Source organism: Nocardia sp. Marseille-Q1738, from assembly GCF_965283145.1.
On sequence record NZ_CBDIMS010000004.1, the window covers coordinates 402,949 to 514,355 of the forward strand.

Below are 111,407 nucleotides of genomic sequence, written 5' to 3' on the forward strand. Positions count from 1 at the left end.
CGGCGGGCATCCTCAATCCCGGTGTCCTGATCGACCCGACGGCGAGGTGACCGTCACACCGATGCAGGCAAGCAGGCTCTCGTCGCCGCCGAGCGGGGTGTTCCCGAGTTCCTGAACCGGACCTTCAACGCGCCGAAGCCGAGCGAACGCGCGCAACTCACCGCACTGCTCGGAACGTTATTGGTCGCCGACTGGAGTGGTCGGACAAGCTCGTTGATGACTCCAGCACAACAGCGCGGAGTGAGACGAACCATGGCCCTGGGTTTCGATGACAGGAGAGACTGTCTCGCGCGGCCGGACTTCAGCCGACTTTGGCGAAGAACCGCCGGATGTCGCCGACGAGCAGTTCGGGTGCCTCGTGCGCGGCGAAGTGGCCTGCGGCATCGTTCGGACCGCCGATCGCCGAGCCTGCGTCGTAGGAGTTCCAGCTGACGATGTTGCTGTGGTCACGCTCGGCGAACCGGCGGATCGACTGGAAATCGCCCTTGAACATGGCAAGTGCGGTGGGGGTCGTGGTCGAGCCGGTCGGGCGGTCGGTGCTGTGCGCCTCCTCGTAGTAGTACCGGACCGAGGAGGCCGCGGTGCCGGTCAGCCAGTAGAGGGCAACGTTGCCGATGACGAAATCGGCGTCCAGACTCTCACCGAAAAGCTGTGTGTTCCAACCCAGCAGGCCAATCGGCGAATCGGAGAGCGCGTAGGCCAGCGTCTGCGGCTGCTGGCTGCACAGGATGTTGAAGGCCATCTTGTGGTCCTGGAACCACTTCAGGTGCTCGAGCGCCGCCAGATCCTCCGGCGAGAGGTCGACGAACTCGGCCGGATCGCCGGACGGGAACGAAAACAGCTGTGTCACATGGACACCCACTACCCGGTCCGGCGCCAGGCGACCGATCTCCGGGGAGACCATCGAGCCGCCGTCATTGCCGATCGCACCGAAGCGCTGGTAACCGAGCCGATCCATCAGCTCGATCCAGGCCTTGGCGACGCGCCGCATGGTCCAGCCGGTGCTGTGCGTCGGGCCGGAGAAGCCCATGCCGGGCAGCGCCGGAATCACCAGGTGGAAGGCGGGATCCTCAGCAGACTCCGGCGCGGTCAGCGACTCGATGACGTCGAGGAACTCGAGCACCGAGCCGGGCCAGCCGTGGGTGAGGACCACCGGCAGCGCGTCTGCGCGAGCTGACCGGATGTGCAGAAAGTAGATGTTCTCGCCATCGATCTCAGTGGTGAACTGCGGGTAGGCGTTCAGCTTCGCCTCGAGCGCCCGCCAGTCGAAGGTCTCCAGCCAGTACTGCGCCAGGCCGCGCACCCGATCCTCGGGCACCCCGTAGGAGTCGCCGACGCCGCGCAGTTCGCTCGGCCACAGGGAGCGGCGCAGACGGTCGGCAAGATCGTCGAGCTTGGTCTGCGGAATGTCGACCTCGAAGGGGTTGATGCTCATGGCGATCTCCTATGGAAACGGAATGCTTCGTTCTGTTTGAAGAGTATCAGAACGGATCATTCCGTTCAAGCACTGAAGTCACGCCGAACCAGGTGATGCTCCAGCTCAGAACCCGACCGCGCACAACGCACGCTGCAGGATCAGCATGCGGCGGGCGTGCCTCGCTGCGAGCTGCGGCGCCTATTTCCACGAAAGTCGTTTTGCCACAGTCAGAGTTCTGGCAGAACAGCCTGCGGACCCGCAATCCGCTCAGCTTCCACTCGGCTGGTTCGGCAGTGAACGCGTCACTGCCGAACTCGGCGCCGTTCGTGCGCGGCTTATTCGGCTGAGCCGACTTCACGGCCGCTCATCGAGCGGCCGTGCCGCCTCCGCCTGACAGGCTGCTGATCGCGCAGACCAGCGCCACGAACGGGTCGGTGATACCACCACAGCTCCCTGCGACCGACACGGCCGGTGCGGGCGCCTGCGGTTCGAGCGGCAACGGCGCCGCGGCGGCCGCCCCAGCACCGGTCAGGGTTGCGGCACCGATCAGGGCGGCGGCAAATCCACGTACTGCGAACATTCGAACTCCTCGTGCATCGGGTAGACGGCCGAACCTAATCGGCAAGCCCCTCACCACGCATGACCCGAATTGTGTTGTCCTCGAATCGGGGGTGCAGAATTCAGTTATTGGTCGAAGCCAGGTCGTCGTCGCGGGGCTCTGGGCACAGAGTCCGTGATCGACCCAGGTCGGATATATTGGGGCGCAGTGGAGTTGGCTGGTTTGCCGACCGATCGACATGCTCACCGACCGCAGCACCGAGAGCCTGACCGCCTGGCTTCCAGACCGTCCCGGCATCGAGATCATCTGCCGCGACCGAGCCGGCGCCTACGCCGAAGCAGCGGCCAAAGGCGCACCGCCAGCGATTCAGGTCGCTGATCGTTGGCACCTGTGGAACAACCTCGGCGACGCCGTCGAACGCACCGTCGCCCGCCACCTGACCGCGGTGCCCGACCTCGACGATCCACCGGTACTGCCCGACATCAGCGAGGTCGCGGCGGCGCTGCCGCACGGCCCTGTCGAACCACCCAACGATCACCAAATATGGGCCAGAACCAGTATTCAGCCGGACGCGACAGCTCGGCCCTTGTTCGGGGTGGACGTTGTCCGGGGTGCTCGATTTCCTGCAACCGTGCTCTACCAGCCCGCTACGCCATATCCGCCCGATTTTCGGCGATTACTACCGGGACCCCGATGGGGATTGCCTGCCCCGCGGAGTGAGTGTACAGTCACTCACATGCCCAAGCGAGGAGCCACCCTCTCCACATCCGATGCCCGCCGCGAGGCTGTCGTCGACGCGGCGATCGCGGAGTTCGCCAAAACCGGATACCACGGGACGCCGATCAACACCGTGGCATCTGCGGCAGGCATTTCGCCCGCGTACGTATTCAAGCTCTTCCCGAGCAAGGTCGAGCTGTTCGTGGCCGCACTGGACCGCTGCTACGAGCTGGTCGAACGATCGTTGGCGACCGGCGCGGCGCGCGTGCCGGGCAATGAGCCGGAGAAGGTCCTGCACGAGATGGGTGGCGCGTACGCCGAGCTGATCGCCGATAAGAGCCTGCTCATGCTGCAGGTTCACGCCCAGTCAGCCGCCGACATCCCGGAAATCGCCGACGCCGTGCGCCGTGGTCTGCATCGGGTGACCGACTACGCGAAGACCCGTTCGGACGCGACCGACGATCAGGTGCAGCGGTTCATGGCGTATGGCCAGCTGTGCCACCTGATCACCACGCTCGGGCTCGACGAAAACGAGGGCAGCTGGGCGGCGGTCCTCACCGCCGGCATCCGGCACCCGCATGCCCGCACCGGGTCAGAAGGGGGGTGACCCGAATGTCAGCAGGCCGAGCGATGTCCTGAGCCCAGTCCAGTACTTCTCAGCCCCCGCGGGGGCATTTTCTTCACAAACAGAGTGATTGATCAGTCACACACTAGGAGTTGATCCATGTCCCACACCACGGCCACGACGCCGACCATTGCCGTAGAAGTCGTACTGCCCGGGCGGGTGGAGCCGCACGAATTGCTGATCACCCGGCGCGAACTGCCACCGCCGCGGCCCGGCCGAGCTCTGGTGCGCGTCGAGGCCACCGGGGTCTCGTTCGCCGAGCAGCAGATGCGGCGCGGCAAGTACTACGACCAGCCGCCATTTCCGTTCACGCCCGGCTACGACCTGGTCGGCGAGGTGATAGCCGTCGGCGCCGACGGTGACGCGGCACTGCTCGGACAGCGGGTCGCGGCGCTGACGAAGGTGGGCGGCTGGAGCAGCCACCTCGTATTGGAGGCCGCCGACCTGGTCCCGGTGCCCACCGGCCTGACGGCCGCGGAAGCGGAGACATTCGTGGTCAATGGCATCACCGCGTGGCAGATGCTGCACCGGATCGCGAAAGTCCATGCAGGACAGACGATCGTGGTGCACGGGGCGAACGGCGGTGTCGGATCGACCCTCGTACAGTTGGCCCGCGTCGCGGGCATCCGGGTGATCGGGACGGCGTCGGCCGCCAATGCCGCGGCGGTGGAGGCCATCGGCGCGATCCCGGTCGACTACCGCGGCGATGTGCCGCGGCAGGTGCGGGCTCTGGCCCCCGGCGGTGTGGACGCGGTATTCGACCACGTGGGAGGCCGCAGCGTCGTGGACTCGTTCGGCCTGCTCGCGACCGGCGGGACCCTCGTGGCCTACGGAAGCGCGTCGACGAAGGACGAGGACGGGAACTCCCGGCTCCCGGTGCTGAAGCTGTTCGCACGGTTGGCGTGGTGGAACTTGTTGCCCAACAACCGGTCCGCCCACTTCTACAACATCTGGTCCGGGAAGCGCCGTCGCGCTCGGTTCCGCAGGCGCCTCGCCGAAGACCTCGGAGCCGTCCTCGACTTGGCCGCACGCGGCGAATTGCGCGCCCAGATCGCCGCACGCTTCCCCTTGACCGACGCCGGCCGGGCGCTCGCTCTCGCGGAATCACGCACCGTAACCGGCAAGGTCGTCCTCGTGCCCGAAGAGCTGCGGTGACCCGCGGCCACTCCGTCCCGCTACCCATCCCGAATCCGCAGGAGCCCGCCATGCCCGACAAGCCCTACCTCGCCGGACACTACGAACCCGTCCCGGACGAGATCACCGCACACAACCTGACCGTGCGCGGTGCGGTCCCGCCCGAGCTGAACGGTCGCTACTTCCGCAACGGCCACAACCCGAAACCCGGTGATGTGCCGACGCATTGGTTCAAGGGAGCAGGCATGATCCACGGTCTCCGGCTGCGCGCGGGCCGAGCCGAGTGGTACCGCAACCGATGGGTGAAGACTCCCGCCCTCGACGGAGCGCCCTTGTTCCGCGAGGACGGCAGCGTCGATCTGGCCGCCAGCGTGGCGGGCACGCACATCATCGAGCACGCCGGACGGATCCTCGCGCTACAAGAGGCGAATCTGCAGCGAGCCGGGCCAACGAGGAAGTGATGGACACCTTGATCACAGACTTCCCGACGATCAATGACACCTACGTCGGACGCCGCAACCGCTACAGCTACGCGGTCGCGTTCCCGGGCTCGGGATTCGACGGCATCGGAATCGTCAAGTACGACAACGACGCCGGCGAGCGGTTCCTCGCGCCGACCGGGCCCGGCCGGGTGCCCGGCGAAGCCGTCTTCGTGCCCAGCGCGCAGGCCACCGGCGAGGATGACGGCTACTTGCTCACCATCGTCGGCGATTCCGCCACCGGGACATCGGAACTGCTGATCCTCGACGCCCACGACTTCACTGCCCCTCCCATCGCGGCTGTCGAGCTGCCCCGCCGAGTACCCGGCGGAATCCACGGATCTTGGATCCAGGACTGACCCCTTGGCCCTACCACTCAGGCCGGGCTCAATGCGCGGAGGGGTTCGTCGAGTTCGCGGCGGTAGAAGTCCAGGAAGCCGTCGGGGTCGGGGCCCGCGTTCTGCATGACGAGATGATCGAAGCCCGCGTCGGCGTACTGCTTCGCGGCGTCCAGATAGGGAGCGGGCTCAGGGCCACAGGCGAAGTTGTCGAAGATGTCCGCCAGGCGGACGGTGGTGGTCGCGGCGGCGAAGTTGACCGGATTGGGCAGTTCGCTCATCACCTTCCACCCGGTGACCGCCCACCGCGTCGTGTCCAGTACCGCCTTGGCGGCCGTCTCCTCGTCCGGAGCCCAGGCCATGCCGACCTCCGCGTAACGCGGGCCCGCTCCGCCCGCGGCGCGGTAGCGCTCGACGAGATCCGACTTCGGTTCGGTGGCGAACAGGCCATCACCGAGCTCGGCGGCGATCCGGGCCGCCTCCGGCCCACCCCCGGCGACGGCGATCGGCGGCGGCTCATCGGGCAGATCGAAAACCCTAGCCTCGGAGACGGTCAGGAATTCGCCATCGTAGGAGTGGTATCCGCCGCGCCAGAGCAGCCGGATGATCTCGAGCGCCTCACGCAGCATCCGGTGCCGGATGCGCACCGGAGGGAACTCGCCGCCGACGACGTGTTCGTTCAGGCGCTCGCCCGAACCAACGCCCAGGGTGAACCGGTCGCCGGACAGGATCGCGAGGGTGGCTGCCGCTTGGGCGATGATCGCGGGGTGGTACCGCAGAATCGGGCAGGTCACGCCGGTGGCCAAACCGATCCGCTCGGTCTTCGCCGCGATGGTGCCGAGCACGGTCCAGGCGAACGGTGAATGCCCCTGATTGTCCAGCCACGGATGGAAGTGATCGCTGATGTCGACGAAGTCGAATCCGACCTCTTCCGCCCGGATCGCCTGGCGGACAAGCTCGTTCGGACCATATGCCTCGGCCGCCAGTTTGTATCCGATACGCATCGTCACCTCCTGTCGGCTGGGAGACGCCGGTCGTCTGCCAGGACCGGCTCTTGGCGGGGCGTACCCCGCATCCGATACGGAAAACCGACGCCCACCACAAAGGCGTCCAGTCGAGACCGAGCGGCTTCACGTTCAATCAGTTCCTCGTCGACGCCCAGGAACCATTGCTGTTCCACTGTGGAATGCGGGCGTTGTTCCCGCTGGTATCGGCGGAGATCACGCGCATCATGCCGGTCGAGCGGTTGCGCTGGATCACCTTCGGGCACGTAGAGGCGGCGAATGCGGGACCCGCCGGAACCTCATGCGGCATTGCCGACATGCTGGGCAGAGGCGCCGATCACTGCCGCATCGGTGCCGATCAACGTTCGCAAGAACGCCTCCTGCTTTCGACGCCCCCGGGTCGCGGCATGATCCAGCCCTCCGGGAACGGCACGGGCCGATGCGGAGCGGATGAGGTTCACCGGGATTCGGAGCAGCGGGTACCACGGCGGCACGTAGGCGGACAGGCCGAGTTGGCGCATCGCGGACGGCCCCAGGAATGCGCTGGCGATGGACAGATGCTGCGCACGGGCGATACGGCCGCGCAGCGCGGGCAGGTTGCGGTAGTGCCAGCCGAGTGGATCATCGGCCATCGGAACCGCCAGTTGGGGTGTGGTCTCGTCAGGATTGGTGATCGCCGCGAGGCTGTGATAGAGGATTCGGACGGCGTCCCGAAATCCGTTGGGCAGGAATCGGTCTTCGACACCGAGCAGCCAACCCACGTAGCGGGTGAGGTGTGCGGCGGCGTCGAGATCGCGGGGAGTGGAAAGCAACCCCATCGCCAGTGCTCCGACGAACGGTGCGATCAAAGCACCGACCAGCGTCGCGGCCATATCGGTCTGGTTGATCGGCAGGCCCCATTCCTCCTCGCGCCAGTCCGGCAAGGCCGCTACGTGACGGCGCACCAGAGCATGGATGAGCCGCACATGCACCGTCGACCGATAGCCGCGACCCAGCGGCGACATTCCGCCGTCGGAAGTGACATCCAGCGCCCACTGCAGTGTTTCGGCGAACCGCTTGGCAGGGCCCTTCTCGAGTGCGCCGGTACGAATCAAAGTCTTGTTGAAGCCGGAGGCCAGGTAGCCGCCGAGAAAGGACACGTCTCGAGCGATGTACAGCCCGTCCGCACCACCGAGTCGGAACACTCGTTCCGCATGCGCGATCTTCTCCCGGTCCAGCCAGCCGGGCGGCATCTCCACCCGAACGAAGAACGCCCGCAACGGATCCGGTGCGTCCGGCACGCTGTCGATGCCGCCGTGTAGCACCCGCTCGAATATCGGGCGAGTTCGGGCCATGCCCTCGCGGTACATCCAATCGACCAGATCGTCCATCGGCTGATCGCCGACGAGCAGCGCCTCACCGAGATCGCGCCATTGCTCCGGTGATGGTTTGCCGAGCCTCAACAGCAGCGCGAACGGTCGCAGTCCGGGAACGCCGCGCGGTGCGGCGGGGTGGCGCAGCGGAACTGATCGGTTCATGTGTAGCTCTCCTTTGAGCTTGCGCTGACCAGTGCGTCGCGAGCACCGTCGTGCATCGACGATATAAAAACAGTTGCATTGCGTCAATGCATCAGCAGCGACGCACGCGGCGCGAGAAACCACACGGCATCACGCTCAGCAACATTCGGGCTAGAAGGTCGAGCCCCCGTCACGTCGGATTGACATCTTCCGCACGCACGGAAGAGACGCCGAGTAGGCCGCCCTGAGTCGGCCGAAAAGTCGACGATGCGTGGGGAAAGCATCACTCGCTGGGACGATTGCCGAGGTTCGGAATGCTGGTAACGAGATACCGTTTCCGGCGTGGCCGGACTGTCCGCAACTCGCCGCTACGACATCTGGCGAACTTTCAGCGTTTCGTTGTATGTCTCGCGCGGGTAACAGCGTATGGTCGCGCTATGCCGACAGCGACGTCGATCGACACCGGAGCCGAACATCTCGCTTGCTGGGTCACCGTCGTCGGGCAACGCCTACACCAGTTGCCGACAGGAAACCCGGATGTCCTGCTCGCCCACGCTATGAGCGGATTCCTCGCGATCGGGCGAGCGAGCATGGCTCTGCTGACCACTTCCCTGAATCCGACCGATATCCGAGACCACGATCTCGTCTTCGAAATCACGGCCGACGCGGAGCGGTGGCTCACCGACGCGGCCACGGAACCGGTTGTCAACCAGGTCACCGACCGCGGCGAGCACATTCAGCGCTACCTCAGCCCCGCCGCGCTCGACACCGTGGCGAAGGCGCGCTTGCGGCACTGCGCACAGGCGACGGCCATTCATACCCGTGATCTGCTGATCAGCATCGACAACGACCCCACCGTGCCGGCCGAGATACGGGACCTCGCCCGCGATCTCGCCGCCCGCGCGAACGTCATCGCCACGGTCTACGCCGACGACCCGCAACAGCTGCTCTCGATGATCAACCGTTGATCCACCCGCGCGAATCCGCGGGGAACCGAACATGACACAGCGTGTGCTGATCCTCGCCAGTGCGAACAACGGACTGACCCAACGAGCCACGCTCGCGGTGCGCCGATCCGGGCGCACCGCACGGATCGCGATAGTGCACTGCGAATCGGATATTCGCCGTGCGGTCGAAGCGGACGGCTTCGATATCGTGGTCTGCCCGTACCTGACGACGAAGATCCCTGCTGACATCCACCTGCGGTGGACTTGCGTCATCCTGCATCCCGGCCCGGTAGGCGATCGCGGTCCGCATGCACTGGACTGGGCGATCAGCGAACGTGAGCCGCTATGGGGCGTGACGGCACTGACGGCAGTCGAAGAAATGGACGCGGGTCCCGTGTGGTCGACACGGACCTTCTCGTTGCCGTGTCGCCGCAAATCCGCCGTCTACAACACTGTCGTAGCCGACGCCGCGATCGAATGCCTGCTCGAGGCGCTCGACATGGCCGGCCGCGCCCTCTCCCCCACTTCGCAAGCCGAGATGCCGCAGCCGGTCGCGCATGCCCGGCCGAGGCCCGCTATGCGCCGCGGCGACCGGCAGATCCACTGGAGCGAGGACGCCACGACGATCCTGAGTCTCATTCATGCCAGCGACGGGTCACCAGGGGCGCCGGCGACCGTCGCCGGCCTGCCGATGCTCGTCTATGACGCCGACCGCGGGCAGGACGATCCCCCGGCTCCGCCCGGCACTGTGCTCGGACGCCGGGAAGGCGCCATCGAAATCGCGTGTGGAGATGGCAGCATCTGGGTCGGCCGCCTCCGGTTCTCGCGAGACGCCGAGCCTTCGTGCAAGGGTCCGGCTACCCAGGTGCTGGCCAAGGCCGGGGTTCCGGTTCCGGCGTTGCCGGTCGTCGACGAGACACGGAAATCGCAGGAAATCCGGTATCGGCGCAAGGGCGAGATCGGGTTTCTCACCATCGACTTCTACAACGGTGCGATGGGGTCCGGACAATGCCGAAGGTTGCTCGCAGCGTTCACCTATGCAGCGGCGCAAGACACGAAAGTGCTGGTCCTCGAGAACAATGGTGCGTACTTCAGCAACGGCATAGACCTGAGCGCGGCGGAGCTGTCCGAGGACCCCGAGGGAGAGGCCTGGCGGAACCTTTTGGCGATCACCAACGTGTGCCGAGCGATTCTGACCTGTTCCACACAGGTCACGATCGCCGCCGTGACCGGAAACGCCGGCGCGGGTGGCGTCATGCTCGCGTTGGCGGCAGACCTCGCCGTCGCCGCCGATCGTGTGGTGTTCAACCCGCACTACCGGACGATCGGACTGTCGGGCTCGGAGTTCCACACCTATAGCCTGCCGCGGCGAGTGGGAGGCGACACGGCACAGCGGCTGCTGCACGACTGCCAACCCCTCGACGCGGCGGGCGCCGCCGACCTCGGGCTGATCGATGCGGTGGCACCGAGCGCGCGGTTCGACAGCCGGCTGGCCGAACTAGCCGGTGAGTGTGCCCATCCGGCTCGATGGGAGGCGATGATCGCCGCGAAGCACTCTCGGACGATCGATCTGAATGCGATCGAGGGCGCCGAGCTGCGACGAATGGCCCGGGACATCTTTCGTGACGAGAACGAATTCCGCCGCAAGCGACAAGCGTTCGTACACGGGGATCTCCGGCAACCGTCCGTGGCCGGACTGTGAGCGACCGAGCAGCCGCACGCCTTCGCCCCTGAGCACCGGGTCCCGCAACGCTGGATCGGCCCGCGGCGAGCGCATAGCCCGGAGAAGATCGACAATGGTGGTATGGCGACGGTGCTGTTGGGCGGCGACGTCATGCTGGGCCGGGGTGTGGACCAGATTCTGCCGCATCCTGGCGAACCGGTGCTGCGCGAACGGTGTGTCGATGATGCGCGAACGTATGTCGAGTTGGCCGAGCGCGCGAACGGCGCGTTCGCTTATCCCGTCGATTTCCGCCGACCTTGGGGTGATGTCCTGTCGCTCCTCTCGGAGGTCGACCCCGAGGTGCGGTTGATCAACCTGGAGACCTCGATCACCGCGGACGGCGCGTTCGCGCCGGGCAAAGGCGTCCACTACCGGATGAACCCGGACAATGTGCCGGTGTTGACCGCGATCGCGCCGGTCGTCTGCGCTCTGGCCAACAATCATGTCCTGGATTTCGGTATCCCGGGGCTGGTCGACACGCTCGAAGCGCTCGATACCGCTGGCATCCGCCGTGCCGGGGCGGGCGCGGATCTGCACGAGGCACAAGCCCCTGCGATAGTGGAACTCGACCACGAACATCGGGTGGTGATCGTCTCGGTCGCCGGTGGATCGAGCGGGGTTCCGGAATTCTGGGCGGCGCGTAACAACCGGCATGGGGTGTGGCGGGTCGGCGAATCACCGAGCGCTCGTGCCGCCGATGACGTAGCCGCGAAAGTATTGGCGCACAAGCGTGACCACGACATCACGATCGTCTCCGTCCATTGGGGACCGAATTGGGGTTACGGAGTAGCGATGAGCGAAAAACAGTTCGCACATCGGTTGATCGATGCCGGGGTCGACGTCGTGCACGGACATTCCGCACACCATCCCCGGCCGATCGAGATCTACCGCGGCCAACCGATTCTGTACGGGTGCGGCGACGTCATCGACGACTATGAGGGCATCAGCGGCCACGAACGGTACCGCACCGAATTGCATTTGCTGTATCTGGTGTCGATCGAGGCCGACGCGGTGGAGGTGCGCATGATTCCGCTGCGCGAACGGCACATGCGTCTCGAGTGGGCTGCCCCCGGCGAATCGCGCTGGCTGTGCGAGTTGATGGCGCACATCAGCCGTGGTTTCGGAACCCGCGTGGCGTCGCGTCCTGACGACTTCCCCGTCGTGTTCAACGCCGCACAACGGTGAGATGGCGGTGGAACCAGTCGCGGGCGAGATCCGCGACCTGCTCCAGCGCACCGGGCTCCTCGAACAGATGTGTCGCGCCGGGCACCACATCGACCTCGCTCGGGCACGGCATCCGCAGCCGGGCCGCACGGTTGGCCTCCAGCACCCAGTGGTCGTCGCCGCCGACGATGAGCAGAGTGGGCGCACGGACCAGCGCCAGCCGCGGACCGGCCAGGTCGGGCCGACCGCCGCGGGAGACGATGGCGGCGATCTCGGTGCCGGGTTCGGTGGCCGCCCACAGCGCCGCACCGGCGCCGGTGCTCGCTCCGAAGTAGCCGGTGGGCAGTCCGGTCAGTTCCGGGCGCGTCCGCAGCCAGCGGGTCACCTCGACGAGGCGATGGGCGAGCAACTCGATGTCGAATACACGCGAGCGGTCACCCTCCTCGTCCGGGGTCAGCAGGTCGACCAGCATCGTCGCGAACCCAGCCCGGTTCAGGACCTCGGCGACGAACCGGTTTCTCGGACTGTGCCTGCCGCTACCGCTGCCGTGCGCGAACGCGACCAGTCCGGTGCAGTCCTGCGGGACGGCCAGCACCCCCGCCAGACGGATGGACTCCGGCGGCACGATGACCTCTTCTGTCCGCGTCAAGGGATAGGGTGCGGACGACATCGAAACACCTCCTGTATCCGGCGTACCCGATCAGGCCGGTCGTGCGCAAGAGGGGCCGCAAGGCGCCGTCGATTGCCCCTGGTCAGTCGGCGGGGTCGGCCTCCTGGGACTGTTTCGATGTGATCACCTGGACACGCCACGGCATGCGGAACAGACCTGTCGAATCGCTACGGACCCACTGCGTGACAGCGGCGACGGCTGAGCCCAGCGCCGCAAGACCGGCGAGCAGTGCCCACTGTGTGAGCGTCGCGGAGGTGTAGTTGACCTGCCCGACGCCGGGCACCGCGAGTCTGCCATTGCCGAAGGCCCAGTTCATGAACGATCCGATTTGACCGCCCAGATCCGTGGTGCGCGAAACCATCCCCTTCAACTCAGCGCTTTTGCTGTTGATGTGGAGCACGGTGATCAGCACGAACAACGCGGTGGCCAGCGTGGAGAACGTCGCAAGGCGGGTGAGCGCCTCGATGCGAAGCCGCAGATTGATCACCACCGCCAGGACGGTGATGGCGATGGCCGCGCTGGCCAGGATCGCCCAGAATCCCGTGATCTGCGCGGCGCGCGGTCTGTGTGATGACCAGACGTTCAGGTACACCGTGGTGATCTGCATCCGGCCGAAGGCATTGACGGTGACTCTGCCGTCGGGACCCCTGACGGTGATCCACGACTGGAACAGCAGTACGAGCGTCACAAGGTTGCCAACCGCCGCCGCGACATAGCCCCAGTGCCCGCGCAGCGCGACCTGATAGGCCTTCGGCCCTTGTGGCCCGCTCGCCCCTGGTTCCGGCGTGCCGCTCCTATCCTGGGTTTCGTTCGCCCGCCAGGGAGTTGGCTGCACCATGACGTCATTTTATGGTCGGGGCGGTATCGGAGTTCGTTCGCGACTCACCTCCAGTGGGAAGCCTGCACCGCAGGCAGGCCACCCGGTCGCCACGATGGGGTGGCGGAATCGGCCGGTTCAGCGCGCCGCAGCGGCTCCACGTGCGCGTGCACGGCCGGTCGCGGGGCGGCGACTACATGCCGATAAGGGTAGATATCCATTGCGCACCGATCCTGATGCGTAACCTGATCCATGCATTACGGACCGTTTCCGCGGCGATTGCTGGACCACCGGTATTTTTGGGCGGTGCTTCGAGGTCGCTGCCCCGTAAAACTCACCCGGGGTGATCTTCCCGTTACGCCCGAGGACCGAACTTGACTTTTCCTTGTCTAGCGCTCGCCGTCCATAGGGTGAACCATGAACTCCGTGAGTCAGACGTAAAGTTCACCCAAGTTGAAGGATCACAATGTCCACCAGAATCACGAAAATCTGCGCCGCAACCGCCATCGTTCTCTCATTCGGCCTTATCGCCGGTCCCGCCGCTTCCGCCGAAACGCCATCCGAAGCGGCGACGCCGGCTACCGGATCGGTCTTTATCTGCGTTCCTCTCGGTAGCGTTGTGTGGTGCCTCTGAGGCCACTTGCCGGGCCACACCGAGCTGAATGTGGCCTGCGTTCATTGAATTCGAAGTCCGTATCAGATGAGTAAGGAGGCACAGCCCAGCAGCTGTCGCCGTCCCTCGATCAGACGAGGCGGCGACGCTGCCGATCGAGACGAACCACCCGCCGCTCGAACCGTACTCCGGGGCGGCAACTTTTCGGCGTGCTCGAGCCGAATTCGGCGGTGAGCCGCCTTTCGCGGAGCCAACGATCTGGATGTCGCGTCGCGACCAGCCGTAGTGGGCCCAGTACCCGGATCGCCTCCCCCAACTTCTTCTCGTCCACCGGGCGCTCGCGTGGTTCAGGTCACCTCCGTACGAGATGTCACACTAGGCGGCCGCGCTTCGTCTACTCGCCGGACAATCCACACGAAGGAGGTTGCGATGCGGATCGCGGTTGTCGGTGCAAGTGGTCGGATCGGCCGCGAGGTGGCCGACGTGCTGACGAAGCAAGGCCACGAGGTGCTCGGGGTCAGCCGAGCGACAGGTGTGGACGTCTACACGGCAGAAGGGCTGGCAGAGGCGCTGGCCGGGGCGGATGTCGTGGTCGACTCGGTCAACGCGACGACCACCGAAACGGCGGCGGTGACGGACTTCTTCCGCACCGTCGCGCGGAACGTGCAAAGCGCGGCGGCCGCCGCGGGGGTGCGGCGAATCGCACTGGTCTCGATCATCGGGATCGAGCAGTTCACCGCCGGGCATTACGCGGGAAAGCTGGCGCAGGAGCATGCCTACCGGGAAGGCCCGGTGCCGGTGCGGATCCTGCGTGCCGCCCAATTCCACGAATTCACCGAGATGATGCTCGACTGGACCACGCGCGGCGACACGGCCTACGTCCCGAAGTACCGGGCTCAGCTCGTCGCTGCCCGCACCGTCGCGGAGAAGCTGGCCGAAGTGGCCATCGCGGACAGCGGCGCCGAAATGATCGAGATCGCCGGTCCGCATGAGCTGGAGCTCGCCACGGCCGTCGCGAAACTGGCTGCGCGACAGGGCAAACCGGCTCGTGTGGAAGAAATCGTCGACATCGACGATCCGAATCACGAGCTGCAGGCCGGTGGCGCTTTACTGCCCGGTCCAGAGGCCATACTCGCAGGACCGACGTTCGACGAGTGGCTCGACCACAAGTATCCGGCGCAACAGTAGAAGTCACGACTCCCCTTGACTTCAGGTCGACCTCAACTCGCAAGCTGTGGGCACTGTGAGAAAAGGGGAATGATGACAACGTTCGGAGAAAAGCAGAGCCGAGGCTACGACCGGCGGGCCACTCGGCTGCTCGGTGGCCTGTACCGGCTGATCGCGGCCGATGTCGACGCCGCGACGGCCCTGGGCGCGTTGGTGCTCGACATAGGGACCGGACCGGGAAAATTGGTGGCGCAATTGCATTCTCGACGACCGGACCTGCGGCTGCATGGCGTGGATCTGTCGCCGCACATGATCGAAATCGCCGAACGAACTCTCGCCGGCCGAGCGGAGTTCTCGGTGGGCGACGTCGGCGCGCTGCCCTACCCCGACGACAGCTTCGACCTGGTCGTGTCGAGCCTGAGTCTGCACGAATGGCCCGATGTAAACCGGTCGATCGCGGAGCTGGCGCGAGTGCTGCGGCCCGGCGGCACCGTGGCGATCTACGACTTCCGGTTCGTGCCCGCGGCTCCCGCCCTGGCCGCGTTACGCGATTCGTTCCCGGCGGCGACGGTGCGTCGGGAAACGGCGCGTCCCCGGCGACATCCGATCGGGCTCTATGCGCGATTCACCGCTCACGCCGCTTAGAGTGCGGGTATGGCGGGCGGCGACATATCGATCGGCGAACTCGCGGCACGTTTCGGCCTGGCCACCCACGTGCTGCGGCACTGGGAGGACGCCGGCTTGCTCGCTCCGCGCCGAGATGGCGCCGGCCGCCGCCGATATCGCGACGACGACGCGGAGACGGTCGCGATGATCCTGCTGGGTAAGCAGGTCGGGTTGTCGCTGGACGAGCTCGCCACGCTCTTCGCCGAAGCGTCCGACCGGAGCGCTCGTCGCGCTCTGCTGCGTGCGCACCGCGACCAGCTCGTATTCCACATCGCCAAGGCCACAGCGGCACTCGAGACCATCTCACATGCGCTGGACTGCGACGCCGAGGACTTCCGCGGCTGCCCGCACTTCCGGGCGAAGGTCGCCGACGCGCTAGCGCTGGCGACCGGAGCAGCCAGTGCACAGCAGCCATCAGGAGTCACGAACCGATCAAGGCGCCGAGTGTAGATCGTTATGGCGCACGGATTTCCGCTCTGACGGTTGAGTTTGCGGCAAACCGGTCGACGGGAGGCGATTCGGCGACGAGACGGGGGTTCTGCGCACGTTTTCGCCGATTAGGATCGATTTCTGCGAACAGTCACACAGCCAGCAGTGACACTTCGACTCGATAGAGGTGCCCCGTGAGCAAGACAATTCGAATCCCCGCGGCAGAACTCGCCGACCACATCGGCGAATCGGTCGTCGGGTATGGCACCCTCACCCAAGCGGGAGTGGTCCAGCCGGGCGGCGATCTCGTGGTCGCGGTTTTCGGCGTGGAGACCAATCGGCGCGAAAAGTCGTTCACGCCAGGTCAATTGGTGGAACTGGAAGTCACCGAGTAATCGCGAACACTCGTCGGCTGGGTGGAGCCGCTCGCTCGGCTCCACCCAGCCGAGCGAACGGCTCAGCCGATCAGCGCGTTCATGATCGTCCCCGCGCTGGTGGCGATGACGCCGCCGAGCATGCCGCCGGCGACCATTTTCGCCGACGCGAGTGGACCGCCCTGCCATTTCTCCCAGGCGAATTTCCCTCCCGCGTACATGATTCCGGTGACGCCGGAGAGAATCACGAACCACGTGAAGTACCGAAGTAGCTGGAGGATCTTGTCCGAATTGGGTGGAGCTTCCGGGACGGGATCCTCCACCTGAGCCATCAGGAACGCTTCGACTGCCGTATGGATCATCATTGATCTGTCTCCGTCGCGTTGCGGCTGGACAAGTTATACGCAATCGCTATGACGATCGAAGTATCGCGATCCGCGGAGTATCCGTCAACCCTCCGAACGGACGAGGGCACCCCGCTGCCGGTCGAGAGTTAGCTGGGAATCGGTGTCAGATCGCGGCGGACGGGTAGTGCACGAGTGTGAGCGACGACGGTGACAGCGTGCCGGCCGCTGACTTGGACCCGACGGCCGCGCGGGCGGTGATCGAGCAAGCCAAGGGCGCGGTGATGCTGGCCTACGGAATCGACGCCGGGGAAGCGTTCACCCTGCTGCGGGTACGGTCCCAGGAAACCAACACCAAGCTGCGGATTCTCGCCGCCAGAGTGGCCGCGGAACTGCCGTCCGTCTGCCCGCCCGCGGTGACCACCGAGCTGCGCAGCCGCCTCGACCAACTCCTGTGGACGGCATGAGCAACCGAACCGGTCGCGGGTCGAGCAAAGCCGCGCGCCTCGATCCCGCCGATCATCGACAGCGGCGCTCGCCTGCTCGGGCGACTGCCCGGAGATTTCCGGACAAATGGTTGTCCGGCACTGTCCAGCCAGGCCATGAGATCGCTAGCGCTTCTGGGCGACCGCGAATACTCGCCGGAACGGCAACCAGGTGGTGCCGTCGCCCCGCCGCGGGTAGGCGGCCCGTAGCAGTGGGGCGAGCTGGGCGGTGAACTCGCGCCATTCCGCGTCGTCGAGGACGTCACGGACCGGGCGCAGCGCGGTGCCGGCGACCCAGCCGAGCACCGGGTCGTCACCGGTCAAACGCTGCAGGTAGGTCGTTTCCCAAGCGTCGACGGCGCCGCCCGAGTCGGCGAGCACGTCGGCGTATCCCGCCGGATCGAGGACGGCCCGGGGTTCCAGGATGCCCGCCTGTCCGAGACGGTCGCGCCATTCGCCGCGGGCGGCCACTTGCCGGATGGCTCGATGAGAGGGCGCGTCGAAGTTTCCGGGAACTTGGATGGCCAACCACGCCCCCGTGGGGAGTTGACGCATCCATTGCGCTAGCAAGGCGGGATGTTCGGGTACCCAATGCAGGACGGCGTTGCATATGACGACATCGGTGTCCTCGCCCGGTTGCCAGTTCTCCACGGCGCCGAGATCCGCTTCGATACCGCGATCGCGCGCGGCCGCGACCATGTCGGGTGAAGAGTCGAGAGCCTGGACGCTCGCGCCGGGCCAGCGCTGCGCGAGTACGCCGGTGAGATGCCCTGGACCGCAGCCGAGGTCGACCACGCCCCGCGGTTCGGTCGCGCCAACCCTGGCCAGCAGGTCGAAGAAGGGACGCGACCGATGGTCGCCGAAGGCCAGGTACTGCTGTGGATCCCACATAGTCCGCTCCCGATTATCTACCAAACCGTACGTACGTACTGTATTGTTCGACCGAACAGGAGCAAACAGACTCGGCATCACGGTTTCGTAACGGCCGGCTCTGGGTATCACATAGCTATGACGGATCACCGACCAACCCGGATAGCCGGTGTGGAACGGGGAACCGGCGCGCTCGCTTTCGCTACGTGCCTTGCCTTTTCGCTCGGTATCGCGGCGCTCACGCAGTCCGCCTTCTCCACCCTGGTGGCATGCGCGAGCATCGTGGCCGGGGTCACACTGGTTCTGAACATTCTGCCGCACAGGGCATAACCCCGGCGTGCCGTTGCCCCGCATGTCGAATCCTGGTGGCATCTAGTCACATCGACGTGACTCGGAGGCGGGCATGCTGATCAGCAATTCATCCATCACCGTCGACGGCGACACCGCCACCGGGCGCACGATGTGTCACAACCCGATGCTGATGTCCGGCGGCGACGGCCCGCCGACCATGATGCGGTGCGGTCTGTGCTATCTCGACACGTTCGTGCGCGACGACGGGCAGTGGCGCATCAAAGAGCGGGTCGAGGAGAAGAGCTTCCTCTTCGTCGCGCCCTCCGCGCCTGGCATGGGCTGATCCGTCCCGCGTGGGGCTGATCCTCGGGCAGCTGCGGCGGGCTCTTCTAGGGACGTGCAGCCGTCTCGGCGGGAGTGAGAGCTGATGTCGCGGCCTCCGAAGACTCAGCCGCGTGCGTGTCCGGCTGCACCGCCCGCCGGATCGGGAGGCCTCGCCTGCTGCCGACCAAGAACAGCGCGACCAGCACCACGCTGAACCAGACATAGGTGTTGCCGATGAAGTGCTGCCATGGCGTCCACATGGTTTCGCGGTGCTCGCCGTCGGGCAGCCAGTTGTGCGGACCGATCACGAAGACCGCCGTGGTGACCACGAACGTCACCCACCAGCCGATCGCCCACCTGCCAGGCAGGCGAGTCGCGTATCCGGCCATGGCGAACAACGCGGGCGCGATCCATACCCAGTGGTGCGACCAGGAGATCGGCGAGACGAGCAGGGTGAAGACGGCGTTGATGGCCAGGGCGAGCGCCGGGAGGTCGGCGGCCCGGCGCATCGCGGCGACGACCAACGCCAGCAGCGCGGCGCCCAGCACCAGCCAGACCACCGTGAACGCGGGCTCGGGCACCTCGAACCGGGCGAAGACCGCCTGAATCGACTGATTGGTATGGAACGCGGATCCGCTCAGCCCGGACACGTTACCGAGCCCGCCGAACCAGTACTTGACCGATTCTTTCGGAAGGATGGCGAAGCCGAGTGCCGTCGCGGCCGCACCGGTGACGGCGGCGGTCGCCGCCGCACGGTAGTCCCGGCGCACCAGGAAGTACAGCACGAACGCCGCGGGCGTCAGCTTGATCGCGGCGGCGATACCGATCAGCATGCCGCGGCGCCAGCGCGGCTTGTGCGTCAGGCAATCCGCGGCGACCAGCGCCATCAGCAGCAGATTGACCTGACCGAAGTCCAGCGTCGAATGAATCGGCTCGAGCAGCAGTCCCAGCGGCGTCGCGCAGGCCGTCGCCCAGACCGCCGACCTGCGCCGCGACTCCTCCGGCCACACCCGCCGAGCCACCGCGTACAGCGTGATGCCCAGCGCGGCCACCGAGGAGACGAAGAAGCTCAGCGCGGCCACGTCCCACGGCAGCATCGCGAACGGGCCCAGCGCGAGCGCGGCGAACGGCGGATAGATGAAAGGAAGACCCGCGCCGATGGTGGTCTGCGGCAGTTGGCCGTACATATCGGCGCCGTGCCGCATGGCGTCGACGCCGAGCCGATATACCTGCAGGTCGATGAATCCGCCGGTGATCTCGTCGAATGGCCAGACCGGCTTCAGGAGACAGAAGGCGGAGAACGCGACCGCGAGGACCGGTGCCAGCCGCAGCACACGCCCGAGTCGACGGTTATGGGACATCGGCGTTTCGGCGGTGGCGCTGACACTACTCATCCGCGGCGACTATACCGACCTCTCTCCGCGCGTTCAGCACATGGGACGGCCCGGTCGCGCTCGTCGCGTGAAGGGCCAGGAAACGGGTATGCCACCACCAGCCCGAGGCAGCAGAGGAGGTCGGCACATGACGGTCGCGACCCCGGTCGATGCGGGAGGCGATGAGCGATGAAGGCACCCGGCGCTGCGGAGTTCGTCCCCGAAGGTGCGGATCTGGCGCGGCTGCGTCAGGCCGCCTGCCACTGCCGAGGGTGCGATCTCTACCGGCACGCGACCCAGACGGTATTCGGCGCGGGTCCCGCGAACGCGGATGTCGTGGTGATCGGCGAACAGCCCGGCGATCAGGAGGACGTGCTGGGGCAGCCATTCGTCGGTCCGGCCGGACGGCTGCTCGACCGCGCGCTGGCCGAGGCCGATATCGACCGTGACGCGGTCTACGTGACCAACGCGGTCAAGCACTTCAAGTTCGTCGAGCGCGGCAAACGCCGGATCCACAAGACGCCGGGACGCACCGAGGTGGTCGCCTGCTCGGCGTGGCTCGATGCCGAACTCGACCTGCTGCGACCCCGCTTGGTGGTGTGCCTCGGTGCGATCGCCGCACAGGCGGTGCTCGGCCCTTCGTTCAAGGTCAGCGCACAACGCGGTGAGGTGATCGAGGCCGAGGACTATCGAGTCGTCGCCACCGTGCACCCGTCGGCGGTACTGCGTGCACCCGACCGCGCGGAGGCCTACGCGGCGTTCGTCGCCGATCTGCGCATCGTCCGCGCCCAGCTCGGAAACTCCGCGGCCGCGCGCTGACGGCCGCGGCGCCTGAGCGCGGCGTTACCCACGCGCGCGAACGGCGCTCACCGCTTTGCGGGCCGCCACCAGAACCGGATCCCACACCGGGGAGAACGGCGGCGCGTAGCCGAGGTCCAACACCGTCATCTGCTCGACGGTCATCCGGGCGGTCAGTGCGACCGCGGCGATGTCGACGCGTTTGCCTGCGCCTTCGCGTCCCACGATCTGCACGCCGAGCAGCCGGCCCGTCTGACGCTCGGCGAGCATCTTCACCGTCATCGGCTCCGCGTCCGGGTAATAGCCGGAGCGGCTGGTGGATTCGATGGTGACCGTCACGTACTGCAGGCCTGCCGCCCTGGCGTCCTTCTCGCGCAAACCCGTTCGCGCCACCTCCAGATCGCATACCTTGCTCACCGAGGTGCCGACGACTCCCGGGAAGGTCGCGTATCCGCCGCCGATGCCTGCTCCGATGATCTGGCCGTGCTTGTTGGCGTGCGTGCCCAGCGGAATGTGGCGTTCGCGGCCGGAGACCAGATCCAACACCTCGACGCAATCGCCGCCCGCCCAGATGTTCTCGTGTCCGCGCACCCGCATGGCGAGATCGGTGCGCAGTCCGCCGTGCTCCCCCAGCGGCAACCCCGCGGCACGGGCCAGTTCCGTCTCGGGACGTACACCGATACCGAGCACCACAACGTCCGCCGGATATTCCGCGGTGTCGGTCACCACCGCGGTGGTCCGGCCGTCGTCCCCGGTCCGGATCTCGGAAACCTCCGCATTGCCGACGACCTTGATGCCCATTCCGCACATCGCGTCGCGGACCATGGCGCCCATGTCCGGATCGAGCGTGGACATCGGCTCGGCGGCGCGGTTGACCATCGTGACGTCGTAGCCGCGCCGGATCAGGGCCTCCGCCATTTCGACGCCGATGTAGCCCGCGCCGACGACCACGGCGCGGTTGCCGCGCGCCCGCTCCAGCGTCTCCAACAGTGCCTGGCCGTCGTCGAGCGTTTGCACGCCGTGCACGCCGCCCGCGTCGATGCCCGGCAGCGGTGGCCGGACCGGCCGGGCGCCGGTGGCGATCACCAGATGGTCGTAGGTCATCCATGCCTCGAACCCGGTATCGCGCTCCCGGAAGCGCACCCTGCCTTTGGCGACGTCGATCTCGGTCACCTCGGTGTGCATCCGCAAGTCGATATCCCGGGAGCGATGTTCCTCGGGGGTGCGCGCGATCAGGGCGTCCCGTTCGAGGACGTGGCCGCCGACCCAGTAGGGAATGCCGCAGGCCGAGAACGAGGCGAAACCGCCGCGCTCGAAGACCACGATCTCCAATGCGCTCGCGTCCTTCATGCGGCGCGCCTGCGAGGCCGCCGACATCCCTGTCGCGTCACCACCGATGACGACCATTCGCTCGCCCATGGTCTTCACGCTACGTTCGGCGCGCACGCGGCGGGCGCCGGGGCCCGGTTTCGCGAATTTCCTGGTTGCCATGCGGTTGACCCGCGACTGATTCACACTGATCTCCTGGCAAACGCGGTATGAGGGCAGCGTTTTCACCCGGGAGCACATATGACCGACACCCGATCCGCCTCCGACGACGAACGTCGGCTCGCCGAACTCGGCTATAAGCAGGAACTGGCCAGAACCTGGTCCGGATTTTCCAATTTCGCCATCAGCTTCACCATCGTGTCCATCCTCACCGGTGGATTGGCCAGTTATGGCATCGGATTGGCCAATGGCGGGCCGATCACCATGGCGTGGGGCTGGCCCCTGGTCTCGATCATGGTGCTGTTCGTCGGGCTCGCCATGGCGGAGCTGGCTTCCGCCTACCCGACCTCGGGTGGGTTGTACTGGTGGGCCGCGGAGCTGGGCGGTCCGGTGTGGGGGTGGTTCACCGGCTGGTTCAACCTGATCGGTCAGATCGCGGTCACCGCGGCGATCGACTACGGCGCGGCCATTTTCACCACTGTCGTGCTGAACGTGATCGGCGTCGACATCGGCACCGACCGCACGGCCATCTTCGGAGTGTTCGCCGCGATCCTGGTCCTGCACGCCGTACTGAACGCGATCGGACCGCACCTGTCCGCGGTGATCAACAACGTGTCGGCGTGGTGGCACGTCGGCGGCGTGGTGATCTTCGTCGTCGTGCTCGGCTTCGGTGCGAAGCACCACCAGAGCGCGGGATTCGTCTTCACCGAAACCGTTGACAACAGCGCGATCGGATTCGGTGGCGTCGCGTTCAGTTTCCTGCTCGGCCTGCTGCACGCGCAGTACACCTTCACCGGCTACGACGCGTCCGCGCACATGTCGGAGGAAACGCACGACGCGTCCCGGATGGCGGCGAAGGGCATCATCAACACCATCATCGTGTCGGCGATCGCCGGATATCTCCTCATCCTTGCGGTGACGTTCGCGATCCCGAATCTCGACGACGCACTCGATCCGGAGAAGAACAGCGGCTATCCGGTGATCTACATCCTGGAGAACTCGCTGAACGGGTTCTGGTCGGGCCTGCTGCTGGTGATCGCGGCGGTCGCCCAATTGTTCTGCGGATACGCCTCGGTGACCTCGGCCTCGCGCATGCTGTTCGCGTTCGCGCGGGACGGCGCCGTGCCCGGGGCGAAGCTCTGGTCGAGGCTTTCGGCGCGAAAGGTTCCGGTGCACGCGGTGCTGTTCATCTCGTCCTTCGCCTTCGTGCTGCTGATTCCGTCGATGTTGGTGCCCGCGCCGAACGCGCCGACCGCATACGCGGCCGCCACCTCGGTCGCGACCATCGGCCTGTACATCGCCTATGGCATCCCGATCCTGCTGCGGCAACGCCACGGCGCCCGATTCCGCACCGGTCCATGGCAACTCGGCGCGTGGTATCGCCCGGTGGGTGTGGTCGCGCTGATCTGGATCGCGCTGATCAGCTGCTTGTTCATCCTTCCCACCGATGCTCGCGGCTACCCGTGGCACCCCGAATTCACCTGGACTACCGTGAATTACGCTCCGCTGGCCCTGGTCGGCGTGGTGGGTGCGATCGGGATCTGGTGGCTGATGTCGGCGCGCATCTGGTTCACCGGACCGAAGCGGACGGTGGACGAGCCGCCCGCCGGCGAGCCGGAGGCGGAGGCACCCGCCGTCGTCTGAAGCGATCGGCTACGGCGAGGTCGGATTCCCGGCTTTGGCATGTCGAGTTTGTCGGCCTCGGTCGCTAGGGTTTGTCGGCATGGAAAGGACCGACCTGGCACGTCTTTCGCCCGCCGGAAGAATTGTGTTCCCTGGAAATCCCTGGCCCGAGGGGCATGCGATCGAGGAGTTCGCGTGGACCGGCCGCATGGACCAGGCGGGTGGCCTGTGGTTCGATCTGCATCTGCGGTCCGCGGACTACGACGCCGAATACCGGCCCGAGGACGACCGCGACGACGACAGCGACATCGACGAGGATTGGCTCTCACCCATCGTGTGGCAGAACTATCACCGCTGCACGTTGTCGTCCACCTACTGGGGCGAGGACGAAGGCACCGGCCTGCGCGCCGCCGCGCCCGGACGCCCCTTTCTGTTGAAGTCCGAACAGCCGCAATGCCTCACCGTCGATCCGCTCCCCTTGGCCGACGCGAACGACGTCGAATGCCTGGCATTCAACATCTACCTGCTCGGGCACGACTCGGTCGCCGACCAGCAGGTCTCCTTCACCCGGCGCGCGGACGGCAAGCATGACATCGACTGGCAGGGGCGCATCGCGCTGACCTACGCCGGCCAGGTCGAATTCCGGTACCGATTCCAGGCTCGGATCCCGGGCGCCACGCTGGAATACATCCGATTCCCCGCCGAGATCTCGGCCGAGCAAGCCCACCGGCAGCTCAGCGCCGTACTCGACGCTCCCGAGCAATTCGAACTCGGCCTCGTCGACGGGCAGCCCGCCTGGGTGTCGAGGCTCCCGGCGTGATGCTCCGCGGCGTCCGGCCCTACTGACCGAGGGTATGGCCCGGCAGTATGCAGACCGCGTCCAAGCCGAGGACGTGGTTGAGCCGGCCGAACGCGAGCCACGAGCCGATGCTCATGCTCAGTTCGACCACTTCCACCTGGCTGTAGTGGGCGAACATGCGGCCGAAGAACTCCTCGTCGAGGTTGTGGTGATCGGTGGCGTAGCGCTCGGCGTATTCGGCGGCCAGGCGGGTGCGTTCGTCGAAGGCGTCGGTGCCGCGCCAATGCGCGACGGCGTCGGCGAATTCGGGCTCGACCTTCTCGCCGTCGCGCTCGGTGCGCCAGTCCAGGCAGAACAGACAGCCGTTGATCTGAGCGATGCGCAGCCTGGCGGCCTCGAACTCGCGCAAGCCGAGGGTGCTGTGTGCATAGACCGACAACGAGAAGTTCGAGGCGGCGATCCCGATGCCGGGGACCATCTCGCCCCAGACATAGCCGATCGGGTCCTTCCCCTCGGGAATATCGATGATCATGTGCGCTTCCCTAAGTTGTAGGTGTCTGGGGTTGGTGCCCTGGATGCCCAGGACGGTGGGGTGTAGCTGATGTGGCGCTTGCTTCTGTTGTGGCTCGGAAGGAATGGCTGCCCCACCGTGCTGGACGCTCCGGCCACTGATTGAGATCTGATGCGGTTCGTCGCTGGTTAGGGACCTGATGGCGGGGTTGTCCACGGGCTTCGGTTGGGTGAACTGGAGTGTGAGAGTGGCGCTGCGCCAACGGATCTGGGTCGGTATCGATGTCGGCAAGGCCGGCCACCATGTGTGCGTGGTCGATGAGAACGGCAAGGTGTGCTGGTCGGGCAAACTCGCCAACGATCAGCGGGCGATCGAGGCGGTGATCGACCGCGCTCGCAAGACCGGGATCGAGTTGCGGTGGGCGATCGATCTGACCAGCCCACTGGCCGCGCTGCTGATCACGGTGCTGCTGGCCGCCGGTGAGTCGGTGGTGTACGTGCCCGGCCGCATGGTGGCCACCATGACCGGCATCTTCCGCGGTGAGGGCAAGACCGACGCCAAGGACGCCCGCGTCATCGCCGACACCGCCCGTATGCGCTCGGATCTGCAACCGGTGACCGCACCCGACGAACTGATCGCCGAGCTGACCCAGCTGTCGAGCTACCGCACCGACCTGATGGCCGAGTGGGTGCGTGGAGTCAACCAGCTGCGCGCCATGCTCGCCGCGATCTTCCCGGCGTTGGAGGCCGCGTTCGATTACTCGACGCGTTCGCCGCTGATCCTGGTCGCCGGACTGTGCACCCCGGCCGAGATCCGCAACGCCGGAATCAACGGTGTCACAACATATCTCACCGACAATGGGGCGTGGCGCAAAGGGATCGGCGCGATGGCCGCGCAGGCGGTCGCCGCGGCCGGAACCCAGGACATCGCCGTGCCGGGCGAGGCCACCACCGCCGCGCTGATCAAACGGCTCGCAGGCAAGCTGCTCGACCTCGACCGCGAGATCAAAGACCTCGACAAGCAGACCACCACCCGATTCCGGCAACATCCGCAGGCGGGGATCATCGAGTCGCTGCCCGGCATGGGCCCGCACCTGGGCACCGAGTTCCTCGTGAGCACCGGCGGTGACGCCCTGGCCGAGTTCACCACGCCGGGCCGGTTGGCCTCCTACGCCGGGCTGGTGCCGGTTCCGCGCGACTCCGGCCGGATCAGCGGCAACCTGCACCGGCCCAAACGCTACAACCGCAGGCTGCGGCGTGTGTTCTTCATGGCCGCCTTGTCCTCGATCAAGAACGAGGGGCCCTCGCGAACGTTCTACCAGCGCAAACGCGCCGAACGGCTCATTCATACCCAAGCCCTCCTAGCGTTGGCCCGACGCCTGGTCGACGTGCTGTGGGCCCTGCTGCGCGACAACCGCCCCTTCGACACCAAGCCCCCGAGCATCAACCAGGTCCCCACTGCGGCTTGACATCGTCATTGAGATTCCTTCCGAGTTTGCCGACCGCGGGCCGCAGCGGAATATCCAGTGCGTCATAGAGTCCGGGCTGCGCGGCTACCAGCCAGTCGATGGCGCCCACCAGGCGACCGACGGCCGTGGCGTTCCCGCCCGCGGACCGGTTGCCGTCCTCGTCGGTCGCCTCGACGGTCACTTCGATGCGCGGGTGACCCTCGATGATCACCCGGTGCGCACCCGCACCGCCGTCGGCGGGCGTGGGCCAGTCGGGAGCGCAGGACGGATGGATGCGGGTGACATGCTCCACGACCAGGCGCGGTTGCCCTTCGACGATCCCCTGGACCTCGAATCGCACGGCGCCCTGGGTACCCGCGGCGAACTCGCCCATGGACGAGGTGGTGACCGCCGCGTTCAGGGCACGACGGTCCAGCGTCTCGCGGATCTCGTCGAGCTCGACACCCAGCGCTCGCGCCATCAGCCGAATCTGGCCGCCCCACACCATGGTCGGCACCGATGGCGCGAGCATCGGCGGCTGGTAGTCCATCGGCTGGCCCATGCCGACCAGGTAACGCACCGAATCCGGTTGATCGTAGGTGGAGTAGTCGAAGATCTCCTGACACCGGATCGTGTCCACCGTGCTGCCGAGCCCGCTGATCAGCAGTGGCAGCACGTCATTGCCCCACCCGGGATCGATGCCGGAGACGAACAGCGACCCACCGCCTTCGGCGATCGCGGCCAGCACCGGCTCGCGCACCTCAGGTGGGGCGTTGCGCGGGTCGTACAACGCATAGAGCGCGGGCGTGACGACCACCGCGCCCGCGCGCAGCGCCAGCACGATATCGGCGAGCGCGTCGTCGGGGCGAATATCGCCGGAGGCGGCATAAACGACGGCGCCAGGGCCGGCCGCGAGCACATCGTCGACATCGTCGGTGGCCGCGACACCGAGCACGTGGTCGAGGCCGCCGAGTTCGCCCGCGTCACGGCCGATCTTATCCGGATTGTGCACGAGCACTCCGGTCAGGCGCAGCGCTGGATGGGCGTCGACGGCCCGGATGGCCGCCCGGCCGACATTGCCGGTGCCCCAGACCACCGTGGAGATCATCGATCGAGCGTAGCAAGCGCTTGGTCGGCTGTTCGGCGTTCCTGGAAAGCGCACGCGGAACGCGATCGTGGCACGGTCCGGATTCCCCCGCCGAACGGGCGATTCCCGAACGACGGGGGGCGATACGATGCCCCCATGGCGCACCCTGCCCCAGCGGGCCCGGGGGCGACGGTCGCATCAGGCCGCTCGCCGGTGGGATCGCGGGGCAACGGAGTTGCCGAGGTGGTGGAGCGCTTCGCCGACGCGTGGCGCACGGCTGCGACACCGCCGGACTTGGCCGCCTACCTGCCCGACTCCCCCGCCATCCGCCGGGTTTCGCTGATCGAACTGATCAAGGTCGACCTGGCCAACCGATGGGCCCGCGGAGCCGCGCCGAAACGGCTCGCCGACTACGTCGACGAACTGCCGGAACTACGCACCTGGCCGCTGCCACCGGATCTGATCTACGAGGAATTCCACGTCCGCAGGCACGCGGGCGGCTCGGTAGACGTTGCCGAGTACACCGCCGCCTATCCCGAGCGGGCCGACCAGCTCTCGGAGATGCTCGCGACCGACGACTACCACAGCACGCTCACGGTCGCGGCCGAACCGGCGAACCTCGACGACCTCGAGCCCGGGCAGAAGATCGATGACTTCGACCTGATGACCGGCCTCGGCCGCGGTGCCTTCGCCCGGGTCTTCCTGGCTCGGCAGCGGTCGATGCAGCGACTGGTCGCGGTGAAGATCTCCCACGACAAGGGTACGGAACCGCAGACACTGGCCCAGCTCGACCACGACTACATCGTGCGCGTCTTCGACCAGCGTGTGCTGGCGAGCCGGAAACTGCGCCTGCTGTATATGCAATACGTGCCGGGCGGCACGCTGTTCACTGTGCTCGAGCGGGTCCGCGCGACACCGCAGCCGCGGCGCGGCGGCGCACTGTTGCTGGAGGTCATCGACGAAGTACTCGCCGCGAAGGGCGAGATCCAGCCCAGTGAATCGCCGGTGCGAGCGGAGCTGGCCGGGTTGTCCTGGCCGGAGACCGTGGCATGGCTCGGACGCCGCTTGGCCGACGCGCTCGACTACGCGGGCCGGGCGGGCGTGCTGCACCGCGACATCAAACCGGCCAATGTCCTGCTCACCGCCGATGGCGTGCCGAAGCTCGCCGATTTCAACATCAGCTTCAGCGGCAATGTCTCTGGTGCCAGTCCCATCGCCTACTTCGGCGGTTCGCTGGCATACATGTCCCCCGAGCAACTCGCCGCCGTGCACCCGGACCTGCCGACTTCGGCCGAGGATCTGGATACCCGCAGCGATCTCTTCGCCTTGGCCGTCGTGCTCTGGGAATTGCTCACCGGCCGCAAACCCTTCGCTGACGACGCGGTGACCGGCGGTGACCGTACCGCCCTGGACGGGATGCTGGAGCGTCGATCCCACAGCCCGGAGGCACTGCCCTACGCGGATCTACCACCGGATTGCCCGGAGGCCTTGCGCCGCGCCCTGGTCCGGGCGCTCGACCCTGAACCGGACAACCGTTGGCCGTCCGGCGCCGACATGGCCCAGCAGTTGGCGGTATGCCTCGATGCCCGCGCCCGCGACCTCGTCGATCCGACGCCGGGTAGTTGGCGCCTGCGCGCCCGCCTGCTGATGCACCCGATTCTGGTGCTGGCCATCGCCGTGCCGAACGCGTTGGCGATCCTCTACAGCTTCAATCACCATCGCACGCTGATCATCGACAAACTGGACGCGCAGGCACGGCATCGCTTCGATCAGATCGAACTCGCGACCATCCCCGCATGCTTCCTGATCGGCTTCGTTGTCACCAATCTGCTACTCGCCGGGCTCTGGTCGATCGCACGTGGGCTGCGCAAGGGTAGGTCCTATGACCCGGAGACCCTTGCCAGGGCCAGAGCCAACACGCTACAGCTCGGCAGACGCAATGTGCTCGCCTGCTTCGCGCTGTGGGCGATCTCGGGCGTCGTGGTCCCGGTGTCGGTGCAGGTGTCCGGCAACCAGATCACCACGGCGGCCTACGTCCATTTCATGATCATCCAGATTGTGTGCGGTGCCATCGCGATGGCCTACCCCTACTTTCTGGTGACCTTCTACGCCGTCCGGTCGCTGTACCCGACGTTTCTGACGCATGGCGGACTCGGCGCCGAGGACGCGCGTCGCCTGCGGCAACTCGACGCGACCAGTACCTACTTCCTGGCCGTCGCCGCCGCGGTGCCGTTGCTGGGCGTGGCCGGCGTGACCTTCATTCCGCCGGAGGACATTCCCGCCGTGATCATGCCGCTGCGGGTGCTGTGCGTCGGTAGCGCGCTGGCGTTCGTCGGGGTGTATTGGCTGTTCCGGGCGCTGGAAAAGGACCTCGCCGCGTTGGAGGGCCTCGCCGAGTCGCGCCGATAAGCGGGGTCGTACCTCGACACCGGCGCCGACCACGGGGCGTTCGACGTCGTGCGGGGTGCCCGACGGGGCTGATACCCCCGGAGGCCCGTGATGACCGCGGCTGGACCGCCGAGTGACTCGTCGGTAGCGTTGTCGCGCAGGGGTGTTGCCGAGCGCCAGGGGATGGCGGCGCGGCTCCGGATCGCGACTAGTACGGTTAACGCTGGCCGCCCGGCGCGGGGGCGGCGGTCGGGATCGGGCGGAAAGGCGGCGCGAGCATGAACGATTCGTATTCGTCGTGGGCTGCCCGGAATTCGTCCGAAGACCTGCCACTGGCGGCGCGCTATCAGAGTGCGGACCCGATCATCTGGCACGGCAGCATGGTGTATCCGATGTACACCGAGCAGATCGGCCCTTCGCCGACTACCGTCACCGTGACAATGCTTTCCGCGGCGCCGCCCGCCGGGCTGCGCGGGCTGGGGATCGGTCTGTCCGTGGTCGACGGCTATGTGGACTTGCACGGGCGGTCGCTGGCCGGAGTCGATGCGTGGAGCGACGCACTCGCCGAAGGTGTCGGCTTCCACGTGACGCCGACGGCCCCGAGCACGTTGGTCACTCTCACCCCGGTCTGGGTGGACGAATTCGGCACCCAGAAGTCCTGGACCGGCAATTACGGCATCGTCGTCGAGCACCGGCCCGAGGGGCGAGTCGTCTTGTGGTGCAGCATCGGCGAGGGGCCCCCGAACTTCGCCAACCTGGTCGTGGCGGTGTCGACCGCTCCCACGGTCGTCGCCCCGGACGTATCCGCCGCGAACGCGCCCGCGACGACACCGATGGCGATGAGCACGCCCCCCACTCCCTCTGCATCCACCGAAGGTCCCCCCACAGCGCAGACAATGCCTATTCCCCGCATCGACGCTGCTCCGCGGGCGGGCGAATCCACCACTACCGCCAGTACGACCGTGGGCGAGTCCCCGCAGGTCGCGAATGGCCGCCCACCTGCCAACGGGCAACCGGTCCCGGGCCGACGCGCGGGCAGTCTCTTCACGAACGTACAGTCGTCACGGCGGCCTGCCCAGGAAGCTCCGCGTTCCGCCCCCGGATCGGTCGGCGGCGACACGCAATCCCCAGTGGATCCCCCGCACCTAGGGCTACACCTTCCGGACTCGGAAACGCAGGCCACAGCAAACGGCCCCCTCCGCGCCGCCGGTCCATTGCTGACAAACCCACACTCTCCGGCAGATTCCTCGTATTCAGCACCCAGCCCGCTGCTGGGGAATACGCACCCCGCAGCAGATGGCCCCGGCACTTCCTCCCACCCAAGGCTCGCGTCCCGTCGCTCCGCGGCGGAAGTCCCCCGGCTACCACCGGTCGATGCTCCCAACCCGCTGGCCCCGCATCTGGTAACCGACACCCCACGCACTGACTCCAGCCCACGGGTGTCGAACACGGCACAGCACACCATGGATGCTTCGAACCCTCCCTTCGGCCCGCCGGTCGCGAATACACATCCTGCGACCTACCCCTGGGACTCGGCACCCACCCCACAGGCGCCGTATACGCAGCCCCCGCAGCATTCTCCAGGCCCGCCGGTAGCGACCATGCAGAGCGCGACGAATACCACACACTCAGCCCCCAGTTCGTCGTCGCAGAACAGGCAACCACCAGTAGGAACTCCCAGCTCCGCCCCCAACCCACCCGTTCCGGATACCGCGACCGATCCGCCGTCGCGACCGCGGGCCGGCGAACGATCCGCGGCAGTCGATCCGCCGCGGTCCGCGACCGAGGCCAGGCAGTCGGGCGATCCCGGCTATCGCGGCGCGCTCTACGATCTCGGCGTCGCCATGTCCACCATGGGGGAGGAAGAACAAGCCTGCGGGTTGTGGACCCAGGCCGCCGAGGCCGGGCACGCGGGCGCCGCGTACGAACTAGGGCTGGTCCGGTACCGGCACGGTGATCGCGCCGGAGCCGAAACCTGGTGGCGCACCGCCGCCGAACGCCGCGAACCTCGCGCTATGGCAGGGCTCGCCGATGTGCTGGACCAGCAGGGCAAACACGCCGAGGCCGATTCCTGGCGTGCCTACGCCGCCGAGCAGCAACCCTCCGACGTGCTCGGTGAGGCGACGTAACGGTGGGGTCGATGCCGGACCGACGACCTCGAACGGAAAATAGCTGGCGCGTGCCTCCGAGCATGCCGTAGGTTGCCGGGCATGGGTGGCAGTGGCGGTGTGAACACCGCATACGCGGTTGGCGGGTATTACATCCGGCTGCGTAGGGCGGCCTGGGCTCTGCCAGCGCACCGCACCGCTCTGATCTTCTGATCCATTCGATCGGAATCCACGCCGACGGCCGATAGGCGCCGTCGGATCCGCCGTGCCCTGGCATGGGTCCGGGCGAATCAACCTTCCTGATTCGACCACTCCGTTCGGAGGACACCCATGTCCCGCCATCGCTCTCTTCCGCTTGCCCGAGGCAGCAGGCTCAGCACCCCGAGCACGCGAATGCGGCTGTCGCAGAACTTTCTCACCGATGCCGGTGCCGCGCGCCTGATCGTGCGCGCCTCCGGTGTGGGCGCCGACGACCTGGTGTTGGAGGTCGGACCCGGTGACGGCATGCTGACCCGGCACTTGCTCGGTACCGCAGGCCGCGTCCGCGCCTACGAGAAGGACCGGCACTACGCGGATCTGCTGCGCCGCAGGTACGCGAATGATCCGCGAATACACTTGTACCACAGGGATTTCCGCACCGTGCGCGCTCCACGGGAGCCGTTCGCCGTTGTGGCCAACGTGCCGTTCGCCATCACGACCGACATCGTGCGCTGGTGCCTGGCCGCGCGGCGGCTCACCTCCGCCACCTTGCTCACCCAAATGGAGTTCGCCCGCAAGCATTCCGGCGACTACGGCCGCTGGACCAAGCTTGCCGTCAGCCATTGGCCCACGACGGCGATCGAGCTCGGCGCGCGTATCGGCAGGCACAGCTTCCACCCGGTTCCGCGAGTCGACACAGCCGTCCTGCGGCTGCGCAACCGGCCCGATCCGCTGCTCCCGCGCGAGCTGATCGGCGACTACCGCAGGGTGGTCGAGCTGGGTTTCTCGGGAGTCGGCGGTTGCCTGGCCGCGTCACTGCGCCGCGAGTTCCCGGCCGGCGCAGTGCGCGCCGCCTGCGCGGCGGCCGGAATTCCGCTCGACCAGCCGGTCGGGCTGGTCTCACCCGATCGCTGGCTGGTCCTCTACCGAGCACTGCGCACCTGACCGGGCCCTGCTGGGAGTGCCCGGTGGGCCGGGAAACAGCCGACCGGGCACCTGCGGCATCCAACGCCCGGATAACGACGGCAGGCGGGCCGACCGCGGCATCTCGGCGATGGGCATTCGCCGGAGATGCCGCGGTCGGCCTACCCTGCTGGTCGACTCCGGCAGCCACGGTGATGCCGGCATCGTCCAGCGGCGGACCACGTCCGCGGTTCAGCCGGAACCGGCGGGGATGGCGGATCGGTCAGGCCGACAGAGGCGTGAAGTCGCGGCTGCCGATGTAGCCGGGCCGCGGCGCGGGCGCGCCGAACGGCTCGACGAGGGTGTTCTCCACGCTGTTGAACACCACGAAGATGTTCGAGCGGGGGAACGGCGTGATGTTGTTCGACGATCCGTGCATCAGGTTGGAGTCGAACAACAGCGCCGAGCCGGCCCGGCCGGTGAACTGGCTGATTCCATATAGGTTCGCCAGCGCGGTGATGTCCTCGGCGGTCGGCACCCCGATCTCCTGCTCCTGCAACGACTCCCGATAGTGCTCGGCCGGGGTGCTGCCCAGGCACGGCACGAAAGTACGGTGCGAGCCCGGCATGACCATCAGACTGCCGTTGATCGGGTAGTTGTCGGTCAGCGCGATCGACAAGCTCACCGCGCGAGGGGTGGGCATGCCGTCCTCGGCGTGCCAGGTCTCGAAGTCCGAGTGCCAGTAGAAACCGGTGCCCCGGAAGCCGGGCATGTAGTTGACCCGGCTCTGGTGCACGTACACCTCCGATCCGAGCACCTGCTCGGCCAACCGGAGCACCCGCGGCTGACGCACGAGCTCGGCGACCGCGGCGCTGAGCTTGTGCACCTCGAAGATCGAGCGCACCCGGTTCGACGACTTCTCCACGATGAGCCGGTCGTCGTCCCGCAGCGCGGGATCCCCGGCGAGCCGGGTGATCTCGCCGCTGAACTCGGCCACCTCGCCGGGAGTGAGCAACTCGTCGAAAATGGCGAACCCGTCGGCGTCGAACGACGCGAGTTCGGGGCTGTCGATCTTTCCCCACACCGTGGGGTCTTCGCGCTCCAAGTGCGGAGCGGGTGTGCCGAGCCGGGTCGGGTAGCGATCGTAGCGCGCGGTCTCGGGCCGAGTTTCGGTGTGCTGCAGAACCATGGGTGTGCTCATCCTCCGATCGTCGCGGCCACCAGCGGGTAGACGCCGTCGCTGTCGTGAACCTCCTGCCCCGTGACCGGCGGGTTGAACACGCACATCATCCGCATCCGGGTGCGGACCTCGAGGCGGTGGCGTTCGTGTCCGTCGAGCAGGTACATCGAGCCGGGCGCGAGCTCGTAGCTGACGTCGTTGTCCAGATCGGTCAACGTGCCCTCGCCCTCGATGAGCCACACCGCCTCCACGTGGTGCAGGTAGTGGAACTCGTGCACCGTGCCCGCGTCGATGGTGGTCTCGTGGAAGGAGAAACCGACGCCGTCGCCGCCGAGGATGATGCGCTTGCTGCGCCAGCCCTGGCCCCGGACGTCCCGCTCGCTGCCGGTGATCTCCGCGGTGGTGCGCACGATCATGCGACCGCCCCCATGCCGCCGCACACCGACTCGACGGCGCCGGTGAGAACATGCAGGCCCTGGTCCAATTCCTGCTCCGTGATCGTCAACGGCGGAAGCAGCTTCACCACCTCATCGGTGGAACCGGAAGTCTCCACCAGCAGACCGCGCTCGAACGCGATTTGGCAGACCTTGCCCGCCTGCGACGGGTCCTCGAACACTACGCCGTGCACGAGACCCCGGCCGCGCGTCGAGACGCCCGGGAAGTATCCGGCCAGCTCACCCAGGGCGCGTGCGATCCGCTCGCCCTTGGCCTGGGTCGCGGACTGGAGGGCGTCGTCGGACCAGAAGTGGCGCAGCGCGGTGGTCGCGGTCACGAACGCCGGATTGTTGCCGCGAAAGGTTCCGTTGTGCTCGCCCGGCGACCACTCGTCCAACTCCGGCTTGAACAGCACCAGCGCCATCGGCAAGCCGTAGCCGCCGATCGACTTCGACAGCGTCACGATGTCCGGGGTGATGCCCGCGATCTCGAAGGAGAAGAACGGTCCGGTGCGCCCGCAGCCCATCTGCACGTCGTCGACGATGAGCAGGATCTCCCGGGCCGCGCACAGCTGGGCGAGATGCCGCAACCACTCGGCGCGCGCCACGTTGACGCCGCCTTCGCCCTGCACGGTCTCCACGATCACCGCGGCGGGGCGGTCGAAGCCCGACGAGGTGTCGTCGAGAACCTTCTCCATCCACTGGAAATCGGCGGTGGTGCCGTCGAAGTAGCCGTCGTAGGGCATGTGCGCGGCGTGCACCAGCGGCACCCCCGCCCCCGCGCGCTTGGCGGCGTTACCCGTGACCGACAGAGCACCGAGAGTCATGCCGTGAAAGGCGTTGGTGAAGCTGACGATCGTCTCGCGGCCGGTGATCTTGCGTGCGAGCTTGAGCGCGGCCTCGACGGCGTTGGCGCCGGTCGGGCCGGGGAACTGGACCTTGTAATCCATGCCGCGCGGCGTGAAGACGGTGTCGCGCAGCGTCTCGAGCAGCTCCCGCTTGGCCGCGGTGGACATGTCCAGGCCGTGGGTGATGCCGTCCGCGGCGATGTAGTCCAGCAGCGAGCGCTTGAGCACGTCGTTGTTGTGCCCGTAGTTCAGCGCACCGGCGCCGGCGAAGAAGTCCAGGTAGTCCTTGCCTTCCTCGTCGCGCAGCCAGCTGCCCTTCGCGGTGGTGAACACGGTGGGCCAAGCGCGGCAGTAACCGCGCACATTCGACTCCAGGCTCTCGAAAACGGTGGTGTCGGCGTTGATCATCGGTGATCCTCCTCGGTGGTGCGGGCGGTCGGTGCGATGCGGTACAGCTCTTCGGGTGCGTGGCTGTCCGGGAAGACGCCGGCATCGAACAAGGGGTGCCGGGTGATGTCCGCTCCCCTTGCTCTCGCCACCGACGCGAACATTGCGATGGATCCGGCGTTGTCCGGCGAGATCGTCGTCTCCAGTACCGAAACACCCCGCGCCGCGACACTGTTGAGCAAGGTGTGCAGCAGCTCGGCGCCGATACCGCGGCCGCGCTGCGAGTGATCCACCGCGACCTGCCAGACGAAGACGGTGTCGGGCGCCTGTGGGCGGACGTATCCGATCACGTATCCCACGACGCGGCCGTCGAGTTCGGCGACCACCGAGGTGCCCGCGAAATCGCGGCACCACAGCAGGTAGGCGTAGCTCGAATTGACGTCGAGCACCGCGGAATCCTTGGCGATTCGCCACATCGCGGCGCCATCGTCCAGGCGGGGCGTGCGCAGGACCACGAGCGGCCCGGTGTCGTTCCGGGACGGGGCGGCCCCAAGAGCGGCCGCGGCGTTTTCGACGTGCGCTCGCTCGATCTCCGCTGGGGACAGGGTTGGCAGTGACATACAACTCCCTCGTCGGGTCAGCAGTACTTATTCAGGCTTGCGAAGTGACTTTGAGCTGAAGTGGTCGACTTCTTTACGGTCGTGTTACGGACGGATGTCGCCCAACCGGGGCAGGCGCACGACGAATCGCGCACCCCCGCCCGGCCGCTCGGTGCAGTCGACCCGGCCGTGATGTGTGGCGACTGTTTCGGCGACCAGCGCGAGGCCGATTCCGGTTCCATCCGGCGATCGGCGGCCGCTGCGCGCGGTCGCGAATCGTTCGAATATGCGCGTCCGGTCCTCGGGCGGCACGCCGGGCCCCGCGTCATCGACGGTAATCACCGCGTCGGTGCCGTCGCGGTGCACGCTGACCGCGACCACACCGCCGCCGTGCCGGTCGGCGTTGTGCAGCAGGTTGGCCACCGCACGTTCCAGCTCCAGCTTGCGGCCCCGCACGGTGACGTCCTGGTCGATGCTGAGCAACCCCGCCGGGTAGCGGCGGTCGGCCAGGGTGTGGGTGAGCAGGTCGCGCACCGACAGCGGCTCGGCGTCGCCGTGGTGCATGCCCGCCTCCACCCGGGCCAACGCGAGCAGATCGTCCAGCAGCCTGCGCAGGTGGTCGACCTCGTCGGTGACCAGGCCGACCGCGCGTTGGGAACGTTCCGGCAGATCACCGCGATGCCGATTGAGCACCTCGACACTGGCCATCAGGGTGGTCAGCGGGGTACGCAGCTCGTGGCTGACATCGCCGAAGAGGCGATGCTCGCGTTCGATGCGCCGCTGCAGCGAGTCGACCATGGAGTTGAACGACTCGACCGTGATGGCCAGGTCTTGGTCCGCGGTGGCAGGCAGCCGCAAGTCGAGGTCGCCGGAGGCGATCCGCGCGGCCGTGCCGGCGAGCTGGTGCAGCGGGGTCAGCACCCGCCTGCTCGCCCACCAGCCGACCGCCGCGCCGATCAGAGTGACCGCGACGGCACAGCCGATCAGCACGTTACGCAGCAGCTCCAGATCCGCATTCAGGTCACCGGAGGACTCGGCGCCCGGGCGCTGCCGCTGCGCCTCCAAGTACCCGCGGCTGATGACGAACACCGACACGACCAGCACCAGCGACATCAACGCGGCGATGGCCGCGAACGCGGCCGTCACGCGGCCGCGCAGGCTCCAAGCGCCCGGACTCCAGCGTTTCGCATCGAAGCGGCGCTCAGCGCCGCACATCGAGGCGGTAACCGAGCCCGCGCACCGTCACCACGATGCGCGGATCGGACGGATCCCGTTCGATCTTGGTGCGCAACCTGCGCATGTGCACGTCCACGATCCGCTCATCACCGAAAAACCCACGGTCCCAGACTCGTTCGAGCAGTACGGTACGGCTGAGCACCCGGCCGGGTGACTCCGCCAGCTCACACAGCAACCGGAACTCCGTCAGCGTGAGCCTGATCTCCTCGTCGCCGCGGCGTACCACGCCGCTGTCCTGCGCCAGCACCAGCGGAGCCGTGTCGTCGGCGTCCAGCACCATCTCCTGCGGCGTGTCGCGCTCAGCGGTCAGCCGGGCGCGTCGGCGCACCGCCCGCATGCGCGCGGTGATCTCCTTGATCTCGAACGGCTTGGTGACGAAATCGTCGGCGCCCGCCTCCAATGCGGCCACCACGTCGTGGGTGTCGTCGCGAGCGCTGACCACGATGATCGGAACGTCGTGGTCACGGCGGATTTCCCGGATACATTCGAATCCGTCCATACCGCCGAGCATCAGATCGACGATCATCACATCGGGCACGCCGTTGCTGCGCAGATGGGTGAGCGCGTCCTCGGCTTCCTCCGCCTCATCGACGTCGTAGCCCTCATCCTCCATCGCGAGGCGTAACGCACCACGGACCCGGTCGTCGTCTTCCACGATCATCAGGTTTGCGCTCAAGACCTTATCCCTTGCAGACATGCGGAAGCGCGTCACGATGCGGACTACCGCATCCCCATACCGACGCGACCTTCCGCTTTCGAGCAACCTTGCTCGCTTTCAAATACCCGGGAGTCCCTGCCGGTAAACGTCCGGCAGACCGGCGCGGAACCCCATCGGGTCGTCCACACACGCTATATGGCCCACCGGTGCGGCGGTGATCGGGTCATCGGCTGACCTGGATGCGCCGCTGCTGTGCGCACCACGGAGCCCGCCGAGTTGTACACGAAAAACACTCGGGCACAGTTATTTTCGTATGTACCTCAGGTAATTTCGAGGCCGCGGGGAAACGCCGGGCACACACCGGAACTCGCGATCGTGCTGTGTTCCGCACCACCCCCTCCGGACGCGGCCGCCGACGGTGACGGGACTCACCCCGATCGCAGCGGCCCAGCGGCTACCGCGGCGCCTCCAGGCGGTTGAAATTACTCGGCGACCCGTCGGCGTTGTGTTCCTGATACCAGAAGCGCAGCTTCCTCGCGTCGAAGATGGCGAACCATTCGTCCCACCCCACCCGGCGCAGCACGGCGCCACCATATCCGGGGAAGTCGAAACGCAGCACTCCGAGCCGTCCGTCGTACTCGCTGCCCGGCACGGTCGCGGGCCGGGCGCCACGCTGCTGCGCCCAGCGACGGATGACGTCGTGGTTCCTCGTGACGGAAATCCCCTTGGTCCGGGGCGGCCACCCAGTACCACCCGGACCCAACTGCGGATTCCGGGTGCCTGGTCGGCGCTGGTCGGTCATGACGAGCTCCTCGAGCCATTGGCATCTGTTGTCCGGCTCCTGAGTGACTACCCGGGGGACATACTCCGCAAACTGGTCGGACGAACCGTCCGTGATCCCAGCCCCGGCCGGTTCGTCCCGCAATCGCTGGGTAACCGGCCGGTGATCGGCTTCTGCGCACGGCGCGGCCGCAGCGCGGCGCCGACCATGAAGCGAGGAGGAGTTCGATGCGCAGTGTCAGCACGGCGCGGCCGGTCCCGGATCCCGTTCCCCCGACGCCCGAGCCGGACCCCGTGCCGCCCATTCCGGAACCGGAGCCGGTGCCGCCGATTCCGGAGCCGGATCCCATTCCGGACCCGAATCCCCGTCCCCCGGGACCCGGTCCGCTGCCCCCGGTGCCAGGACCGATCCCTCGGCCGCCGACGCCGGGACCGGTGCCGCCGCCTCCGCTGCCTGACCCCGGCCGGCCGTCTCCGGACCCGCAACCACCTGGGCCATCGCCGGACCCCATGCCACCGAATCCGGTGTAGGCGTACCCCGGCCGTGCGCAGGCTGACGACGGACGACGTCCGACTCGCCCGTCAGGCGTGCTCAGTCGCGCAGCGCCTGTTCACGCAGGGAGTTCAACGTCCTGGACAGGATGCGGGAGACATGCATCTGGGAGACACCGAGGCGCTCGGCGATCTGGTTCTGCGTCAGTGACTCGAAGAATCGCATGATCAGCACCTGGCGCTCGCGCTCGGGCAGCTCGCCGATCAGCGGTTTCACCGCCATGAAGTCTTCGACCAGGTGATAGGAGGGCTCCTCGGTGCCGAGGCTGTCCAACAGAGGCAACGGTGCGTTCTCGATGTCGTCGCCGGCCACCGCGTCGATGGACGAGGACTGGTAGGCGTTGCCCGCGATCAAGGCCTGGGTCACCTCGACCAGATCGACGTCGAGCTCCGCCGCGATCTCCCTCGCCTTCGGCATCCGGCCGAGTCGCTGCGACAGCGTCTCGACGGTCGCGCCGATGCTCAACTGGATCTCTTTGGTCCGGCGCGGCACCCGCACGGCCCAGGTATTGTCCCGGAAATGCCGCCGGACCTCGCCCATGATGGTCGGCACCGCGAACGACAGGAACGACGATCCGCGCCCCACGTCGAACCGGTCCGCGGCCTGCACCAACCCCAGCCGCGCGACCTGCAGCAGGTCGTCGAAATTCTCGCCGCGCCCGGAGAACTTCCGCGCGATGTGCTCGGCCAGCGGAAGGCAGCGTTCGATGAGTTCCTGGCGCATCGGCTCCCGGCGTGGATCGTCCGGGGCCAGGGCTGCGATCTTCTCGAACAGCGGTTCGATGTTGTCGTAGCTGTCGCCGCGCGATCTCGACTCACCCGTCATCCGCGGCACCCCGCACCCAGCTGAAGTCGATCACCGTGGGAAACCCGCCCAGCATGCCGTCGTAGGAGCCCTGGGCCGCGGCGATCGAATCGGTCAGGGTCCGCACGATGTGCCAGCCGAAGCCGGCCTGGCCGATCACCGACTCCGAGACCGCGACCGAGGAGACGTGCACGAACATCTTGTCGGCGTCGTAGGTGAACTCACAGTCCAGCATCGAGCCGGGCACGGCGTCGAGGATCAGCGAGGTCGCCACCTCATCCAGCGCGAGCCGGATGTCGGTCACCTCGTCCAGGGCGAAGTCCGCGATCAGGGCAACGGTTTCGGCGAGGGCGCGCAGCATGGTCAGCTGCTCCGACCGAGCGGGCACGCGCACGCCGACGGTCGTTGTCTCGGTAGAAGATCGGGAAATCCACTCCCCCATTACCCATCACCACCTTGTCCTCGCAGCCGCCGCGCGGCGACCTGGATACCGCTGGTCATCCCGAGCCGCCGAAACACCGCACTCGCCGCAGACGTGAATTGAATGGCCGCCGCGCTACTCGCTCGTTGACGTACCCTGCGCCGACGGATCGAAACACTGGTCAGTCGGTGCCGATCCGCTCGTGGGCGGTGAGCAACATGTGGTCGAATTCGGTACGCAGGCTCACCGTGGTGCCGGTCAGCCCGGGCAGCTCGGCGACCAGTCGCGCGGCCAGGGTGCGCAGTTTCACGTTGGTCTCCTGCGACCGCCAGCTCAGTACCCGGAATGCTTGCTCGGCGCTGATGCCGTAGACCAGCATGAGCGCGCCCTTCGCCTGTTCGATCACCGCGCGGGCGGCGTACAACTCGGGCAGCGCGTCGTCGAGCGTTTCCTGCCGGTGTTCCTCGAGCGTCTCGGTGACGTCGATGTAGTACCCGGACGTGCCGACCACCTCACCGGCCTCGTCCACCATGCGATCGGCCACCAGGATCACATGGTGGACTTCGCCGGTGGTATCGATGATCCGATGACGGCTGCAGAACGCCTCCGCGTAATCGATCGACCTCGCCAGAGCACTGGCGACCGCGGCGCGGTCGTCCGGGTGCTTGTGCGTCAATAGCAACTCCGTTGTCGGCGTCACCGTCCCCGGCCGGTAGCCGTGGATCAGAGCCACCTCGTCCGACCATTCCCATCGCTGGTCGGCGAACCAGAACCGAAAACTGCCGACGCTCTGCGGCGTCCCCATCCCGATCACCCGGTCCAGCGCGAGGGTTTCCTCGGGCTGGACCGACCCACTCTCACTCACAGCAGAAGTATCCGTTGCCCGCGCGCGCGGTGCGAGCAGATCGGGATGCGAAGTCACGGCGGGATCGAGATCAGCTGATGCCTGCCCTCGCTGGTGCTCGGCCGTGTCCTCGGTTCGCTCGCTGACGCACGCTCATGCCCTCGCCTCGCTGGCGCTCGGCTCCGGCCCGAGCGAGTGCTCGGCTGTGTCCTCGGTTCGCTCGTTCATGCGTCCAGTGCCGTCCGCATCGAGGGATAGTGCGGGAACAGCGACCGCACGCCGGTGACCTCCAGCGCCCGCTCGACTCCCGATCCACCCGCGACGATCCGCAGATCCGGACCGCTGGACAAGGCCCTCCGGAGCGCGCCGAGCCGCACGGCCGCGCGCAAACTCATGAACCTCGCCGCCCGCAGATCGATCACGACGGCATCGCACGGTGACTGCATCGCTCGGTCGACCGTGGCGAAGAACTCGGCCGATACGGCGGCGTCCAACTCGCCTTCGACGCGGACCACTACACATTCGCGGCGGCGATCCACCCGCTGTGCCCACAACCGGTTGTCGCGCCTACGTCCCGGTCCCGAACCGTCGAGATGCACGCCCTCGGCATGCTCCCGTAGCAGAGAAATGGCAGACAAGTCGAACCTCCCATCCAGGGGATTCCAGTTCTCCGCGACGGCTGGGACGAGAGACGGCGCCCGGGGTGAATCGGTTGTCATGCCGTCCCATCGACCGGCTGCGCCGTGCGTCGAACCGGGGTCGGCTGTTATCTCAACCTCCCTACAGTGTGGCACGGCCGACCGGTTCCCGACAGCGTTCGGCGGGAGAACTCGTACCGCCGTAACGCCCGCGAGCGGGGCGATCCGCCTGATGAGCGCTGCCGTCTTCAGCCCACGCACGGCCGGAGCGAAGTACGCCCATCCGGCCGCGGTCGCCACTCCGGGGGGTTTCATCCGCCCGCCTCAGGGCATATCCGGCACATATTCCCCGAACGTCACGCGATGCCGGTCGTTGGGCAGCCGCGCGCATACGCGCGTCCGGCGGCGCCCGCGACAAGAACGGAGCAACCGGTGAAGATCGCCATGGTTTCCGAAGACGCCAGCCCGCTCGCCGAGGGAAGTCCCGCCGATCCGAGCGGGCGCAGTCCGCAGGTGGCCGGGCTGTCGGCCGCCTACACCCGGCGCGGGCACGACGTGACGGTCTACACCCGCCGCACCAGTGCCGCGTCCCCCGTCGAGCACGTCGCCGACGGCGGCTACCGCGTCGTGTCCGTCCCGGCCGGACCGCCTACCCCGCTTCCGGGCGACCGGACACTGCCCTACCTCGGCGAATTCGGCACGTTTCTGCGGCGGCACTGGGCCCTCGAACAGCCGGACATCGTGCACGCGCAGCACTGGCTGTCCGGGCTCGCCGCCGAGCTGGCGGCGCGGGCGGACGGCATCCCGGTGGTGCTGACGTTCCACGGACTCGGCACGGTGCAACGGCGCTGTGAAGGTCTCGCGGACCAGAGCCCGCGCTCGCGGATCCGTTTCGAGCGGCTGATCGCGACCAGGGCGGCGCATGTGGTGGCGACCTGCTCCGACGAGGCCGTGGAACTGACCAGGATGGGGGTGCCGCGCTTCCGGACCTCGATCGTGCCCTGCGGCGTCGACCTCAGCGCGTTCACCCCCGAGGGAAGCCGCGCCGAGCGGAACGCCAGGCATCGGCTGGTTGCCGCGGGAGAACTGGTGCGGCGCAACGGATTCGACGCGGTGATCAAGGCGCTGCGGGAACTACCGGACACCGAACTGGTGATCGCGGGTGGCCCGGCGACCGGCGACCAGGACAACACCGAAGGCCGAAGGCTGCGCCGCGTCGCCGCGGATCACGGTGTGCTCGAACGCCTTCGGCTGCTCGGACCGGTGGGGCGCCCGATGTTGCCGCGGCTGTACCGCTCCGCTGACGTCATGGTGTGCACGCCCTGGTACGAGCCGTTCGGCACGGCGGCGCTGGAGGCGATGGCATGTGGCAGGCCGGTGATCGCCACGCCCGTGGGCGGCCTGCTGGACACGGTGGTCGATGGCGTGACCGGGCGGTTGGTCGCTCCCCCGGATCCGGACGCGATCGCACGTGCGATTCGCCCGCTGCTCGAGGACGCGACGCTGCGTGAAACATGGGGCGCGGCGGGCTATCAGCGTGCGGCGGGACGCCATTCCTGGGATCGGGTCGCGGTCGAGACGCTCAGTGCCTACCACCGCGGTGCTCCCGCGCGAGCGGGGGAAGTCGTGTCCTGGGCCAGGTGAGCGATGACCGTGCTCAGAGGTCGGTCGGAGTGCCGCGCCAGCGCCATGGTGCGATGAGCCACGCCACGAGAAACAGCGCGGCGAGGATGGTTCCCGCGGCCACGGCTTCCGCCCTGCCCGCCACATAGTCCACCACGAGGATCACCGCCCCGGTCAAGGCGACGCCCAGCAGCGCGAGCCCCGCCATCGCGCACCGATGCGCCGCGGCGACGACATTGCCCAGCCGGTGCCGCCGGAACAGAATGCGATGCCAGGACACCGGCGCGACCAGGAAGACCGTCGCCCCCACGGCGGCACCAAGGGTCGCGACATACAGCATGCGCATGGCGTGCGACAACGTGCCGAACGACGCCTCGAACGGCAGGATCAACAGCGCTCCGAACAGGAACTGCACGCCGGTCTGCACGACGCGCAATTCCTGGATCAGACTTGCCCAATTGCGGTCCAGTTGTTCGAGTTCGGTCTCACCACGCTCTCGGCGCGCCCAGGCGTCGTCATTCTCTGGCACGCCGGGTCTCCTGGCGATTGCGTTTCTCGATCGCCTCGACGAGTTCGTTCTTGGTCATCCGGGAACGGCCCGGGATCGACAGCCGCCTGGCGACCGACAGCAGGTGCTCCTTCGGCGCATTGGCGTTGACTCCTTCGGCGGTCTCCCCCTGCGCCCTCGGGCCGCCGTGCTCGGCGCGTTCGTCGGAGGGACCGCGACGTGGTTTCGGCTCCCAGTGGTCGCCGACCTTCTCGTAGCTGTGTTTCAGCGCGGCGTAGGCGACGCGATAGGCGCGCTCCTCATTGCCGTTGTATTGTTCGAGAGCGGCGTCGTGCGCCTCCGCGAAGGTTCGCTGAGCTTTCTCCTCCGACCGGCGCAGGGTGGTCGGCAACTCGGACTGTTTGGCTTCGCCGCGTGCCGTCGTCTTGGGCATGATCGCTCCCTTCCGTGTCACGTCCGGTAGTCCGGAAGCCGCTCGCGACGTATCTGCGCGGGCTCTTCGTATCCGGTCGCATACCCGCCGGAAACCTCGATTAACCCGGCGTCCGCCGGGTACCACCGCTGCATGGCCGTGACCACCGATCAGTTGCTGCACGCGCTCACCCGCGCGGTGAACGCGCTGGCCGGTACCGATATCCGATTCGCGGTGGCGGGCGGCTGTGCGGTCTACGCTCGCGGCGGTCCGGCCTCGCAACACGATGTCGACCTCTTCATCAAACCGGCCGACGCGGGGCGGGCGGTCCACGCGCTGACACGCGCGGGACTTCGCGCGTGCGAACCGCCGGAGAACTGGCTGCGCAAGGTCTACGCCGACGACATCCTCATCGACCTGATCTTCCGTCCGAACGACCGCGACGTGACCGACGAACTGCTCGATCGCGCCACCATGATGCGCATCGGACCGACCAAGGCTCCGGTGATCAGCGGCACCGACCTGATGGTGGACAAGATGCTGGTGTTCGACGCCCATCGGCTCGACCTCAGCCCGATCCTGCACATCGCGCGCGACCTGCGGGAACAGGTGGACTGGGAGGTGGTGCGCGAGGAGACCAAGGCGTCGCCGTACGCGCGGGCCTTCCTCGGCCTGCTGGATGATCTCGGTATCACCCGCACCGGAAAGGTGGACTAATGGAGCAGCCGCAATACGTCGTCGCCAATCTGCGCCGCGCGTTGGCCGAGGATCCGCGCACTGCCGAACTCGGCGTGCAGGTGACCATCCGCGGCGATGTCGTGGTACTCGGCGGCGAAGTCAGCAGTGAAGAACGCAAACAGCAGATGGAAACCGTGGTCCGCGAGCAACTCCCGCACGCGCGCATCCACAACGATGTTCACGTCACCCGTCCCGCGGCGCCGGTGGAAACCGAGACGCTGGAACAGGAACAATCCGAAAGGAGTTGAGCGGCATGCGGATAGCCGCGGTCGGCGACGTACACATGGGCGTGGATTCGCGCGGGCAGTGGCGTCCCGCGCTGCGTGAGCTGCCCGAGCGGGCCGACGTCCTCCTGCTCGCCGGCGATCTGACCCGGCACGGCACCGTCGACGAAGCGAAGGTCGTCGCCGCGGAGTTCGCGGACCTCGGCGTGCCGGTCGCCGCCGTGCTCGGCAACCACGACTACCACTGCGATGCCGAGCACGACATCGCTTCCTTGCTCGGCGACCACGGCATCACGGTCCTGGAAGGGACATCGATGACGGTGACCGTCGACGGGTCGACGCTCGGGGTCGCGGGCACGAAAGGCTTCGGCGGTGGCTTCGCGGGCAAGTGCGCCAGCGTCTTCGGCGAACGCCTGATGCGCGAATTCGCCGGGCACACCGTGGAAGTGGCCGCTGCGCTTGGCAGTGCTCTCGCCGCGCTGGACACCGATCTCAGGGTGGCGCTCACGCACTACTCCCCCATCAGCGACACACTGCACGGCGAGCCGAGGGAGATCTATCCGTTCCTCGGCTCCTACCTGCTGGGCGAGGCGATCGACGCGCACGGCGCGGATCTGGCGCTGCACGGTCACGCGCACGCGGGCGCCGAGCGCGGCACGACTCCGGGCGGCATCCGGGTGCGCAATGTCGCCCAGCCGGTGATTCGTGCGGCGTACGCGGTCTATGACCTGCACCCGGCCGCGGTCTGAGCATGCTGGATCAGAAGTCGGTCGAGATGGCTTCCACCGTGCTGCCCGCCTCGGTGTTCTCGACGGTGGTGGCGACGTCTGCCTGAGCGATGATGCCGACCAGTTGGCCGTTCTCCAGCACCGGCACGCGCCGTACCTGATGCTGCGACATCACCGACATGACCTTGCGTACGTCGTCGTTCACGTCGACGGTGACCAGTTCTTCGCCGCCGAGTTCGCCGGCGTCCACCCCGAGGGGGTCCTTGCGCTGGGCGATCACTTTCACGACGATGTCGCGGTCGGTGAGCATCCCCTTCAGCCGGTTGTCCTCACCGCAGATGGGCAGGGCTCCGACATTCAATTCCGCCATCCGCTGCGCGGCCGTGACGATCGTGTCGCTGGAGCGGACGCATTCCACGTCGGGGGTCATGATGTCCCGTGCTGTTGTCATCGGTGTCCTCCTGGGACGTCTCGAGTTGTGCGAGCCCCCGAGGATCGGGCGACTCGCTCACGTCGTACCCGCGTTTCGGATGCCTTAACGCGGGCATCCGACCGGTATGGCGGCCCCGATCGCCGGCTCGGAGCACTTCCGGCGCGGCGGCCGCCGCGCACCGAAATCGTTGCCGCTGAAGAGAAAGGACAGTCCGATGCTGCCAGCACCGAACGAATCGAACGCGGGATCCGGCGCCGGTGAGCAGCACGGACGCTCGCACGAGACTTTTCCGGATCACGCACGCACGGTCCGCACGCATGCCGGGGAATCCATCGAGGACGCCCGGAACTGGCCGGGCATCATCCTCGTCGGCATCGGCGTCGTGACCATCGCGCTCACCCTCACCGCTGCCGGATACGGGTTCGCGGGCTGGGCGGTGGTGGCCGGTGTGGTCAGCGCCGTGTGCATCATCGCCGGAGTTCTCGTGATCGTCGCCGAGCATCGCCGAATCAAAGCGCGCGAAGGCAGGCGGCTGAGGGACGAAGCCGGTCACTGACCCGGGGGTGCGTGATCTCGTCTTGCCGTGCCGGGTACCGCGGCCTCGTGTCGCCATCCCGGTGGCCTACTTCGAGGGAGAAGACAATGACAGACCATCGCAACCGGGCCTCGGTTCGCCTCGCCGTGATCACCTGTGCGTGCGCGGCGGGTTCGGTGCTCGCGGGGTGTACGGACAACGGCGACAGCGCTCCCGTTCCGGCGACGCCCGATTCCCCGACCGTCTCGATCACCATGCCGGGCCCGGCGGAAACTCAGGTGCCGAACCCGGACCAGATCACGCCGGACGCGGCGAAGCAGTTGTGCGACATGATGCGAGCCGACCTCGACAACTGGCGCGATCAGGGCACCACGATCGCCAAGGTGAGCTTCAACGGCACCGTGCACAACTGGGCGGTCCGCAACGGCGGCCTCAACGACTTGATCGTCACCGACCGCGCCGTCGTCGACACCGCTACCACCCAGAACTGCCCCGACGTGCACCAGCAGGCGCTGGAGGCGCTGGACGTGCCGGATCTGGCCTCGGCTTTGGCGGGGGTCGGGCGATGAGCGCCGCGATCCGGCCCGGTCGGCTGGGCATAGCCGTTCTGGCAGTTCTGGCCGTATGTGCGGCAGGCTGCGGTGACGAGCCGCAGAAGGTGGTGAACAAGGGCGGCGACACCCCGTGCAACGAGTTCGTCGCCCAGGATGCCGAGAAGCAGCGCATCACCACGGAGAAATTCCTCGAGCAGGAACGCGAGGGTGACGGAACGCCGGACGCCCGCACCGTGGATGCCGCGATCGCGGCGATCGAATTGATGTGCACGGCCCAGGCCAATCCGGATACCCCGATCCGGAAGGCGGATCTCACCGGCATTCTCGTGCCGAAGTAGCGTGTCGAGCTGTCCGTCGCAGGAGTGGAAACGACAGGTTTCGAACCGCGCGGACCGGGCATGTCCCGAATACCGCTCCCGCCGTGGGTTACCCAGGCGCCAACCCGGTGGGAGTACTGCCGGAATCCGATGCGCATGTCCCCGACAACGGCGTCGTGGAGCACATCGGCCGGCGACTTCGAGACGCGTTTTCCCGGCGTCCGAGCAGGATTTCCGGCGAGCGGCTCGAAGCTGTGGCACACCCGCCCCGGGTTCGCCAACGACGTCGTCCCGGCGGCGGGTCCCCCCTTGCGATCACTGTGGAGGCATCCATGGCTGTCACGCTCGCGCTCTGCGCGCACGGGCTGCGCGAGCTGCTGACGGCGGTTCCCGCCCTGCGCGCATTGCACGACGCCCGTCCGCGACACCGGCTGGTTCTCGCGGCGCCGGGCTGGCTGCGCCCCGTCGTCGAACTGGCCGATTGCGTCGACGAACTGCACGCGACTCCGCTGCCGGCCGCGCTGCGCTGGAACGCGCCCGCACCCACTTTCGCGGTCGATCTGCACGGCGCGGACGCCGACAGCATCGGTGCGCTGCTGGCGACCGGCCCTGCACACATGATCGCCCACCGCCACAAGGACTTTTCGCAGATTCACGGCCCGGCGTGGCAACCAGACCTGCCGGAGACCGCGCGGTGGTGCCGACTCCTGGAATACGCGGGCATTCCGGCCGATCCGGCTCGCCTGGATATCGCGCCGCCGCCGGAGAGCATCGGCGAGCGGGAATCCATCGTCGTGCACCCGGGTGGTGCGCCCGCGCGGCGCTGGCCCGCGGAGCGGTTCGCGTCCGTGGCGGCCGACCTACGCGACTGGGGAGGTCCGGTGCGCGTCGTCGGCAGCGCCGCGGACCGTCCGCTCGCGTGCGGCGTCGCTCGACAGGCCGGATTACCCGAAAGCAGCGTGCTGGCGGGTGAACTCACGCTGCGCCAGCTCGCCGCCACGGTGGCCGACGCGGCGCTAGTGGTCAGCGGCGACACGGGTGTGGGGCACCTGGCCACCGCGTTCGGCACCCCGTCGGTGCTGATCTTCGGCCCCGAATCGCCCGCGACCTGGGGACCGCCGCCGGAACGCGAGGCGCATACCGTCCTGTGGGCAGGCCGCGTCGACGATCCGCTGGCCGACGCGCCCGCGCCGGGGCTGGACCTGATCAGCGTCGCCGAAGTGGTCGCCGCCGCGGATCGGCAGCTCACCCGCCGGGCGCTGGTGTGACGAGCGCGCTCGGGCGTTTCGGCCTATCGAGACCGGCTATTTCGGGGTTATGACCTCCCTCTGGTTGCACGGCGCACAGATCCCGGCGCGATTGCGGTTGACGCCGGGCTCGCGCTTCGACACGGTCGTGATCGGCGGCGGGCTCACCGGCCTGGTGACGGCGCTGCTGCTGGCCGAGAACGGCATCGAGGTGGCCGTGGTCGAAGGCAGACGCGTCGGCGCGGGAACGACCGGTTCCACCACCGGGAAGATCAGCCTATTGCAGGGAACCCGGGCTCAGCAGATCGCCGCACACCACTCCGATCACACGCTGCGCGCCTACGTCGAGGCGAATCGCGCGGGACAAGAGTGGTTGTTGCGTTTCTGCGCCGCGCATCGCGTTCCGGCCGAGCGGGTCGCCGCGCTGACCTACGCGCAGAACGAGGACGAAATGTCCGCGGTGCGAGCCGAATACGCCGCGACGCAGAAAGCGGGCCTGGCCACCGAACTGCTCGACGAACTCGATGTTCCGTTCCCGGCGCACGGCGCCGTCCGCCTCGACGATCAGGCGCAGCTCGATCCGATGGCGCTGCTCGCGGCGCTGGCGGCGGATGTGGAGTCGCACGGCGCACCGATCTACGAATCCACCCTGGTGCGCGGCGTGCACCACGGCGAGCGAGGCGATCTGGTGGTGTCGACCGAGCACGGCGAGCTCGCCACCCGCACGGTGGTCTTGGCCACGGGGACACCGATTCTCGATCGCGGCGGATTCTTCGCCCGGCTCACCCCACAGCGGTCCTACCTGGCCGCGTTCGCCGTCGACGAGCCCATTCCGCACGACATGTACATCAGCGCGGGCAGCCCGACGCGATCCCTGCGGCGCGCTCCGGGACCGGACGGCGAGCTGCTGCTCGTCGGCGGCAACGGCCACGTCGTCGGCCGCGGCGGGTCGACCCGGCGCAAGGCCGACGACCTGGTGAGCTGGGCGCGGACCTGGTTCCCCAGCGCGACACCGGTGCACCAGTGGTCCGCCCAGGACTACGCGCCGGTCGACGAGCTGCCCTACGTGGGACCTGTGCTCCCCGGCCAGAACGACATCCAACTGGCCACCGGATACGCCAAGTGGGGATTGACCAACGGCGTCGCCGCGGCCATCGCGCTGGCCGGTCGGCGCGTCGGCAATCCGCCGGACTGGGCGGGTGCGCTGGCCAGCTGGCGCCCGAGTGAACTCAAGGCGCTGCCCACGGCGACCAAGCTGAACGGCGCGGTGGCCCAGCATCTTTCCGCGGGCTGGCTGCGTGCCGTCACCCGGCACGACGGCGCCGCCCCGGCCGAAGGCTGCGGCGCGGTGCTGCGTGAAGGCCTGCACCCGACCGCGGTGTGCACGGTGGACGGCACCACGACGCGGGTCTCCGCGATCTGCCCGCATCTGTACGGCATCGTGAGCTGGAACGACGCCGAACGCACCTGGGACTGCCCGCTGCACGGCTCCCGGTTCGCGCCCGACGGCACGTTGCTCGAGGGGCCGGCGACCAGATCCCTCACTCCACTGCAAGTGCCGCGCAGTACCTCCTGAGCGGACCCGACCGGTGTCAGTCGCCCAAGGGGCGAGCGTCGGCGAGGATCTTGTCGACGGTCTGCGCGACCGTCAGGTCCGATGTGTCCACCCAGAGGCCGATCCGAGGTGTGCTTTCCCGCAACACGGTGTCCAGACCCTTGACGGTGAACTCGTCGTAGGCATCCTTGCCACGCTCGGCCTCGCGGGCGGCGACCACCTCAGGGCGCGGTGCCAGTACGACGACGTACAGCGGACGCGTGATGATCAGATCCGCCATCCACGGGAGGAATTCGCCGAGGACCACGTCTTGCACGACTACCGTGAACCCCGCGTCGGCGTACGCGTCGGCCGTGCCCGCGGCCAGGCTGTAGCGCAATCGAAGCTGCGCTAGCGCCTCCGGCGACGGGTCCTGGCTCATCTCCGCACGCCCGTTCACGACGAATCGCCGGAAGGTGTCGCCACGTACATGCGCGGACCGCGGGAGCCGTTCGGCCAGTGCCTGCGCGACGGTGGACTTGCCCGCGGCCTGGATGCCGGTGATCAGATAGACGGCGGACGCCATGGTGATCATGATGGCGCACCGTGGCGTCGCCGTCGAACGGTTTCCGGGCGAACGCACCGGCGAGCCGTGTAGCCGGGCAGAAGCTGATCGGCCCGGGTGGATGTCCCGCCGCGCGTGATCCGCGAGAGGTCAGCGGGCGGGCGCGTTGACCTTCTGCTCGACGTAGCGGGTCATCGCCCAGTTCAGCCCCCGCATCGCGAGGGCGTACGCGGGCGGGATGTACCGCTGGGCCCAGAAGCCGATGCGGATGTCGTGCGAGGTGAAGATCAGGTACCGATTCCGCTCGACGCCGCGCACGATCGACCGGGCCGCCGCCTCCGGCGTGACCGCGTGGCGCATGAACAGCGACATCCCGCGCTGTACCGCCTCGGCCGTCCGGTCGACGCCCGCGATGTCGACCCTGTCGACCATCGGTGTGGCCATGGCACCCGGACACACCAAACTCACTCCGATGCCGTGCCGGGCCAGGTCGAAACGCAACACTTCCGAGACCCCGCGCAAGCCGAACTTGCCCGCGCTGTAGGGCGCGTGCCATGGCAGTCCGAACAATCCCGCGGCCGACGACACGTTCACCAGATGCCCGCCGCGTCCCGCGGCGATCATCTCAGGGACGAACGCTTCGATCACGTGGATCGGACCCATCAGGTCGATGTCGATGGTGCGCCGCCACTGCGCGTGCGTCAGCCGGTCCACGGTGCCCCAGGTAGCGATCCCGGCCACGTTCATGACGATGTCGACACTGCCGACCGCGGCGTGCGCCTCCGCCGCGAGCGCGACGACCTGGTCGTAATCACTGACGTCGGCGGCCGTGGCCACGTGCACGGTCGCGCCCGCCGCACGCGCGTCGGCGGCGGTCTGTTCGAGTCCGTCGGCGGCGATGTCGGTGAGGACCAGCGCGGCGCCTTTGGCCGCGGCCGCGAGTGCCGTACTCCGACCGAGGCCGCTGGCCGCGCCGGTGATCAAACAGGTCTTACCGCCGAACTTCGTCATAGTCGACGACCATACGCAACCATGAACATCACTGTCTATGGAACTGGGAAACAGTGTTTCGCGATCCCCTGGCGCCCGTCACCGGTCGTCATCACGGCTGCCCCGCCACGGCACCGGAGCCAGCGCGACGGTGATGTTGTCACCTCCGCCGCAACCCAATGCGAACTCGGCGAGCGTGTCTGCCGCCGCCGCCGGAGCGGCCCCGGCCACCTTGTCGGCCAAGGCGGCCGCAGCGGGCAGGTAGTTCCACAACCCATCCGAGCACAGCAGCAACACGCCGGGACCCGTGGCACGCACCGTCCGCACACAGTTGTCCGCCCAGGGTTCCGGCGGACTGTCCGCGCCCAGCCAGCGGATCAGCGTGTGGGCCCGCGGGTCGGCCATCGCGGCCTGCTCGTCCATCGCACCGGCATCGACCAGGGCTTGCGCCCAGGAGTCGTCTACGGTCAACCGCCGCGAGGGCTCGTCGCCCGTCTCTGCCAGCCAATAGGCCCGGCTGTCACCGACATTGGCGACGGTGATCTCGGTATCGGCGCCGTTGTGCACCACGACGGCGGACACGTAGGTGCACGATGGAGCCGGACCATCGGGGACGTCGACGTCGCGTACGGCCTGCGCGGCGGCGGCGAGACCGAGCATGATGGCGTCGGTCGCGCCCTGCCCGGCGGCGAGCGCGGCGGCGGTGGCGCCGACGCCCGCGCGTACTGCCGCACCGGAGGCCACTTGCGGCCGCGCCGAGGTCGAGACTCCGTCGCTGACCGCGATCACGACGGTCGTGGACGACCCGGTAATCGCACTGTCGAGTACGCCCGCGGCGACGGCATCCTCATTGCGCCCATGGACGATTCCGCGATCGGTGAGGACCGCGACCGCGCCGAGGTCGGCGGCGTAGCGATCCGGCGCCCGACGGGACCGTCCGCAGTGCGCGCATCGTCCGTCGGTGTCGAATCGCGTTCCACCGCACTGCGCGCACGGGGTGGGATCGTGGCCGGGCAGCGCGACGTAGCGGTAGCCGAGTTCGCGGTCGCAGGACGGGCAAGTGCGGCTGTCCAGTCCGACCGCCGCACACCCCGCGCAGCGTAGGTCGCTGCCGTCGTCGCTCATGCCCGCGCCTCGCTGGCGCTCGGCCCCGGCACGAGCGAGTACTCGGCTGTGTCCATTGTTCGCTCGCTGCGCTCGGCTGTGTCCATTGTTCGCTCGCTGCGCTCGCTCATGCCCGCACCTCGCTGGCCCTCGGCCCCGGCTTGCTCATGGCACGATTCCCGGGCTGTCCGGCGACGCCGTCGCGATCCGTCCATTGTCCGCAAGTCGTTGGCCCAACCGTAACCACAGTGGCTCGTTGTTGGTGCGAACGTCCACACCGTCCTCCTTCGTCTCCCCGCCCGGCCAACTCCGATGGCGATAGTACGGGAGTGTTCCGGCTGCCAGATCCCAGTGTTGGATCGACCGGGCTCATGGCCGAGACCGCGGTAGCCGATGGTCTGCCCGGGCCGCGGGGGGCGCACGCCGCGCGCGGCGCTCAGACCAATTCGGGCGCGCGACAGGGCCGGAGGCCGCGCGAGCGGAAAGTCTGCGGCGGGCAGCCCTGCCAGCGACGGAAGGCGCGGATGAAGGAGGCCGCTTCGGCGTAGCCGAGCCGGGCAGCCACCTGTTCGGTGGTCATATCGGTATGCGTGAGCAACACTTCCGACATCGTCTGCCGCACTTCGTCGAGCAGGGCCCGGAACGACGTTCCCTCTTCGTGCAGGCGCCGCGACAGCGTGCGGGAACTCATGTACAGGCCGAGCGCGACCGTCGCCTGATCGGGGATCTCACCCGGATCGCGCACCAGCAGATCGCGCACCGAGGCGGCGACGCCGGTGCGGGTGCGGCGCCGGTCGAGCAGATCGCGGCACAGTTGCCCGCAGCAGTCCCGCGCGGCGTCGTTCGCCGGTGGCAGCGGCTGATCCAGCAGACAGCGGTCGAAGACCACCCCGCTCACCGTCGCGCCGAAAACCGGTACGACGCCGAAGACCTCCCGATAGCGCTTGATGCTGCGCGGCGACGCGTGCCGGAAACTCACCCGCCGGACGGGGACGCCGACGGAGTACAGTTCGCGATCGAAGGCGGGCAGTCCCGCCAGCGTCATTTCGGCGAAGAATGCCCGCATGCCCGGCGGAATCTCGGCGTCCTGGAACAGCAGTCGCGCTTCGTCGTCGGCTTCCTCGAAGGTCAGCCGACCGAGCGGCACGCTGCGGCCCGCACTGCGTTGCGCCACCTCGATCAGCTCGCGCAGTGTCCGGCTACCGAGCATGGCGAGTCCCCACGGTCCGCGCAAGCGGAAGTGCTGACGAGCCGCCGCGACGAGACCGAGTCCGGGTTCGTCGCCGAAACGGCCCAGCACCGTGCGCACCACGCGTAATTCGTCGTGCGCGCTGATCTCGGCGGAGGGATCGAGCAGGGCCGCGGGCGACACCGCCGTTCCGGCCAGGCACTCGGCGGGCGCCATCCCGCGCTCTCCGGCGATCCGCACGAGAATGCGCACGCCCGCGGTGCTGCGGAGAGTATCCCGATCGACCATGGCTCGCATTCCTCGATGAAGCGGTACTGCGCGGTACCGGCGCAATGTATCAATCGGGGGTGCCCCGCATCGCCGGATCGCCGAAATGGGGTTCGGAGCGGGCGTGCAGGGCCTGTCGCACAGTGGTTTTCGGCGCTTGCGGTTCGCCTCCCTGTCCGTCCCGACCACGGGTTCATCCGCTCGGTCGCGGCGGGTCCGACGCCGGTCAGGGACGAATCAGTCCCGCACGGTGATGCCGAGGGAATGCGCGAAGACGGGCGCGAGGTCCATCAACTGCACGTGGGTGATCGTCGCGCCACGCAGACTCTCGAGCCCGTCGTTGATGTCGAGGGTGGTCGCGCCGCGCAGGTCCACCTTCGCCAACCTGGCATTGCGTAGCGACAGCCGGACCAGTGCCGAGCCGGGCACTGTGAGGTCGGTCAGCGCGGCCTCGGCGAAATCGCAGTCGCGCAGGACACAGTCCACAAAGGCCACTTCGCGCAACTGCGCGCCGCGGAAGTTCACCGAGTCGAATTTGCAGCCTTCGAAGCGCACCCGGCGCAGATTCGCACCCGCCATATCGACACCGGACATCGCGCCCGACACCACCTCGCCGTCCAGCCAGGCGGTGTCGGCCAGCTCGGTGCCCACCCAGCGGACATGGCGCAGCCACACATCGCTGAAGCGGGTGTAGCGCAGGCTTCCCCGGGTGATGGCGACCGAGGTGAACACCGACTCGCTGAATCGGGCATGCCGTACGTCGAGATCGTCCAGTTCGCCGCCGTCCACCCGGACGCAGTCGTAATCGCCCTCCGCCTCGAGATCGCCTTCCGGAGCGGCGAGGTACCGCGCGTAGGGCAGGTCGTCGAGTTCGCGCGACATGCGCTCCTCCATTTCGTCAGACGATCGGTCGACGCCGAGTATTCCGGTGCGCCATGACAAGTTCCGCTCAGTCGGCGGGCGCGTCCAGGCGGGCCGCCAGCGAGAGCAGGTAGCGCTGTTGCGGCGTGCTCATGGTGCGCTGCGCCGCGGTCAGATACGCCGCGCGTGCGCCCACGGGATCACCGGTCATCTCCAGCAGATGGCCGCGGACGGCATGCAGGCGATGATCGTCGGCGAGACGGTCGTCGGCGGCGAGGTCGTCGACCAAATTCAGCCCGGCGCCCGGGCCCACGGCCATCGCGACGGCGACGGCGTGGTTGAGCGCGATCGTCGGATTGTCAGCGAGGCGAGCAGGCGTTCGTAGAGCAACATGATCTGCGGCCAGTCGGTGTCGGCGTAGCTGGGCGCCGCGTCGTGCCATCCTGCGTGCACCACGTCTCGGAGACAGGCCCCGCGCTTCCCGTCACACCTCCGCGTGAGTACGTACAAGTCCTGGCGGAGCCAATCGAGTCGCTGACCGCGCTGGGTAAACGATGACTCGGCAGGAATTGTCATCCGGCGGGAGCTAGTGCCGGGCCCACAGCCGGATGGCCCCTGTTACTCAGGTATCGAGGAGATGACGCGTACCCGGATGCTGGCCGATGGCCTCACCCCAAGGTGCCGAACTGCATATGTCCCACCCCCGGGCCGGTCTGCGGACGCGTAGCCACCCCGGGTGGTTCGCGGTGCGAACGGTCACGGATGTGAGTATGCTGAAACGCCGTTAGTCGAAATGCGCTGTGGTCTAGATTGTTTGACGTACCGGTCGGTTTCCTGTCGGTACGGGTCGTAGCGCCATTTGGTGACGGCGTGAGCAGGGAGTTCAAAGTGTCGAGGTCGCGCAGGGCAGAAGAATCGCTCGAGATCACCGCGCCCGCAGCAGGTCAGCGACTACTCTCGCCCGCCGTTCGCCGCCCGCCCCTCTTACCCGTCCGCGAGCAGTAGCTGGCTCAGCAATCCGCAACCACTGGCTTCGGACTACGCCGACGAAGCGCCCACCGAGCTTGTCGCGCGCAGTGAAGGCGTTCCGGAACCAAACTCTGTCTTCCTTCAAGGAGAACCCTCTCAGTGCAGCAAACACACCCTCTCCAGGGCGTCAACTATCTCGACGTCGACGACCTCGGCCAGGCAGTCCCTCTCTATACCAATGAATTCGCCGCTGACCCGCACGGCGCCTATCGCCGCATGCGCAAAGATTTTGGGAGCTCGGTGATCCCGGTCGAGATAGATCCGGGAGTGCGCGCGACCTTGGTCATCGGTCTTCAAACTGCTGTGGAGATACTGAACGATCCGGCGCGTTTCCCGCACGATCCTCGTCGCTGGCAACAGACGATTGATAGCGACTGCCCGATTCTGCCGATGATGGGATGGCGGCCCAACGCGCTCCGCAGCTCCGGCGCCGTCCACGCTCGATACCGCGGTGCGACCAATGATGCTCTGGCCGGTGTCGACCAGTACGCCCTCCTGAAGATGGTCGAGGCCGCGGCGGAGCCGCTGATCAGGTCATTCCCGACCAGGGAGGCAGAAGTCGGCAGGCGGACCGCTGATCTCATCACAAGCTACATCCAGCCTTTGGTGTTCAACGTCCTCTGCGCAATCCTCGGCTGCCCAGCGTCAATCGGTGAGGAGATCGCCGCCGCAAGCGCCGCTCTGTTCGACTCGCAGAACACCTGGCAGTCGGTCAATGAAAGGTTCGAGGCGGCGTTCCTGAATCTCGTCCGACTCAAGCGCGCCGAACCAGGAAACGACGTCGCCACCCGGCTGGTCCAGCATCCCGCGAACCTGACCGACGTGGAGCTGGTTCACGCCTTCGTCACCTGTTTTTCGGCGGGCATGGAGCCGGGCCAGAACCTGATTGCCAACAGCGCGCTGGCGTTGCTGACCGACCCCCGCTTTTCGGGGTTCTTCCCCTTTCATGATGTGGTCCACGAGGTAATGGCAAGCGACCCCTCGTTGGCCAACTACTGCATCACCTATCCTCCCCAGCGGACTGTCGTCGCCGGCGTCTGGCTGCCCGCCGATCGGCCCGTAATCGTCAGCATGGCTGCGTGCTGCAACGATCCGAACTTCAAAACCGGTGACAACGGAACGATTGGTAGTCGATGGAACATCGGCTTTGGCAATGGGCCGCATGAATGCCCTCAGCCTGCACAGGCAATGTCTTATCAGATCGCGGTCGATGCCCTTACACATCTCTTCGATCAAGTGCCGGAGCTGCGGTTGGCAGTTCCACCGCACGAGTTGAGATGGCGACCTGGCCCGTTTCACCGGGCGCTGGAGGCGTTGCCGGTCGTCTTTCCATATGAGCCACTGAGTCCGATGTAACGATACGAGAGTGAGGTGGGCTGGGGGGACTGTGCGCGTGAATCCCGGGACCCAGCGAATGTCGACTCGGCCCCGGGCAAGGGTTCTCTGGATCAGTTTTCCAAAGGGGTACAGCATGACAATCGCAGATCTTCCCACCGCCGGTCCCTCCACCGAGCCACCACTGATATCAACAGAAACCACTCCCGAGGCCGTGCAGGCGCTGCGCGAGGTGATCTTCGGCCCATATTCCTCGCTGTACGCCCACGTCCGCGACATCATCTCCGAATTGCCCGACCCGCCATCATCCGGGGAAACCTACACCCAGAAGACCCAGACCGCGCCGGCTCAGCTGTCGAAAGTGATCGCGCGGCTGGGCCGGTCAGCCAGCGAGATCGCCGCTGACACCCTGCTTCGCGGCGCTCTATGCGACTGGGCGCAAGTCGCGGCACCACGACTCCTCCTCGTGCTCACCGGGCACTTCGATCTCGCCATCGGCGCGATCCTCGCCCTCGGCGACGGCTCGGCCTACCAGCAGCAATGCCTGGATGAGCTGAACACCGGCGCAACGCTGGGCGTGCTGATGCTGACCGAACTCGGCGGCACCAACGGCGCCGACCAGCAAACGACCGCGACCTGGGACCCCGTGCACCAGGGCGGAGGTTTCTGGCTGCACACACCGTCGAAGACGGCGATCAAATTCATGCCGAACGTCGCCGACCCCGACGTGCCGAAAACCGTTGTCGTCACTGCACGACTCGTCATCGACGGCCGCGACGAAGGCGTCCTGCCATTCCTGCTGAGACTGCGCACCGCGACCGGCCTGGCCGATGGCGTTGAAATGGCAGACCTGCCAGACAAGCTGAAGGCTCCGATGGATCACGCCATGATCCGGTTCAACCGGGTGTGGGTGCCCCGCGAGGCGCTGCTGGGTGGTGAGTGGGCCCGCATGACCAACAACGATCAACTCGAGTCTGCGTTGAACCCGCGACAACGGTTCCATGCAGCAATCAACGTCCTGGGCAATGGTCGCCTGGACTTGGCTAACGCAGCTATCGCCAGCGCCCGTGCCGCGCTGGCCGGACTCGTCAACTACGCCAATGACCGCCAGCCAGGCAACGGCACGCGGATGGCCGACCGAGACGCGATAAAGCGCGACCTCGCCTCCGCGATCGCCAACGTGTACGTCACCAGCGTGCTCGGGCGACGCATCCGCGACATGAGGGCCGCGGCCGTCGGGCACGATCCCGCGCAATCGGTGTGGTCGATGCTGGCCAAGCCGCTGCTGTCGGACACTGCCTATGACGTCGTCTTGATGTGCCGTCAAACAGCTGGGGCGCAAGGCACGTTCACCGTCAACCACCTCGTCGAATGGCTGGGCAATACCGACGCCATCCAGAACGCGGAAGGGATCAACCAGCTCATGCTGGTCACGGCCGGCAAATCCGACCTCGACCTGACAGCATTGCGGCTGCCGGGCACGCCTGTGGTCCTTCCGTGGTATATCCGCATGCTCATCGACCGTGAACGCATCATTCATGACGCTGTACGCCGCGGTGATCACGAATCTGTCGGCGCAGTGCTGGGCCGGGACTCTGCGGCGATCGAGCGGTCTACCGCGACTGTGGAACGTCTTGCGGCGACAGCCATGTATGCCGAAGCGCTCGCCATCAGTGATCCCACCGCCCGGACGCTTGCCCTCTCCGCAGCGGAGGCCTACGCGCTCGAACGTATCGACGCGCGCGGCACGTGGTACAACGCGCACGGCCTCATGCCATCGGAGCGAGCGGTCACGGTGCAGTCCGGATTGCGTAGGCACTACGAGGTGCTCGCCGAACACGTGCAAATCCTGGTCGATGCTTTCCACATCCCCGCCCTACCCGGCCCGATCTTCAACAAATACATCGAGTGGTGGACGGAGTACGCGGGCTGGGGCGCAGACTCATTCAGCGCATATCCCGCCGGGTCACAGCACCAGCGGCAGTAGCGACTGAGCCAGCAGCGGATGTAACCCGCCCGCTTGCCTCGGTACTGACAACCGCCGTCGACATTCCACCTCTACTCAACACGCCCCTGTTCGGCGCCGACTATATCGAGGCGTGGAAGGCATTCGCCCACGCGGCGGCGTACCGGTGGCCGATCAGCTTCGATGGATTCCGTCGGGTTCTCGGCTGCCAGCTTGGGGCAGCCGATTTGGCTGCGGAGTCCGCCGTCGAAGTGGGCCTTCGAGGTCAAAGGCCCGGGCTTCCGTGTCGCCCACGGCGTGGCGTGTATCCGCTTTCACCACACCGCATGACAGACTGGACACATGCCGGTGATGTGGTGAACGACACGGCACGCTTGCAGCGGTCGCGACGCCGCCAGGCCGACTGCCCGTCCCAGGCGTCCACCCGCGAAACGTGGAGCTTCGGCGCACCGCGAGTCGATCACGAGGATGTCTGCGGGTAGGCAGGCTCGCGTACCTCTACACGATGGCCGACCCCCGAGTTGCTGACATCCGGCTGATACCGAGCCGGTGAAGCAATTCGTCGTGTGCGAGTGGGGTCGCTACGACCGCCTGGTCGACGCGCAGATGCGGGCGGGTAACAGGAGGACCACCACCGTCTGCGGCCCCTGCACAGACGCAGTCCAGCCGGGCACCGTAGACCCGAGGTCCGTCTGGCTACGACGAGTGATCACCGTTCCCGGCGACGCCGTCGTCGTATGGAGGCTGTATCCACTGATGCCGATCCATGTCTGACAGTCCGCTTCGGAGCCCCTTTGTCTCCCTCGACCCCGCCTACAAAAAATGTCCACAAACTTACAAAAAAACGGTAGAGACCGGCCAGCACCGGAACCTACTGTGCGGGAATGCTTTCGGCAGTCTCCAGACAAGAGGACGTCGACCTGTCGGGGCGTGGGTCAGCCCACACACCACCGGTGCATTCACATTCGTGAGCGATCCATGGACCGACGTGGCCGCAACCCCTGGCCCGCCTGTTCGCGACCCGGCGGTCGTCTTCAACTTCGATAACCCCATAGGAACCAAGTGATTTCCTACAGCGAAACCCTTCCGATAGCGTCGCTCGCGGGCTTCGATGGTCCGCGAGTGCGTCTCTACTCCGAAGAATTCGCGGCCGATCCGCACAAGTTCTACGGCGAGATGCGGCACCGTTTCGGCTCGCTGGCGCCGGTAGAGCTGGCTCCAGGTGTACCGGCCACCCTGGTGGTCGGATACCAAGCCGCACTGCGAATCCTCCACGACCCGAAGCGTTTCCCCGCCGATCCGCGCGTCTGGGAACGCGGCATTCCCGCCAACTGTCCGGTCCGGCCCATGATGGAGTGGCGTCCGAACCCGATCCGCAGCGCAGGCCAAGACCACCGCCGGTACCGGTCGGCGGCAGCGGACGCGCTCGGCAAGGTCGATCTGCACCAGCTGCACACGACCATCGAGCAGATCGCCATCCCGCAGATCAACTCGTTCCGCGAGGACGGGCACTGCGATGTGGTGAGCCAGTACGCGCTGCCCGTCATCTTCGGGACACTCAATGCGCTGCTCGGCAGCCCTTCGGTGATAAGCCAACGCGCGGCGATCGGGATGGCGGCGATCCTCGACACCGTCGATGCCGAGCGCGGCAATCAGATGCTGTCCGAGGCGTTGCTGGAACTGACTCGGTTCAAACGCATCAATCCGGGCGCGGATGTCACCAGCTGGCTGATCGAGCATCCGGTAGGGCTGGACGACGACGAGATGCTGCACCAGCTGGTGCTGCTGTATGCCGCCGGAATCGAACCGCCGGTGAACCTGATCGTGAACACCATGCTGCTGCTGTTGACCGACGAGCGGTTCGCGGGCCAAGTGCTCGACGGGAGTAAGTCGACGCGGGATGCGCTGGAGGAGGTTTTGTTCAACGATCCGCCGATGTCGAACTACTGCATCAGTTATCCGCAGCAGCCGATCCTCATCGACGATATATGGTTGCCGGCGCATCAGCCAGTGCTGATCAGCATGGCCGCGTGCAACAACGACCCTGCTATCCGGACGGGTGATGTCACCGACAACCGGCCGCATCTGGCGTTCAGTACGGGCTCGCACGCCTGCCCCGCACGCTCGGCCGCGGTGCTGATCGTGCAGGACGCGATTGACCAGCTGTTGGGTGCCCTACCCGAGATGAAGCTGGCAGTGCCGAAAGCCGAGTTGCAGTGGCGACCGGGGCCGTTTCACCGGGCGTTGGAGGCGTTGCCGGTCATATTCCCCAAGAGCCCGCCGATTCATCCGGGCGGCAGTCCGTACCAGTAGTGCAGATAGAACTTTCCGATGGACAACCACTCCGACCCCATCGTCCTCGATCCCGAAGGAGCGGATATCCAGGGCGAGATCGCCCGCATCCGGGAGCGAGGTCCGGTCACCCCTCGAGCTGCCTGGAGGAGTGCAAGCATGGTCGGTGGTCGACGCGGACCTGCTCGAGCAGATCCTCTCCGGCTCTCAGGTGTCCAAAGACCCGAGGCAGCACTGGCCGGCCTTCCGGAACGGGGAGATCGGCGCGAGTTTCCCGCTCATCAACTGGGTGAACACGCCCTCGATGTTCACCGCCTACGGGGTCTAACACCGTAGGCTCCGCAAGTTCGTGGCTCCGGCGTTCACCCAAAAGCAACCCTCAGTGATCGACCACATCACCGGATTGCCTGTCACTGCAACTCGGAGCATCGACGATTTCCTTGTAAGTTTGTGGTCAGTTTTGTAGCTTGCGGCGGTGCGCGAAAGGGGCTTCCGCGTGAACGATCCGGAATACCAGCGAATCTCTTTCGACGAGAGCCCTGACGATTCGAAGGCCGACCGGACCGCGCGCTGGGAGGATTGGCTCCATACCAAGCAGGGGTCAGTCGGGCTCGCCTTCCCTGACGACGACTTCAGGTCATCAGCGCTCGCCCGGAGCGTCGGTGAACTTCAAGTCGTCGACTTCGGGTCCGGCCCCATCGCCTACCAGCGCTCTCAACGAGATGTGCGCCGCGATCACAACAACGGCCATGACAATGGCCACCGACTCATCATCCCGCTGGAAGGGAGTTTCAAATTCGCACAAGGTGATTCCAAGGAGATATTCCATCCGGGCAAGATCGTCCTTTGCCACTGGGGCAGCCCTTTTTACATGACGCACGACGAGCCCATTCGTGCGTTGATCATGACCGTCCCCGAAAATTCGATCCACCTGCCCAGCCCCGGAGACGCCCCGCTCGCGCTGAATGAGACGCGGCCCGTGGTGCGCATGCTGGATAGAGCGGTCCGTCAGCTCGCCGACGACGACGAACCTTGGACCACAGTAGATTTCGCCTACGCGTTTTCCAGTGCGCTGAGGCTACTCGAGGGGGCGCTCACCTCGAACCGAGCCGTCGCGCTGAGAGGAACCGAGAAGGACATTGAACGCGCGAAGGCCGCTCACCTCGCACGCATTCGCATAGAACAGCTGGCGAGCGACCCCACGGTGACGCCGGAAGCCATCGCCGCAATGTGCGGGATGTCTTTGAAGAAGCTGCACATCGTGCTCAAGGAAACCTATGACCTCACACCGGGCGCGATGCTGCGCACGATCCGACTCGAGCTTGCACGTCAGCAATTGCTGACTCCATTCCCCGTCGACACGACCAGGATCGCCGCCGAGGCGGGCTTCAGCACGCCACGCAGGTTCCGAGAGGCATTTCAACGGCAGTTCGGGCTGACCCCAGCCCAGATGCGCGAAAAGCTGTTCGGTGTAGGCACCAAGGAGTGACTCGCACGCGGATGACACCTCACTCTGAAATCAGGACTACTACATGAAGTTTCGCACCCACGCCGGTCAGCCCTCCAGGGGCCATCCTCATCACGAACGAGGCGGGACCTACTGATGGGCGGTGTGTCCTCCTCAGTCACCCGCTGATGATGGGGACAGACGCGATGTGTCCCCTCATGGAGCTGGCGGGGCGGGGGTGCCGAGTCGTGGCGTGGGATCGCCGCAGGCAAGTGTCCAACCACGTCAAACGCGGCAGACCGGAACTGAATGTCTCCGTCCTCACTTTCGATCGGAAAAAAACTTCCGGTCGTGCGCCGGACTCGCGATCAGCGCAGGGTACGGATCCAGCGGCGGGTGTCCGCCGGATCGATGACGTCGTCGATTTCCAGGACCGTCGCGGCGGTGAGCGCCTTGCCGTTGGCGTAGGCGAGCTGGACCAGGTTGTCGAACGCTTCCTGACGCTTGTCCGGATCGTCGATGGCGGCCAGTTCCTTGGCGAACCCGAGACGGACCGCGCCCTCCAGGCCCATGCCGCCGATCTCCCCGGTGGGCCAGGCGACGACGAACCGCGGCGCACGGAAGGAGCCCGCGGCCATGGCTTGGGCACCGAGACCGTAGCCCTTGCGCACGATGACGGTCCCCAGCGGCACCGACAGCGCGGCGGAGTCGATGAACAGCCGGCTGAACTTCGTGACCGTGCCATCCTTCTCCGCGTCCGGTCCGACCATGAAACCCGGTGTGTCGCAGAGCGATACGATGGGCAGGCCGTGAGCGTCGCACAGACGCAGGAACATGCTGAGCTTATCGGCGGCGGGCGCGTCGATGGCGCCGCCGTGATGGTGGCAGTTGTTGGCGACGAGGCCGAACGGCCGTCCTTCGACGCGGATCAGTGCGGTGACCATCCCCACCGCCCAGTCCCGGCGCAACTCCAGCACCGACCCGACATCCGCGACGGCCTCGATCGCGGCGCGAATGTCGAACGCGCGCAAGCGGTTCTCGGGGACCACATGCCGCGCCAGGCGCGGGTCCGGTGCGGCCCACTCCTCGATCGCTCCTTGGAAGTAGGCGAGGTAGCGGCGGGCGATGGCGACCGCTTCGGCCTCGTCGGCCGCGACCACGTGCACGACGCCGTTGCGGCGCTGCACGTCGATGGGCCCGATGTCCTCCGGGGCGTACACGCCGAGCCCGCCGCCCTCGATCATGGCGGGACCCCCCATGCCGATATTCGCATCGGGGGTGGCGATCACGACGTCGCACATGCCGAGCAAGGCGGCGTTGCCCGCGAAGCACCGCCCGGACACGATGCCGATCAACGGAACCCGGCCCGACAACGCACCCATCGCGCGGAACGTGGTGACATCCAATCCGGAGATACCGGGGTAGTCGGTGTCGCCCGGTCGCCCGCCACCGCCCTCGGTGAAGAAGACCACCGGAAGTCGCTGCTCGCGAGCAAGTTCCAGCATGCGGTCGGTCTTGGCGTGGTTGCGCATGCCCTGGGTGCCCGCCAGCACCGTGTAGTCGTAGGACAGTACGACCGCGCGCGACCGGTCGGGACCGAACAACTCGGCGTTGACGGTGGCGACGCCTGCGACCAGCCCGTCGGCGGGGGTGTTCGCGATCAGGTCCTCTTGGCTGCGCCGCAGGCGCTGCGCGGCGACCGCGAGCGCCCCGTACTCGACGAAGCTGTCCGCGTCCACCAGGTCGGCGACGTTCTCCCGCGCGGTCCGCCGCCCGAGCCGATGGCGTTTCGCGACCGCCTCGGGCCGGGATTCATCCGAGCCGACGCGGTGGCGGGCGCGGACCTCGGCGAGATCGGCGCGCACGGCATCCAGATCGACCACGGCGACGTCGGCATCCTCGCCGTCGTGATCGGCGGCGACGAAGGTCAGCAGTGGCGCGTGCGGGTCGACGACCGCTCCCGCCGCCACGACGTGGCGGCGCACACACAACGCTTCTTCCGCGCGCACGACATGCTGCATCTTCATGGCTTCCAGCACCGCGACCTCGCCACCGGCGGCCACGACGGCGCCGGGCTCGGCAAGGGTCACCACGGTGCCGCCCATCGGCGACAGCACCGCCTGCTCGTCGTCGGCCAGTGCCACCCGCTGAACCTCGACATCCACGACGGGTGCGGTCGGCGGCGCGGCGCTCGCGAAATCCTCGGCACGCCGGACCAACTCATCGACGTGCCGCTCGAACCACACGGTCGGCACCACGCGGCCCTCGGCCAGTTCCGCCAGCACCGCGCGCAGCAAGGCGGCGTTGGTGTCGACACCGGTCACGACGATCTCCGCCAACGCGTCGGCGCAGCGACGCAACGCGGCGGGGTAGGACGGGCCCGACGCGATGATCTTCGCCAGCAACGAGTCGAAATGCGCACCTTGCCGCATCCCGGCGAACGCGGCCGTGTCGACGCGCACGCCGCTGCCGGTCGGTGCCGTGAAATGGGTGATGGTGCCGGTTCGCGGTAGCACGTCACCGCCCGCCGTGACGGTCTCGGCGTTCACTCGCGCCTGCACCGCGTAGCCACGTGCCGCGCCGGGGTCGGGCAGCCTCAGGTCGGCCAACGTCCGGCCGCGCGCGAGATCGCACTGGACGGCGACCAGATCGATTCCGGTGACCGCTTCGGTCACGGTGTGCTCGACCTGCAGCCGTGGATTGACCTCCAGGAACCACGCGTCGTCGCCACGCACAAGGAACTCGACGGTGAGGACGCCGCGGCACCCGACGGTTTCGGCGATCCGAACGGCCCACTGGTGCAACCGGTCTCGCAGCGGCGCGGCGAGTTCGGGAGCGGGCGCCACCTCGAGTAGTTTCTGCTGCCGGCGCTGCACGCTGCAGTCGCGGTCGCCGACGCCGGCCGCTCGTCCGCCATCCGCGACGATCTGCACCTCGATGTGGCGCGCGTCGGTGACCAGCGCTTCCGCGTAGACCGCGTCGTCGCCGAATCCGGCCAGCGCCTCGGCACGGCACTGTTCGAAGGCTTGCGGGAGTGACGCCGCGTCCCGGACCACGCGCATCCCGCGCCCGCCGCCACCTGCGGCGGCCTTCACCATCACGCCTGCGGGGTGTGCGGTGAGCAGCGCCGCGATTTCCGCGATGTCCGCGCCCCGACCGGTCGCGGGGATGACTGGAACACCCGCGCGTTCGGCTGCGGCCCGGGCGGCGGTCTTGTCACCGAAAACGCGAAGTGCCTCGGGCGCCGGTCCCACGAACACGAGGTCGGCAGCGGTGCATGCGCTCGCGAATTCCGCGCTCTCGCTGAGGAATCCGTAGCCGGGGTGGACCAGCGCGCCCGGTCCCGCCTTCCTTGCCGCTGCGACGACCGCCGCCACGTCCAGATAGGCGGCGGCTCCGGCACCCGGCAACACCACGGCGTCGTCGGCCAGGCGGACGTGCAGCGCGTCCTGTTCCTCGGCGGTGTGCACCGCCAGGGTCCGCCAGCCACGCTCCCGGGCGGTGCGCAAAATCCGGACCGCCACCTCTCCCCTGTTCACCACGACCACGTGCATGCGGCCAGTGTTGTTGACGTTGACGTCAACGTCAATACCGACGACGATAGTGCTCGTGACCCAGTCCACTTGGTCGGTGCGCGCCGCCCGGGAGCGTTCGCACACCTCCCGGCACCGCGACCTGCTCGATGCCGCGGCGCGGGTATTCGCCGAACGCGGCTACGACAACACCACTGTCGCGGCGATCACCACGGAGGCGGGCGTCTCCCGCGCGACGATGTATGTCTACTTCGCCTCCAAGGAGGAGATCTTCCTCGCGCTGGCCGCGCGAGTGCGGGACGACTTCCTCGCCGCCCAAGAGCCGGACATCGAGGACGACGACCCGCGAGTGATGTTGCGCGCCACCATCGCCGCGGGCGCCGCCGCGGTCGCCGCGGCCGGACCGCTGTTGAGCCTGATCGACGAGCGCGGCGCGGTGGACCCGAAGGTCGCGGCGCTGTCCGAGGAGATCACCGAACGCCCGATCCGCCGCTTCACCCGTTACCTGCAACGCCAGCTGGAAGCGGGCCGCATCGCCCCGGTGGCGGCGCCGCGCGTGATCGCCGAGACCGTCGGCTACGCGCTCACCGCAGGCATCCTCGCCCGACGCACCGCCGACGAACGCAGCCGCGCCGAATACCGCGACGCGATCGCAACGGTCGCCGAAACCCTGCTGGGCCTGTAGCCCACGACTCCCACCGGGCCAGGCGAGCTGACCGCGGTAGCGGCGGGCACCTCGTCGTGCCCGCCGCCGCGCTGAAACGCCGAGCCGCGCTCAGGCGCTCCGCGAACCCTCCAGCGGAGGTGCGGTGGTCGGCGCCTTCTCGGCCTTGGTGAAGGTGAGCACCCCGTCCTCGAGCGCACCCTTGCGCAGCAGCTTGCGATCGCGGAAGTAGTTGTTGATCACCTGCCACGGGCCGTTGGTGCCCTGCCGCGGCATCACCGCGTCGCCGCGCTTGATGTAGCCGGAGGTCAGCGCCCCGCCCATGACCGAATCCGCTCCGCGGTCGCCGTCGCGGGCGATGGCCTCGACCCGGGTGAATCCATTGGCTTTCATGTGATTGAGCACGCGGCAGAAGTACTGGGCCGCGAGGTCGGCCTTCAGCGTCCACGAGGCGTTGGTGTAGCCGAGCACCATCATCGCGTTCGGCACGCCGTCGAGCAGCGCACCCTTGTAGACCACCCGGTCGCGGGTGACGACCGGCTCGCCGTCGATCTCCAGGCTCATACCGCCGAGCATCTGCATGCTCAGCCCGGTAGCGCTGATCACCAGGTCCGCGGGTAGCTCCTCGCCGGAGACCAGGCGGATGCCCGTCTCGGTGAACGTCTCGATGCGGTCGGTGGCGATGGACGCCTTGCCGCTGCGCAGCACCTTGAACAGGTCACCGTTGGGCACCACGCACAGGCGCTGGTCCCACGGGTTGTAGCTCGGCGTGAAATGGCGCATGTCGATATCCGCCCCCACCTGCATGCGCACGGCGCCGAGCAGCAGCTTCTTGGCCGCCTCCGGATTGGTGCGGGAGAGCTGGAAGCTGGCGCGCTGCAACGCGATATTGCGGGCGCGTCCCATCTGGTAGACGATCTTCGTGGGCACTTTGGCCAGTTTCATACCGACCGCGACCGGATCGTCGGCGGGCAGCGCGGCGATGTAGGTCGGCGAGCGTTGCAGCATGGTGACGTGCGCCGCCGCGTCGCTCATCGCCGGGATCAGCGTGATCGCGGTGGCGCCCGAGCCGATCACCACCACCCGCTTGCCGGTGTAGTCCAGATCCTCGGGCCAGTGCTGCGGATGCACGATCCGCCCGCCGAAGTCCTCCTCGCCCGGGAAGCTCGGGCGGTAGCCATTGTCGTAGTCGTAGTAGCCGGTGCAGCCGACGAGGAAGTTACTGGTGTAGATCTCGCTCTCGCCGGTTCGCTCGTCGAGAGCCTCGACCGTCCAAGTGGACGTCGTGCTGGACCAGCGGGCCGTGGTCACCTTGCGGCCGAACCGGATGTGCTCGGTGACGCCGTACTCGGCAGCGGTCTCCTCGATGTACTGCCGGATGTGCGGCCCGTCGGCGAGCACCTTCGTGCCGTGCCAGGGGCGGAAGCCGTAACCGAAGGTGTACATGTCCGAGTCGGAGCGAATGCCGGGATAGCGGAACAGGTCCCAGGTGCCGCCGATGGCGGTTCTGCGCTCCAGGATCGCGTAGCTGCGCCCGGTCTTCGCCATGGTGAGATGACAGGCCATGCCGATTCCGGACAGCCCAGCGCCGATGATCAATACGTCGACATGCCGCGTCATTGAGGTACTCGTTTCGTTCGATCAGCCCGCACACCGTTGAGCGCGCGCGTGCTGAGCCAAGGGTACGTGTTATTCGTGGTTACGTCTAGTCACGAATCGTGACACGGACGGACACCGCTGTGGCGGCACCCGATTCGAGGGCCTCGCGTCGCCGCCGCCACGCCGTTCGCCGCATCGTCCAGCAGCTGAGGCGATCATGCGCTCGGTGCGTGTCCGCATCGACCGCAACACCCCAGTTATCGGTGCGCCGCTCCCCGCGGCGAGAATGGTCTACCGTTCGGCTCACCAGCCGCGACCGACCGATCGTTCTCGTAAGGGAGTCATGACCACCGCATCAGCCCGGCGATGGCGCCGCCGCCTGCCCGACACGACTACCGCGGCAGGCGCGCCCACGCTCGCGCGCAGGCTGGGACGACTCGATCTCACCGCCATGGGCGTCGGCACCATCGTCGGCGCGGGAATCTTCGTGATCACCGGCGTGGCCGCCGCGGAGAAGGCCGGGCCCGCCATCATGCTGTCGTTCGCGCTGGCCGGAACCGTCTGCGTGCTGGTGGCGCTGTGCTACAGCGAACTCGCGGCCATGGTGCCGATCTCCGGCAGCGCCTACACCTACACCTATGCCACGCTCGGCGAAGGACCGGCGTTCCTGGTCGGCTGGAATCTGCTGCTCGAGTTCGTCATCGCGGGCGCCGCGGTGGCGATCGGCTGGTCCGCGACCACCGTGTCGGCACTGGATTCGCTGTTCGGCCTCACCATCCCGCACGCACTCACCGCGGGGCCCACCGAGGGCGGCGTGGTGAACCTGCCCGCCGTGCTGATCATCACCGCCGTGGTCACGGTGCTGGTCGGCGAGGTGACGTTCACCGCGCGCATCACCAAGGCGCTGGTGGGCGTGACCATCGGTGTGCTCGTGCTGGTGGTGGCCGTCGGCGCCCCGCACGCGGACGTGGGCAACTGGACGCCGTTCGCGCCGTTCGGGATCGGCGGCGTCATCGGCGGCGCGGCGATCGCGTTCTTCGCCTTCCTCGGCTTCGACGTCGTCGCCGCCTCGGCCGAGGAGGCCCGCAACCCGCGCCGTGACGTGCCGTTCGCCATCATCGGCACGGTGCTCATCGCCACCCTGCTCTACTCCCTGGTCAGCGCGGTGCTCACCGGCATGACACCGTTCGCGACGCTGAACAACAGCGCGCCGATCGCGACCGCGTTCGAGGCGGTGCGCATCGGCTGGATCGGCGACGTCATCGTGATCGCCTCGATCATCGCGCTCACCAAGGGCCTGCTGCTGATCGTGTACGCGCAGGTGCGGCTGATGTTCGCGATGTGCCGCGACCGGCTGCTCCCCTACGGGCTCGCGGCAACCGGAAAGCGCGCGACCCCCGTGCGGCTGACGCTGCTGCTCGGCGCGGTCGGGGCCGTCATCGCCGGTCTGCTGCCGATCGACATCGTGGTCGAGCTGGTGAACATCGGCGCACTGTCGGCGTTCGCGGTGGTGTGCGTCGGGGTGCTGGTGCTGCGCCGCGTGGAGCCGGATCGCGAACGCCCGTTCCGCACCCCACTCGTCCCGCTGGTGCCGATCCTCGCGCTGATCGGCTGCGTACTGCTCGCAACCACCCTCGAAGGACTGACCTGGGTGCGCTTCGGCGTGTGGGTGCTGGTCGGCATCGCGGTCTACCTGGGGTACGGGCGCAAGCGCTCCACGCTCGCGGGGGCCTAGATCTGTGTCGGATCTGCATCATCCACGCCAGACGTTGCAGATCCGCCACCCGCTCATCGACTCCGCGTCAGTCCCACCACAGGCGCCACAGGGGTCTCATCAGCGACTCGGCCAGTTCGTCCACTGAGTCTCGATCCTGGGTCGCCGCGTCCGGGCAGTACAGGTATGCCTCCAATGCCATGGCGAGCGCGGCGTCTTCGCGCAGCACGGGCTCCTCGACCTTCAACCACATGGTGTCCGAGTCGAGCGCCACCAGTTCGCAACCGCGCGCTGCTGACCAGCGCCGCAGCACCGCCGCGTGGATATTGCCGCCGAGACCGTGATTGATGGCACCCGACCACCGCAATTCCCGCGGAACCAGCCAGGAGTTCGCGGCAGGAATCAATGCGAGTTGATCGAAATCCTCACAATCGGGACGGATCGCTGTGACTACTTCCGGGGAACCACTGCGTCAGCGCCGGATTCCGGCCGGTTGCGCCACTACCCCGTGTCGCGAGCACGGGCATACCCGCCCTGCCGTCGAATTGAGCACCGCCATTCATTCCGCTCGAGAGGGTTGGTGTCCGCTCCATCATCAGAGGGGCTGGCGGAGACCGGTCATGAGGCGTGCGATGTGCTGAGGTACGTCGGTGGGGGCGAGGGCGGTATGGCCGACCAGGAGGCGGTACCAGAAGGGGCCGAAGATCAGGTCGGTGGCGTGGTCGAGGTCGAGATCGGGGGCGAGCTCGCCGCGCACCATGCCGCGGGAGAGGATGTCGGAGACCACTTTCCGGCGTGATTGCACCCACTCGCGGAAGCGGCCGGCGAACTCCGCGTCCAGTTGGGCCTCGGCCATCATGCCGCGCAGTGCCTCGACCCGGAGCGGGAACTCGACGACGCGATACAGCTCGGTGGTAAAGGCGATCAGGTCGGCCTCGACGGATCCGGTGTCGGGTTCGGGCATGCGGCGCGCGACCGCCTCGCTCTGGGCCTCCATCACCAGCATCGGTTTGGATTTCCACCAGCGGTAGATCGTGCTCTTGGCCACGCCGGAGCGCGCCGCCACACCTTCGATGGTGATTTGGCCATAGCCCTGTTCGTCCAGGAGTTCGGCCGTCGCGCGCAGCACCGCCTCGCGCGCGGAACTGCTGCGCTGCCGTCCGCCGGTCCGGCCTCCGATCGCCATGGCGGTGAGTGTATCGGCCTGCTATCGTCTATCGAAACGCTACGTAGCGTTTTGATTTATGAGAGTCCGAGGTGACAATCCCGATGAGCACGATCATCGTCTCGCACGGCTTGGGCGCAGACAGCGACAGCGTGTGGTTCCCCTACTTGTCCGCGCAGCTGACGGCGCTCGGCCACACCGTGGTCGTCCCGAACCTCCCCGATCCCGGCACGCCCCGCCTCGAACCATGGCGAAAGACCTTGGCGGCGGCTGCCGAGGGCGGGTCGGCGTCCGACACGGTCGTGGTCGGCCACAGCATCGGCGGCGTCAACGTGCTCCGGATGCTCGAACACCATGATCCCGACGCGCACGGACGGTTCGCGGGGGCGATCCTGGTATCCACCGCCGCCCATGAAGTGGGATACGAGGCATTGGCCGAATTCTTCGATCAGCCGTTCGACTGGGGCCGGATTCGCAACGCCGCCAGCGAGTTCCGCGTCCTGGCGGCGGTCGACGACCCGGTCAATATCCCCGACCCAGTCGCACACGTCGGCCTGCTGGTCCGCAACCTCGGCGCGACCGCCACCATTCTTCCCGCCGGTAGGCATCTGGGCGACTACCCCGACGACCACATCGACCTCCCGGAGGCGGTCCGCCTCGTCACCGCCATCCTGGCAGGCCGCTCATGACCACCAAAACCGTTGCGACACCGGCCAAATGGAAGATCTGGCTGCTGACTGTGGTCGGACTCTATCCCCTGCTGATCCTCCTGGTGACGGTCACCGCCCCGCTGCTCGAGCCGCTGCCGCCCTCGCTCCGGTTGGCCGTCATCGTCCCTATCGCGGTGGCCGCCATGGTCTGGATCGTGATGCCGTTCCTCACCCGTCGCTTCGCAGGCTGGCTGGGCCGCTGACACCCGCCCGGCGGATCCGACACCAGAGACAATGTCCCCGCGCTCGCTGCTGACCGCATCGAGCGCTCGATGTCGGATCCACGATCAACCGATACGACTCCATGATCAATGGCACACGTCTGAGGGACCTTCTCGCGAAATGCCGCAGCCGTGTGCCATTGATCATGAACCCCGAAAATGGCTGGAGGCGGGGAGGGTTCCGCCGCTACGGTGGTCCGGTTGCTAGTCGTGGAGCCACGTCGGATGCCGGAGGAGGTTGCGGTGGTGGATCGCGGACCGCGCGCCGCTGTGGATGCGCCCTCCTTGTCGGCCGGTGAGCGAGCCGATCTGGTTGCGTGGCGACGGCGGGATGCGTTGCGCCGCAGCAACGCGGCGCGGCCGGTGCCGAGCAAGCGCAGGTATCGGCGCGGGCACAAGCACAGGAAAGCAGCGATGGACGACTGACCCCGGTCTCGCCACAATTGTCGAATCGGTGAACAGGCGTGTGGGCCCCGGCAGGTGTGCGATTCGCCGGCAGAGCTGGCCCCGTCGCATTTAGGCGAATCGCCGTACGCGCTTGGTGTGGTGCTCAACGCAGGCAACATCTACATCGGTAGCACCGTGCACCGGTGCTACCGATCTACCATTTCGCAACCAGGAAGCAGTCAACGCGTGGTTGATGGTTATTCGGCCACGTCCTATGTATCGCGGGTGACCCTGTGGTGGACCCCGCCCCTCAGGGCTGCAAGTACAGCCGCTCGTTCGGCAATCGAGGAAGACCGGCGGCGTCGCCGGGAACGATGGTCACCGCGTCGCGGTAGTGACGAGTGCGCCAGTCCTCTACGAACGTCAACGCAGCCGTGCGGCAGGCAGCGAAATCAAGGCGAATATCATGGAATTGGACTGAAAGGTGTACGTCGTCCTCGCCTGGGCGCGGAGACACGGTGTTGCTCATTCCCCCCTTTCACCGCCCGCGTCCTGCCGGTAGACCTCGGGGGCGAACAGGTCATCGCTCACACGAACCCCCGCGTAGGAGCATCTGCTACGAGACAGCCCTGCGTGCTCACCAATTACGCCGTCGGCTACTGGAGCGACGCCTATGCATTGCGGGCACCCAACCATGACGAGGGTGCCGGTGCCCTTGAACACCTCTCCAGCAAAGGCTGACAACCGAATTCGCGGGCCGGACTCGGACTCAGCCATGGACCGGCGCCTTCCGGGATGTCGTTGGTCCGGCGCAATCGCGGATGGCCTTGACGACCGCCATTCCGGACGGGCGGAAGTCGTCGCACGGTGGGGTGACCCAGACCCGAAATCCCGCCTGCCGTGCACCGGGTGATGGCAACGCGATTTGCGCGCCGAAGCGCGATATCGAAACGTTGAGCCGGAACAACTCGGCGAACAGTCTGTTCTCGTCCGGCACATCCGGCATGATGAGGAACGTCCATCGTTTCGACCGCGGATGCGAGACGATCGGACCTGGCGAGGTGCCCTGGGCCTGCATGTGGTTCTTCACCCGGCCACCCAACTGCGCGGGCATGGTGATCGCACCGACTCGGCCCGCGGGCACGATGATGCTTCCGAGTTCCGGCTGAACTCTCGCGGGTAGTCCGCAGGTCTCACGATAGAACCGGCACCGCGTCAAAGGCGTATCGGCCTGCACCGACGGCAGCACCCGAGTGTCGTCCAAACCCATCCCCAACCTCCCAGCTCGTGGCGTGATGAGCACCCGGCGCCGAGGAGCTTGCGCCACCGACCGACCGCTGACGGTGATCGGAGTGCCCTTGGGCGGCAAGGGCATCGACCCGGCGCCGGGTGCAAATTCAGTCTGTTACCCACCGCACGAAGGTCGGTATATGTTCGACGCGGACAGATAACTGTCCGCATCCGAGGCTGCACCAAAATTGGTCGCATACGACCAGGTCACAGAGGATGAAGTGATGGCCCAACAACCGCGTGAGCTGGCCGCCATGGAGTCGGCACGGCAGTTCTTCGGTGCCGAGTTGCGGCACTGGCGACTGTTGCGGGAAATGTCGCACAACCAACTCGGTGCGGTCAGTCATGACAGTGGTTCACTGATCGGCAAGGTAGAGAAGGCCCAACGGCGTCCCAGTAGGGACTTCGCGCGGCGAATGGACAAAGCACTCGAGACCGGCGGCGTCCTCGAGCGCATGTGGATCGACATCAATTCCCGGGCAGTACAAGAGGATTCGACTCACGCTCTGGTTCCGGACGAGCCCAATGCACCGTGGGTCGGCTGCGAGGTTTTCGATCCCTTCCGGGAATGGTTGGACGAGACTGTTCCGGCCTTCGCGACGGGTGCGAACCCTCGGCGTGTCGGAACTGCCGATATCGCGGTCATGTGGTCGATGTGCGACGTGTTCGCCAACGCGGACCATCACCTTGGCGGTGGCTATGCCCGGGCGACACTGGCGCGGTTCCTTGATGACGTCGTAGGTCCGGCCTTGCATGGTTCATGCGACAGTCGCACCGTGCCCGAGCTGTATGCTGTCGCGGCGCGACTGTGCGATCTCAGTGGCTTCATGTGCTTCGACTCGGCTCGGCAAGGGCTCGGACAGAAGTACTTTCGGCACGCTCTTCGACTCGCGAAGGCGAGCGGCAATGTGGTGTTGGCAGCGCATATCCTCACGGACATGTCGATGCAGGCGCACTACCTCGGTCGCCCCAAAGAGGCGCTGTGGTTTGGGGCCGCTGCCGTTCGCGCCGCTGACCAGTCGGGTTCCCCGAGCACCGCTGCCCGTTGCAACGCGTTGCTGGCGCGTGCCTATGCGCTGTGTGGCGACGCGAGCGCGAGCGCAGAAGCGATGGTCGAGGCCGAGCGCCGACTGGACCGCTCGCGCCCGGAAGACGAGCCGGATTGGATCCGGTTCTTCACCGAGCGGCAGCTGTCGGCCGAGTTCATGTACGTGGCCCACGATGGGCGTCGCTCCCTGGACGTCCAACGGCACGCACCGATAGTGCTGGCGGATTCCGTAGGGATGGAGCGGCGGCACGTACTGGCGGCTGCCACACTTGCGGCATCCTACGTGCCGGATCACGTCGACACTGCGCGGAGTCGGACTGCCGAGATCGAACAAGCCTGTCAGGTGCTCCGGGACACGATGAGCGCCGCGCGGGGATTGACCAGCGCTCGCGGGATCGAGTCGATCAATATCGTTCGTCGGCGGCTGGCACCGTACGCTGACATGGCTGTGGTTCAGCAGGTCGAGAACGAATTCCAATCGACGGTTGCATTGGTCGGATAGGGCTGGCATGTCATCGGAGGAGTTTGCGGCGCTACGCAGCGCGTGCGAAGCGTATGGGTTCGACTCCACGGGCGCGGAACTCATCCACTATTCCAGCAATGCCGTCTACGTTCTGCCTCGACACCGCGTCGTTGGACGGGTGAGCACGATCGAGACGGACCCGGACCGGCCGAGACGGACCTACGCGGTCACTCAGTGGCTGATCGAGCGGCACGACTTCGCCGCGACCGCTCCACTGCCTGGAGTGGAACCGGCCCGGATCAACGGGTACACGGTCGGATTCTGGCGGTACTACCCGCAAACAAGCAGCATGCCCGAGCCGACATCGAAAGAACTGGGACGCCTCCTGCGTTCGCTGCACGCCGTACCTACGCCCGAGATCGAACTACAGCAATGGACAGCGCTGGAGTCACTACACGGGGCACTGCTGGATAACGACACCGCGGAAAGCGCCATCAGTGCGGAAGAACGCGCGTGGCTGCTCAGGCGCGTCGACGAGATCCGCAAAGAACTGAGCGAACTCGATTGGCCACTGGGCATAGGACTCATCCACGGCGACGCCTGGGCGGGAAACCTGCTGTGGGACAATACAACCAACCCCACGCGTGCACTATTGGGCGACTGGGACTGGGTCAGCGTCGGGCCGCGCGAAGTGGATCTCATACCGACATGGCACGCCGCGGTGCGTTACGGACGGGACACGGTCTGGGTGCGTAACTTCATCGAGGAGTATGGGTACGACCTGTCGGACTGGTCCGGATACCACGTTCTGCTGGACATGCGCGATCTCGTTCAGGTCACCGGGCCGCTCCGTCGGGCGGCAGTCGCACCCGAGTATGCAGGCCGACTGCGGCAACGAATCAACGACATTCGGGCAGGTAACCGGACGACTTCATGGAGCCAGTACGGCTCGCGTGGGCGGTGAACCCATGGTGAACCGCCACGGGCACGGGCACCACGGCACCGAGGGGCGCCGCTCGTCGTCGGCGAGGGTCGATCACGTGTCCGGCACCGAGCTCGGTTGGGATAATTTGGCAGTGGACGACGCAAAGACCCAGTGGTGCAATACAACCCATAACTGGGCGAGCACGGTGGACTTCGACCACCTGGAACGCATCCGCCGGGATCCGAGGGCAATGGCTCCCGGCGGTTTTCGGCACTTGATCCTCGAGGTCGTCGCTTACGCTGCGGACGAAGCAGAAAGCAACCACGGGGGACGATGCGTCATCACACTGCACGCCGACGGATCGGCGTCGGTGTGGGACAACGGGAGAGGCACCGACACTCGCGTCGATGATCAGGGTCGGACCGTCAGAAAGCCGATCATGGCATCGAAAGACCTCCGGTTCTTCGACTCTCCCTCCGCACAACTGCTTCCCGACGACCAGCCCCGCCGCGGCATGTCCGTCGTCGCGGCCCTGAGTCAATGGCTCGTTCACACCAACCGCCGCCGAGACGGAGCCTGGACCCAGCGCTACGAACATGGTGTCCCTGTCACCGAGCTGATACCGATCACCCCGGACAGCACCACCGGGACGACTGTCCACTTCCGCCCGGACAATGCGATGCACATGAACGATGGGCTGACAGCCGACGAGCTGACGCGGTTGACGGCGCAGTGGCGACAGTTGTCCATCCACATCAACGACGCACGCTCTAGCTGACGGCTCCCGCTTCGTTTCGCTCGAGGTCACCGCAGGCGCAGAGGTCGCGTTCGCGTTGGCCCTGCTGCTGTGCGGCACCCCCGAGGACTTCGCGGCGGCGTCGGAGCGACGGCTACGCCTGACCTTCGGCTTGCGCAAGGAGCGCGGCCGATGGCTTGTCGCGCATGAACACCATTCGTTCCCCGACGCCGCCCCTGCGGCCGAGTCCTGAGTCAAGCAGCCACGAAGAACAGACCGGCGCCGTAGGCCTCGCGAGCGGAGACGAAGAAACCCTCGTCCGTCTGCCGGAGGGGCACGCCGGAATTCTCGATGATGCCGCGCGCGACGGCGAGATCGTCGACCGCGATGGTCATGGCGGCCAGATATGACGACGCGGGTGCCGGTTCACCTGGCAGTACGGTCTCGGCTTGCGATGCGCGCACGATCTCGAGCTGTCCGGAGCTCATCTCGAGCACGGTCCGGGCTCCCTTGCGAACGACGGGTACGCCCAGTATCCGGGTGTAGCGGTCGATGATCGCGTCTGCTTCGTCGTCGGCCGCGACGATCAGCACCGCGGCGATGGCGCGGGCTCCGTTCGGGTGCGACAGGTAGCGCGGCTGGTGCACGTACTTGCGGGTGAGATGCTGGGCGACGCCGAGCATCGCCTCCGGCGTCGAAGCCGGGTGCACGTGCACGGCCCGTGCACGCACGGTGCGGACGCCGTCCTCGGTGTCGACATCACGCTCCAGATCGAGCACACCGGACGCTCGCACACCGGTCGCGAGGAGTTGCTCCCGCGCAGTTTCGGCATCGGTGGTCTCGAGATTGAGCAGCCGGAAGCCTTCGTACTGGTCGGCCATCGCCTTGGTGTGCCACGGGTCGGGCGCCGACTCATCCACGATGCCGAGCAGTTCGAGGTAAGAGCCGCCGAAAAGGGCGCACCGGTTGGCCGTGCAACCCGGCACGGGCGTCTCGCCCGGATATGCGCTCAGCAGGTGGCGCGAGCGCGGGCTCAGGGTGAATCCCAGGTCGAGGTAGCGGCGTTCGAGACCGTCCAGATCGCGGGTCAAGATGCCGGTGTGGTGAATGGCGTCGATTGTTTTCTGCACGCCGTCGATGCTCGCCACGTCGGCTCTTCGCGCGGCGTCACCGCGGCCGATACGCCGGATTCCGGCCACTGCCCTACCCTGAGGGGGTGGATTCGGTCATCTTGGACGACGTCGACCGAAGACTGCTGCACGCGTTGCAACTCGACGGCCGCGCGCCGTTCAGCAGGCTCGCGCCGGTGCTGGATGTGTCCGAGCGCACCCTGGCCCGGCGCTACCGGCGACTGCTGTCGACCGGCGCACTGCGGGTGACCGGGGTCGCGGACACCCAGCGCGCGGGCCACGCCGAATGGCTGGTCCGCCTGCGGGTGCGGCCGGATGCCACGGCCGCGCTGGCACGAGGGCTGGCGCGCCGCGCCGACACCGCCTGGGTGACGGTCATCTCCGGCGGAGCCGAACTCGCCTGCCTGTTCCGAGTCCCGGGCGAAGCACCGCTGCCCGAGCTGGCCCGCCACCCGGCCGTCCTCGCCGTCGAGGCACATCGGGTGCTTCGGCATGTCATGCAACGCCGCTGGCAGGGCCGTATGTCGGCGCTATCTGCCGAACAAAGTGCGGCAGTACGCGCGCCGGAGCAGGCGCCCGCTCCGACGGCTCTGACCGAACTCGACCAGCGCCTGCTTCCCGTGCTGGCCGCCGACGGCCGGGCGGCATATCCACAGCTCGCGCGGGCGGTCGGCTGGTCGGAGTCCGCGGTGCGGCGGCGCGTCGAGGAGTTGCGCCACGCCGGGATGCTCAGATTCGACGTCGAAATAGATCCGGTGCTGTTCGGCTTCACCGTGCAAAGCTTGCTCTGGTTGTCGGTCAGCCCCGGTCGTCTCCTGACCGTCGCGAACGCCGTAGCCGCCGATCCCGAAGCGGGCTTCGTCGGCGCGATGACCGGCCCGCACAACCTGCTGGCGTGCGTCGTCTGCCGCGACACCGATGCCCTGTTCCGCTACACCACCGAGCGGATCGGGTCGCTGCGCGGGATCGAACGGATGGAGATCAGTCCGATCAGCGGCTACGCCAAGCGCACCGCACCGCCACGATTCATCTGAGGCACGTCGGCAGGAAATGCGAAACCTCCAGCCTCCCAGCCGCTTTCAAGCCCACCGCGCCTTCCACGTGAATCACGTAACACGCCGCGCCACGGCGAAAACGAACGCAGTAGGGTCGAGTGGTGACCTGGACCGTGGGCTTCGACCTCGACATGACGCTGATCGACTCGCGGCCCGGCGTCGCGCGGGCCATCGACACCCTCGCCGCCGAATTCGACCTGCCTCTGAGCGGTACGGCGTTCGCCGATCGGCTCGGACCACCGCTGGCTACGCTACTTGTCGAAGCGGGCGCTCCCGAGGGTTTGGTCCCTGATCTGATCACCCGGTACCGCACGCTGTATCCGACGCTGGTGTCGACCATTCCGCCCATGCCGGGCGCGGAGGCGGCACTGGCGGCAATCGGGGCGCGCCGCGGACGGGTGCTCGTGGTCACGGGCAAGCACGCCCCGCTCGCACGGCTGCACATCGACGAACTCGGTTGGCGGATCGACCATCTCGCGGGCGATCTCTGGTCGGCGGGCAAGGCGGCGGCGCTGCGCGAGCAGAGGGCCGATCTGTTCGTCGGCGACCACGTCGGTGACATGCAGGGAGCACAGGCCGCGGGGGTCCTCGCGGTCGGCGTCAGTACCGGGCCGTGCACGGCGGACGAACTGCGCGCGGCGGGCGCCGACGTGGTGCTCGCGGACCTCACCGAGTTTCCCGGCTGGCTCGCGGCGGAGTTCGGCACGGTCGCCGCCGGTTGGACAGGGCTTGCCGACCAGCGGTCGAGTCAGTCCGACTGATCCGGCCAAGGCCCACGCACCCCCCAGCTCGGCGGCCAGCCGCCGGATCGATACCGCGTCCAGGCCCGTCCGCGTCCACCACCGCCGCCGAACGATGCGCTCCCGGTTGAGCAGCGATTGACGCGGTCTTCCACGCGAGCTCCTCCCAAAACTTGCAGTGTTAGTTTATTGAACGTTAGCCTACCGCCCGTGAACCTCGAACTCTCCGACGAGCAAACCGCGGCGCGGCAGCTGGCCGCCGATTTCGCCGATCGTGAGATCGCGCCGCACGCCGCGCGATGGGATCGCGAGGAATCCGTCGACCGGGCGATCATCGGCCGGTTGGGCGAACTCGGCTTCCTCGGACTCACCATCCCCGAGCAGTACGGCGGCAGCGCGGGCGACCATCTGACCTACTGCCTGGTCCTGGAGGAACTCGGGCGCGGCGACTCGGCCGTGCGCGGCATCGTGTCGGTCTCCCTCGGCTTGGTCGCCAAGTCGATTCACCACTACGGCACCGAGGAGCAGAAGCGGACCTGGTTGACGCGGCTCACCGCGGGCGAGGCGCTCGGGTGTTTCGGGCTGACCGAACCGGGCAGCGGGTCCGATGCCGCCCAGCTGCGCACCCGCGCGGTGCGCGACGGCGACGACTGGGTGCTGTCGGGCACCAAGATGTTCATCACCAACGGCACTTGGGCCGACGTCGCGCTGATCTTCGCGCGCACCGGCGGCGAAGGGCATCGGGGCATCACCGCTTTCCTGGTCCCCACCGACTCCCCCGGCTTCACCGCGCGGGAGATCCACGGCAAGCTCGGGTTGCGCGGACAGGCCACCGCGGAACTGGTGCTCGACGGGGTACGCGTACCCGACAGCGCCCGGCTGCACGCCGAGGGAAAGGGCTTCACCGTGGCGATGGCGGCGCTGGCCAAGGGCCGCATGTCGGTCGCGGCGGGGTGCGTCGGCCTGGCGAAGGCGTGCCTGGACGCCGCGGTCGGCTACGCCACCGAACGCGAGCAGTTCGGCAAGCCCATCGCGGGACACCAACTCGTGCAGGAACTGCTCGCCGACATCGCGCTGGACGTGGACGCGGCCCGGCTGCTGGTCTGGCGGGTCGCCGACCTCATCGACCGCGGCAAGGAGTTCGCGGTGGAGTCCTCGAAGGCGAAACTGTTCGCCTCCGAGGCCGCGGTCCGGGCGGCCGACCGGGCGGTGCAGGTGTTCGGCGGGTACGGCTACATCGACGAATTTCCCGTCGGCAAGTACTTGCGCGACGCCAAGGTGATGACCCTCTACGAGGGCACCAGCCAGATCCAGAAACTGCTCATCGGGCGCGCGCTGACCGGCGTGGCCGCATTCTGAGAGGACCACCGATGCAACGCTTCACCGATCGGGTCGCCGTCGTCACCGGCGCCGCCCAAGGCATCGGCGCGGCCACGGCGCTGCGCCTGGCCGCCGAGGGCGCGGCCGTCGCCGTGCTGGACCGCAACTCGCCCGACGAGACCGCCGCGCAGATCACCGCGGCGGGCGGCGTGGCGCGCAGCTACGTCTGCGACGTCACCGATCGCGCGTCGGTCCAGGCAGCGTTCGACAGCACCGCAGGCGATCTCGGCAGCCCGCAGATCTTGGTCAACAACGCGGGCATCACCCGTGACGAGCTGTTCTTCCGCCTGTCCGAGGACGACTGGAACGCCGTGCTCGCGGTCAACCTGACCGGCGCATACCACTGCGCGCAGGTCGCGCAGACGTTCATGGTGCCCCAGCGGTACGGCCGGATCGTGTCGTTGTCGAGCCGGTCGGCGCTCGGCAATCACGGCCAAGCCAATTACGCGGCCGCCAAGGCGGGCATCCAGGGCTTGACCGCGACGCTCGCCATCGAGCTCGGGCGCTACAACATCACCGTGAACGCGGTGGCGCCCGGCTACATCGCCACGGCCATGACCGCGGCCACCGCGAATCGGGTCGGCATGTCCGCCGAGGACCATCAGAAAGCCGTCGCGGAACGCACGCCGTTGGGCCGAGTCGGGCAGCCCGAGGAGGTCGCGGCGGTCATCGCCTTCCTCGCCGGCGACGAGGCGAGCTACGTCAGCGGCCAGACGCTGTACGTCAACGGCGGCGCGCGGTAAGAATCGCAGGCCGGCCGACCATCAGGGGCGAGTCCGATCGCTCACGGGCTGAATCAGGCCACCACGGCGAGCAGTGTTGTCGCGGACTCGGCAAGTTCACGATCACCGTGCAATTCACTACGCTGACGGGCTGTTTCGACAGTGATGCCACGGCTGGCCAGCCGCCAGAGCGTGTCCTGGTCCATCCGGACGGATGCGGCCGGCTTCACAGTGTGCGACGTCGTCAACGTCCAGCTCTGACCGTCGGACTCGGCCGTCCAGCGCCCGCCCGCCGGGCCGGTGATCTCGAACTGCACCGCCGTCCCACTTGGACGAATCCGATCACGCAAGGCCGACGGCAGAGCGTGGAGGAATGTGACCAGCACCGGGCGCAGCATCGATACGTCATCGGCGCCGGGGCAGGACACCGCGTCGCGGATCTGTTGCTGATGGACCCAGAATTCGGTGTATTCGCGGGCAATGTCGAGCCAGGCCGGACTGGTACCCGGGCCTGCCCACGAGACGTCCAGATGTGCTGGGCCCGCCAGGTCGGTCGCCGCCCACAAGAGATCCAGCTCCGGGCCCAACTGAGCCAGCAGCTGGATCACGAGGTGCGGGCTACATTGCCGCATCGCGCGGACGAACTCTTCGTTCATGCGTGCCAGGTAGGCGGGCAGGGTTTCGCCGTCATGGAAGACGGCACCGGCGTGTTCGTCCCGGCTGCCAGAGATGCGCCGCATGTAGTCGTTGAGAATATGGGCGGTCACGTCGGCGACATCCCAGCCAGGACACACCGTCGGCCTCTTCCAGTCCGCCGACTCCAACGATCGAAGCAGCTCGAGCAGCGCCTGCCGTTCGAGCGGGAACAGTGGTCGGACATCGATCGGGATCATGGTTGTTCAGTGAACCGCTCATCTCGGCGCCGATGCCAGCGCTTTTCCGGAAATGCTACTCGGCGCAGAGTCGAGCCACCGCAGGGGCGCGAGCGGCGTGATAGCTCACCACGGCACCGGTCCGGTGCGGTCGAAGAAGCCGCCGGTCGGACCGTCCGGCCCGAGCGTCGCCAGCCGCACGATGGCGTCGGTGCCCTCGGTGACGGTTTGGAACCCGGAGTGGTCGTTGAGGTCCGTCGCGGTGTAACCGGGGTCGGCGGCGTTGACCTGGATGCCCGGCAGTGCGCGCGAGTACTGCGACGTGATCATGTTCAGCGCCGTCTTCGACGCCGGATAGGGCAGGCCGAGCAGGGTGGATTCCACCCGGCTCGGATCGGAGGTGCGGACCAGCGAGCCCATGCCGCTGGAGACCATCACGACGCGGGGCTGCGTCGCCGCGCGCAGCAGCGGCAGGAAAGCGTTCGTCACTTGGACCGCGCCGAACACGTTGGTCTCGAATATGGCGCGAAAGTCGGCGGCCTCGACCTGTTCCGGTGTCTTGCGTGTCCCCGCGATGCCCGCGTTGTTGACCAGCACGTCCAGCCGGGGCGTGCGCTGCCCGACCGTTTCGACCGCGGCCGCGATGGACGCTGCCGACGTGACGTCGAGCTGGACGAACTCGACAGCCCACCCGTTCTCGGCGAATTCCGCCGCGGCCGCCGCACCCAGCGTGACGTCGCGCGCGCCGAGGAACACGCGCCAGCCCAAAGCCGCCAGCCTGCGCACGGTTTCGCGTCCCAATCCCTTGTTCGCCCCGGTCACCAGGGCCGTTGTCGTGTCTGCCATGGTGACAGCGTCGCGTTCCGGGCACTGGCGTACCAGGGCCAACAACTCCTGGGAGTACCGATCCCACCCCGAGCGGATCCGGCTGCGGCATGATCGGGTCGTGGATCGAACCGAACTGGCCGCGCTGCTCCGGCAGGCACGCGACCGGGTGCATCCGGGGGATGTCGGCCTGCCCGCTGGACCGCGCAGACAGGTGCCGGGGCTGCGCCGCGAGGAGGTCGCCCAGCTCGCGGGCGTCAGCGTGGACTACGTGGTGCGATTGGAGCAGGGGCGAGGACCGAATCCGTCCAGCTCGGTGCTGGCCGCGCTCGCCCGCGCGCTGCGGCTCAACGACGAGGACCGCACGCTGCTGTTCCAGTTCGCGGGCGCGGTGCCACCGCAGGAGGGCCGCATCGACATGGTGGTGCGGCCGAGCGTGTTACGCCTGCTGGACCGGATGGCGGACCTGCCCGCGCTGGTGCTGTCGGCGAAAGCCGACTTGCTGGCGTGGAATTCGATGGCGACCGCACTGCTCGGCGACTTCTCCACCTGGCCGCCCGCTCAGCGCAACATCATCTGGCAGCGTTTCCTCGGCACGGAGCGCGGACGGGTCGCGATAACGCCTGCCGACGCCGATAACGCCGCGGCGTTATCGGTGGCGACCCTGCGCGGCGCCCGCGCCCGCTACCCCGACGATCCGGGCTTGCTGCGCCTGATCTCCGAACTCCGTTCACGCAGCCCGCGATTCGAGCAGCTGTGGACCGCCCGGCGGTCCGGGCAGTGGCGCAGCGCGACGAAGACGATCGATCATCCCGAATTCGGCGCGCTGAGCCTGGACTGCGACACCCTGCTGGTCCCGGACACCGACCAGGCGGTCGTGGTCTACTCCGCGGCGCCGGGCACCCGCGAGGCCTCGGCGCTGGAACTGCTGCGGGTTACCGGGACAGAACGGTTCACGGTGTCCGAGTCCGCCGACTAGGCCTATGCCGCCTTGTATCGGCGCAGGTACTCGCCGGTGAGTGAGGTCGGGTGGGCGAGCAACTCGGCGGGCGTGCCGGTGAAGACGATCTCGCCGCCGTCCTTGCCCCCGTCGGGCCCCAGGTCGATCACCCAGTCGGAGTGCGCGACCACGTCGAGGTTGTGTTCGATCACCACGACCGTATTGCCTCGCTCGACCAGACCGTCCATCAGCGCGAGCAGCGTGTCCACGTCCGACATGTGCAGGCCGGTGGTGGGTTCGTCGAGCACGTAGACGCTTCCGGTGTTCTGCAGCTGGGTCGCCAGCTTGATCCGCTGCCGCTCGCCGCCGGACAGCGTGCTCATCGCCTGCCCCAGGCTGAGGTAGTCCAGGCCGACCTCGTTCATGGTGCGCAGCTTGGTGTGCAGCGCCTTCTCCGCGAAGAATCCGAGCGCTTCCTCGGCCGTCATCTCCAGCACGTCGGCGATCGACTTGCCACGCAGGGTGAGAGCGAGCACGTCATCGGAGAAGCGCCGCCCGTCGCAGGCGTCGCAGTGGGTGGTCACCGGATCCATGTACGCGATCTCGGTGATGATCACGCCGCGGCCCTCGCACTGCTTGCAGGCGCCCGTGGAGTTGAAGCTGAACAGGCCTGGAGATTCGCCCGTCGCCTTGGCGAAAAGCTTGCGGATAGGATCCATCAGGCCGAGATAGGTCGCGGGCGTGGATCGGGACGACGCCGCGATCGGCGACTGGTCGACGAAGATCGCCTCCGGGTGTTCGACCACGAACACGTCCCGGATCAGGCTGCTCTTGCCGGAGCCCGCGACGCCGGTGATGGATGTCAGGATGCCGGTGGGTATCCCGACGGTCACGTTCTTCAGGTTGTGCACCGCCGCACCTCGGATGAGCAGCTCGCCCGTGGCGGGGCGGAAGCTCTCCTTGACGCGGAAGGGGCGGCGCAGTCCTGCGCCGGTCGGGGTGTCCGCCACGCGGAGGTCGGCGAAACTGCCCTGGAACACCACCTGCCCGCCGTGCACGCCCGCGCGCGGGCCGACGTCGACGACGTGGTCGGCGATCTGGATGACATCCGGATCGTGTTCCACCACGATCACTGTGTTCCCCTTGTCCCGCAATGCCTTCAGCAGATCGTTCAACCGTCCCACATCTCGCGGGTGCAGCCCGACGCTGGGTTCGTCGAAGATGTAGGTCAATCCGATCAGCGTGCTGGACAGGTGCTTGATCATCTTCAGCCGCTGGCCTTCTCCACCCGACAGGGTCGAGGTCGGCCGATCCAGGCTGAGATACCCCAGGCCGATATCGGCCACGCGCCCCAGCGCGGTGCGGATGGCGCCGGCCAGACCGGCCGCGGCCGGGTCGGTGATCTCGTCGAGCACCGCCATCAGGTCGGTGATTTGCAAGCTCGCCCAGTCGGCGATATTGCGGCCGTTGATCTTCGTTGCCAGTGCTTCCTGGTTGAGCCGGGCGCCGGCGCAGCTCGCACAGACGCCCTCGGTGAGGAATTGCCGTATCTGCTCACGGGTTTTCTCGCTGAGCGTGGAGGTGTCCCGCTGCAGCCGGGTGCGGGTGAACTTGGTGGCGATGCCTTCGTAGTTCGCCTTCCAGGTGCCCTTGCTGAAGGTCAGCTCGACCTTGCCGCCGGTGCCGTAGAGCAGATCGTGGAATTCCTCGTCGGTGTAGTCCGAGAGCTTCTTGTCCGGGTCGAAGCGGCCGGACTTGCCGTACAGCTGCCAATCGCCGCTGCCCACACCGTAACCCGGCAGCAGGATCGCGCCCTCGTTGAGCGACTTGGTCCGGTCGAGCAGCCGATCGGGATCGGCGCGGACGGTGACGCCGAGACCGTCGCAATCCGGGCACATGCCCTGCGGCACGTTGAACGAGTAGTTGTAGACGAAACCGGCGGAGGGCGAACCGAATCGGGCGAACATGGCCCGCACCATCGAGAAGATGTCGGTCATCGTGCCGACGGTGGAGCGCGGCCCGCCGCCGACCGGCTGCTGATCGATGATCACCGGCGCGGTGAGGTTCTCGATCGCTTCCGCGTGCGGGCGCTCGTAGCGGGGCAGGAAGTTGAGGATGAAGGCGGGAAAGGTGGCGTAGAGCTGGCGCTGCGATTCGACGGCGATGGTGTCGAAGACGATCGACGACTTGCCGGAACCGGAGACGCCGGTGAAGACCGTGATCTTGTTCTTGGGAATTTCCAGCGAGACGTCACGCAGGTTGTGCTCACTGGCTCTCAGGACCCGGATGACGTCGGGAACTACGGCTGATTCGGCGAAAGGCATGCCGAACACCTTGCCATCGAATACCGACAAAATGTGCGGGGTAATGTGATGAAGATCACACAATTTGCCTGGGAAGGCCCGATAAAACCGAGGCGCGTAGTGGCCACTGGCATCAGCCGCCCGCGCTTCGCTGGAGATGGCCGCCGAATCCCCCTCCTCTAAGGTGAGGAACGTGCGCGGCGACCCCTACTGGAACCACAACACCCACTACCACCCATGGCTGCTGAAACAGGTTCCGCACTCGGCGCGCACGGCGCTCGACATCGGCTGCGGCGACGGCCTGCTGGCGGGCAAGCTGGCCTGCGGCGGGCTCGCGGTCACGGGGATCGATGTCGACGCGGGTATCCTCGCGCAAACGCCCGCCACCACCGGTGTGCGGCTCCAAGAGGCCGATTTCCTGAATTATCCAGGTACTTTCGACGTCGTTACCATCGTGGCGACGCTGCACCACGTCCCGCTGCGCGCGGGTATGTCCGCGCTGCGGCGCCTCGTCGCGCCGGGCGGCACCCTCGCCGTCGTCGGCTTGTGGAAAATGACGCCCCGCAATGACTTCCACTACTTACCCCTGCTGCCCGTCATCCGGGCGATGGAGGTCATGCACAGGATGAGCGGTCCCGGCGCACGGATGCACGATCCCGAGCAGAGCTACGACGAAATCCGCTCGGCCGCAGCGGAACTCCTGCCCGGGGCCCGGCTCCGACGGCGACTCATGTGGCGCTACACCCTGCTCTGGCGCAAGCCTGCGTGATCGACCCTCCCAGCGGGCGCGGCGCCGGGCTAGAGTCGTGGCATGCCGTCGCCTCGGGAGCATAGAACGCGAAAGGCCACCGTCACGATGCCCGGCGACGCCGTCGCTCGGCCGGGTCGTGCGCACGCGCGGATCTTCGGCGGGCGAAGCTCTTTCGAGCTGATCCGCCGCGCCCAGAACCTACCCCTACTATCCCAGCAGGAGGTCAGCGAACCGCGTTCCGGCGCGGCGTGACCGCCCCGGCGCTGGGCGGCGTCGTCTTGGACGCCGCCGCGGTCGTCGCATTCGTTCATCGTGCCAACTACGCCCAGGCGGTCGTCTGGGCGACGGTCGACGCGGGCAACACCATCATCGTGCCCAGCACCGTCCTCGCGGCGGCGCGCACTCACATTCCGGACGACCGGCTCGACATCCTGGCCGTGCTGGTCGACCTACCGCACACCGTTGTCCCGTCGTTCGATCGAGCGCCCGCACACCGGCTGCACATGGCACACGGCGCGGGAGCCTTGACCGCGGCGGGCCACGCCACCCGCGAGGCGGTCTGCCGGGACTGGCCTTGCCTGACCAGTCGCCCGAAGCGGCTGCGCCAGATCGACCCCAGGGTCATCATCGACGCACTGCCTTGACCCTCGCCCGCCCGGCGAGGCGGGTCAGCGCAGGAGCTCGATGACCGGCGCGAACTTCTCCATACTGTCCTCGAGGACGGTGATGTAGCTGATGCCGTAGCGGTCGCGGCGATCGCGCAGGCGGTCGGCCATCTCCTCGGGGGTCCCCATGAGCAGGATGGGGTGATCCTCGGGAGAGTCGGCGACGTCCGGCGGCAGCGCGGGGCCGAAGACCTCCAGCACGCTCGCGCGTTCTGCGGGCGGAACCACACGCTGCACCAGGATGTTGAACTCGACCCGGTCCAGCCGCGGACCGAGCAGCTCTCGCACGTAGGCGACGCGTTCCTCGGTTTCGGCGAGTCCGGCCATCTGCAGTGGTCCGCCGTTGCGTGCGGCCGCCGCGCCCGTGAAGGCGATGATGTCGGCGTGCCGCGCGGCCACGCCCAGCAATCGATCACCCCAGCCGCCGATGAGCACGGGCGGACCCGACGGCTGCGCGGGCTGCGGCTGATACTCCGGGTCGCAGAACATGCTGCGCAGCGTGATCACCGTGTTCTCCAGGTGCTCGACGCGTTTGCGGCCACTCTCGAACGGGATGCCCGCGGTCTCGAACTCGGCCTGCACGTAGCCCGCGCCCAGGCCCAGTTCGACTCGCCCGTCGGTGAACTGATCGGCGCCGGCCACGTCCCGAGCCAGCAGCACGGGATTGTAGAACGCGGTGTTGAGCACGAACGTGTTCAACCGCACCCGCTCGGTCGCCTCGGCGGCCAGGATCATCGCGGGGAACGGCGCGGGCAGGCCGAGATGGTCGGCGACGCCGACCACGTCGAAGCCGAGTTCCTCTGCCCTACGGCACTTTTCGATCCACTTCGACCGGGACTCGGGGACCACCATGTTGACACCGAACCGGAAGGGGCGCTGCGCAGTCACGCGTCTTGTCTAGCGAACCGGGCAACGCGGGTTCACTCCGGCCCCCGCCTACGGGTTGCTCAGCACTGAGTGATCGCGCCAGCGGCCACGGCGATCCCGAGCAGCGCCACGATGCTCGCGGCCAGGGGAACCGGACGGCGCAACGCCCGCCGGACCGGCCCGGCAGACCGCCGTGCGGGGGAGTTCGCGCCCACGGCCCGGCGTCCGAACCAGCGTCGCACCATGGCGACCGTGGTGATGATCAGTGTCGCGATCAGCACGACGCACTCCTCACACGCGGGCTGCCGCTGCGGCCGCTGGGCGCGACCCGATCTTCCGCTGGGTCGGCGCCCCGACGATCCCGTGCTGGAGCAGGCTTTCGGCGGTGTCCAACACCGTCTCCCGGACCGGGCGCATGGTCCAGCCCAGTTCGCGACGCGCCTTTTCGGCGCTGAGCAGTTCGGTGCGTCCCAGCGCGGGCAGGGTCAGCCGGACGCCCTTGTCGAAGATGGCGACCGCGCGCACCACCCAGTTCGGCAGCCGCCTGGTCGGAACCCGGAACCCCCGCGGGCCGAACTCCCCGGCGAGGATGCGGGCGATCTCGTCCATCCAGAGGTGCTCGCCCGCGCAGATGTAGCGGTTACCCGCGGCCTCGGGCGTCTCCAGCGCGAGGCGGTGCGCCACCGCGAGATCGCGCACGTCCACCGGGGCCCAGCCGACTCGGGGCGTACCGGGCATGTCCCTGGCCAGCAGCCTGCGCACGGGCTCGTGCGAGGTACTCGTCACCGCGGACAGCACCGGCCCGAGCACCATGCCGGGATTGACGACGACCAACTCGAAGGCGTCGCCGGCGGGCAGCTTTCCGACGAGGTCCCAGGCCGCCCGCTCCGCAAGCGTCTTGCTCTTCTGATAGGCCGGGCTGCGCTCGACCACGGTCCAATCGGCCTCGGTGCGCAGTGCGTCCGTCGCGTGGCCGGACACGATCGCGGCGATGGAGGAGGTCAGCACCACCCGGCGCACGCCACCGGCGGCGGCGCAGGCGCGCAGCACGCGCAGCGTGCCCTCGACCGCGGTGTCGATGAGCTCGCGCTCGTCGTCCGGCGGGGTCGCCGGGAACGGTGAGGCGACGTGCATGACCTCGGTGCAGCCGGAGACGGCGGCCGCCCAGCCGTCGTCGCGGTCCAGGTCGGCCTGCGTGAACTCGAGGTCGCCCCCGGTTCGCTCGGCCAGCTCGACCAGGTGCGCTCGTTTGCCGGTGGCGCCGAGGTCGCGGACCGTCGCACGCACGGCGTAGCCGTGCTCCAGCAACTCGGCGATGACATGACCGGCGACGAATCCCGTTGCGCCGGTGACCAATACCCGTGTGCTCATCTGTTCATCCGTCTCGTGGAGTGGCTACCGCGGCGACAATCTGAGCGCCGCTCAGATAATCTAAGCACCGCATAGTTAGGTTGTCCAGGGCAGGTCACATACGCTCGGATGATGACGCGGACGAGTTATCACCACGGGGCCCTGCGCGACGCGCTTTTGGCCGCCTGCCTGCGTTTGATCGAAACCGAGGGACTCGCCGCGGTCAGCCTGCGCAGGGTGGCCCGCGAGGCCGGAGTGAGTACCGCGGCGCCCTACCATCACTTTCCCGACCGGGCCGCCTTGCTCGCGACGCTGTCCACCCAGGGCTTCCAGTTGCTCGGCGAACGCCTGACAGCCGCCCGCGCCGACGCGACGACACCCATGGCCGCCCTCACGGCCCTGGCCCACGCCTACGTCCGGTTCTCCCGCGAGCAACCGGCCTATTTCCGGTTGATGTTCCGGCCCGAGCTCTCCCAGCCCGACAAGCACCCCGACGCCATGGTGGCGGGCGACGCCGCGTTCGCCGTTCTGGCCGACGCGATCGCCGAATGTGTGCGCACGGGGGTGCTACCCGCCGCCAAGGCCGACACGCTGGCGGTCATGTTCTGGGGGCTCGGCCACGGCCTCGCCTCGCTGTGGCTGGACGGACAGTTGGAAAAGCGCGCGGGACAGTTCGGCACCAGCGCGGCGGATCTGGTCGACGACGTGATGCGGACCTTCGCCATATTGATCGAGCCCGGCGCACCGCCGCTGACCTAAAGTAGACGCCAGAGATTTGCTGTCTGATTCTTCCCCCATCGATCCGAGAGGACGACACGGATGAACGCCCAGCTGGATCCGACGGTGCAGGAGTTCGTCGACGCGCTCAACGCCAACGATGAGGACCGGTTCTACGCGGTGCTCACCGACGACGCGACCATGTCCGACGACGGCGTGGAACGCAATCTCACCCAGTGGACCGAAGCGGAGATCTTCGACAGCAACGCCCGCATGCGGATCGAGTCCATCGGCGACGACGGCACCGAACTGGTTGCCGACTACACCAATTCGCGGTGGGGCTCGATGCGCACCAACTGGCGGTTCGTCGTGCGCGACGGCAAGGTGAGCCGCTTCGAGACCGGACAGGCCTGAATGCCCTTGCCATCCGGCCACCGACGTTGACATCCTGACGTTCGTGTTCGTCGCGCCCCGTTACGGTACGGGTTCTCTGGCCGATCTGTTTCCCTCGGTTCTGGCCGGACTCGGCGTCCCGGGCGCCGACGACCGTCTCGGTCTCGACCTCGGCGTCGACCGGGTCTGCGTCCTGCTGATCGACGGGCTCGGCTACGAAGCGCTCGCCGCGAATCCCGCCGCGGCGCCATTCCTGTCCGGCCTCGCGCCGGTCTCGCTGACCGCCGGGTTCCCGACGACGACGGCCACCAGCCTGGGCTCGCTCGGCGTCGGCTCCCCGCCCGGCGAGCACGGGATCGTCGGTTATCTGCTCAACATCCCCGGCTACGATCATCTGTTGAATCCGCTGGCCTGGCGGCTGCACGGCGACCCGGGCAAAGCCGACCTGCGCACCGAACTCGTGCCGGAGGAGTTCCAGCCTCTTCCAACGGTTTTCGAACGCGCCGTAGCCGACGGGATCGCGGTCGCCCAGGTGTCGCCGCGCGATCAGGCGGGGTCGGGATTGACCAGGGCGGTCCTGCGGGGCTGCGAATTCCGCCCGCAGCTGTCCTTCGGCGATCTCGTCGCCAACGTGGCCGAGGCGGTGCGGTGCGGGCCGCGCTCGCTGGTCTACACCTATCACGGCGAGCTCGATCTGACCGGACACGTGCGCGGTCCCTCCTCCCGCTCCTGGGAGTTGGAGCTCACCCACGCCGACCGGCTCGCCGCCACCTTGGCCGAACAGTTGCCGCCCGGCGCGGCGCTGCTCGTCACCGCCGACCACGGCATGGTGGAACTGAACGGACGCGTCGATTTCGACACCACGGACGCGTTGCGCGAGGGCGTCCGCGAACTGGGCGGTGAGGCCCGCGCCCGGCACGTCTACACCATGGCCGGCGCGGCCGCCGACGTCGCGGCCGCCTGGCAGGACACGCTCGGCGCCGATTTCGAGGTGCTCACCAGGGACGAGGCGGTGGCCCGCTGCTGGTTCGGCCCCCGGGTCACCCGCACGATCGCCGAGCGCATCGGCGATCTCGTCGTGGTCGCCCGCGGGCGGCGCGGCGTCATCCGCAGCGGTATCGAGCCGTTGCAGTCGCGGCTGGTCGGCCACCATGGTTCGCTCACCCCGGCGGAGATGAACGTCCCGCTGTGCGTCTTCCGCGCCTGATCGGCGCGGCCGGGCCTTAGGGTGTACTGCGATCGCGGTGTATGTCGCCGTGCCCGAACCTTCAGGAGGAGCCCATGAACGCCACGCTGTCACGGACCGGCCGAACCGGCCTGGGGATCGCGGTGGTCGCCATGGTGCTCGCGGGCTGCACCGATATCGAGCGCGCTCTCAACCGCGGCGGCGACACCCCGTGCAGCGAGTACATCAAGCAGGATCAGGACACCAAGCGCACGACGATCACCAAGTTCGTCAAGCAGCAGAGCAAAGACGACCGCGAACCGGCGGGCACCGCGGTGGACGCCACGATGGTGTCGGTCGACCTGCTGTGCGGCGCTCAGGCCAACGCCGACACCCCGATCAAGAACGCCGATGTAGCAGGCATTTTCATCCGCAAGTGACCGGGGGTCAGCGCGGCGGATGGGCGGCGAGCCAGTCCGCCGCGCGCCTGCGCGAGGCCCTGGCCAGCCAGGCATCCTGGATCACCTCGGTGAGCTCCTGACGGCTCAGCTCGCCGATACGGCTGGCGCGCACCAGCACCGAGGGATGCCCGTCGAAGTGCCGGGTGGTGAAGAACGGCGAGTCCGGGTCCTGGACCAGCGCCTGCTTGTCCGACTCCGACGGTACCCAGAGCACGATCACGTCGGTGTATCGCTCGCCGGTCACCGGATCCACCGCATCCGGACGCGGATTCCGGAAGAACACGAACGACTTCCCCCCGACCTGATAGATCGGGTTGCCCCGCGGTCCCTCGATGCGTGTCACGTGCGGCATGCCGGAGGCCACCTCGTGCACGTCGGCGAGACGCGCCCGCCGCGAAACGGTCGCCATGAACAGCAAGCTTAGGTCGCGGCGCGTGCTCCCCGAAACTCATAGCGACCGACCGGTCTGTGTCAGGGTGACGCGCCCTCACCGGCGTCCGCCACAATGAGAGAGCGAATATGAGCTCACACGACGACGATGGGTCCTCCACGTGGCGCAGTTCCGCACCCTTACCGAGCAGCGGACCGAACTGGAACGAGAATGGGAGCGCTGGGCGGCGGCTCCACTCACCACGCCCCCGCCCCGAAACACCGTGCTACGCAATGACGTGGCGCAATCCTGGCGACGCTCGCTGCGCACCGTCGATCCCGGTCGCACCGTCGCGCCGGGAGTGGACGACGTCGGAGACCGATGGGCTGCCTCCCCGCTGCGCGGACCCGTGACAACGCTGGCGGGTGAGCTGCGCGCCATCACCGAGGACTCCGGCTATTTGGCCGTGGTCACCGACCCCGACGGCACCGTCCTGTGGTCCTGCGGTGACCGCACGCTGCGCAGGCAAGCCGAGCAGGTGAACTTCGCTCCCGGCGGCTGCTGGGACGAAAGCCATATGGGCACCAACGGTGTGGGGCTCTCGCTGCACAGCGACCGCGCGGCGTCGGTGTTCTCCGCCGAGCATCTGGTCGCCGCGCTGCACGGCTGGGTGTGCTACTGCGCGCCGATCCACGGGCCCGACGGCAGAGTGATCGGTGTGCTGGATCTGTCCAGTTACTGGGACCGATCCCACCCAGCGGTGCTCACCTCGGTCCGAGCGCTGGCCACGGCAGCGGAGACGATGCTGCGCAGCGCCGCGCCCGCTCCGGCACCGGGAGTGCGGCTGGAATGCCTCGGCACCGCCCGTCTGTCGCGCGACGGCATCCCGCTGCGGCTGCCACCCCGGCAGCTGGAGATCCTCGCGCTGCTGGCACTCCAGCCGGACGGCTTCACCCCCGAGCAGTTGCACGACGCCATCTATGGTGACCGCTCGGTCTCCACGAGCACCCTGAAGGCCGACGTCTCACATCTGCGCCGTGCCACCGGCGGCGAAATCAGCAATCGTCGTTACGTTTTGACCGGCCCGGTGGCCTGTGACGCCGTCGACCTGCTCGCTGCCATCAGGGCGGGCGACACCACCTCGGCGGTCTGGCTGTATCGCGGTCCGCTGTTGCCCGGATCGGAGACCCCGGGCGTGCTGCAGTGGCGCCACTATCTCGACGTGGGCGTGCGGACCGCCGTGCTCGCCAGTGACCGCGCCGAGCACGCGGTGGCGTTCGGCGAGCGGGCACCGGGCGACATCGAGGTGCACGAGCACGCGTTGCGATTGTTGCCGCCCGACGACGTCCGCCGTGCGGTTGTCGCCGCCCGGCTGCACACCGCCTTGCACGACTAGCCTTTTCGCACCAACCTCGCGCCAACCTCGGCCGACCATAGTGGGCCCGATCCGAGAGATCTGCGAGGAATCATGACCTACACCAGAGCGGGGACGGGCCAGCGGCATCGTCGGCTATCCGACCCACTACGCCCACGCCATCGACGCCTGACCGACGGCGCGGCGATGGCGCGGCGAATCCGCCGGGTGGATATCACCGACCGCGCCAGGATCCTGTTGCGCCGCATGATCGAACAGCACGGCGCGGTGCTGTTCCACCAGTCCGGCGGATATCGCGACGGGAACTCGCCGAGGTGCCTGCCCATCCGCCAGGCCCGGATCGGCAGCGCTGACGTGCTGTTGGGCAGTCTGCCGTGGCACACCGAATTCTGGGTCAGCGCAGAGCAATACGAACGATGGAAGCACACCCATCTGACCCTGGACGTGGTCGACGGATGCGGCGGCCGCTCGACCGAGGACACGCACTTCGTCGTCAGGACACGGTTGCTCACCGACGAGGAAGCAGCGGCGCTGGCGGACGGCGGGCCGCCGCGCACCGGAGCCGACCGGTTGGCTTGAGCTGCGTCAGCGAACCGGCGGGGCGTCCGCCCGGGTGGGCACGACCACCCGGGCGGACATCGTGCGTCAGCGGCCGGGCAGGAAGCGCAGGATGCGGGCGATGATCATCAGGAACGGCTGCCACTTGCCCTTCGGGAACAGCTTCGGCGCATCGAGATTCAGGAACCGGGTCACCACGATGGACTGCGGTTCGGTGAACTTCAGCAGGCCATCGGGGCCATGGCGGCGGCCGACACCGGAGATGCCCATGCCGCCCATCGGAGCCGCGGTGCTGCCCCAGGCCGGTGCGTAGCCTTCGTCCACGCACACGGTGCCCGCGTGCAGCCGCGCCGCGATGCGTTCGCCCTCGGACTTGCTCGCCGCCCAGACCGAGGCATTGAGGCCGTAGTCGGTGTCATTGGCCAGCCGCACGGCCTCGTCGACGCTGTCGACGGGGTAGATCGACACCAGCGGGCCGAAGGTTTCGTCGCGACCGCACTCCATCTCGTCGGTCACCTCGGCCAGCACCGTTGGCTCGAAGAACAGCGGACCCAGGTCCGGCCGGGCGTTGCCGCCGGTCAGCACCTTCGCGCCCTTGCCGGTGGCGTCCGCGACGTGCTTGTACACCGTCTCCAGCTGTGCTTCGGAGATGAGACTGCCGATGTCGGTCGAAAAGTCGTAGGACGCCCCGAGTTTCGCGGCGTTCACGGCGGCGACGAATTTCTCCGTGAACGCCTCCGCGACGTCCCGCTCGACGTAGAGGCGCTCGATGGAGATGCAGAGCTGTCCGGCGTTGGAGAAGCAGGCGCGCACGGCGGCCTTGGCGGCCTTGTCCAGGTCGGCGCCCTTGGCGACGATCATCGGGTTCTTGCCGCCGAGTTCGGCGGAGAAGCCGATCAGCCTGCGGCCGCACTGCTCGGCCAGGTGGCGGCCGGTTTGCGAGGACCCGGTGAACATCAGGTAGTCGCACGCGTCGACGATCGCGGTGCCGACGACGGCGCCAGGGCCGGGCACGACCGCGAGCAGGTCACGCGGCAGACCCGCCTGGTAGAGCAATTCGGCACCGGCCAGCGTGGAGAACGGGGTCTGGCTGTCGGGTTTGACCACCACGGCGTTGCCCGCGATGAGTGCCGGGATGGAATCGCCGATCGAGAGCAGCAGCGGGTAGTTCCACGGTGCGATGACGCCGACCACGCCCTTGGGCTGGGAGCGAACGGACGCGCGGTTGAGCACCGGGAACGCGCCCGGTACCCGGTGGGTGTCCAGCAAGCGGGGGGCGACCTTGGCGAAGTAGCGGGCCGCGAACATCAGGCCCAGGATTTCCTCCTGGGCCGCCCAGCGCGCTTTGCCCGTCTCGGCCTGTACCACGTCCATCAGGAACTCGCGGTGCCGCACCACCAGCGCCCGATAGCGGTCCAGCACCGCGGCACGTTCGGCCACCGGCCGCGCCGCCCAGCGCTCCTGCGCCGCGCGGGCCTTGTCGAAAGCGGCTGTGACGTCGGACGCGGTGCCCACCGGCACGCTGCCGAGCGGGTTGCCGGTGAACGTCTCGGCGATCGTCTTGTGTTGCCGTTCGGTGGGCGCCTCGATCGCGGCCAGCGCGCTCAGGCGGTCGAATACGTCGGCTTCCGGCGCGGGCATCGTCGCCTCCTACTTGTGGGTAACTTGGGGATACACACAATCTACGCCGCCGCCCGCCAGATATCCGCGGTACGCGGACGGTCCACCGCGCCGAATGCCGTGGCGTAGCCGCTGCGGATCCGCGCCGAACACCGCATACTCCAGTTATGCGCTGAGGCAATCACTTTGGCGGCCGGATCGAGCAGCCACCACAATGACACGCGCTGAGTCAAATCAAGTCCCACTCACCGGGACAGGACGCCCGGATGGCCTGAATTGTCGATTAGGTTGTTCCGATGTTCAGAGCGAGGCTCGGCGTCCGTACCCGGATTCTGGCAATCGCGCTCATCCCGAGCCTGACTCTGCTTGTCGTCGGCGTGGGCGCTGCGAGCTATCTGGTGGCCGAGGGAACGAAAGCGAAGGACTGGGCCGCGGAGAACCAGAAGGCCATCCCCTCCACCAGGGAACTAATGGAGGCGGTCCAACTGGAACGCCACCTCACGCTCACCCAGCTCTCCGGCGACGGCACCGTCGCGCCAGCCCTCGGCGCCGCGCGGGTGCGCTTGGACGCGGCCCTGCGCGGCCTCGTCGAGGCTTCGCAGGGCCTCCGCGACGTCGACGACTCGAAGCTCGGCGACAACGTCGCCAATTTCACCACGCTCACGCAGCACATGACGGCAGTGCGTTCCGGCGTCGACGCGGCCGCGCTACCGCCCTCGGACGCCTACACGTTCTTCAACCGGCTGCTCGACGTGATCTCGGTGGGCACCAAAGTCGCCGAGCAGACCGCACCGGACAGCGAGATCGCCGTCCGCATCGCCACCGGCATGCGGTTGTTCAACGCCAGTGAGGCGATGGCGCGCAGCAACGCACTCGGCGCGATATTCGGCGACGGCACCCATCCCCCACTCATCCCGGCGGAGGAATATCTCCGGCAGATCGGCTTCTACCACACCGAGATCACCGCGCTCAGCGCCGAACTCGAGGGCGCGGAGCAGCAGCACCTCCAAGCGCTGACCGCGGGGACGGCCTGGCAGCAGCTGACCACGATGGAGAACGCCATCGCCCAGCGCGCCATGGCGCCCGTCCCGGCCGCTGCCCCGACGCCAACCGGTTCGACCAGCTCCAGCACGTCCGGCAGCGGCGCGCGTCCCACCGGACCGCCCCCGTTGCCGTTGAGCACGCAGGAATGGCACAGCGCCGCCACCGAAGTCAGCCGCGGCCTCATCGACGCATGGACCGCGCACAACCGGGCCTCGCAGAAACTCGCCGAGGACAAGGCCGCCGCCGCGGCGACCAGGTCCGCCGCCGCGGGCGGCGGCGTGCTCGTGGTCAGCGGGCTGGCGTTTCTCGTCGCGGTGGTCATCGCCAACCGCGTCATTCGCCGGCTGAAGCGGCTACGCGGCCAGACACTCGCACTGGCCGACGAGCGCCTGCCGGAGATGATGCGCAGGCTGCGCGACGGCGAAGCCGTCGATCCCGCGGCCGAGTCCCCCGACCTGGACTACGGACACGACGAGATCGGCCAGGTCGCCAAGGCGTTCCAGCACGCGCACTCCGCGGCCGTCGCCGCCGCGGTGGCCGAAGCCCGCACCCGCGAGGGCGTGAAGGCGGTGTTCCTGAACATCGCGCACCGCAGCCAGATCGTGGTGCACCGGCAGTTGGAGATCCTCGACGAGGCCGAGCAGCGGCAGGAAGACCCGGTCCTGCTCGACACCCTCTTCCGCCTCGACCATCTGGCCACCCGGGAGCGGCGCAACGCCGAAAACCTCACGATTCTCGGCGGCGGCAAGCCGGGCAGGCAGTGGCGCAATCCCGTTGCGCTGGTGGACGTGGTGCGCAGCGCGGTCGGCGAGACTCTGGACTACGCCAGGGTCCGGGTGGCCCGGCTGCCGGAGACCCAGGTGCTCGGCGCCGTGGTCGCCGATCTCATCCACCTGCTCGCCGAACTGGTGGACAACGCCACCTCGTTCTCCCCGCCGCAATCGCGTGTCGAGGTGACCGGCAACATCGTCGGCAAGGGGGTGATGGTCGAGATCACCGATCAGGGCATGGGCATGACCGAGGCCGAGGTGATCAAGACGAACGACATGCTGCGCAACCCACCCGACTTCGGTGTCGCCGCCTTGTCGGCCGACTCCCGGCTCGGGTTGTTCGTGGTCGCCCAGTTGGCCGCGCGCCACGGAATCGCGGTGCGGTTGTCGGATTCCGACTACGGCGGGATCAAGGCGATCGTGATCATCCCGACCGCGCTCATCACGGGCGAGCCCGACACGCCGCCGACACCGGCGGAGCTCACCGATCCGGGCAGTCGCCGCGGCGTCACTGCGACGCTCGCGGGTGCGGCGGATCCAACGCCGACCGGCACGTCCGCGGTGGCCACGCTGGCCGGCGAACTGGCGCCGCCGCGCTACGCACCACGGGCGTTCACCGAGGCGCCGCCCGAACCGGGCCCGGACGGCCGCCCCGCGCTGCCCCGGCGAAATCGACAGACCAATCTCGCACCGCAACTGGCGCAGCCGGTCCAAGAGCAGGCCGCGTCCACGCAGCCCGCACGTTCGGCCGAACAGGCCCGCGATCTGATGTCCGCCATCGAGAACGGGACGCGGCAGGGCCGCCGCGCCGTCATTTCCGATGAACAGGAAGGCTAGGGGTGTCCATTTCTCCCGCAGGTGATCTCAACTGGCTGCTGGACGATCTCGTCGACCGGCTGGCGGGCGTACGCCACGCGGTGGTGCTGTCCACCGATGGTCTACTACTCGGCCGCTCCAGCGGCATGAGCCGCGAGGACGCCGAACACTTCGGCGCGATGTCGTCGGCGCTCTACGGGCTGGCGCGCAGCGCGGGCAACCGGTTCGACGGCGGCGGCGTCCGCCAGGCCGTCATCGAACTCGACCGTGCGGTGCTGTTCGTCACCTCCGCGGGCGACAACGCTTGCCTGGCATTGCAAGCCGCCGAGTCGGCGAATCTCGGCATGGTCGCCTACGAGATGAACCTGACCGTCCAGCGCGTCGGCAGTTACCTGTCCACCACGCCGCGGCAGGACCTCGTCGGACAGGTCGAGCCCAACCTGCCATGACCAACCCGCGTGAGCCCTGGTTCGACGAGGCGGCAGGCCCGCTGGTGCGTCCCTACGCGCTCACGCGCGGACGAACCACCACCTCCGGACCCGAACTGGATATGCTCACGTCCGTGGTCGTGGACAACTCCGCAACCGCCCCGCGACGTTTCGAACCGGAGTACGTGGATATTCTTCGGCTATGCCGGGTTTCACAGACCGTCGCCGAAGTGTCCGCCCATTTGCGGTTGCCGCTTGCGGTGACCAAGATCCTCGTCGGTGACCTGATCGGCGATGGGCAATTGATTTTCCGCGCCCCCGTTCCGACGGAGGCCGGCCCCGATGACCTCAAGATATTGCGAGCGGTACTGGATGGAATCCGTAAAATTTGACCCGAGCGGCACCCCGCAGCTCGCCGCGTCGGTCAAGATCCTCGTCGCCGGCGGGTTCGGCGTAGGCAAGACCACCATGGTCTCGGCGATCAGCGAATGCGCGCCACTGCGCACCGAAGAGCTGATCACCGAGATGAGCACCGGCATCGACGACCTCTCCGGCGTCGAGCAGAAGTCCACGACCACGGTCGCGCTGGACTTCGGCAGGCTCACCATCGACCGCAACCTGGTGCTCTACCTGTTCGGCACCCCCGGCCAGGACCGGTTCTGGTTCCTATGGGACGAGCTGGCGCGCGGCGCGCTGGGCGCCGTGGTGCTCGCGGACACCCGCAGGCTGGGGAATTCCTTTGCCGCCGTGGACTTCTTCGAGCGCCGCGGCCTGCCGTTCATGGTCGGAGTGAACTGCTTCGACGGGGCACCGCACTACACGATCGATGAAGTGCGCGACGCACTCGACCTCGACGCGGTCACCCCGGTGATGCTGTGCGACGCCCGTGACCGCGGCTCGTGCAAGACCGTGTTGCTCACCCTCGTCGAGCATCTGATCCAACGCGCGCAGCGCGTGCAGGTCACCACCTGAGCGGACTGCGCCCGTCCCGGGGCTTCGGCTGAGCTTTCACACCTGCCGCAGCCAGGCCAGAAACAGCAGTGCGCCGCCCACGGCCAGCACCACCGCGGCCGGAGCGGGCCACCACGGACCGTTCCGGCCGAGCAGGCCGCGGGTGAGCCGCACCTGGAACGCGCCGAGTCCGGCCAAGACCAGCAGCCAGACCGGCAGCAAACCGACGCCGAGAACGGCGTGCACCGCCCACGCACCCGCCAACGACGGACCGCCCCAGGACCCTTCGAGATTGTCGCCCGCGATCAGCGGATAGCAGATCCCCCGGATCGCGGCGACGACCGCGAGAAACGCCAGGAACCACGCCAGCAGGCCCACCGCGCCGCTGAGCACCGAGTGCGACACCGACCGTGCGACCGAGAATTTGTGCGGAAGAACGGATTCGCCGAGCATCCGCCGCGGCACCCGCAACCGGGTCGGAATCCGCCGTATCGCCAGCGGCAATGCCCACAGCGCATACCCCGCATACCGAAGGAGTGCCCGAAGCCACGACATAGCGCCGACGGTAGCGCTGTTCGTCCCGCGATTCACCCCAGCAGACCGGCGTTCACCAGATCGTCGAACAGCAACTGGTCGACCGGCGGAACAAGAGCGCGGTCGGCGTAGCGGAACCACGCGACCTCTTCGATTTCGCTGCTGGCGGCGAGCGTTCCGCGATAGTCGGCGGTGTAGCAACTCATCCGCACCACCGCGGCGTCCGCGGGGCCGTCCGCGGCTTCGTAGGTACCCACGTGCGCGACGGTTTCGGGCAGCAGTGCGACGGTGAGCTCCTCTTCGATCTCGCGCACCAGTGTCTGGATATCGCTCTCGCTACCCTCGCGTTTGCCGCCGGGAATATAGAAGACGTCCTTGCCGCGCGGTCTGGCGCACAGGATCCGCCCGTCCTCGATCCGCACCCACGCCACCGTGTCGATCAACTGCCGCACTCGCCCGTCCGCCACCGCCGCAGCCTAACGCCGCATCGCCTGCCGCGCCGCGCGGACACCGATCAGCCGGACGGAAGCAGGGACGCGTCCTTGGCACCCGGCCCGAGGACCGGACGCAGATCGCGGGCGCCGACATGCTCTCCGCACTCGGAGCACACCGGTTCGATGGTCACGAGGTTTCCGCAACCGGTGTGCCGCGTCTGCACCGGCGGACCGTCTGGGGCCGCCCATTCGTCGCCCCATTGGCGCATCGCCGTGACCACCAGCCACAGCGAACGCCCTTTCGGGGTCAGGCGGTAGTCGTAGCGAACCGGGTTGTCCTGGTAAGGCTCCCGGGTGAGCACACCGTGGTCGATCAGATGCTCCAGGCGCTGGGCCAGCACATTGCGGGCTATGCCGAGCCGGGCGCGGAAGTCGTCGAAGCGCGTCACGCCGAACAGCGCGTCCCGCACGATCAGCAGCGTCCACCACTCTCCGACCACCTCGAGGCACTGGGCCAGCGAGCAGTTCATGTCCTCGAAGCTCGTCCTGCGCATACCCGTCAGCATAGTCAGTTGCTTCATAGAACTCACTACCTTATGGTTCGTTTCATGATGCAACTCACTACGCGGACGCTTGCCGAGGAATTCGCGCTGACCGAGACCGGCGACGGTTGGCAGGCGCGAGTCGACCAGACCTGGCGCGGCTGGACCGGACCACATGGCGGCGTGATCGCCGCCCTGCTCGTCGAGGTGGCACGCGCAGCGGCTACCGATCCGCTGCCGGTGCGGGCGGTGGACCTGCGTTTCCTCGGCCGTCCCACGGAAGGCGCACTGAGTTTCCGCGCGACGGAGCACACGGTCGGCCGCAGCACCGCCGTACTGGAGGCGCGAGCCGATCAAGACGGCAGCCCGATCGCCGCGGCCTCCATCACGCTCGGACGCACGGTGGCGACCGGCGTCGACGACTACGCAGGCGACCCCGCGCCGGAGGTACCCGGCCCCGAAGCATGTGCGAAGTTCGCCCTGCCGCCGGAAATCGTGCCGGTAGGAGCTCATTTCGATATCCGCCCCTGCGCCGGACCGCTGCCGCTCACCGGTGCGGACGAACGCATGATGTGCGCGTGGATCAGCCTGGTCCCCGAGCTTCCGACGAATGCGGCGACCCTTGCCATCCTGGCCGACGCGCTGCCGCCCGCCGTGTTCCCCACGCTGCGCGCGCCCGTCGCCGTCCCCACCGTCGCGCAGTCGATGTACCTGCACCGTGAACCTGCCGGACGCCAGCCCGTGCTGGTGCGTGCCACGAATGCCTCCACCGGCGGCGGTTGGTCGGTGGACGACATCTCGATCTGGAACCGGGAGGGCCGGCTGCTCGCCTCGGCCCGGCAGACCCGCCGCGTACTCGGCTGAAACGGAGACAATCGTGAATTCCCCTGCCACGGCCGTGCATCGGCCTGCCGCCGACTTCCGGATCGTGCTCTCCATCGTCTCGGTCGGAGTGCTGCTGTCGAGCCTGGACTTGTTCATCGTCAACGTCGCACTGCCGGATATGGCCGCCGACTTCGCCGGAGCGAAGCTCTCCGGACTGTCCTGGGTGCTCAACGCCTATGCGATCGTGTTCGCCGCGCTGCTGGTCCCAGCAGGGCGACTCGGTGACCGCAGCAGCATCCGCACCACATTTCTGCTCGGGCTCGCGGTGTTCGTCATCGGATCGGCGCTGTGCGCGACCGCGTGGGACGTTGGATCGCTGGTGGTGTTCCGCGTGATCCAGGCGGTTGGCGGCGCCCTGCTGACCCCGGCGTCGCTCGGTTTGGTGCTCGCGGCGAGCCCGCCGCAGCGGCGCGCCGCCGCGGTGCGACTGTGGGTCGCGTTCGGTGGGCTCGGCGCGGCGCTCGGGCCGGTACTGGGCGGTGTTCTGGTCGAATTCGGCTGGCGCTGGGTGTTTCTGGTGAACGTGCCGATCGGGCTGGTCGCGGTCGTTGCCGGACTGCGGATGCTGCCCGACCCGCCCGGTGACGGAGGCAGGCTGCCCGATCTGGTCGGTGCGACGCTGCTGGTCGGTGCGATCGCCACGCTCGTGCTCGGACTGGTCAAGGGCGAGGACTGGGGTTGGTCGGCAGCCGGCGTGCTGGCCGCCTTTGCCGTGGCGGCGATTCTGACAGTGGCGTTCGTCGTCTCCTCGGCCCGCCACGACAGTCCGGTGGTCGACCCGGCGCTGTTGCGCGCCCCCAATTTCGCGCTGATGACCGGCAACGCGGTGTTCTTCAATGTCGCCTTCGGCGCGATGCTGCTGTCGGTGGTGTTGTGGGCGCAGAATGTCTGGGGTTGGTCGGCCCTTCGCACCGGCTTGGCCATCGCGCCGGGACCACTGATGGTGCCGGTGGTGGCAGTCCTCGCGGGACGCCTGATCGGCCGGATCGGCGCCGGGCCGGTCATCGCGGCGGGCGGGATCATCTTCGGCGCGGCCATGCTGTGGTGGGCGCAGGCGATCACCTTGCAACCCGACTACGTCGGCGGGCTACTCGGCGGCATGGTGGTCAGCGGCATCGGTGTCGGGTTGACGCTACCGACCGCCTTCGCGGCGGGAACCAGCGGATTGCCACCCCAGCGATTCGCCACCGGGTCCGCGGTGCTGAGCATGGCGCGACAGATCGGCCTCGCCGTCGGGGTGGCGGTCCTCGTCGCGGTGCTCGGCTCCCCCTCTGGGCCGGAGGCGACGCTCGACGCCTTCCAGCGCGGGTGGTACGTGACAGCAGCGGTCGCCGTGATCGCGGGCCTGATCGGAATTGCCGCCCGAATGCCAGGATCCCCTGTGGCGCAACCGGCTCCGGCCACCGAACCAGACAACGCTATACCCTAGCGCCGGAGTAATCACCAGACGGCCTCCGGGCAGGCTGCCATCGGGCGTTCTTGGTATCTGGACGCCGCGGTCACCACCACGTAGCTGATTCGTCCCGCCCAGTTGTCCGAGGAGTCGCCAGCAGCGATGTTGCCGAGGTTTCCCACATGGTCAGCCAGGTGTTCGGTATGAACCGCAGGATTGGCCGCCGTTGTGGCGACATCGGCAGCATCCTGACTGCCACCGAAGAACGGGTGCCGAGAATCGTTTCCCGACGCCAACGATGGTCCAACTGCGGATCCGGCCGTTCGTGTGCTCGGACCCCTCAGCGATCAGACTCGGCACGAGCACCCCTCGCTGACCGACTCAGCGGCGCATCTCCGGCGAATGCTCCCCTACCCTCGCCATCGTCACAGCCGAGGTCGGCAGATCATCGAACAAGCGCGGCACAGTCGTTGTCGAACGCGGCGCCGTCGAAGCGAGCCTGCAGGAAGCTCTGCGCGGCCGGAGGGAACAGGATTCCGGCCATGAGGTGATCGGCGCCCGGATATTCCATGTAGCGGACCGCGACGTTGCGACGGCAGTAGTCGGCGGCCAGTTCGCGGGTGTCCGCGGCCACTATTACCCCGTCGCCGGTGCCGTCCGCATTACCGGCACCGAGGAGCAGCGGTCCCTCCGGGGTGCCCGCGCTACCCATTCGCCCCTGTTCGATCATCGGCGCGAAAGCCGGGATGGACCGGTAATCCTGGTACTGCTGTTGCAGCAGCTGCTCGATCCGCAGGCCGGGATACTTGGGTCCGTCGGGCGCGCACTTGTCCGCGACTTCGGCAAACACTTGCTTGCCGTAATCCGACAGGTAGGGATCCATATCGATGCCAAATCCCCGCGCCATGCCGGTCATCAGATACGGCAGCAGCGACGCCCACTCCTGTCTGCCGTTGATGTAGTCGACAGTGCTGACCAAGTCGACCGGAAGACCACCCGCCGCGGCGCCCACGATCTCCAGTTCGGGCGCATAGTCAGGCGCCAGTTCCGCGGCGAATACGGTCGGGATCGAACCGCCCGAGAAACCGGACATACCCACCGGGGTCGCCGACGGGGCGCCGAGCGCCGTCAATGCGGCGCGCACACCGTCCAGGGTGGCGTACCCCGATTTGTGTCCCGCGCCGTACGCCCGCTCGGCACCCTCGTAATCGCTTGTGACCACGGTGAATCCGGCTGCGAGGTAGCCTGCGATGATCGGCGTGTCCATGATCGAACCCGGCCCACCGCCGCGCAGCGTGTAGGACGGATCGCACCGCGCGCCGAGCGCGTCGTAGGCGGTCTGATACGAAACCAGCCGAACCGCGCCCGAGGAACCGGGCGGGCGGATCACCGTGGCAACCGTTGCGGCGGGCTCGCCGAGCTGGCCGGTTGTGCGATACAGCAGCTGCGTGGCCGTCAAAGGCAGCTGCACGCCGGTCGGGGCCAGCGCCACGGTCCTGGTCCGCAGCACCGTGCCCGGCGCGATGTCGGCCAGCGGGAGGTCGGCACGGTAGAACGGGTCATCCGTCGGCAGCAGCAGCGCGTCTTCGGCCCGGCCGGCAGGTGCGTCGACAAGTGAAAATATCGGTAGCACAACAAGTGTCGCCAACAGCCCCAGGATGCGTCGCAGACGCGACCGCAGTATCCAACCGCTAGGTAGTCCGCTCATTACGGGACGTCTCTCCTTCGGCTTGTCCCCCAGCCAATTTCGAATTCGCTCCGATCCTATTGATGCCGCACGAGGGTGTCGCGACCATGTTTCTAGTGGCCGTGATCGCGGGCCTGATCGGAACTGCCGCGCGAATGCCAGATGCCCTGTCGTGCAACCAGATCCGGCCACCGAACCAGCCGCCCCCTGATCTGCTGCCAACGGGATTCGTGGCTGGTCGGGCAGACATCAGCTGATGATACTGACCGCACCAGCCCGACCGTAGGTAGGTACGCATGTTGGTCAAACGCACTACTGTCGCTCTCGCGATCACCGCCGCCCTGCTCGGCACCGCTCACACAGCGGCGATCCCGCCGGCACATGCGGCCGGATCAGGCTCGGCAAGCCAGTCCGCACCCGCACCGAATTCCCCATGGCGCAATCTGTGGTGCCTGCTCACCGGCCAGTTCGTCGGCTCGGTGCAACCCCTCTGCTGACCCGTTCGGCGCCCGGCGTACGTGAAAAGGCGTGGCGCCGAGCGGTTTTCGTACAGGCGATAGGCCGTAAGGACCCGGATCGCGTCGGTCTCTCGGCCGGAGCGGCGTCAAGCTGGATCGGCTGATCGATCCGACATCGACCCGTCGGGGGCACGCACGACTTGCCCGCTTTCGGCGGGCAGGCCGGCGGCGATGCCGTTGAGCACATGGGCGAGCCCGTATCGGAAGCGCTCCTCGGGCGGCATATGCGGAACCCGCGCCTGCTCGATCGAACGAGTGAACATCGGGTACTGCCCGGAGACGACGATCTGGGCGACATACGGTCCGACGTAACCACTCATCCATTGGGCCATGTCCATGCCGGTGCGCCGGGCCTGTTCCAGCCATCCGATTTCCCGATGGACGGCGCTGTGGGTGTAGTCGCTCAGCATCCCGACCAGACTGGCGATTACGTCGATGTCCAGTCCGAAGCCGTCGAGTGCGGACATGGCGAACTCCTGCACGCGCAGGGAGTTCGGGCCCAAGGTCGGGCGTCTATTGGCCAGGGCGATCTGCCAGGGATGGCGTAACCCCACCGCCCGCGTTTGCTCGGCGACGAGCGACAAGTCTCGGCGCCAGTCTCCACTGGGCTGCGCGGGAAGGACGATCTCGCCCACGACCGCGTCGATCATGAGGTCGATCAAGTCGTCTCGGCCGGCGACATACCGGTACAGCGACATCGCCCCGGTGCCGAGTTCCGCGGCGATCCGCCGCATGGTCACGCCATCCATGCCCTCCTCGTCGGCGACCTCGACCGCGGCCTGCGTGATCTGGGCCCGGCTGTAGCCAGGCCGACGTCCCCGCCCGGAGCGCTCCGGCTCCTCCGGGCGCATCCAGATCGTCGTGTTCTCCTGGCTCGACATGAACCTCCTCCTTCTCGCGTACATCGTACTTGAATTGCGGTCGCTATATCGAGTACGTTGTACCCGAATTGCTTCACAGCGGACGATAGGACCAGGAATGAATGCTCGACCTACAGTGAGCGACCCCGAACGCGCTGCCAGGGCTCGCCAAGTGGCGACGGAATTCGCCGAAGGGTTACAGCGAGCGAGCGGCGCTGACGAGTACGACTCCGCGTTCGCGGCAGATGTCTTGTGGGGCAGTCCTTTCGGGGCGACCGTGGCGGGATACGCCGAACTGAACGCGATCCATCACCGCCTGATGGCAGCAAAGGTGGCCCCGCCGTCACGATTCGAGGTGGTCGCCACCCTCGCTCCCGCGCCCGGTGTGGTGGTAACACAAATTCGCAGGCAGGCAGCCGATAGTGACGGGTTCTCCGAGATGGCGATGTACGTGCTGGTCGAACGCGATGGCCGGTGGTGGCTGGCGGCGGCGCAGAACACTCCCGTCGGAGTGTCACCGCTGCGGAGTGCAGACACCGACCGCCCTACCGGGCCCGAGCAGAAGGACTGATCACCATGCCATTGAGCGGAGATTACCAACGCGGCACCGCGGAGTGGGCCGCCGACCAAGCCGAACGGATCATGAAATCCGGTGGTACGAAAGGCACGACGATCATGGGCATGCCGGTGGTTCTGCTGACCACCATCGGCAACAAGACCGGCAAACTCCGCAAGACCCCCTTGATGCGGGTCGAGCACAATGGCGAATACGCCGTGGTCGCCTCGCTGGCCGGAGCGCCCGATCACCCGGTCTGGTACTACAACATCGTCGCGAACCCACACGTCGAGTTGCAGGACGGCACCGTAACCAAGGACTACACCGCCCGCGAAGTCTTCGGCGAGGAGAAGGCGCTGTGGTGGGAGCGCGCCACCGCCGCATACCCGCCCTACGCCGACTACCAGCGCAAAACTACCCGCCAGATCCCGGTCCTCGTCCTGACCCCGCGCTAGCGAACCTCCGCTCACGCGTACTTCACGATGCCGCCGCGAGTTGCGCGAGTGAGCGGAGCCCTCAGCTTCTGGTGCCGACGAGTGTTCCGACACGGCCTCGGATCGAACAGCTCGTGGCGGTTACGGGTGTGCGTTACCAGACGTATCCCAAACCTCAGGACTCC

General features: G+C 67.5%; 115 protein-coding genes and 3 pseudogenes (1 of these 118 running past the window's edge). 65 read left to right on the forward strand and 53 right to left on the reverse strand.

All coding sequences use genetic code 11. The features are described from left to right. On the forward strand, nt 1–50 hold the 3' end of the coding sequence (locus ACWPXK_RS18425; protein ID WP_454197365.1) for an FAD-binding oxidoreductase. It extends 1,579 nt beyond the left edge of the window; the window shows 50 of its 1,629 coding nt (coding positions 1,580–1,629); its start codon lies off the left edge, out of view; its stop codon occupies nt 48–50. A 251-nt stretch (nt 51–301) separates the two neighbouring features. On the opposite strand, the gene ACWPXK_RS18430 is transcribed toward ACWPXK_RS18425, so the two are convergent. After that, on the reverse strand, nt 302–1,435 hold the full coding sequence (locus tag ACWPXK_RS18430) for an epoxide hydrolase family protein (RefSeq protein ID WP_454197366.1): 1,134 nt from the start codon (nt 1,433–1,435) through the stop codon (nt 302–304). 346 nt (nt 1,436–1,781) lie between these two features. Further along, on the reverse strand, nt 1,782–1,997 hold the full coding sequence (locus ACWPXK_RS18435; RefSeq protein ID WP_195149526.1) for a hypothetical protein: 216 nt from the start codon (nt 1,995–1,997) through the stop codon (nt 1,782–1,784). Nucleotides 1,998–2,208: 211 nt separating this feature from the next. Here ACWPXK_RS18435 and ACWPXK_RS18440 point away from each other — a divergent pair, with 211 nt between their 5' ends. The 4 genes from ACWPXK_RS18440 to ACWPXK_RS18455 all read left to right on the forward strand — a co-directional run bounded on the left by ACWPXK_RS18440 (nt 2,209) and on the right by ACWPXK_RS18455 (nt 5,290). Beyond that, nucleotides 2,209–3,300, forward strand: coding sequence for a TetR family transcriptional regulator (locus ACWPXK_RS18440; RefSeq protein ID WP_454197576.1), 1,092 nt, complete (start codon nt 2,209–2,211; stop codon nt 3,298–3,300). Nucleotides 3,301–3,417: 117 nt separating this feature from the next. Then, on the forward strand, nt 3,418–4,473 hold the full coding sequence (locus tag ACWPXK_RS18445; protein ID WP_454197367.1) for a medium chain dehydrogenase/reductase family protein: 1,056 nt from the start codon (nt 3,418–3,420) through the stop codon (nt 4,471–4,473). A gap of 50 nt (nt 4,474–4,523) precedes the next feature. After that, the gene (locus ACWPXK_RS18450; protein ID WP_454197368.1) at nt 4,524–4,913 is read left to right on the forward strand and encodes a carotenoid oxygenase family protein; all 390 of its coding nucleotides are present in this window, start codon (nt 4,524–4,526) and stop codon (nt 4,911–4,913) included. After that, nucleotides 4,913–5,290 carry a carotenoid oxygenase family protein gene (locus tag ACWPXK_RS18455; RefSeq protein ID WP_454197369.1) on the forward strand — a complete coding sequence of 126 codons (378 nt, stop codon included), beginning with the start codon at nt 4,913–4,915 and terminating at the stop codon, nt 5,288–5,290. Before ACWPXK_RS18450 ends, ACWPXK_RS18455 begins: the two co-directional genes overlap by 1 nt. Before the next feature lie 17 nt (nt 5,291–5,307). On the opposite strand, the gene ACWPXK_RS18460 is transcribed toward ACWPXK_RS18455, so the two are convergent. Beyond that, entirely contained in the window at nt 5,308–6,273 is a 966-nt protein-coding gene (locus tag ACWPXK_RS18460) for a TIGR03557 family F420-dependent LLM class oxidoreductase (protein WP_454197370.1), read from the reverse strand. A gap of 74 nt (nt 6,274–6,347) precedes the next feature. On the opposite strand from ACWPXK_RS18460, the pseudogene ACWPXK_RS18465 reads away from it, so the two are divergent. Next, nucleotides 6,348–6,560 (forward strand): annotated as a pseudogene (locus ACWPXK_RS18465) (hypothetical protein); the annotation flags it as partial. Nucleotides 6,561–6,572: 12 nt separating this feature from the next. On the opposite strand, the gene ACWPXK_RS18470 reads toward ACWPXK_RS18465, so the two are convergent. Further along, the gene (locus ACWPXK_RS18470; protein WP_454197371.1) at nt 6,573–7,790 is read right to left on the reverse strand and encodes an oxygenase MpaB family protein; all 1,218 of its coding nucleotides are present in this window, start codon (nt 7,788–7,790) and stop codon (nt 6,573–6,575) included. 416 nt (nt 7,791–8,206) lie between these two features. On the opposite strand from ACWPXK_RS18470, the gene ACWPXK_RS18475 reads away from it, so the two are divergent. From ACWPXK_RS18475 to ACWPXK_RS18485, 3 genes are all read left to right on the forward strand, one after another. Next, on the forward strand, nt 8,207–8,737 hold the full coding sequence (locus ACWPXK_RS18475; protein ID WP_454197372.1) for a hypothetical protein: 531 nt from the start codon (nt 8,207–8,209) through the stop codon (nt 8,735–8,737). 31 nt (nt 8,738–8,768) lie between these two features. After that, on the forward strand, nt 8,769–10,418 hold the full coding sequence (locus tag ACWPXK_RS18480) for an enoyl-CoA hydratase-related protein (protein WP_454197373.1): 1,650 nt from the start codon (nt 8,769–8,771) through the stop codon (nt 10,416–10,418). Between the two features lie 102 nt (nt 10,419–10,520). Further along, nucleotides 10,521–11,624: a CapA family protein gene (locus tag ACWPXK_RS18485; protein ID WP_454197374.1), complete on the forward strand. Its 1,104-nt coding sequence runs from the start codon at nt 10,521–10,523 to the stop codon at nt 11,622–11,624. Here the strand turns inward: ACWPXK_RS18485 and ACWPXK_RS18490 are convergent. Further along, nucleotides 11,605–12,261, reverse strand: a pseudogene (locus ACWPXK_RS18490) (dienelactone hydrolase family protein); the annotation flags it as partial. The gene ACWPXK_RS18485 and the pseudogene ACWPXK_RS18490 overlap by 20 nt on opposite strands. Before the next feature lie 94 nt (nt 12,262–12,355). Beyond that, nucleotides 12,356–13,111 (reverse strand): hypothetical protein, encoded by a 756-nt coding sequence (locus ACWPXK_RS18495; protein WP_454197375.1) that lies wholly within the window; start codon nt 13,109–13,111, stop codon nt 12,356–12,358. 1,021 nt (nt 13,112–14,132) lie between these two features. Here ACWPXK_RS18495 and ACWPXK_RS18500 point away from each other — a divergent pair. The 4 genes from ACWPXK_RS18500 to ACWPXK_RS18515 all read left to right on the forward strand — a co-directional run bounded on the left by ACWPXK_RS18500 (nt 14,133) and on the right by ACWPXK_RS18515 (nt 16,360). Next, nucleotides 14,133–14,891 carry an SDR family oxidoreductase gene (locus tag ACWPXK_RS18500; RefSeq protein ID WP_454197376.1) on the forward strand — a complete coding sequence of 253 codons (759 nt, stop codon included), beginning with the start codon at nt 14,133–14,135 and terminating at the stop codon, nt 14,889–14,891. Between the two features lie 72 nt (nt 14,892–14,963). Then, nucleotides 14,964–15,515: a class I SAM-dependent methyltransferase gene (locus ACWPXK_RS18505; RefSeq protein ID WP_454197377.1), complete on the forward strand. Its 552-nt coding sequence runs from the start codon at nt 14,964–14,966 to the stop codon at nt 15,513–15,515. A 9-nt stretch (nt 15,516–15,524) separates the two neighbouring features. After that, on the forward strand, nt 15,525–15,986 hold the full coding sequence (locus ACWPXK_RS18510) for a MerR family transcriptional regulator (protein WP_454197378.1): 462 nt from the start codon (nt 15,525–15,527) through the stop codon (nt 15,984–15,986). A gap of 173 nt (nt 15,987–16,159) precedes the next feature. Then, nucleotides 16,160–16,360 (forward strand): hypothetical protein, encoded by a 201-nt coding sequence (locus ACWPXK_RS18515; protein WP_364332713.1) that lies wholly within the window; start codon nt 16,160–16,162, stop codon nt 16,358–16,360. A gap of 62 nt (nt 16,361–16,422) precedes the next feature. Here ACWPXK_RS18515 and ACWPXK_RS18520 read toward each other — a convergent pair whose 3' ends face one another. Beyond that, nucleotides 16,423–16,701 (reverse strand): hypothetical protein, encoded by a 279-nt coding sequence (locus tag ACWPXK_RS18520; RefSeq protein WP_040779098.1) that lies wholly within the window; start codon nt 16,699–16,701, stop codon nt 16,423–16,425. Nucleotides 16,702–16,880: 179 nt separating this feature from the next. Here ACWPXK_RS18520 and ACWPXK_RS18525 point away from each other — a divergent pair, with 179 nt between their 5' ends. Further along, nucleotides 16,881–17,150: an ANTAR domain-containing protein gene (locus ACWPXK_RS18525; protein ID WP_454197379.1), complete on the forward strand. Its 270-nt coding sequence runs from the start codon at nt 16,881–16,883 to the stop codon at nt 17,148–17,150. Between the two features lie 144 nt (nt 17,151–17,294). Here the strand turns inward: ACWPXK_RS18525 and ACWPXK_RS18530 are convergent, their stop codons facing one another. Next, nucleotides 17,295–18,059 carry a trans-aconitate 2-methyltransferase gene (locus ACWPXK_RS18530; RefSeq protein ID WP_454197380.1) on the reverse strand — a complete coding sequence of 255 codons (765 nt, stop codon included), beginning with the start codon at nt 18,057–18,059 and terminating at the stop codon, nt 17,295–17,297. Nucleotides 18,060–18,441: 382 nt separating this feature from the next. Between ACWPXK_RS18530 and ACWPXK_RS18535 the strand changes: the two genes are divergently transcribed. After that, nucleotides 18,442–18,672, forward strand: a complete 231-nt coding sequence (locus ACWPXK_RS18535) for a nuclear transport factor 2 family protein (RefSeq protein ID WP_454197381.1) — start codon at nt 18,442–18,444, stop codon at nt 18,670–18,672. 46 nt (nt 18,673–18,718) lie between these two features. Here ACWPXK_RS18535 and ACWPXK_RS18540 read toward each other — a convergent pair whose 3' ends face one another. Continuing rightward, nucleotides 18,719–20,047: a glycosyltransferase 87 family protein gene (locus ACWPXK_RS18540; protein ID WP_454197382.1), complete on the reverse strand. Its 1,329-nt coding sequence runs from the start codon at nt 20,045–20,047 to the stop codon at nt 18,719–18,721. A 168-nt stretch (nt 20,048–20,215) separates the two neighbouring features. Between ACWPXK_RS18540 and ACWPXK_RS18545 the strand changes: the two genes are divergently transcribed. Further along, nucleotides 20,216–20,845 (forward strand): UdgX family uracil-DNA binding protein, encoded by a 630-nt coding sequence (locus ACWPXK_RS18545; RefSeq protein ID WP_454197383.1) that lies wholly within the window; start codon nt 20,216–20,218, stop codon nt 20,843–20,845. Nucleotides 20,846–20,869: 24 nt separating this feature from the next. Here ACWPXK_RS18545 and ACWPXK_RS18550 read toward each other — a convergent pair whose 3' ends face one another. Next, a complete protein-coding gene (locus ACWPXK_RS18550) occupies nt 20,870–22,339 on the reverse strand; it encodes an FAD-dependent oxidoreductase (protein ID WP_454197384.1) in 1,470 nt (489 codons plus the stop codon). A 54-nt stretch (nt 22,340–22,393) separates the two neighbouring features. Between ACWPXK_RS18550 and ACWPXK_RS18555 the strand changes: the two genes are divergently transcribed. Both ACWPXK_RS18555 and ACWPXK_RS18560 read left to right on the forward strand, forming a co-directional pair. Further along, nucleotides 22,394–23,956 carry an amino acid permease gene (locus tag ACWPXK_RS18555; protein WP_454197385.1) on the forward strand — a complete coding sequence of 521 codons (1,563 nt, stop codon included), beginning with the start codon at nt 22,394–22,396 and terminating at the stop codon, nt 23,954–23,956. 79 nt (nt 23,957–24,035) lie between these two features. Then, the gene (locus ACWPXK_RS18560) at nt 24,036–24,755 is read left to right on the forward strand and encodes a hypothetical protein (protein WP_454197386.1); all 720 of its coding nucleotides are present in this window, start codon (nt 24,036–24,038) and stop codon (nt 24,753–24,755) included. A gap of 19 nt (nt 24,756–24,774) precedes the next feature. On the opposite strand, the gene ACWPXK_RS18565 is transcribed toward ACWPXK_RS18560, so the two are convergent. Further along, nucleotides 24,775–25,266, reverse strand: a complete 492-nt coding sequence (locus ACWPXK_RS18565; protein ID WP_454197387.1) for a carboxymuconolactone decarboxylase family protein — start codon at nt 25,264–25,266, stop codon at nt 24,775–24,777. A gap of 226 nt (nt 25,267–25,492) precedes the next feature. Between ACWPXK_RS18565 and ACWPXK_RS18570 the strand changes: the two genes are divergently transcribed. Continuing rightward, complete coding sequence (locus ACWPXK_RS18570; protein ID WP_454195839.1) at nt 25,493–26,713, forward strand: IS110 family transposase; 1,221 nt, start codon at nt 25,493–25,495, stop codon at nt 26,711–26,713. On the opposite strand, the gene ACWPXK_RS18575 is transcribed toward ACWPXK_RS18570, so the two are convergent. Continuing rightward, nucleotides 26,688–27,800, reverse strand: coding sequence for an NAD(P)H-dependent amine dehydrogenase family protein (locus tag ACWPXK_RS18575; protein ID WP_454197388.1), 1,113 nt, complete (start codon nt 27,798–27,800; stop codon nt 26,688–26,690). The genes ACWPXK_RS18570 and ACWPXK_RS18575 overlap by 26 nt on opposite strands. A gap of 135 nt (nt 27,801–27,935) precedes the next feature. On the opposite strand from ACWPXK_RS18575, the gene ACWPXK_RS18580 reads away from it, so the two are divergent. Then, nucleotides 27,936–30,188 carry a serine/threonine-protein kinase gene (locus tag ACWPXK_RS18580; protein ID WP_454197389.1) on the forward strand — a complete coding sequence of 751 codons (2,253 nt, stop codon included), beginning with the start codon at nt 27,936–27,938 and terminating at the stop codon, nt 30,186–30,188. 649 nt (nt 30,189–30,837) lie between these two features. Here the strand turns inward: ACWPXK_RS18580 and ACWPXK_RS18585 are convergent. Beyond that, nucleotides 30,838–31,014: a hypothetical protein gene (locus ACWPXK_RS18585; protein WP_454197390.1), complete on the reverse strand. Its 177-nt coding sequence runs from the start codon at nt 31,012–31,014 to the stop codon at nt 30,838–30,840. Between the two features lie 997 nt (nt 31,015–32,011). Between ACWPXK_RS18585 and ACWPXK_RS18590 the strand changes: the two genes are divergently transcribed. Together ACWPXK_RS18590 and erm are read left to right on the forward strand one after the other, a co-directional pair. Further along, nucleotides 32,012–32,296, forward strand: a complete 285-nt coding sequence (locus ACWPXK_RS18590) for a hypothetical protein (protein WP_454197391.1) — start codon at nt 32,012–32,014, stop codon at nt 32,294–32,296. Nucleotides 32,297–32,605: 309 nt separating this feature from the next. Next, on the forward strand, nt 32,606–33,418 hold the full coding sequence (gene erm / locus ACWPXK_RS18595) for a 23S ribosomal RNA methyltransferase Erm (protein WP_454197392.1): 813 nt from the start codon (nt 32,606–32,608) through the stop codon (nt 33,416–33,418). Between the two features lie 241 nt (nt 33,419–33,659). Here erm and thpD read toward each other — a convergent pair whose 3' ends face one another. The 11 genes from thpD to ACWPXK_RS18650 form a co-directional block, all read right to left on the reverse strand. Further along, nucleotides 33,660–34,577, reverse strand: a complete 918-nt coding sequence (gene thpD, locus ACWPXK_RS18600; protein ID WP_454197393.1) for an ectoine hydroxylase — start codon at nt 34,575–34,577, stop codon at nt 33,660–33,662. Beyond that, nucleotides 34,574–34,972 carry an ectoine synthase gene (locus ACWPXK_RS18605; protein WP_454197394.1) on the reverse strand — a complete coding sequence of 133 codons (399 nt, stop codon included), beginning with the start codon at nt 34,970–34,972 and terminating at the stop codon, nt 34,574–34,576. Before ACWPXK_RS18605 ends, thpD begins: the two co-directional genes overlap by 4 nt. After that, on the reverse strand, nt 34,969–36,246 hold the full coding sequence (gene ectB, locus ACWPXK_RS18610) for a diaminobutyrate--2-oxoglutarate transaminase (protein WP_454197395.1): 1,278 nt from the start codon (nt 36,244–36,246) through the stop codon (nt 34,969–34,971). Before ectB ends, ACWPXK_RS18605 begins: the two co-directional genes overlap by 4 nt. Further along, nucleotides 36,243–36,845 carry a diaminobutyrate acetyltransferase gene (gene ectA, locus ACWPXK_RS18615; protein ID WP_454197396.1) on the reverse strand — a complete coding sequence of 201 codons (603 nt, stop codon included), beginning with the start codon at nt 36,843–36,845 and terminating at the stop codon, nt 36,243–36,245. The genes ectB and ectA overlap by 4 nt, the downstream gene beginning before the upstream one ends. A gap of 84 nt (nt 36,846–36,929) precedes the next feature. Continuing rightward, nucleotides 36,930–37,970, reverse strand: coding sequence for a sensor histidine kinase (locus ACWPXK_RS18620; protein ID WP_454197397.1), 1,041 nt, complete (start codon nt 37,968–37,970; stop codon nt 36,930–36,932). Nucleotides 37,971–38,025: 55 nt separating this feature from the next. Further along, nucleotides 38,026–38,736: a response regulator transcription factor gene (locus tag ACWPXK_RS18625; RefSeq protein WP_454197398.1), complete on the reverse strand. Its 711-nt coding sequence runs from the start codon at nt 38,734–38,736 to the stop codon at nt 38,026–38,028. Nucleotides 38,737–39,172: 436 nt separating this feature from the next. After that, nucleotides 39,173–39,520: a hypothetical protein gene (locus ACWPXK_RS18630; RefSeq protein ID WP_454197399.1), complete on the reverse strand. Its 348-nt coding sequence runs from the start codon at nt 39,518–39,520 to the stop codon at nt 39,173–39,175. A 570-nt stretch (nt 39,521–40,090) separates the two neighbouring features. Next, nucleotides 40,091–40,876 (reverse strand): RNA polymerase sigma factor SigF, encoded by a 786-nt coding sequence (locus ACWPXK_RS18635; RefSeq protein WP_454197400.1) that lies wholly within the window; start codon nt 40,874–40,876, stop codon nt 40,091–40,093. After that, nucleotides 40,866–41,297 carry an anti-sigma factor gene (locus tag ACWPXK_RS18640; protein WP_454197401.1) on the reverse strand — a complete coding sequence of 144 codons (432 nt, stop codon included), beginning with the start codon at nt 41,295–41,297 and terminating at the stop codon, nt 40,866–40,868. Before ACWPXK_RS18640 ends, ACWPXK_RS18635 begins: the two co-directional genes overlap by 11 nt. Nucleotides 41,298–41,457: 160 nt before the next feature. After that, nucleotides 41,458–42,141 carry a PAS and ANTAR domain-containing protein gene (locus ACWPXK_RS18645; RefSeq protein WP_454197402.1) on the reverse strand — a complete coding sequence of 228 codons (684 nt, stop codon included), beginning with the start codon at nt 42,139–42,141 and terminating at the stop codon, nt 41,458–41,460. Between the two features lie 203 nt (nt 42,142–42,344). Continuing rightward, entirely contained in the window at nt 42,345–42,758 is a 414-nt protein-coding gene (locus ACWPXK_RS18650; RefSeq protein WP_454197403.1) for an STAS domain-containing protein, read from the reverse strand. Between the two features lie 432 nt (nt 42,759–43,190). On the opposite strand from ACWPXK_RS18650, the gene ACWPXK_RS18655 reads away from it, so the two are divergent. After that, nucleotides 43,191–44,402: a glycosyltransferase gene (locus ACWPXK_RS18655; RefSeq protein WP_454197404.1), complete on the forward strand. Its 1,212-nt coding sequence runs from the start codon at nt 43,191–43,193 to the stop codon at nt 44,400–44,402. Between the two features lie 13 nt (nt 44,403–44,415). On the opposite strand, the gene ACWPXK_RS18660 is transcribed toward ACWPXK_RS18655, so the two are convergent. Then, the gene (locus ACWPXK_RS18660; protein WP_454197405.1) at nt 44,416–44,910 is read right to left on the reverse strand and encodes a DUF6328 family protein; all 495 of its coding nucleotides are present in this window, start codon (nt 44,908–44,910) and stop codon (nt 44,416–44,418) included. Next, complete coding sequence (locus tag ACWPXK_RS18665; protein ID WP_454197406.1) at nt 44,897–45,322, reverse strand: ChaB family protein; 426 nt, start codon at nt 45,320–45,322, stop codon at nt 44,897–44,899. Before ACWPXK_RS18665 ends, ACWPXK_RS18660 begins: the two co-directional genes overlap by 14 nt. A gap of 132 nt (nt 45,323–45,454) precedes the next feature. Between ACWPXK_RS18665 and ACWPXK_RS18670 the strand changes: the two genes are divergently transcribed. Genes ACWPXK_RS18670 through ACWPXK_RS18680 form a run of 3 tightly spaced genes read left to right on the forward strand, consistent with a single transcriptional unit; the run spans nt 45,455 to nt 47,012 of the window. Then, nucleotides 45,455–46,018: a nucleotidyltransferase family protein gene (locus ACWPXK_RS18670; RefSeq protein ID WP_454197407.1), complete on the forward strand. Its 564-nt coding sequence runs from the start codon at nt 45,455–45,457 to the stop codon at nt 46,016–46,018. Next, nucleotides 46,018–46,287, forward strand: a complete 270-nt coding sequence (locus ACWPXK_RS18675; protein ID WP_454197408.1) for a BON domain-containing protein — start codon at nt 46,018–46,020, stop codon at nt 46,285–46,287. Before ACWPXK_RS18670 ends, ACWPXK_RS18675 begins: the two co-directional genes overlap by 1 nt. A gap of 5 nt (nt 46,288–46,292) precedes the next feature. Further along, nucleotides 46,293–47,012: a metallophosphoesterase family protein gene (locus ACWPXK_RS18680; protein ID WP_454197409.1), complete on the forward strand. Its 720-nt coding sequence runs from the start codon at nt 46,293–46,295 to the stop codon at nt 47,010–47,012. Between the two features lie 10 nt (nt 47,013–47,022). Here the strand turns inward: ACWPXK_RS18680 and ACWPXK_RS18685 are convergent, their stop codons facing one another. Then, nucleotides 47,023–47,442 carry a CBS domain-containing protein gene (locus ACWPXK_RS18685; RefSeq protein WP_454197410.1) on the reverse strand — a complete coding sequence of 140 codons (420 nt, stop codon included), beginning with the start codon at nt 47,440–47,442 and terminating at the stop codon, nt 47,023–47,025. Nucleotides 47,443–47,638: 196 nt separating this feature from the next. On the opposite strand from ACWPXK_RS18685, the gene ACWPXK_RS18690 reads away from it, so the two are divergent. The 5 genes from ACWPXK_RS18690 to ACWPXK_RS18710 all read left to right on the forward strand — a co-directional run bounded on the left by ACWPXK_RS18690 (nt 47,639) and on the right by ACWPXK_RS18710 (nt 51,653). Next, nucleotides 47,639–47,980, forward strand: coding sequence for a hypothetical protein (locus ACWPXK_RS18690; protein WP_454197411.1), 342 nt, complete (start codon nt 47,639–47,641; stop codon nt 47,978–47,980). 86 nt (nt 47,981–48,066) lie between these two features. Continuing rightward, a complete protein-coding gene (locus tag ACWPXK_RS18695; protein ID WP_454197412.1) occupies nt 48,067–48,528 on the forward strand; it encodes a hypothetical protein in 462 nt (153 codons plus the stop codon). After that, nucleotides 48,525–48,851, forward strand: coding sequence for a hypothetical protein (locus ACWPXK_RS18700; RefSeq protein ID WP_454197413.1), 327 nt, complete (start codon nt 48,525–48,527; stop codon nt 48,849–48,851). Before ACWPXK_RS18695 ends, ACWPXK_RS18700 begins: the two co-directional genes overlap by 4 nt. Before the next feature lie 311 nt (nt 48,852–49,162). Then, a complete protein-coding gene (locus ACWPXK_RS18705) occupies nt 49,163–50,098 on the forward strand; it encodes a glycosyltransferase family 9 protein (RefSeq protein ID WP_454197414.1) in 936 nt (311 codons plus the stop codon). 49 nt (nt 50,099–50,147) lie between these two features. Then, nucleotides 50,148–51,653 (forward strand): FAD-dependent oxidoreductase, encoded by a 1,506-nt coding sequence (locus tag ACWPXK_RS18710; protein WP_454197415.1) that lies wholly within the window; start codon nt 50,148–50,150, stop codon nt 51,651–51,653. Between the two features lie 16 nt (nt 51,654–51,669). Here the strand turns inward: ACWPXK_RS18710 and ACWPXK_RS18715 are convergent, their stop codons facing one another. From ACWPXK_RS18715 to ACWPXK_RS18740, 6 genes are all read right to left on the reverse strand, one after another. Beyond that, nucleotides 51,670–52,206, reverse strand: coding sequence for an AAA family ATPase (locus ACWPXK_RS18715; protein WP_454197416.1), 537 nt, complete (start codon nt 52,204–52,206; stop codon nt 51,670–51,672). 120 nt (nt 52,207–52,326) lie between these two features. Beyond that, nucleotides 52,327–53,187, reverse strand: a complete 861-nt coding sequence (locus ACWPXK_RS18720; RefSeq protein WP_454197417.1) for an SDR family oxidoreductase — start codon at nt 53,185–53,187, stop codon at nt 52,327–52,329. Between the two features lie 78 nt (nt 53,188–53,265). Further along, entirely contained in the window at nt 53,266–54,291 is a 1,026-nt protein-coding gene (locus ACWPXK_RS18725) for a PP2C family protein-serine/threonine phosphatase (protein ID WP_454197418.1), read from the reverse strand. A gap of 415 nt (nt 54,292–54,706) precedes the next feature. Continuing rightward, nucleotides 54,707–55,747: an AraC family transcriptional regulator gene (locus tag ACWPXK_RS18730; protein ID WP_454197419.1), complete on the reverse strand. Its 1,041-nt coding sequence runs from the start codon at nt 55,745–55,747 to the stop codon at nt 54,707–54,709. 216 nt (nt 55,748–55,963) lie between these two features. Continuing rightward, a complete protein-coding gene (locus ACWPXK_RS18735) occupies nt 55,964–56,608 on the reverse strand; it encodes a pentapeptide repeat-containing protein (protein ID WP_454197420.1) in 645 nt (214 codons plus the stop codon). A gap of 67 nt (nt 56,609–56,675) precedes the next feature. Continuing rightward, nucleotides 56,676–57,029, reverse strand: coding sequence for a hypothetical protein (locus tag ACWPXK_RS18740; protein ID WP_454197421.1), 354 nt, complete (start codon nt 57,027–57,029; stop codon nt 56,676–56,678). 686 nt (nt 57,030–57,715) lie between these two features. On the opposite strand from ACWPXK_RS18740, the gene ACWPXK_RS18745 reads away from it, so the two are divergent. The 5 genes from ACWPXK_RS18745 (at nt 57,716) to ACWPXK_RS18765 (ending at nt 64,698) form a co-directional block, all read left to right on the forward strand. Then, complete coding sequence (locus ACWPXK_RS18745; protein WP_454197422.1) at nt 57,716–58,972, forward strand: cytochrome P450; 1,257 nt, start codon at nt 57,716–57,718, stop codon at nt 58,970–58,972. A 115-nt stretch (nt 58,973–59,087) separates the two neighbouring features. After that, nucleotides 59,088–60,938 carry an acyl-CoA dehydrogenase family protein gene (locus tag ACWPXK_RS18750; protein WP_454197423.1) on the forward strand — a complete coding sequence of 617 codons (1,851 nt, stop codon included), beginning with the start codon at nt 59,088–59,090 and terminating at the stop codon, nt 60,936–60,938. Between the two features lie 1,041 nt (nt 60,939–61,979). Next, nucleotides 61,980–63,230: a cytochrome P450 gene (locus ACWPXK_RS18755; protein WP_454197424.1), complete on the forward strand. Its 1,251-nt coding sequence runs from the start codon at nt 61,980–61,982 to the stop codon at nt 63,228–63,230. A gap of 145 nt (nt 63,231–63,375) precedes the next feature. Beyond that, entirely contained in the window at nt 63,376–63,537 is a 162-nt protein-coding gene (locus ACWPXK_RS18760) for a hypothetical protein (RefSeq protein WP_454197425.1), read from the forward strand. 168 nt (nt 63,538–63,705) lie between these two features. Then, a complete protein-coding gene (locus tag ACWPXK_RS18765; protein ID WP_454197426.1) occupies nt 63,706–64,698 on the forward strand; it encodes a helix-turn-helix domain-containing protein in 993 nt (330 codons plus the stop codon). Between the two features lie 326 nt (nt 64,699–65,024). Here the strand turns inward: ACWPXK_RS18765 and ACWPXK_RS18770 are convergent, their stop codons facing one another. Beyond that, the gene (locus ACWPXK_RS18770) at nt 65,025–68,210 is read right to left on the reverse strand and encodes a carboxyl transferase domain-containing protein (protein WP_454197427.1); all 3,186 of its coding nucleotides are present in this window, start codon (nt 68,208–68,210) and stop codon (nt 65,025–65,027) included. Nucleotides 68,211–68,265: 55 nt separating this feature from the next. Here ACWPXK_RS18770 and ACWPXK_RS18775 point away from each other — a divergent pair, with 55 nt between their 5' ends. Continuing rightward, nucleotides 68,266–68,874 carry a TetR/AcrR family transcriptional regulator gene (locus ACWPXK_RS18775; protein WP_454197428.1) on the forward strand — a complete coding sequence of 203 codons (609 nt, stop codon included), beginning with the start codon at nt 68,266–68,268 and terminating at the stop codon, nt 68,872–68,874. Between the two features lie 90 nt (nt 68,875–68,964). Here the strand turns inward: ACWPXK_RS18775 and ACWPXK_RS18780 are convergent, their stop codons facing one another. Next, entirely contained in the window at nt 68,965–70,473 is a 1,509-nt protein-coding gene (locus ACWPXK_RS18780; RefSeq protein WP_454197429.1) for a flavin-containing monooxygenase, read from the reverse strand. Nucleotides 70,474–70,795: 322 nt separating this feature from the next. Here ACWPXK_RS18780 and ACWPXK_RS18785 point away from each other — a divergent pair, with 322 nt between their 5' ends. Beyond that, nucleotides 70,796–72,187, forward strand: a complete 1,392-nt coding sequence (locus ACWPXK_RS18785; protein WP_454197430.1) for an amino acid permease — start codon at nt 70,796–70,798, stop codon at nt 72,185–72,187. Nucleotides 72,188–72,254: 67 nt separating this feature from the next. On the opposite strand, the gene ACWPXK_RS18790 is transcribed toward ACWPXK_RS18785, so the two are convergent. Beyond that, the gene (locus ACWPXK_RS18790) at nt 72,255–72,572 is read right to left on the reverse strand and encodes a DUF4253 domain-containing protein (RefSeq protein ID WP_454197431.1); all 318 of its coding nucleotides are present in this window, start codon (nt 72,570–72,572) and stop codon (nt 72,255–72,257) included. Nucleotides 72,573–72,761: 189 nt separating this feature from the next. Beyond that, nucleotides 72,762–73,352, reverse strand: a complete 591-nt coding sequence (locus ACWPXK_RS18795) for a TetR/AcrR family transcriptional regulator (RefSeq protein WP_454197432.1) — start codon at nt 73,350–73,352, stop codon at nt 72,762–72,764. 83 nt (nt 73,353–73,435) lie between these two features. Here ACWPXK_RS18795 and ACWPXK_RS18800 point away from each other — a divergent pair, with 83 nt between their 5' ends. Then, entirely contained in the window at nt 73,436–74,020 is a 585-nt protein-coding gene (locus ACWPXK_RS18800; protein WP_454197433.1) for an alpha/beta fold hydrolase, read from the forward strand. Then, nucleotides 74,017–74,244, forward strand: a complete 228-nt coding sequence (locus ACWPXK_RS18805) for a hypothetical protein (RefSeq protein ID WP_454197434.1) — start codon at nt 74,017–74,019, stop codon at nt 74,242–74,244. Before ACWPXK_RS18800 ends, ACWPXK_RS18805 begins: the two co-directional genes overlap by 4 nt. 715 nt (nt 74,245–74,959) lie before the next feature. On the opposite strand, the gene ACWPXK_RS18810 is transcribed toward ACWPXK_RS18805, so the two are convergent. Then, entirely contained in the window at nt 74,960–75,178 is a 219-nt protein-coding gene (locus ACWPXK_RS18810; RefSeq protein ID WP_454197435.1) for a hypothetical protein, read from the reverse strand. Nucleotides 75,179–75,418: 240 nt separating this feature from the next. Beyond that, nucleotides 75,419–75,919 carry a DNA-directed RNA polymerase subunit beta gene (locus tag ACWPXK_RS18815; protein ID WP_454197436.1) on the reverse strand — a complete coding sequence of 167 codons (501 nt, stop codon included), beginning with the start codon at nt 75,917–75,919 and terminating at the stop codon, nt 75,419–75,421. A 244-nt stretch (nt 75,920–76,163) separates the two neighbouring features. Between ACWPXK_RS18815 and ACWPXK_RS18820 the strand changes: the two genes are divergently transcribed. The 4 genes and pseudogenes from ACWPXK_RS18820 to ACWPXK_RS18835 all read left to right on the forward strand — a co-directional run. Next, a complete protein-coding gene (locus ACWPXK_RS18820) occupies nt 76,164–77,489 on the forward strand; it encodes a helix-turn-helix domain-containing protein (protein ID WP_454197437.1) in 1,326 nt (441 codons plus the stop codon). Nucleotides 77,490–77,496: 7 nt separating this feature from the next. Then, entirely contained in the window at nt 77,497–78,414 is a 918-nt protein-coding gene (locus ACWPXK_RS18825) for an aminoglycoside phosphotransferase family protein (protein ID WP_454197438.1), read from the forward strand. A 76-nt stretch (nt 78,415–78,490) separates the two neighbouring features. After that, complete coding sequence (locus tag ACWPXK_RS18830; RefSeq protein ID WP_454197439.1) at nt 78,491–79,153, forward strand: hypothetical protein; 663 nt, start codon at nt 78,491–78,493, stop codon at nt 79,151–79,153. 1 nt (nt 79,154) lies between these two features. Then, nucleotides 79,155–79,364 (forward strand): annotated as a pseudogene (locus ACWPXK_RS18835) (nuclear transport factor 2 family protein); the annotation flags it as partial. A 1-nt stretch (nt 79,365) separates the two neighbouring features. Here ACWPXK_RS18835 and ACWPXK_RS18840 read toward each other — a convergent pair. After that, nucleotides 79,366–80,310: a VOC family protein gene (locus tag ACWPXK_RS18840; protein WP_454197440.1), complete on the reverse strand. Its 945-nt coding sequence runs from the start codon at nt 80,308–80,310 to the stop codon at nt 79,366–79,368. Nucleotides 80,311–80,327: 17 nt separating this feature from the next. Between ACWPXK_RS18840 and ACWPXK_RS18845 the strand changes: the two genes are divergently transcribed. The 4 genes from ACWPXK_RS18845 (at nt 80,328) to fabG (ending at nt 84,159) form a co-directional block, all read left to right on the forward strand. After that, complete coding sequence (locus tag ACWPXK_RS18845; RefSeq protein WP_454197441.1) at nt 80,328–81,275, forward strand: Lrp/AsnC family transcriptional regulator; 948 nt, start codon at nt 80,328–80,330, stop codon at nt 81,273–81,275. A gap of 122 nt (nt 81,276–81,397) precedes the next feature. Next, complete coding sequence (locus ACWPXK_RS18850) at nt 81,398–82,057, forward strand: HAD family hydrolase (protein WP_454197442.1); 660 nt, start codon at nt 81,398–81,400, stop codon at nt 82,055–82,057. 189 nt (nt 82,058–82,246) lie between these two features. Beyond that, nucleotides 82,247–83,395, forward strand: coding sequence for an acyl-CoA dehydrogenase family protein (locus tag ACWPXK_RS18855; RefSeq protein ID WP_454197443.1), 1,149 nt, complete (start codon nt 82,247–82,249; stop codon nt 83,393–83,395). An 11-nt stretch (nt 83,396–83,406) separates the two neighbouring features. Next, nucleotides 83,407–84,159, forward strand: a complete 753-nt coding sequence (gene fabG / locus ACWPXK_RS18860) for a 3-oxoacyl-ACP reductase FabG (protein WP_454197444.1) — start codon at nt 83,407–83,409, stop codon at nt 84,157–84,159. A gap of 53 nt (nt 84,160–84,212) precedes the next feature. Here fabG and ACWPXK_RS18865 read toward each other — a convergent pair whose 3' ends face one another. Together ACWPXK_RS18865 and ACWPXK_RS18870 are read right to left on the reverse strand one after the other, a co-directional pair. After that, the gene (locus ACWPXK_RS18865; RefSeq protein WP_454197445.1) at nt 84,213–85,031 is read right to left on the reverse strand and encodes a maleylpyruvate isomerase family mycothiol-dependent enzyme; all 819 of its coding nucleotides are present in this window, start codon (nt 85,029–85,031) and stop codon (nt 84,213–84,215) included. Between the two features lie 105 nt (nt 85,032–85,136). Next, nucleotides 85,137–85,856: an SDR family NAD(P)-dependent oxidoreductase gene (locus tag ACWPXK_RS18870; RefSeq protein ID WP_454197446.1), complete on the reverse strand. Its 720-nt coding sequence runs from the start codon at nt 85,854–85,856 to the stop codon at nt 85,137–85,139. Nucleotides 85,857–85,956: 100 nt separating this feature from the next. On the opposite strand from ACWPXK_RS18870, the gene ACWPXK_RS18875 reads away from it, so the two are divergent. Next, nucleotides 85,957–86,814 (forward strand): helix-turn-helix transcriptional regulator, encoded by an 858-nt coding sequence (locus ACWPXK_RS18875; protein WP_454197447.1) that lies wholly within the window; start codon nt 85,957–85,959, stop codon nt 86,812–86,814. Nucleotides 86,815–86,816: 2 nt separating this feature from the next. On the opposite strand, the gene ACWPXK_RS18880 is transcribed toward ACWPXK_RS18875, so the two are convergent. Beyond that, nucleotides 86,817–89,099, reverse strand: coding sequence for an ATP-binding cassette domain-containing protein (locus tag ACWPXK_RS18880; RefSeq protein ID WP_454197448.1), 2,283 nt, complete (start codon nt 89,097–89,099; stop codon nt 86,817–86,819). A gap of 172 nt (nt 89,100–89,271) precedes the next feature. Here ACWPXK_RS18880 and ACWPXK_RS18885 point away from each other — a divergent pair, with 172 nt between their 5' ends. Both ACWPXK_RS18885 and ACWPXK_RS18890 read left to right on the forward strand, forming a co-directional pair. Then, the gene (locus ACWPXK_RS18885) at nt 89,272–89,847 is read left to right on the forward strand and encodes a class I SAM-dependent methyltransferase (RefSeq protein WP_454197449.1); all 576 of its coding nucleotides are present in this window, start codon (nt 89,272–89,274) and stop codon (nt 89,845–89,847) included. 230 nt (nt 89,848–90,077) lie between these two features. Next, nucleotides 90,078–90,473: a hypothetical protein gene (locus tag ACWPXK_RS18890; protein WP_454197450.1), complete on the forward strand. Its 396-nt coding sequence runs from the start codon at nt 90,078–90,080 to the stop codon at nt 90,471–90,473. A 24-nt stretch (nt 90,474–90,497) separates the two neighbouring features. Here the strand turns inward: ACWPXK_RS18890 and ACWPXK_RS18895 are convergent, their stop codons facing one another. From ACWPXK_RS18895 to ACWPXK_RS18905, 3 genes are read right to left on the reverse strand one after another with little or no spacing between them, the layout of a single operon-like run. Next, nucleotides 90,498–91,382 carry an LLM class F420-dependent oxidoreductase gene (locus ACWPXK_RS18895; RefSeq protein ID WP_454197451.1) on the reverse strand — a complete coding sequence of 295 codons (885 nt, stop codon included), beginning with the start codon at nt 91,380–91,382 and terminating at the stop codon, nt 90,498–90,500. A gap of 59 nt (nt 91,383–91,441) precedes the next feature. Next, complete coding sequence (locus ACWPXK_RS18900; RefSeq protein ID WP_454197452.1) at nt 91,442–91,642, reverse strand: hypothetical protein; 201 nt, start codon at nt 91,640–91,642, stop codon at nt 91,442–91,444. A 10-nt stretch (nt 91,643–91,652) separates the two neighbouring features. Further along, complete coding sequence (locus ACWPXK_RS18905; protein ID WP_454197453.1) at nt 91,653–92,732, reverse strand: SDR family oxidoreductase; 1,080 nt, start codon at nt 92,730–92,732, stop codon at nt 91,653–91,655. A 111-nt stretch (nt 92,733–92,843) separates the two neighbouring features. Between ACWPXK_RS18905 and ACWPXK_RS18910 the strand changes: the two genes are divergently transcribed. From ACWPXK_RS18910 to ACWPXK_RS18925, 4 genes are all read left to right on the forward strand, one after another. Continuing rightward, nucleotides 92,844–93,470, forward strand: a complete 627-nt coding sequence (locus ACWPXK_RS18910) for a TetR/AcrR family transcriptional regulator (RefSeq protein WP_454197454.1) — start codon at nt 92,844–92,846, stop codon at nt 93,468–93,470. A gap of 60 nt (nt 93,471–93,530) precedes the next feature. After that, nucleotides 93,531–93,842, forward strand: a complete 312-nt coding sequence (locus ACWPXK_RS18915) for a nuclear transport factor 2 family protein (RefSeq protein ID WP_454197455.1) — start codon at nt 93,531–93,533, stop codon at nt 93,840–93,842. A 43-nt stretch (nt 93,843–93,885) separates the two neighbouring features. After that, entirely contained in the window at nt 93,886–95,028 is a 1,143-nt protein-coding gene (locus ACWPXK_RS18920) for an alkaline phosphatase family protein (protein WP_454197456.1), read from the forward strand. A gap of 74 nt (nt 95,029–95,102) precedes the next feature. Further along, nucleotides 95,103–95,426, forward strand: coding sequence for a hypothetical protein (locus ACWPXK_RS18925; RefSeq protein ID WP_454197457.1), 324 nt, complete (start codon nt 95,103–95,105; stop codon nt 95,424–95,426). Between the two features lie 7 nt (nt 95,427–95,433). Here ACWPXK_RS18925 and ACWPXK_RS18930 read toward each other — a convergent pair whose 3' ends face one another. Then, entirely contained in the window at nt 95,434–95,856 is a 423-nt protein-coding gene (locus tag ACWPXK_RS18930; RefSeq protein WP_454197458.1) for an MmcQ/YjbR family DNA-binding protein, read from the reverse strand. Between the two features lie 142 nt (nt 95,857–95,998). Here ACWPXK_RS18930 and ACWPXK_RS18935 point away from each other — a divergent pair, with 142 nt between their 5' ends. Then, nucleotides 95,999–97,213 (forward strand): GAF domain-containing protein, encoded by a 1,215-nt coding sequence (locus ACWPXK_RS18935; protein ID WP_454197459.1) that lies wholly within the window; start codon nt 95,999–96,001, stop codon nt 97,211–97,213. Between the two features lie 72 nt (nt 97,214–97,285). After that, complete coding sequence (locus tag ACWPXK_RS18940) at nt 97,286–97,771, forward strand: DUF779 domain-containing protein (RefSeq protein ID WP_454197460.1); 486 nt, start codon at nt 97,286–97,288, stop codon at nt 97,769–97,771. Nucleotides 97,772–97,837: 66 nt separating this feature from the next. Here ACWPXK_RS18940 and ACWPXK_RS18945 read toward each other — a convergent pair whose 3' ends face one another. After that, nucleotides 97,838–99,391, reverse strand: coding sequence for a succinic semialdehyde dehydrogenase (locus ACWPXK_RS18945; protein WP_454197461.1), 1,554 nt, complete (start codon nt 99,389–99,391; stop codon nt 97,838–97,840). 275 nt (nt 99,392–99,666) lie between these two features. Here ACWPXK_RS18945 and ACWPXK_RS18950 point away from each other — a divergent pair, with 275 nt between their 5' ends. The 4 genes from ACWPXK_RS18950 to ACWPXK_RS18965 are packed head-to-tail and all read left to right on the forward strand — an operon-like array spanning nt 99,667 to nt 103,400. Continuing rightward, nucleotides 99,667–102,021 (forward strand): sensor histidine kinase, encoded by a 2,355-nt coding sequence (locus ACWPXK_RS18950; RefSeq protein WP_454197462.1) that lies wholly within the window; start codon nt 99,667–99,669, stop codon nt 102,019–102,021. Between the two features lie 2 nt (nt 102,022–102,023). After that, nucleotides 102,024–102,449 carry a roadblock/LC7 domain-containing protein gene (locus ACWPXK_RS18955; RefSeq protein ID WP_040778785.1) on the forward strand — a complete coding sequence of 142 codons (426 nt, stop codon included), beginning with the start codon at nt 102,024–102,026 and terminating at the stop codon, nt 102,447–102,449. After that, a complete protein-coding gene (locus ACWPXK_RS18960) occupies nt 102,446–102,820 on the forward strand; it encodes a DUF742 domain-containing protein (protein ID WP_454197463.1) in 375 nt (124 codons plus the stop codon). Before ACWPXK_RS18955 ends, ACWPXK_RS18960 begins: the two co-directional genes overlap by 4 nt. Next, entirely contained in the window at nt 102,801–103,400 is a 600-nt protein-coding gene (locus ACWPXK_RS18965; RefSeq protein WP_454197464.1) for a GTP-binding protein, read from the forward strand. The genes ACWPXK_RS18960 and ACWPXK_RS18965 overlap by 20 nt, the downstream gene beginning before the upstream one ends. A gap of 36 nt (nt 103,401–103,436) precedes the next feature. Here the strand turns inward: ACWPXK_RS18965 and ACWPXK_RS18970 are convergent, their stop codons facing one another. The 3 genes from ACWPXK_RS18970 to ACWPXK_RS18980 are packed head-to-tail and all read right to left on the reverse strand — an operon-like array spanning nt 103,437 to nt 104,901. Further along, entirely contained in the window at nt 103,437–103,934 is a 498-nt protein-coding gene (locus ACWPXK_RS18970; protein WP_454197465.1) for a hypothetical protein, read from the reverse strand. 32 nt (nt 103,935–103,966) lie between these two features. Next, entirely contained in the window at nt 103,967–104,380 is a 414-nt protein-coding gene (locus ACWPXK_RS18975) for an NUDIX hydrolase (RefSeq protein WP_454197466.1), read from the reverse strand. Between the two features lie 47 nt (nt 104,381–104,427). After that, nucleotides 104,428–104,901 carry a winged helix-turn-helix transcriptional regulator gene (locus tag ACWPXK_RS18980; RefSeq protein ID WP_454197577.1) on the reverse strand — a complete coding sequence of 158 codons (474 nt, stop codon included), beginning with the start codon at nt 104,899–104,901 and terminating at the stop codon, nt 104,428–104,430. 54 nt (nt 104,902–104,955) lie between these two features. Between ACWPXK_RS18980 and ACWPXK_RS18985 the strand changes: the two genes are divergently transcribed. Continuing rightward, complete coding sequence (locus tag ACWPXK_RS18985) at nt 104,956–105,753, forward strand: acyl-CoA thioesterase (protein ID WP_454197467.1); 798 nt, start codon at nt 104,956–104,958, stop codon at nt 105,751–105,753. A 13-nt stretch (nt 105,754–105,766) separates the two neighbouring features. Then, nucleotides 105,767–107,203, forward strand: a complete 1,437-nt coding sequence (locus ACWPXK_RS18990) for an MFS transporter (protein WP_454197468.1) — start codon at nt 105,767–105,769, stop codon at nt 107,201–107,203. Between the two features lie 409 nt (nt 107,204–107,612). Here the strand turns inward: ACWPXK_RS18990 and ACWPXK_RS18995 are convergent, their stop codons facing one another. Both ACWPXK_RS18995 and ACWPXK_RS19000 read right to left on the reverse strand, forming a co-directional pair. Continuing rightward, nucleotides 107,613–108,815, reverse strand: a complete 1,203-nt coding sequence (locus ACWPXK_RS18995) for a lipase family protein (protein WP_454197469.1) — start codon at nt 108,813–108,815, stop codon at nt 107,613–107,615. Nucleotides 108,816–109,458: 643 nt separating this feature from the next. Then, the gene (locus ACWPXK_RS19000) at nt 109,459–110,253 is read right to left on the reverse strand and encodes a TetR/AcrR family transcriptional regulator (RefSeq protein WP_454197470.1); all 795 of its coding nucleotides are present in this window, start codon (nt 110,251–110,253) and stop codon (nt 109,459–109,461) included. A gap of 115 nt (nt 110,254–110,368) precedes the next feature. Between ACWPXK_RS19000 and ACWPXK_RS19005 the strand changes: the two genes are divergently transcribed. Further along, nucleotides 110,369–110,803 (forward strand): DUF4440 domain-containing protein, encoded by a 435-nt coding sequence (locus ACWPXK_RS19005; protein ID WP_454197471.1) that lies wholly within the window; start codon nt 110,369–110,371, stop codon nt 110,801–110,803. Between the two features lie 5 nt (nt 110,804–110,808). After that, nucleotides 110,809–111,243: a nitroreductase family deazaflavin-dependent oxidoreductase gene (locus ACWPXK_RS19010; RefSeq protein ID WP_454197472.1), complete on the forward strand. Its 435-nt coding sequence runs from the start codon at nt 110,809–110,811 to the stop codon at nt 111,241–111,243. Nucleotides 111,244–111,407 lie beyond the last annotated feature (164 nt).

Excerpts from the sequence above, each read along its gene's own strand:
- ACWPXK_RS18785 (WP_454197430.1), top strand. The coding sequence starts at position 70,796 with ATGACCACCGCATCAGCCCGGCGATGGCGCCGCCGCCTGCCCGACACG.
- ACWPXK_RS18480 (WP_454197373.1), top strand. The coding sequence starts at position 8,769 with ATGACACAGCGTGTGCTGATCCTCGCCAGTGCGAACAACGGACTGACC.
- ACWPXK_RS18630 (WP_454197399.1), bottom strand. The coding sequence starts at position 39,520 with ATGACCGACCAGCGCCGACCAGGCACCCGGAATCCGCAGTTGGGTCCG.
- ACWPXK_RS18530 (WP_454197380.1), bottom strand. The coding sequence starts at position 18,059 with ATGTGGGATCCACAGCAGTACCTGGCCTTCGGCGACCATCGGTCGCGT.
- ACWPXK_RS18685 (WP_454197410.1), bottom strand. The coding sequence starts at position 47,442 with ATGACAACAGCACGGGACATCATGACCCCCGACGTGGAATGCGTCCGC.
- ACWPXK_RS18880 (WP_454197448.1), bottom strand. The coding sequence starts at position 89,099 with ATGCCTTTCGCCGAATCAGCCGTAGTTCCCGACGTCATCCGGGTCCTG.
- ACWPXK_RS18460 (WP_454197370.1), bottom strand. The coding sequence starts at position 6,273 with ATGCGTATCGGATACAAACTGGCGGCCGAGGCATATGGTCCGAACGAG.
- ACWPXK_RS18495 (WP_454197375.1), bottom strand. The coding sequence starts at position 13,111 with ATGGTGCAGCCAACTCCCTGGCGGGCGAACGAAACCCAGGATAGGAGC.
- ACWPXK_RS18930 (WP_454197458.1), bottom strand. The coding sequence starts at position 95,856 with ATGGCGACCGTTTCGCGGCGGGCGCGTCTCGCCGACGTGCACGAGGTG.
- ACWPXK_RS18810 (WP_454197435.1), bottom strand. The coding sequence starts at position 75,178 with ATGAGCAACACCGTGTCTCCGCGCCCAGGCGAGGACGACGTACACCTT.
- ectA (WP_454197396.1), bottom strand. The coding sequence starts at position 36,845 with ATGTCACTGCCAACCCTGTCCCCAGCGGAGATCGAGCGAGCGCACGTC.
- ACWPXK_RS18825 (WP_454197438.1), top strand. The coding sequence starts at position 77,497 with ATGTCATCGGAGGAGTTTGCGGCGCTACGCAGCGCGTGCGAAGCGTAT.
- ACWPXK_RS18970 (WP_454197465.1), bottom strand. The coding sequence starts at position 103,934 with ATGTCGTGGCTTCGGGCACTCCTTCGGTATGCGGGGTATGCGCTGTGG.
- ACWPXK_RS18680 (WP_454197409.1), top strand. The coding sequence starts at position 46,293 with ATGCGGATAGCCGCGGTCGGCGACGTACACATGGGCGTGGATTCGCGC.
- ACWPXK_RS18665 (WP_454197406.1), bottom strand. The coding sequence starts at position 45,322 with ATGCCCAAGACGACGGCACGCGGCGAAGCCAAACAGTCCGAGTTGCCG.
- ACWPXK_RS18735 (WP_454197420.1), bottom strand. The coding sequence starts at position 56,608 with ATGTCGCGCGAACTCGACGACCTGCCCTACGCGCGGTACCTCGCCGCT.
- ACWPXK_RS18795 (WP_454197432.1), bottom strand. The coding sequence starts at position 73,352 with ATGGCGATCGGAGGCCGGACCGGCGGACGGCAGCGCAGCAGTTCCGCG.
- ACWPXK_RS18540 (WP_454197382.1), bottom strand. The coding sequence starts at position 20,047 with ATGAGTAGTGTCAGCGCCACCGCCGAAACGCCGATGTCCCATAACCGT.
- erm (WP_454197392.1), top strand. The coding sequence starts at position 32,606 with ATGTCCCGCCATCGCTCTCTTCCGCTTGCCCGAGGCAGCAGGCTCAGC.
- ACWPXK_RS18985 (WP_454197467.1), top strand. The coding sequence starts at position 104,956 with ATGATGCAACTCACTACGCGGACGCTTGCCGAGGAATTCGCGCTGACC.
- ACWPXK_RS18730 (WP_454197419.1), bottom strand. The coding sequence starts at position 55,747 with ATGGTCGATCGGGATACTCTCCGCAGCACCGCGGGCGTGCGCATTCTC.
- ACWPXK_RS18430 (WP_454197366.1), bottom strand. The coding sequence starts at position 1,435 with ATGAGCATCAACCCCTTCGAGGTCGACATTCCGCAGACCAAGCTCGAC.
- ACWPXK_RS18690 (WP_454197411.1), top strand. The coding sequence starts at position 47,639 with ATGCTGCCAGCACCGAACGAATCGAACGCGGGATCCGGCGCCGGTGAG.
- ACWPXK_RS18535 (WP_454197381.1), top strand. The coding sequence starts at position 18,442 with ATGCTGATCAGCAATTCATCCATCACCGTCGACGGCGACACCGCCACC.
- ACWPXK_RS18500 (WP_454197376.1), top strand. The coding sequence starts at position 14,133 with ATGCGGATCGCGGTTGTCGGTGCAAGTGGTCGGATCGGCCGCGAGGTG.
- ACWPXK_RS18705 (WP_454197414.1), top strand. The coding sequence starts at position 49,163 with ATGGCTGTCACGCTCGCGCTCTGCGCGCACGGGCTGCGCGAGCTGCTG.
- ACWPXK_RS18710 (WP_454197415.1), top strand. The coding sequence starts at position 50,148 with ATGACCTCCCTCTGGTTGCACGGCGCACAGATCCCGGCGCGATTGCGG.
- ACWPXK_RS18695 (WP_454197412.1), top strand. The coding sequence starts at position 48,067 with ATGACAGACCATCGCAACCGGGCCTCGGTTCGCCTCGCCGTGATCACC.
- ACWPXK_RS18560 (WP_454197386.1), top strand. The coding sequence starts at position 24,036 with ATGGAAAGGACCGACCTGGCACGTCTTTCGCCCGCCGGAAGAATTGTG.
- ACWPXK_RS18505 (WP_454197377.1), top strand. The coding sequence starts at position 14,964 with ATGACAACGTTCGGAGAAAAGCAGAGCCGAGGCTACGACCGGCGGGCC.
- ACWPXK_RS18700 (WP_454197413.1), top strand. The coding sequence starts at position 48,525 with ATGAGCGCCGCGATCCGGCCCGGTCGGCTGGGCATAGCCGTTCTGGCA.
- ACWPXK_RS18950 (WP_454197462.1), top strand. The coding sequence starts at position 99,667 with ATGTTCAGAGCGAGGCTCGGCGTCCGTACCCGGATTCTGGCAATCGCG.
- ACWPXK_RS18580 (WP_454197389.1), top strand. The coding sequence starts at position 27,936 with ATGGCGCACCCTGCCCCAGCGGGCCCGGGGGCGACGGTCGCATCAGGC.
- ACWPXK_RS18555 (WP_454197385.1), top strand. The coding sequence starts at position 22,394 with ATGACCGACACCCGATCCGCCTCCGACGACGAACGTCGGCTCGCCGAA.
- ACWPXK_RS18965 (WP_454197464.1), top strand. The coding sequence starts at position 102,801 with ATGGAATCCGTAAAATTTGACCCGAGCGGCACCCCGCAGCTCGCCGCG.
- ACWPXK_RS18905 (WP_454197453.1), bottom strand. The coding sequence starts at position 92,732 with ATGAGCACACGGGTATTGGTCACCGGCGCAACGGGATTCGTCGCCGGT.
- ACWPXK_RS18675 (WP_454197408.1), top strand. The coding sequence starts at position 46,018 with ATGGAGCAGCCGCAATACGTCGTCGCCAATCTGCGCCGCGCGTTGGCC.
- ACWPXK_RS18720 (WP_454197417.1), bottom strand. The coding sequence starts at position 53,187 with ATGACGAAGTTCGGCGGTAAGACCTGTTTGATCACCGGCGCGGCCAGC.
- ACWPXK_RS18640 (WP_454197401.1), bottom strand. The coding sequence starts at position 41,297 with ATGGGGGAGTGGATTTCCCGATCTTCTACCGAGACAACGACCGTCGGC.
- ACWPXK_RS18605 (WP_454197394.1), bottom strand. The coding sequence starts at position 34,972 with ATGATCGTGCGCACCACCGCGGAGATCACCGGCAGCGAGCGGGACGTC.
- ACWPXK_RS18470 (WP_454197371.1), bottom strand. The coding sequence starts at position 7,790 with ATGAACCGATCAGTTCCGCTGCGCCACCCCGCCGCACCGCGCGGCGTT.
- fabG (WP_454197444.1), top strand. The coding sequence starts at position 83,407 with ATGCAACGCTTCACCGATCGGGTCGCCGTCGTCACCGGCGCCGCCCAA.
- thpD (WP_454197393.1), bottom strand. The coding sequence starts at position 34,577 with ATGAGCACACCCATGGTTCTGCAGCACACCGAAACTCGGCCCGAGACC.
- ACWPXK_RS18915 (WP_454197455.1), top strand. The coding sequence starts at position 93,531 with ATGAACGCCCAGCTGGATCCGACGGTGCAGGAGTTCGTCGACGCGCTC.
- ACWPXK_RS18485 (WP_454197374.1), top strand. The coding sequence starts at position 10,521 with ATGGCGACGGTGCTGTTGGGCGGCGACGTCATGCTGGGCCGGGGTGTG.
- ACWPXK_RS18520 (WP_040779098.1), bottom strand. The coding sequence starts at position 16,701 with ATGATCCATACGGCAGTCGAAGCGTTCCTGATGGCTCAGGTGGAGGAT.
- ACWPXK_RS18780 (WP_454197429.1), bottom strand. The coding sequence starts at position 70,473 with ATGACGCGGCATGTCGACGTATTGATCATCGGCGCTGGGCTGTCCGGA.
- ACWPXK_RS18635 (WP_454197400.1), bottom strand. The coding sequence starts at position 40,876 with ATGACGGGTGAGTCGAGATCGCGCGGCGACAGCTACGACAACATCGAA.
- ACWPXK_RS18865 (WP_454197445.1), bottom strand. The coding sequence starts at position 85,031 with ATGATCCCGATCGATGTCCGACCACTGTTCCCGCTCGAACGGCAGGCG.
- ACWPXK_RS18910 (WP_454197454.1), top strand. The coding sequence starts at position 92,844 with ATGACGCGGACGAGTTATCACCACGGGGCCCTGCGCGACGCGCTTTTG.
- ACWPXK_RS18945 (WP_454197461.1), bottom strand. The coding sequence starts at position 99,391 with ATGCCCGCGCCGGAAGCCGACGTATTCGACCGCCTGAGCGCGCTGGCC.
- ACWPXK_RS18590 (WP_454197391.1), top strand. The coding sequence starts at position 32,012 with ATGTCCACCATGGGGGAGGAAGAACAAGCCTGCGGGTTGTGGACCCAG.
- ACWPXK_RS18925 (WP_454197457.1), top strand. The coding sequence starts at position 95,103 with ATGAACGCCACGCTGTCACGGACCGGCCGAACCGGCCTGGGGATCGCG.
- ACWPXK_RS18545 (WP_454197383.1), top strand. The coding sequence starts at position 20,216 with ATGAAGGCACCCGGCGCTGCGGAGTTCGTCCCCGAAGGTGCGGATCTG.
- ACWPXK_RS18800 (WP_454197433.1), top strand. The coding sequence starts at position 73,436 with ATGAGCACGATCATCGTCTCGCACGGCTTGGGCGCAGACAGCGACAGC.
- ACWPXK_RS18725 (WP_454197418.1), bottom strand. The coding sequence starts at position 54,291 with ATGAGCGACGACGGCAGCGACCTACGCTGCGCGGGGTGTGCGGCGGTC.
- ACWPXK_RS18805 (WP_454197434.1), top strand. The coding sequence starts at position 74,017 with ATGACCACCAAAACCGTTGCGACACCGGCCAAATGGAAGATCTGGCTG.
- ACWPXK_RS18565 (WP_454197387.1), bottom strand. The coding sequence starts at position 25,266 with ATGATCATCGATATTCCCGAGGGGAAGGACCCGATCGGCTATGTCTGG.
- ACWPXK_RS19000 (WP_454197470.1), bottom strand. The coding sequence starts at position 110,253 with ATGTCGAGCCAGGAGAACACGACGATCTGGATGCGCCCGGAGGAGCCG.
- ACWPXK_RS18770 (WP_454197427.1), bottom strand. The coding sequence starts at position 68,210 with ATGCACGTGGTCGTGGTGAACAGGGGAGAGGTGGCGGTCCGGATTTTG.
- ACWPXK_RS18960 (WP_454197463.1), top strand. The coding sequence starts at position 102,446 with ATGACCAACCCGCGTGAGCCCTGGTTCGACGAGGCGGCAGGCCCGCTG.
- ACWPXK_RS18510 (WP_454197378.1), top strand. The coding sequence starts at position 15,525 with ATGGCGGGCGGCGACATATCGATCGGCGAACTCGCGGCACGTTTCGGC.
- ACWPXK_RS18820 (WP_454197437.1), top strand. The coding sequence starts at position 76,164 with ATGGCCCAACAACCGCGTGAGCTGGCCGCCATGGAGTCGGCACGGCAG.
- ACWPXK_RS18575 (WP_454197388.1), bottom strand. The coding sequence starts at position 27,800 with ATGATCTCCACGGTGGTCTGGGGCACCGGCAATGTCGGCCGGGCGGCC.
- ACWPXK_RS18670 (WP_454197407.1), top strand. The coding sequence starts at position 45,455 with ATGGCCGTGACCACCGATCAGTTGCTGCACGCGCTCACCCGCGCGGTG.
- ACWPXK_RS18870 (WP_454197446.1), bottom strand. The coding sequence starts at position 85,856 with ATGGCAGACACGACAACGGCCCTGGTGACCGGGGCGAACAAGGGATTG.
- ACWPXK_RS18445 (WP_454197367.1), top strand. The coding sequence starts at position 3,418 with ATGTCCCACACCACGGCCACGACGCCGACCATTGCCGTAGAAGTCGTA.
- ACWPXK_RS18750 (WP_454197423.1), top strand. The coding sequence starts at position 59,088 with ATGACAATCGCAGATCTTCCCACCGCCGGTCCCTCCACCGAGCCACCA.
- ectB (WP_454197395.1), bottom strand. The coding sequence starts at position 36,246 with ATGATCAACGCCGACACCACCGTTTTCGAGAGCCTGGAGTCGAATGTG.
- ACWPXK_RS19010 (WP_454197472.1), top strand. The coding sequence starts at position 110,809 with ATGCCATTGAGCGGAGATTACCAACGCGGCACCGCGGAGTGGGCCGCC.
- ACWPXK_RS18450 (WP_454197368.1), top strand. The coding sequence starts at position 4,524 with ATGCCCGACAAGCCCTACCTCGCCGGACACTACGAACCCGTCCCGGAC.
- ACWPXK_RS18475 (WP_454197372.1), top strand. The coding sequence starts at position 8,207 with ATGCCGACAGCGACGTCGATCGACACCGGAGCCGAACATCTCGCTTGC.
- ACWPXK_RS18980 (WP_454197577.1), bottom strand. The coding sequence starts at position 104,901 with ATGCGCAGGACGAGCTTCGAGGACATGAACTGCTCGCTGGCCCAGTGC.
- ACWPXK_RS18455 (WP_454197369.1), top strand. The coding sequence starts at position 4,913 with ATGGACACCTTGATCACAGACTTCCCGACGATCAATGACACCTACGTC.
- ACWPXK_RS18815 (WP_454197436.1), bottom strand. The coding sequence starts at position 75,919 with ATGGGTTTGGACGACACTCGGGTGCTGCCGTCGGTGCAGGCCGATACG.
- ACWPXK_RS18940 (WP_454197460.1), top strand. The coding sequence starts at position 97,286 with ATGACCTACACCAGAGCGGGGACGGGCCAGCGGCATCGTCGGCTATCC.
- ACWPXK_RS18715 (WP_454197416.1), bottom strand. The coding sequence starts at position 52,206 with ATGATCACCATGGCGTCCGCCGTCTATCTGATCACCGGCATCCAGGCC.
- ACWPXK_RS18435 (WP_195149526.1), bottom strand. The coding sequence starts at position 1,997 with ATGTTCGCAGTACGTGGATTTGCCGCCGCCCTGATCGGTGCCGCAACC.
- ACWPXK_RS18740 (WP_454197421.1), bottom strand. The coding sequence starts at position 57,029 with ATGGCACGACGCGGCGCCCAGCTACGCCGACACCGACTGGCCGCAGAT.